The organism is Streptomyces sp. NPDC090032 (assembly GCF_044748025.1).
GTDB lineage: Bacteria > Actinomycetota > Actinomycetes > Streptomycetales > Streptomycetaceae > Streptomyces.
On record NZ_JBIVFF010000005.1, the window covers coordinates 408619 to 521193 of the forward strand.

General features: G+C 70.2%; 105 protein-coding genes and 4 tRNA genes (2 of these 109 cut by a window edge). 48 read left to right on the plus strand and 61 right to left on the minus strand.

Features of this window, described 5'->3' with window-relative positions; translation table 11 throughout:
* Window positions 1-624: the 5' portion of a LacI family DNA-binding transcriptional regulator gene (locus tag ACIPWY_RS14580; protein WP_362907804.1), read on the minus strand. It extends 489 nt beyond the left edge of the window; only the first 624 of its 1113 coding nucleotides appear in the window; it begins with the start codon at window positions 622-624; its stop codon lies off the left edge, out of view.
* Window positions 625-1036: 412 nt separating this feature from the next.
* On the opposite strand from ACIPWY_RS14580, the gene hisC reads away from it, so the two are divergent.
* The 5 genes from hisC (at window position 1037) to ACIPWY_RS14605 (ending at window position 10279) form a co-directional block, all read left to right on the plus strand.
* Entirely contained in the window at window positions 1037-2116 is a 1080-nt protein-coding gene (hisC, locus tag ACIPWY_RS14585) for a histidinol-phosphate transaminase (protein WP_362907805.1), read from the plus strand.
* 216 nt (window positions 2117-2332) lie between these two features.
* Entirely contained in the window at window positions 2333-3865 is a 1533-nt protein-coding gene (locus ACIPWY_RS14590) for a cytochrome ubiquinol oxidase subunit I (protein ID WP_393699757.1), read from the plus strand.
* A gap of 20 nt (window positions 3866-3885) precedes the next feature.
* Window positions 3886-4890, plus strand: a complete 1005-nt coding sequence (gene cydB / locus ACIPWY_RS14595; RefSeq protein WP_393699236.1) for a cytochrome d ubiquinol oxidase subunit II — start codon at window positions 3886-3888, stop codon at window positions 4888-4890.
* Between the two features lie 26 nt (window positions 4891-4916).
* Window positions 4917-8456 carry a thiol reductant ABC exporter subunit CydD gene (cydD, locus tag ACIPWY_RS14600; RefSeq protein ID WP_393699234.1) on the plus strand — a complete coding sequence of 1180 codons (3540 nt, stop codon included), beginning with the start codon at window positions 4917-4919 and terminating at the stop codon, window positions 8454-8456.
* A gap of 77 nt (window positions 8457-8533) precedes the next feature.
* Window positions 8534-10279, plus strand: a complete 1746-nt coding sequence (locus tag ACIPWY_RS14605) for a GAF domain-containing protein (protein ID WP_393699232.1) — start codon at window positions 8534-8536, stop codon at window positions 10277-10279.
* Between the two features lie 254 nt (window positions 10280-10533).
* On the opposite strand, the gene ACIPWY_RS14610 is transcribed toward ACIPWY_RS14605, so the two are convergent.
* The 7 genes from ACIPWY_RS14610 to ACIPWY_RS14640 all read right to left on the minus strand — a co-directional run bounded on the left by ACIPWY_RS14610 (window position 10534) and on the right by ACIPWY_RS14640 (window position 17830).
* A complete protein-coding gene (locus ACIPWY_RS14610; protein ID WP_362907809.1) occupies window positions 10534-11454 on the minus strand; it encodes an HAD hydrolase family protein in 921 nt (306 codons plus the stop codon).
* Window positions 11455-11541: 87 nt separating this feature from the next.
* Window positions 11542-12480: an LLM class flavin-dependent oxidoreductase gene (locus ACIPWY_RS14615; RefSeq protein WP_362907810.1), complete on the minus strand. Its 939-nt coding sequence runs from the start codon at window positions 12478-12480 to the stop codon at window positions 11542-11544.
* Window positions 12481-12574: 94 nt separating this feature from the next.
* The gene (locus ACIPWY_RS14620) at window positions 12575-13117 is read right to left on the minus strand and encodes an RNA 2'-phosphotransferase (RefSeq protein ID WP_362907811.1); all 543 of its coding nucleotides are present in this window, start codon (window positions 13115-13117) and stop codon (window positions 12575-12577) included.
* 115 nt (window positions 13118-13232) lie between these two features.
* Window positions 13233-14183, minus strand: a complete 951-nt coding sequence (locus ACIPWY_RS14625) for a MerR family transcriptional regulator (RefSeq protein WP_362907812.1) — start codon at window positions 14181-14183, stop codon at window positions 13233-13235.
* A 91-nt stretch (window positions 14184-14274) separates the two neighbouring features.
* Complete coding sequence (locus ACIPWY_RS14630) at window positions 14275-15210, minus strand: metal-dependent hydrolase (RefSeq protein WP_393699229.1); 936 nt, start codon at window positions 15208-15210, stop codon at window positions 14275-14277.
* The gene (locus ACIPWY_RS14635; protein WP_393699227.1) at window positions 15207-16988 is read right to left on the minus strand and encodes an SDR family oxidoreductase; all 1782 of its coding nucleotides are present in this window, start codon (window positions 16986-16988) and stop codon (window positions 15207-15209) included. The genes ACIPWY_RS14630 and ACIPWY_RS14635 overlap by 4 nt, the downstream gene beginning before the upstream one ends.
* The gene (locus ACIPWY_RS14640; RefSeq protein WP_393699224.1) at window positions 16988-17830 is read right to left on the minus strand and encodes a M24 family metallopeptidase; all 843 of its coding nucleotides are present in this window, start codon (window positions 17828-17830) and stop codon (window positions 16988-16990) included. Before ACIPWY_RS14640 ends, ACIPWY_RS14635 begins: the two co-directional genes overlap by 1 nt.
* Window positions 17831-18073: 243 nt before the next feature.
* Between ACIPWY_RS14640 and ACIPWY_RS14645 the strand changes: the two genes are divergently transcribed.
* The 5 genes from ACIPWY_RS14645 (at window position 18074) to ACIPWY_RS14665 (ending at window position 21902) form a co-directional block, all read left to right on the plus strand.
* A complete protein-coding gene (locus ACIPWY_RS14645; protein ID WP_362907849.1) occupies window positions 18074-19039 on the plus strand; it encodes an ABC transporter ATP-binding protein in 966 nt (321 codons plus the stop codon).
* Window positions 19029-19934: an ABC transporter permease subunit gene (locus ACIPWY_RS14650; RefSeq protein WP_362907816.1), complete on the plus strand. Its 906-nt coding sequence runs from the start codon at window positions 19029-19031 to the stop codon at window positions 19932-19934. The genes ACIPWY_RS14645 and ACIPWY_RS14650 overlap by 11 nt, the downstream gene beginning before the upstream one ends.
* Window positions 19931-20842, plus strand: a complete 912-nt coding sequence (locus ACIPWY_RS14655; RefSeq protein ID WP_362907817.1) for an ABC transporter ATP-binding protein — start codon at window positions 19931-19933, stop codon at window positions 20840-20842. The genes ACIPWY_RS14650 and ACIPWY_RS14655 overlap by 4 nt, the downstream gene beginning before the upstream one ends.
* A 9-nt stretch (window positions 20843-20851) precedes the next feature.
* Complete coding sequence (locus ACIPWY_RS14660; RefSeq protein WP_100597167.1) at window positions 20852-21571, plus strand: ABC transporter permease; 720 nt, start codon at window positions 20852-20854, stop codon at window positions 21569-21571.
* A gap of 112 nt (window positions 21572-21683) precedes the next feature.
* Window positions 21684-21902: a hypothetical protein gene (locus ACIPWY_RS14665; protein WP_401533336.1), complete on the plus strand. Its 219-nt coding sequence runs from the start codon at window positions 21684-21686 to the stop codon at window positions 21900-21902.
* A gap of 340 nt (window positions 21903-22242) precedes the next feature.
* Here ACIPWY_RS14665 and ACIPWY_RS14670 read toward each other — a convergent pair whose 3' ends face one another.
* From ACIPWY_RS14670 to ACIPWY_RS14710, 9 genes are all read right to left on the minus strand, one after another.
* Entirely contained in the window at window positions 22243-23067 is an 825-nt protein-coding gene (locus ACIPWY_RS14670; RefSeq protein ID WP_362907818.1) for an HAD family hydrolase, read from the minus strand.
* Window positions 23064-24341 (minus strand): serine--tRNA ligase, encoded by a 1278-nt coding sequence (serS, locus tag ACIPWY_RS14675; RefSeq protein ID WP_362907819.1) that lies wholly within the window; start codon window positions 24339-24341, stop codon window positions 23064-23066. The genes ACIPWY_RS14670 and serS overlap by 4 nt, the downstream gene beginning before the upstream one ends.
* A 662-nt stretch (window positions 24342-25003) precedes the next feature.
* Complete coding sequence (gene pheA / locus ACIPWY_RS14680) at window positions 25004-25939, minus strand: prephenate dehydratase (RefSeq protein WP_362907820.1); 936 nt, start codon at window positions 25937-25939, stop codon at window positions 25004-25006.
* A 10-nt stretch (window positions 25940-25949) separates the two neighbouring features.
* Window positions 25950-27203 (minus strand): iron uptake transporter deferrochelatase/peroxidase subunit, encoded by a 1254-nt coding sequence (gene efeB, locus ACIPWY_RS14685; RefSeq protein ID WP_401533339.1) that lies wholly within the window; start codon window positions 27201-27203, stop codon window positions 25950-25952.
* Between the two features lie 8 nt (window positions 27204-27211).
* Window positions 27212-29224 (minus strand): copper resistance CopC/CopD family protein, encoded by a 2013-nt coding sequence (locus ACIPWY_RS14690; RefSeq protein WP_401533342.1) that lies wholly within the window; start codon window positions 29222-29224, stop codon window positions 27212-27214.
* 14 nt (window positions 29225-29238) lie between these two features.
* Complete coding sequence (locus tag ACIPWY_RS14695; protein WP_401533344.1) at window positions 29239-29772, minus strand: copper chaperone PCu(A)C; 534 nt, start codon at window positions 29770-29772, stop codon at window positions 29239-29241.
* Complete coding sequence (locus ACIPWY_RS14700; RefSeq protein WP_401533346.1) at window positions 29769-30467, minus strand: SCO family protein; 699 nt, start codon at window positions 30465-30467, stop codon at window positions 29769-29771. Before ACIPWY_RS14700 ends, ACIPWY_RS14695 begins: the two co-directional genes overlap by 4 nt.
* 104 nt (window positions 30468-30571) lie before the next feature.
* On the minus strand, window positions 30572-31321 hold the full coding sequence (locus ACIPWY_RS14705; RefSeq protein ID WP_362907825.1) for a YcnI family protein: 750 nt from the start codon (window positions 31319-31321) through the stop codon (window positions 30572-30574).
* 148 nt (window positions 31322-31469) lie between these two features.
* Complete coding sequence (locus tag ACIPWY_RS14710; protein WP_362907826.1) at window positions 31470-32276, minus strand: hypothetical protein; 807 nt, start codon at window positions 32274-32276, stop codon at window positions 31470-31472.
* 238 nt (window positions 32277-32514) lie between these two features.
* On the opposite strand from ACIPWY_RS14710, the gene ACIPWY_RS14715 reads away from it, so the two are divergent.
* Window positions 32515-32976, plus strand: a complete 462-nt coding sequence (locus tag ACIPWY_RS14715) for an ATP-binding protein (RefSeq protein ID WP_362907827.1) — start codon at window positions 32515-32517, stop codon at window positions 32974-32976.
* A 126-nt stretch (window positions 32977-33102) separates the two neighbouring features.
* Here ACIPWY_RS14715 and ACIPWY_RS14720 read toward each other — a convergent pair whose 3' ends face one another.
* Window positions 33103-34572: an aminopeptidase P family protein gene (locus ACIPWY_RS14720; protein WP_362907828.1), complete on the minus strand. Its 1470-nt coding sequence runs from the start codon at window positions 34570-34572 to the stop codon at window positions 33103-33105.
* A 189-nt stretch (window positions 34573-34761) separates the two neighbouring features.
* Window positions 34762-36294, minus strand: a complete 1533-nt coding sequence (locus ACIPWY_RS14725; RefSeq protein WP_393699207.1) for a PP2C family protein-serine/threonine phosphatase — start codon at window positions 36292-36294, stop codon at window positions 34762-34764.
* A 458-nt stretch (window positions 36295-36752) separates the two neighbouring features.
* Between ACIPWY_RS14725 and ACIPWY_RS14730 the strand changes: the two genes are divergently transcribed.
* Together ACIPWY_RS14730 and ACIPWY_RS14735 are read left to right on the plus strand one after the other, a co-directional pair.
* Window positions 36753-37448 carry a bifunctional DNA primase/polymerase gene (locus ACIPWY_RS14730; RefSeq protein ID WP_401533352.1) on the plus strand — a complete coding sequence of 232 codons (696 nt, stop codon included), beginning with the start codon at window positions 36753-36755 and terminating at the stop codon, window positions 37446-37448.
* 55 nt (window positions 37449-37503) lie between these two features.
* Complete coding sequence (locus ACIPWY_RS14735) at window positions 37504-38184, plus strand: hypothetical protein (RefSeq protein WP_393699203.1); 681 nt, start codon at window positions 37504-37506, stop codon at window positions 38182-38184.
* Between the two features lie 230 nt (window positions 38185-38414).
* On the opposite strand, the gene ACIPWY_RS14740 is transcribed toward ACIPWY_RS14735, so the two are convergent.
* The 3 genes from ACIPWY_RS14740 to ACIPWY_RS14750 form a co-directional block, all read right to left on the minus strand.
* Entirely contained in the window at window positions 38415-39377 is a 963-nt protein-coding gene (locus ACIPWY_RS14740) for a DUF5926 family protein (protein WP_362907832.1), read from the minus strand.
* 104 nt (window positions 39378-39481) lie between these two features.
* A complete protein-coding gene (locus ACIPWY_RS14745; protein WP_401533356.1) occupies window positions 39482-40033 on the minus strand; it encodes an ATP-binding protein in 552 nt (183 codons plus the stop codon).
* Between the two features lie 148 nt (window positions 40034-40181).
* Window positions 40182-40997, minus strand: coding sequence for a glycerophosphodiester phosphodiesterase (locus ACIPWY_RS14750; protein WP_362907833.1), 816 nt, complete (start codon window positions 40995-40997; stop codon window positions 40182-40184).
* Window positions 40998-41187: 190 nt separating this feature from the next.
* Here ACIPWY_RS14750 and ACIPWY_RS14755 point away from each other — a divergent pair, with 190 nt between their 5' ends.
* On the plus strand, window positions 41188-42660 hold the full coding sequence (locus ACIPWY_RS14755; protein ID WP_362907834.1) for a trypsin-like peptidase domain-containing protein: 1473 nt from the start codon (window positions 41188-41190) through the stop codon (window positions 42658-42660).
* 61 nt (window positions 42661-42721) lie between these two features.
* Window positions 42722-42806 (plus strand) — tRNA-Ser (locus tag ACIPWY_RS14760).
* 137 nt (window positions 42807-42943) lie between these two features.
* Here the strand turns inward: ACIPWY_RS14760 and ACIPWY_RS14765 are convergent.
* From ACIPWY_RS14765 to ACIPWY_RS14840, 16 genes are all read right to left on the minus strand, one after another.
* Window positions 42944-44359, minus strand: coding sequence for a tyrosine-type recombinase/integrase (locus ACIPWY_RS14765; protein WP_401533359.1), 1416 nt, complete (start codon window positions 44357-44359; stop codon window positions 42944-42946).
* A gap of 59 nt (window positions 44360-44418) precedes the next feature.
* A complete protein-coding gene (locus tag ACIPWY_RS14770; protein ID WP_401533362.1) occupies window positions 44419-44607 on the minus strand; it encodes a helix-turn-helix transcriptional regulator in 189 nt (62 codons plus the stop codon).
* 474 nt (window positions 44608-45081) lie between these two features.
* Complete coding sequence (locus ACIPWY_RS14775; protein ID WP_401533365.1) at window positions 45082-46542, minus strand: ATP-binding protein; 1461 nt, start codon at window positions 46540-46542, stop codon at window positions 45082-45084.
* Between the two features lie 2 nt (window positions 46543-46544).
* Entirely contained in the window at window positions 46545-47405 is an 861-nt protein-coding gene (locus tag ACIPWY_RS14780) for a bifunctional DNA primase/polymerase (RefSeq protein ID WP_401533367.1), read from the minus strand.
* An 88-nt stretch (window positions 47406-47493) separates the two neighbouring features.
* A complete protein-coding gene (locus ACIPWY_RS14785; protein WP_401533369.1) occupies window positions 47494-48000 on the minus strand; it encodes a hypothetical protein in 507 nt (168 codons plus the stop codon).
* Window positions 48001-48012: 12 nt separating this feature from the next.
* Entirely contained in the window at window positions 48013-48519 is a 507-nt protein-coding gene (locus tag ACIPWY_RS14790) for a hypothetical protein (protein WP_401533371.1), read from the minus strand.
* A gap of 25 nt (window positions 48520-48544) precedes the next feature.
* Window positions 48545-48736: a hypothetical protein gene (locus tag ACIPWY_RS14795; protein ID WP_266560087.1), complete on the minus strand. Its 192-nt coding sequence runs from the start codon at window positions 48734-48736 to the stop codon at window positions 48545-48547.
* A gap of 218 nt (window positions 48737-48954) precedes the next feature.
* The gene (locus ACIPWY_RS14800; RefSeq protein ID WP_401533373.1) at window positions 48955-51072 is read right to left on the minus strand and encodes a hypothetical protein; all 2118 of its coding nucleotides are present in this window, start codon (window positions 51070-51072) and stop codon (window positions 48955-48957) included.
* A 1-nt stretch (window position 51073) separates the two neighbouring features.
* A complete protein-coding gene (locus tag ACIPWY_RS14805) occupies window positions 51074-52663 on the minus strand; it encodes a hypothetical protein (RefSeq protein ID WP_401533375.1) in 1590 nt (529 codons plus the stop codon).
* Between the two features lie 89 nt (window positions 52664-52752).
* Window positions 52753-52995, minus strand: a complete 243-nt coding sequence (locus ACIPWY_RS14810; RefSeq protein ID WP_401533377.1) for a hypothetical protein — start codon at window positions 52993-52995, stop codon at window positions 52753-52755.
* Window positions 52996-53005: 10 nt separating this feature from the next.
* On the minus strand, window positions 53006-53317 hold the full coding sequence (locus tag ACIPWY_RS14815) for a hypothetical protein (RefSeq protein WP_401533379.1): 312 nt from the start codon (window positions 53315-53317) through the stop codon (window positions 53006-53008).
* 113 nt (window positions 53318-53430) lie between these two features.
* Window positions 53431-53601, minus strand: a complete 171-nt coding sequence (locus ACIPWY_RS14820) for a pRL2-8 (protein ID WP_401533381.1) — start codon at window positions 53599-53601, stop codon at window positions 53431-53433.
* Window positions 53602-53604: 3 nt separating this feature from the next.
* Window positions 53605-53952 carry an RRQRL motif-containing zinc-binding protein gene (locus ACIPWY_RS14825; RefSeq protein WP_401533383.1) on the minus strand — a complete coding sequence of 116 codons (348 nt, stop codon included), beginning with the start codon at window positions 53950-53952 and terminating at the stop codon, window positions 53605-53607.
* Window positions 53952-54959 carry a DUF2637 domain-containing protein gene (locus tag ACIPWY_RS14830; protein WP_401533386.1) on the minus strand — a complete coding sequence of 336 codons (1008 nt, stop codon included), beginning with the start codon at window positions 54957-54959 and terminating at the stop codon, window positions 53952-53954. The genes ACIPWY_RS14825 and ACIPWY_RS14830 overlap by 1 nt, the downstream gene beginning before the upstream one ends.
* On the minus strand, window positions 54956-55489 hold the full coding sequence (locus ACIPWY_RS14835) for a hypothetical protein (RefSeq protein ID WP_401533388.1): 534 nt from the start codon (window positions 55487-55489) through the stop codon (window positions 54956-54958). The genes ACIPWY_RS14830 and ACIPWY_RS14835 overlap by 4 nt, the downstream gene beginning before the upstream one ends.
* Window positions 55486-55752, minus strand: coding sequence for a DUF6284 family protein (locus tag ACIPWY_RS14840; protein ID WP_401533390.1), 267 nt, complete (start codon window positions 55750-55752; stop codon window positions 55486-55488). Before ACIPWY_RS14840 ends, ACIPWY_RS14835 begins: the two co-directional genes overlap by 4 nt.
* An 899-nt stretch (window positions 55753-56651) precedes the next feature.
* Here ACIPWY_RS14840 and ACIPWY_RS14845 point away from each other — a divergent pair.
* The 5 genes from ACIPWY_RS14845 to ACIPWY_RS14865 all read left to right on the plus strand — a co-directional run bounded on the left by ACIPWY_RS14845 (window position 56652) and on the right by ACIPWY_RS14865 (window position 61508).
* Window positions 56652-57035 carry a GntR family transcriptional regulator gene (locus tag ACIPWY_RS14845; RefSeq protein ID WP_401533392.1) on the plus strand — a complete coding sequence of 128 codons (384 nt, stop codon included), beginning with the start codon at window positions 56652-56654 and terminating at the stop codon, window positions 57033-57035.
* A 153-nt stretch (window positions 57036-57188) separates the two neighbouring features.
* Entirely contained in the window at window positions 57189-57974 is a 786-nt protein-coding gene (locus ACIPWY_RS14850) for an aminotransferase class IV family protein (protein ID WP_401533394.1), read from the plus strand.
* Between the two features lie 53 nt (window positions 57975-58027).
* The gene (locus ACIPWY_RS14855; protein WP_401533397.1) at window positions 58028-58975 is read left to right on the plus strand and encodes an SUMF1/EgtB/PvdO family nonheme iron enzyme; all 948 of its coding nucleotides are present in this window, start codon (window positions 58028-58030) and stop codon (window positions 58973-58975) included.
* A gap of 25 nt (window positions 58976-59000) precedes the next feature.
* Window positions 59001-60590, plus strand: coding sequence for a hypothetical protein (locus ACIPWY_RS14860; RefSeq protein WP_401533399.1), 1590 nt, complete (start codon window positions 59001-59003; stop codon window positions 60588-60590).
* Between the two features lie 360 nt (window positions 60591-60950).
* A complete protein-coding gene (locus ACIPWY_RS14865; RefSeq protein WP_393699198.1) occupies window positions 60951-61508 on the plus strand; it encodes a GNAT family N-acetyltransferase in 558 nt (185 codons plus the stop codon).
* A gap of 122 nt (window positions 61509-61630) precedes the next feature.
* Here ACIPWY_RS14865 and ACIPWY_RS14870 read toward each other — a convergent pair whose 3' ends face one another.
* Entirely contained in the window at window positions 61631-62515 is an 885-nt protein-coding gene (locus ACIPWY_RS14870; protein ID WP_362908501.1) for a bifunctional DNA primase/polymerase, read from the minus strand.
* 332 nt (window positions 62516-62847) lie between these two features.
* Here ACIPWY_RS14870 and ACIPWY_RS14875 point away from each other — a divergent pair, with 332 nt between their 5' ends.
* From ACIPWY_RS14875 to ACIPWY_RS14915, 9 genes are all read left to right on the plus strand, one after another.
* Window positions 62848-63159 (plus strand): hypothetical protein, encoded by a 312-nt coding sequence (locus tag ACIPWY_RS14875; protein WP_362908500.1) that lies wholly within the window; start codon window positions 62848-62850, stop codon window positions 63157-63159.
* A 257-nt stretch (window positions 63160-63416) separates the two neighbouring features.
* The gene (locus tag ACIPWY_RS14880; RefSeq protein ID WP_401533404.1) at window positions 63417-64640 is read left to right on the plus strand and encodes an acyl-CoA dehydrogenase family protein; all 1224 of its coding nucleotides are present in this window, start codon (window positions 63417-63419) and stop codon (window positions 64638-64640) included.
* Between the two features lie 8 nt (window positions 64641-64648).
* Window positions 64649-65614 carry a bifunctional MaoC family dehydratase N-terminal/OB-fold nucleic acid binding domain-containing protein gene (locus tag ACIPWY_RS14885; protein WP_393699754.1) on the plus strand — a complete coding sequence of 322 codons (966 nt, stop codon included), beginning with the start codon at window positions 64649-64651 and terminating at the stop codon, window positions 65612-65614.
* 1 nt (window position 65615) lies between these two features.
* Window positions 65616-66713 (plus strand): acyl-CoA dehydrogenase family protein, encoded by a 1098-nt coding sequence (locus ACIPWY_RS14890; RefSeq protein WP_351986486.1) that lies wholly within the window; start codon window positions 65616-65618, stop codon window positions 66711-66713.
* Between the two features lie 20 nt (window positions 66714-66733).
* Window positions 66734-67258, plus strand: coding sequence for a MaoC family dehydratase (locus ACIPWY_RS14895; protein WP_393699193.1), 525 nt, complete (start codon window positions 66734-66736; stop codon window positions 67256-67258).
* On the plus strand, window positions 67255-68421 hold the full coding sequence (locus ACIPWY_RS14900; protein WP_362908496.1) for a lipid-transfer protein: 1167 nt from the start codon (window positions 67255-67257) through the stop codon (window positions 68419-68421). Before ACIPWY_RS14895 ends, ACIPWY_RS14900 begins: the two co-directional genes overlap by 4 nt.
* A gap of 108 nt (window positions 68422-68529) precedes the next feature.
* Window positions 68530-69552, plus strand: a complete 1023-nt coding sequence (locus ACIPWY_RS14905; protein ID WP_393699190.1) for a glycoside hydrolase domain-containing protein — start codon at window positions 68530-68532, stop codon at window positions 69550-69552.
* Between the two features lie 196 nt (window positions 69553-69748).
* A complete protein-coding gene (locus ACIPWY_RS14910; RefSeq protein WP_383889901.1) occupies window positions 69749-70390 on the plus strand; it encodes a SigE family RNA polymerase sigma factor in 642 nt (213 codons plus the stop codon).
* A 109-nt stretch (window positions 70391-70499) separates the two neighbouring features.
* Window positions 70500-72149 (plus strand): long-chain fatty acid--CoA ligase, encoded by a 1650-nt coding sequence (locus ACIPWY_RS14915; protein WP_393699187.1) that lies wholly within the window; start codon window positions 70500-70502, stop codon window positions 72147-72149.
* A 121-nt stretch (window positions 72150-72270) separates the two neighbouring features.
* Here the strand turns inward: ACIPWY_RS14915 and ACIPWY_RS14920 are convergent, their stop codons facing one another.
* Both ACIPWY_RS14920 and ACIPWY_RS14925 read right to left on the minus strand, forming a co-directional pair.
* Window positions 72271-76659, minus strand: a complete 4389-nt coding sequence (locus ACIPWY_RS14920; protein WP_393699185.1) for a PAS domain-containing protein — start codon at window positions 76657-76659, stop codon at window positions 72271-72273.
* Window positions 76660-76947: 288 nt separating this feature from the next.
* Window positions 76948-77394 carry an SSI family serine proteinase inhibitor gene (locus ACIPWY_RS14925; RefSeq protein ID WP_393699752.1) on the minus strand — a complete coding sequence of 149 codons (447 nt, stop codon included), beginning with the start codon at window positions 77392-77394 and terminating at the stop codon, window positions 76948-76950.
* Between the two features lie 239 nt (window positions 77395-77633).
* Here ACIPWY_RS14925 and ACIPWY_RS14930 point away from each other — a divergent pair.
* From ACIPWY_RS14930 to ACIPWY_RS14975, 10 genes are all read left to right on the plus strand, one after another.
* Window positions 77634-77724: transfer RNA gene (locus ACIPWY_RS14930), tRNA-Ser, on the plus strand.
* Window positions 77725-77910: 186 nt separating this feature from the next.
* A tRNA-Arg gene (locus ACIPWY_RS14935) sits at window positions 77911-77983 on the plus strand.
* 386 nt (window positions 77984-78369) lie between these two features.
* Entirely contained in the window at window positions 78370-79617 is a 1248-nt protein-coding gene (locus ACIPWY_RS14940; RefSeq protein WP_401533408.1) for a calcium-binding protein, read from the plus strand.
* A gap of 161 nt (window positions 79618-79778) precedes the next feature.
* The gene (locus tag ACIPWY_RS14945) at window positions 79779-80801 is read left to right on the plus strand and encodes a DUF2797 domain-containing protein (protein ID WP_401533410.1); all 1023 of its coding nucleotides are present in this window, start codon (window positions 79779-79781) and stop codon (window positions 80799-80801) included.
* A 164-nt stretch (window positions 80802-80965) separates the two neighbouring features.
* On the plus strand, window positions 80966-81358 hold the full coding sequence (locus tag ACIPWY_RS14950) for an antibiotic biosynthesis monooxygenase (protein ID WP_362908489.1): 393 nt from the start codon (window positions 80966-80968) through the stop codon (window positions 81356-81358).
* Window positions 81342-82280, plus strand: coding sequence for an amidohydrolase family protein (locus ACIPWY_RS14955; protein WP_393699179.1), 939 nt, complete (start codon window positions 81342-81344; stop codon window positions 82278-82280). The genes ACIPWY_RS14950 and ACIPWY_RS14955 overlap by 17 nt, the downstream gene beginning before the upstream one ends.
* Before the next feature lie 133 nt (window positions 82281-82413).
* The gene (locus ACIPWY_RS14960) at window positions 82414-83163 is read left to right on the plus strand and encodes a response regulator transcription factor (RefSeq protein WP_362908488.1); all 750 of its coding nucleotides are present in this window, start codon (window positions 82414-82416) and stop codon (window positions 83161-83163) included.
* The gene (locus tag ACIPWY_RS14965) at window positions 83160-84641 is read left to right on the plus strand and encodes an ATP-binding protein (protein ID WP_362908487.1); all 1482 of its coding nucleotides are present in this window, start codon (window positions 83160-83162) and stop codon (window positions 84639-84641) included. Before ACIPWY_RS14960 ends, ACIPWY_RS14965 begins: the two co-directional genes overlap by 4 nt.
* A gap of 26 nt (window positions 84642-84667) precedes the next feature.
* On the plus strand, window positions 84668-86005 hold the full coding sequence (locus ACIPWY_RS14970) for a glycosyltransferase (protein ID WP_393699175.1): 1338 nt from the start codon (window positions 84668-84670) through the stop codon (window positions 86003-86005).
* A complete protein-coding gene (locus tag ACIPWY_RS14975; RefSeq protein ID WP_393699173.1) occupies window positions 86002-88218 on the plus strand; it encodes an ArnT family glycosyltransferase in 2217 nt (738 codons plus the stop codon). The genes ACIPWY_RS14970 and ACIPWY_RS14975 overlap by 4 nt, the downstream gene beginning before the upstream one ends.
* A gap of 8 nt (window positions 88219-88226) precedes the next feature.
* On the opposite strand, the gene ACIPWY_RS14980 is transcribed toward ACIPWY_RS14975, so the two are convergent.
* A complete protein-coding gene (locus ACIPWY_RS14980) occupies window positions 88227-89087 on the minus strand; it encodes an endonuclease/exonuclease/phosphatase family protein (RefSeq protein WP_401533414.1) in 861 nt (286 codons plus the stop codon).
* Between the two features lie 138 nt (window positions 89088-89225).
* Between ACIPWY_RS14980 and ACIPWY_RS14985 the strand changes: the two genes are divergently transcribed.
* Both ACIPWY_RS14985 and ACIPWY_RS14990 read left to right on the plus strand, forming a co-directional pair.
* Window positions 89226-90734 (plus strand): MFS transporter, encoded by a 1509-nt coding sequence (locus ACIPWY_RS14985; RefSeq protein ID WP_362908483.1) that lies wholly within the window; start codon window positions 89226-89228, stop codon window positions 90732-90734.
* 87 nt (window positions 90735-90821) lie between these two features.
* Window positions 90822-91607 carry a TetR/AcrR family transcriptional regulator gene (locus ACIPWY_RS14990; RefSeq protein ID WP_362908482.1) on the plus strand — a complete coding sequence of 262 codons (786 nt, stop codon included), beginning with the start codon at window positions 90822-90824 and terminating at the stop codon, window positions 91605-91607.
* A gap of 176 nt (window positions 91608-91783) precedes the next feature.
* On the opposite strand, the gene ACIPWY_RS14995 is transcribed toward ACIPWY_RS14990, so the two are convergent.
* From ACIPWY_RS14995 to ACIPWY_RS15010, 4 genes are all read right to left on the minus strand, one after another.
* On the minus strand, window positions 91784-92254 hold the full coding sequence (locus ACIPWY_RS14995) for a PPOX class F420-dependent oxidoreductase (protein ID WP_362908481.1): 471 nt from the start codon (window positions 92252-92254) through the stop codon (window positions 91784-91786).
* A gap of 43 nt (window positions 92255-92297) precedes the next feature.
* A complete protein-coding gene (locus ACIPWY_RS15000; RefSeq protein ID WP_362908480.1) occupies window positions 92298-93116 on the minus strand; it encodes a YceI family protein in 819 nt (272 codons plus the stop codon).
* 233 nt (window positions 93117-93349) lie between these two features.
* Window positions 93350-95884 carry an MFS transporter gene (locus tag ACIPWY_RS15005; RefSeq protein ID WP_401533418.1) on the minus strand — a complete coding sequence of 845 codons (2535 nt, stop codon included), beginning with the start codon at window positions 95882-95884 and terminating at the stop codon, window positions 93350-93352.
* Between the two features lie 13 nt (window positions 95885-95897).
* Window positions 95898-96392 (minus strand): MarR family transcriptional regulator, encoded by a 495-nt coding sequence (locus tag ACIPWY_RS15010; protein WP_362908478.1) that lies wholly within the window; start codon window positions 96390-96392, stop codon window positions 95898-95900.
* 174 nt (window positions 96393-96566) lie between these two features.
* On the opposite strand from ACIPWY_RS15010, the gene ACIPWY_RS15015 reads away from it, so the two are divergent.
* Window positions 96567-96776, plus strand: coding sequence for a hypothetical protein (locus ACIPWY_RS15015; protein ID WP_362908477.1), 210 nt, complete (start codon window positions 96567-96569; stop codon window positions 96774-96776).
* 36 nt (window positions 96777-96812) lie between these two features.
* On the opposite strand, the gene ACIPWY_RS15020 is transcribed toward ACIPWY_RS15015, so the two are convergent.
* From ACIPWY_RS15020 to ACIPWY_RS15060, 9 genes are all read right to left on the minus strand, one after another.
* The gene (locus ACIPWY_RS15020; protein WP_401533421.1) at window positions 96813-97613 is read right to left on the minus strand and encodes a hypothetical protein; all 801 of its coding nucleotides are present in this window, start codon (window positions 97611-97613) and stop codon (window positions 96813-96815) included.
* Between the two features lie 69 nt (window positions 97614-97682).
* The gene (locus ACIPWY_RS15025; RefSeq protein WP_362908475.1) at window positions 97683-98543 is read right to left on the minus strand and encodes an RNA polymerase sigma factor SigF; all 861 of its coding nucleotides are present in this window, start codon (window positions 98541-98543) and stop codon (window positions 97683-97685) included.
* 246 nt (window positions 98544-98789) lie between these two features.
* Window positions 98790-99605: an RNA polymerase sigma factor SigF gene (locus ACIPWY_RS15030; RefSeq protein WP_116513552.1), complete on the minus strand. Its 816-nt coding sequence runs from the start codon at window positions 99603-99605 to the stop codon at window positions 98790-98792.
* A 176-nt stretch (window positions 99606-99781) separates the two neighbouring features.
* The gene (locus ACIPWY_RS15035) at window positions 99782-100075 is read right to left on the minus strand and encodes a Dabb family protein (protein ID WP_100599123.1); all 294 of its coding nucleotides are present in this window, start codon (window positions 100073-100075) and stop codon (window positions 99782-99784) included.
* Window positions 100076-100105: 30 nt separating this feature from the next.
* On the minus strand, window positions 100106-100282 hold the full coding sequence (locus tag ACIPWY_RS15040; protein WP_100599122.1) for a hypothetical protein: 177 nt from the start codon (window positions 100280-100282) through the stop codon (window positions 100106-100108).
* 210 nt (window positions 100283-100492) lie between these two features.
* Window positions 100493-100577, minus strand: a tRNA-Ser gene (locus ACIPWY_RS15045).
* A 93-nt stretch (window positions 100578-100670) separates the two neighbouring features.
* A complete protein-coding gene (gene tadA, locus ACIPWY_RS15050; RefSeq protein WP_362908517.1) occupies window positions 100671-101102 on the minus strand; it encodes a tRNA adenosine(34) deaminase TadA in 432 nt (143 codons plus the stop codon).
* A gap of 129 nt (window positions 101103-101231) precedes the next feature.
* Complete coding sequence (locus ACIPWY_RS15055; RefSeq protein ID WP_362908474.1) at window positions 101232-101786, minus strand: hypothetical protein; 555 nt, start codon at window positions 101784-101786, stop codon at window positions 101232-101234.
* A gap of 153 nt (window positions 101787-101939) precedes the next feature.
* Window positions 101940-102134, minus strand: a complete 195-nt coding sequence (locus tag ACIPWY_RS15060; RefSeq protein ID WP_362908473.1) for a hypothetical protein — start codon at window positions 102132-102134, stop codon at window positions 101940-101942.
* Between the two features lie 95 nt (window positions 102135-102229).
* Here ACIPWY_RS15060 and upp point away from each other — a divergent pair, with 95 nt between their 5' ends.
* Complete coding sequence (upp, locus tag ACIPWY_RS15065; RefSeq protein WP_100599118.1) at window positions 102230-102865, plus strand: uracil phosphoribosyltransferase; 636 nt, start codon at window positions 102230-102232, stop codon at window positions 102863-102865.
* A 51-nt stretch (window positions 102866-102916) separates the two neighbouring features.
* On the opposite strand, the gene ACIPWY_RS15070 is transcribed toward upp, so the two are convergent.
* Both ACIPWY_RS15070 and ACIPWY_RS15075 read right to left on the minus strand, forming a co-directional pair.
* Entirely contained in the window at window positions 102917-103567 is a 651-nt protein-coding gene (locus ACIPWY_RS15070; RefSeq protein ID WP_362908472.1) for a LytR C-terminal domain-containing protein, read from the minus strand.
* A gap of 102 nt (window positions 103568-103669) precedes the next feature.
* Window positions 103670-103966 (minus strand): type II toxin-antitoxin system VapB family antitoxin, encoded by a 297-nt coding sequence (locus tag ACIPWY_RS15075; RefSeq protein WP_003955420.1) that lies wholly within the window; start codon window positions 103964-103966, stop codon window positions 103670-103672.
* A 121-nt stretch (window positions 103967-104087) separates the two neighbouring features.
* On the opposite strand from ACIPWY_RS15075, the gene ACIPWY_RS15080 reads away from it, so the two are divergent.
* Window positions 104088-105845 carry a helicase HerA-like domain-containing protein gene (locus ACIPWY_RS15080; RefSeq protein ID WP_401533426.1) on the plus strand — a complete coding sequence of 586 codons (1758 nt, stop codon included), beginning with the start codon at window positions 104088-104090 and terminating at the stop codon, window positions 105843-105845.
* 71 nt (window positions 105846-105916) lie between these two features.
* Here ACIPWY_RS15080 and ACIPWY_RS15085 read toward each other — a convergent pair whose 3' ends face one another.
* The 3 genes from ACIPWY_RS15085 to ACIPWY_RS15095 all read right to left on the minus strand — a co-directional run bounded on the left by ACIPWY_RS15085 (window position 105917) and on the right by ACIPWY_RS15095 (window position 107285).
* Complete coding sequence (locus tag ACIPWY_RS15085) at window positions 105917-106087, minus strand: hypothetical protein (protein ID WP_401533428.1); 171 nt, start codon at window positions 106085-106087, stop codon at window positions 105917-105919.
* Between the two features lie 74 nt (window positions 106088-106161).
* Window positions 106162-106518 carry a hypothetical protein gene (locus ACIPWY_RS15090; protein WP_362908469.1) on the minus strand — a complete coding sequence of 119 codons (357 nt, stop codon included), beginning with the start codon at window positions 106516-106518 and terminating at the stop codon, window positions 106162-106164.
* A gap of 173 nt (window positions 106519-106691) precedes the next feature.
* Window positions 106692-107285, minus strand: coding sequence for an HhH-GPD-type base excision DNA repair protein (locus ACIPWY_RS15095; RefSeq protein WP_393699158.1), 594 nt, complete (start codon window positions 107283-107285; stop codon window positions 106692-106694).
* 99 nt (window positions 107286-107384) lie between these two features.
* Between ACIPWY_RS15095 and ACIPWY_RS15100 the strand changes: the two genes are divergently transcribed.
* Complete coding sequence (locus ACIPWY_RS15100; protein ID WP_401533432.1) at window positions 107385-110027, plus strand: GNAT family N-acetyltransferase; 2643 nt, start codon at window positions 107385-107387, stop codon at window positions 110025-110027.
* A gap of 38 nt (window positions 110028-110065) precedes the next feature.
* Here ACIPWY_RS15100 and ACIPWY_RS15105 read toward each other — a convergent pair whose 3' ends face one another.
* Window positions 110066-110827, minus strand: coding sequence for a sulfite exporter TauE/SafE family protein (locus tag ACIPWY_RS15105; RefSeq protein WP_401533434.1), 762 nt, complete (start codon window positions 110825-110827; stop codon window positions 110066-110068).
* A 102-nt stretch (window positions 110828-110929) separates the two neighbouring features.
* Here ACIPWY_RS15105 and ACIPWY_RS15110 point away from each other — a divergent pair, with 102 nt between their 5' ends.
* The 3 genes from ACIPWY_RS15110 to ACIPWY_RS15120 form a co-directional block, all read left to right on the plus strand.
* A complete protein-coding gene (locus ACIPWY_RS15110) occupies window positions 110930-111826 on the plus strand; it encodes a LysR family transcriptional regulator (protein ID WP_393699154.1) in 897 nt (298 codons plus the stop codon).
* Window positions 111827-111967: 141 nt separating this feature from the next.
* A complete protein-coding gene (locus ACIPWY_RS15115) occupies window positions 111968-112294 on the plus strand; it encodes a cupin (protein ID WP_351986527.1) in 327 nt (108 codons plus the stop codon).
* A gap of 65 nt (window positions 112295-112359) precedes the next feature.
* On the plus strand, window positions 112360-112575 hold the 5' portion of the coding sequence (locus tag ACIPWY_RS15120; RefSeq protein WP_393699152.1) for a hypothetical protein. The gene runs 24 nt beyond the window's last position; the window shows 216 of its 240 coding nt (coding positions 1-216); the start codon lies at window positions 112360-112362; the stop codon falls past the right edge of the window.

Consider the following 112575-nt stretch of genomic DNA (forward strand, 5'->3'; position numbering starts at 1 on the left):
GCCGGTGAGCAGTCCGATACGGCGGGCCCCCGCGGCGGCGAGGTGGTCGAGGATGCCGAGGACGGCGGCCTCGTGGTCGTTGTCGACCCAGGCGGTGACGGGGAGCGTGCCGGCGGGGCGCCCGTCGGAGACGACGGGCAGGCCCTGGCGGACCAGCTCGGTGACCACCGGGTCGTGGTCGGACGGGTCGATGACGACGGTGCCGTCGAGGGCGACGTTCGACCAGACGTCATGGCGTGAGGTGGCGGGCAGGATGACAAGGGCGTAGCCGCGGGCGAGCGCCGCCGAGGTGGCGGCTCTCGCCATTTCCGCGAAGTACGCGAATTCGGTGAAGGTAAAAGGTTCATCCCCGTAGGTGGTGACGGTCAGGCCGATCAGGCCCGACTTTCCGGTACGGAGCGTTCGGGCCGCCGCGGAGGGGCGATAGCCCAACCGGTCGGCGACCTCGCGGACACGGCGTCGGGTGGCGTCCGGAAGCCGACCCTTACCGTTGAGCGCATCGGAGACAGTCGTGATGGAGACCCCGGCGGCGGCGGCGACATCTCTGATGCCCGCCCGCACCTGCCGGGTGCCTCGGCGGGTGGTCTCTGCCCGGCTCACCTGGTGCTTCCCTGCTGCTGTCATGGCGAGCCGATAGTAGGGCTCATGCGGCGTGGTGGCGTGAGTGCATATGCACGCGTTGACAGGCACGTTTCTGCATGGCGAAACAAAGTCAATGACCTTGGAAATCAAGGGAGTTGAAGGCATCGACGCTAGGAGGTCACTTGTCGGCGCGCATGGGCCTGCCAAGTCGGCGATGTTGCGAGTAGGTCTCAACTCACCTTCACGGGGGATGCGCGCCACGGCGTGAGCCACCGGCGCGCGCCTGGGAAGGGAGCGCTCCCCCTCCTCCGTACGCCTACGAGAGGTCCGCGGCCGTCGTCATGGGTGGTGTCGGACGACCGCCCGGGATGTCGGAGGCCCCGGCCCATTGGGGTCCGCCGTGAATCCTCTTAAGGTGAGCAGTATTGAAATGGTGGTCGCGAGGAGGACTGCGGTGAGCGAGACGAGCCCCAAGCTGCGTGCCGAGCTGGAGGGTATTCCCACCTACAAGCCGGGCAAGGCTGCCGCGGCCGGTGGACCGGTGGCGTACAAGCTGTCCTCGAACGAGAACCCCTATCCGCCGCTTCCCGGCGTGATGGAGAGCGTGGTCGCGGCGGCCGGTTCCTTCAACCGTTACCCGGACATGGCCTGCACCGGGCTGATGAACGAGCTGGCGGAACGATTCGCTGTGCCGGTCACGCACCTGGCCATGGGCACCGGCTCCGTCGGGGTCGCGCAACAGCTGCTCCAGGCGACCAGCGGCCCCGGTGACGAGGTCATCTACGCCTGGCGGTCCTTCGAGGCGTACCCGATCATCACGCAGATCAGCGGCGCCACGGCGGTGGAGGTGCCGCTGACGTCCGGCGAGGTCCACGACCTCGACGCGATGGCCGACGCGATCACCGACCGCACGCGCCTGATCTTCGTCTGCAACCCGAACAACCCGACCGGCACGGTGGTGCGCCGGGCCGAGCTCGAGCGGTTCCTGGACCGGGTCCCGAGTGACGTCCTGGTCGTGCTCGACGAGGCGTACCGCGAGTTCATCCGCGACGCCGACGTGCCGGACGGCGTCCAGCTCTACCGGGACCGTCCGAACGTCGCGGTCCTGCGCACGTTCTCCAAGGCGTACGGTCTCGCGGGCCTGCGGGTCGGCTTCGCCGTCGCCCATGAGCCGGTGGCGGCCGCGCTGCGCAAGACGGCCGTGCCGTTCGGCGTGAGCCAGCTCGCGCAGGACGCGGCGGTCGCCTCGCTGCGGGCCGAGGACGAGCTGCTCGGCCGGGTCGGTTCGCTGGTCTGCGAGCGCAACCGTGTGGTCGAGACGCTGCGGGCGCAGGGCTGGACGGTGCCGGAGACGCACGCGAACTTCGTGTGGCTGCGGCTGGGGGAGCGCACGGCGGACTTCGCCGCGGCGTGCGAGCAGGCCGGGGTGGTCGTACGGCCGTTCGCCGGCGAGGGGATGCGGGCCACGATCGCGGAGACCGAGGCCAATGACGTCTTCCTGAACACGGCGGCGGCGTTCCGCAAGGAGCTGTAGCCGAGGGCGGCTGTGGCCGCCCTGGAGCGCGGTGGGGGTTCCCCTGAGTAAGGGGGGACCCCCCTTCTGCTGTCCAGAGCCGGTAGTACATAATGCTTGTGAATGTGAACGCTTTCACAAGCGTGTCCGGTTGATCCGGAGAGCAGTGGGATTTAAGGGGCAAATTGCCGCTGGACCACGGCGACTTAAGGAGATGACGCAGTGGACCCGACGTTGATGGCTCTGGCGCCGGAGACTTTGGCGCGATGGCAGTTCGGCATCACGACCGTCTATCACTTCCTTTTTGTCCCCCTGACCATCTCGCTCGCCGCGCTGACGGCGATCCTGGAGACGGCCTGGGTGCGGACGGGCAAGGAGCACTACCTCCGGGCGACCAAGTTCTGGGGCAAGCTGTTCCTGATCAACATCGCCATGGGTGTCGTGACCGGCATCGTGCAGGAGTTCCAGTTCGGCATGAACTGGTCCGACTACTCGCGCTTCGTCGGCGACATCTTCGGCGCTCCGCTCGCCTTCGAGGCGCTGATCGCCTTCTTCTTCGAGTCGACCTTCATCGGCCTGTGGATCTTCGGCTGGGACAAGCTCCCGAAGAAGCTGCACTGCGCCACGATCTGGCTGGTGTCCATCGGCACGATCCTGTCGGCGTACTTCATCATGGCCGCCAACTCGTTCATGCAGCATCCGGTCGGCTACCGGATCGTGGAGCGGGACGGCACCAAGCGCGCCGAGCTGACCGACTTCGCCGCCGTGCTCTTCCAGGAGACGGTGCTCGTCAACTTCTGGCATGTGATCAGCGCGTCCATCCTGGTCGGCGGCGCGTTCATGACCGGCATAGCGATCTTCCACCTGCGCAAGGAGCAGCACATCCGCACCATGCGGATGTCGCTGCGCCTCGGCCTGGTCACGGCCATGGTCGGCACGCTCCTCACCGTCGTCAGCGCGGACACGCTCGGCAAGGTGATGTACGAGCAGCAGCCGATGAAGATGTCGGCCGCGGAGGCGCTGTGGGACACACAGAAGCCGGCGCCGTTCTCGATCTTCGCGTACGGCGATGTCTCCAAGGGCCACAACACCGTCGCCATCGAGGTCCCCGGAGTGCTGTCCTTCCTCGCCAAGAACGACTTCAACGCCGAGATCCCCGGCATCAACGACATCAACAAGGCGGAGCAGGAGAAGTTCGGGCCCGGTGACTACCGGCCCAACATCCCCACCGCCTACTGGTCGTACCGCTGGATGATCGGCTTCGGCGGGGTCTCGATGGCCCTGTGCGCGGCGGGCCTGTGGCTCACCCGGCGCAAGTTCTGGCTGGCGCCGGAGTACCGCACCGGTGAGGACGAGGTGCCCAGGCTGATGCTCACCAAGAACAAGGAGCTGATGCCGAAGCTGGGCATCTGGTGGTGGCGCCTGTCCCAGTGGACGCTGATCTTCCCGATCATCGGCATCTCATGGGGCTGGATCTTCACCGAGACCGGGCGCCAGCCGTGGGTGGTCTACGGCGTGCTCAGGACCAAGGATGCGGTCTCCCCCGGCGTCTCGCAGGGCGAGGTCCTCACCTCCCTGATCGTGTTCGCGCTGGTCTACGCAGTCCTCGCCGTCATCGAAGTGAAGCTGATGGTCAAGTACGTCAAGCAGGGGCCGCCCGAACTCACCGAGGCCGACCTCAACCCGCCCACCAAGATCGGCGGCCCTGGATCCGGAGCGGATTCCGGCGACGCTTCCGATGCCGACCGGCCCATGGCCTTCTCGTACTGAGACTGAGGAGCTGCTGAGGCATGGAACTTCACGACGTCTGGTTCGTACTCATCGCGGTCCTGTGGATCGGCTATTTCTTCCTGGAGGGATTCGACTTCGGGATCGGGGTCCTGACCAAGGTCCTCGCGCGTGGCCGCACCGAGCGGCGCGTCCTGATCAACACCATCGGACCCGTCTGGGACGGTAACGAGGTGTGGCTGCTGACAGCCGGCGGTGCGACCTTCGCCGCCTTCCCCGAGTGGTACGCCACGCTCTTCTCGGGCTTCTACCTGCCGCTCCTGATGATCCTGGTCTGCCTGATCGTGCGCGGTGTCGCCTTCGAGTACCGGGCGAAGCGGCCCGAGGAGAAGTGGCAGACCAACTGGGAGCACGCGATCTTCTGGACCTCGCTGATCCCGGCGGTCCTGTGGGGCGTGGCGTTCGGGAACATCGTGCGCGGCGTGAAGATCGACGCGCACAAGGAGTTCGTGGGCAGCTTCTGGGACCTGCTCAACCCGTACGCCCTCCTGGGCGGACTGGTGACGCTGACACTGTTCACCTTCCACGGTGCGGTGTTCGCCTCGCTCAAGACGGTGGGCGACATCCGGGTGCGGGCGCGGAAGATGGCGCTGGGTCTCGGTCTCGTGGCCGCGGTCCTCGCGCTCGCCTTCCTGATCTGGACGCAGGCCGACAAGGGCGACGGCTCCTCGCTGATCGCGATGATCGTCACGGTGGTCGCCCTCGTCGGCGCCATCGGTGCCATCAAGGCGGGGCGTGAGGGCTGGTCGTTCGCGCTGTCCGGGATCACGATCGCGGCAGCCGTCGCGATGCTCTTCCTGACGCTGTTCCCGAACGTCATGCCGTCGTCGCTCGACCCGGACTGGAGCCTCACGGTCACCAACGCCTCGTCGAGCCCCTACACCCTGAAGATCATGACCTGGTGCGCGGCGGTGGCGACGCCCATCGTGCTGCTCTACCAGTCGTGGACGTACTGGGTGTTCCGCAAGCGGATCGGCACCCAGCACATCGCCGACGCCGCGCACTGAGCCCCTGACCCGAGGGTGTGTTTCACGTGAAACCGATCGACCAGCGTCTGCTCCGGTACGCCAGGGCCACTCGCCTCTTCCTGATCGCGGTGGTGGTCCTCGGCGTTGCCGGGGCGGGCCTGGTCATCGCTCAGGCGATGCTCATCGCCGAAGTGGTGGTGGGGGCCTTCGAGCACGGTCTTGATGTCTCGGCCCTGCGCACACCGTTCGTCCTGCTGGCGCTGGTGGCGGCCGGGCGCGGTCTGGTCTCGTGGCTGACCGAGCTGGCCGCTCACCGGGCCAGCGCGGCGGTCAAGTCGGAGCTGCGCGGACGTCTCCTGGAGCGCGCTTCCCAGCTGGGCCCGGGATGGCTCAGCGGGCAGCGGACCGGATCCCTGGTGGCGCTCGCGACGCGGGGTGTGGACGCGCTCGACGACTACTTCTCGCGCTATCTGCCGCAGTTGGGCCTCGCTGTGGTGGTGCCCGTGGCGGTGCTCGCGCGCATCGTCACCGAGGACTGGGTGTCCGCGGCGATCATCGTCTGCACGCTGCCCCTGATCCCCGTCTTCATGATCCTCATCGGCTGGGCCACCCAGTCCCACATGGACCGTCAATGGCGGCTCCTGTCCCGTCTTTCGGGACATTTCCTGGACGTGGTCGCCGGCCTTCCGACGCTGAAGGTGTTCGGGCGGGCCAAGGCGCAGGCCGAGTCGATCCGCCGGATCACCGGCGAGTACCGGCAGGCGACGATGCGGACCCTGCGCATCGCCTTCCTGTCGTCGTTCGCCCTGGAACTGCTCGCGACAGTGTCGGTCGCCCTGGTGGCCGTGACCATCGGCATGCGGCTCGTCCACGGCGACATGGACCTCTACGTGGGGCTCGTCATCCTCGTCCTCGCGCCCGAGGCCTATCTGCCGCTGCGCCAGGTCGGCGCGCAGTACCACGCGGCGGCCGAGGGGCTCGCAGCCGCGGAGGAGATCTTCGCCGTACTGGAGACCCCGGTGCCGCCGTCCGGCGCCGGCGCGGTGCCCGCGGCCACCGGTATCGCCTTCGACGGCGTGACCGTCCGCTATCCCGGCCGGTCCACGGACGCCGTCTCGGAGGCCGGCTTCGAGGTCGCGCCCGGGGAGACGGTGGCACTCGTCGGCCCGAGCGGCGTGGGCAAGTCGACGCTGTTGAGCGCGGCGCTCGGATTCGTCCGTCCCGAGTCGGGGCGGGTCCTCGTCGGGGGCGCCGATCTGGCCGGTCTCGACCGGGAGGCGTGGCACGCGCGCGTGGCCTGGGTGCCGCAGCGGCCGCAGCTGTACGCCGGGTCGATCGCGGACAACGTGCGGCTCGCGCGGCCCGACGCGTCGCCCGCCCAGGTCGAGGAGGCGCTGCGCGAGGCGGGGGCCCAGGACTTCGTCCGTGCGCTGCCGGACGGCATGGACACCCTGCTCGGCGAGGACGGGGCCGGGCTCTCCGCCGGGCAGCGGCAACGGCTCGCCCTGGCGCGGGCGTTCCTCGCCGACCGGCCCGTGGTCCTGCTCGACGAGCCGACGGCCGCGCTCGACGGTGAGACCGAGGCGGGGATCGTCGAGGCGGTCCGCAGGCTCGCCGCCGGCCGGACCGTCCTTCTGGTGGTGCACCGTCCCGCCCTGCTGGCCGTCGCCGACCGGGTGGTGCGTCTGGACCTACCGCTTTCCGACGCGGCGGCGGGGGAGCCCGCCGTACGTCCCGTGCCGCGAGACGAGGGGGCGGAAGCGCCCGCCCACGAAGAGCCCTTCTCCGCAGAGGACGGTCACGTACCGGCCCTCTACGCAGACGAAGGTCACGTACCGGCCCTCTCCGGGGAGGGCCGGGGCAGTGTGCTCGCGCGGGTGCGGGGTGCCGCCCGGGCGCGGCGCGGGCGCCTCGCCCTCGCGCTGCTGCTCGGAGCGCTCGCCCTGGGCAGCGCCGTCGGGCTCATGGCGACCTCCGGGTGGCTCATCTCGCGGGCCTCGCAACAGCCACCCGTGATGTACCTGATGGTCGCCGTCACGGCGACCCGCGCCTTCGGGATCGGCCGCGCCTGCTTCCGGTACGCCGAGCGGGTCGTGTCGCACGACGCCGTGCTGCGGATGCTGGCGGACACCCGGGTCGCCGTCTACCGGCGCCTTGAGCGGCTCGCCCCCGCGGGCCTGCGTGCGACGCGCCGCGGCGATCTGCTGTCCCGGCTCGTCGCCGATGTGGACGCCCTCCAGGACTACTGGCTGCGCTGGCTCCTGCCCGCGTCGGCCGCCGCGGTGGTCGGTGCCGCCTCGGTCGCGTTCACCGCCTGGATGCTCCCCGCCGCCGGTGCCGTGCTAGCCGTGGGCCTGGTGCTCGCGGGGGTCGGCGTACCGCTGCTCTCCGGAGCCGTCGCCCGCCGAGCCGAGCGCCGGCTGGCCCCCGCGCGCGGGACGCTCGCCACCCGCGTGGCCGAACTCCTCACCGGCACCGCCGAACTGACCGTCTCCGGAGCCCTGCCCGCGCGCACCGCGCAGGCGAAGACCGCCGACTCCGTGCTGACGCGCATCGCGTCCCGCGCCGCCACCGCCACCGCCCTGGGTGACGGTCTCACCGCGCTGATCACCGGCCTCACGGTCGCCGGTGCCGCGCTCGCCGGGGTGCAGGGTGTGCGCGAGGGCCGCCTCGACGGGGTCCAGCTCGCGGTCGTCGTCCTGACGCCGCTGGCCGCGTTCGAGGCCGTCATGGGTCTGCCGCTCGCCGTGCAGTACCGCCAGCGGGTCAGGAAGAGCGCCGAACGTGTCCACGAGGTCCTGGACGCGCCGGACCCCGTACGGGAGCCGCGGGCGCCCGCGCAGGCGCCGCAGGACCCGTTCCCTCTCCTCGTACGCGGTCTCGCCGCGCGCCATGACGGGCAGGGCCAGGACGCGCTCCACGGCGTCGATCTCACGCTGGAGCGGGGCCGCAGGGTCGCCGTCGTCGGCGCGTCCGGGTCCGGCAAGACGACGCTCGCGCAGGTCCTGCTGCGGTTCCTGGACGCGGGCGAGGGGACGTACACCCTGGCCGGGCAGGACGCGTACGGGCTCGAAGGGGATGCGGTGCGGCGGCTCGTGGGGCTGTGCGCGCAGGACGCGCACCTCTTCGACAGCTCGGTGCGCGAGAACCTGCTCCTCGCGAAGAAGGACGCCACCAACGACGAACTGCGCGAAGCCCTGGCCTCGGCCCGCCTCCTGGAGTGGGCCGATTCACTGCCCGAAGGGCTCGGCACCCTCGTCGGCGAACACGGTGCGCGCCTTTCCGGAGGCCAGCGGCAGCGGCTCGCACTGGCCCGCGCGCTCCTCGCCGACTTCCCCGTCCTCGTGCTCGACGAGCCCGCCGAGCACCTCGACCTGCCGACGGCGGACGCGCTCACGGCGGATCTCCTGACCGCGACCGAGGGCCGGACGACACTGCTGATCACGCACCGGATGGCCGGCCTCGACGCCGTGGACGAGGTGATCGTCCTCGACGAGGGGCGGGTCGTGCAGCGCGGCCGGTACGAGGATCTGGTGGCGGTCGACGGGCCGTTGCGCGCGCTGCGGGAACGCGAGCGGGAGGCGGAACTGCTGGTGGGCGCCTAGCCATGCGTACCGGGTGTCCTGGCAGCGACTCGTAACCCTGACTTTCCTCTCCAAACAGGGCTAACTAGTCTCAAGGCATGTCAGCTGCACCGGCACCCGGCGCCACCCCACCGTCCGACGGCGAGCGGGACTCCTCCGACGCCCTGGAGGCGGCGACGCAGGCTACGCGCGGCCTCCAGGGGCTGTCCGCCGAGCTGACCGCGCGCGTGCCGCAGCTGCTCGAAGCGATGCGCTCCGTAGGCACCGGTCTGGAACTGCACTCCACCCTCGACCGCATCTGCGAGACGGCCGCCGAACTCGCCGAGGCCCGCTACGCGGCGATCGGCGTCGTCTCCGAGGACGGCGAGGCGCTCTCGGACTTCGTCTTCCACGGAGTCGACGCGGAGACGGCGGAGCGCATCGGACGGCTGCCCAACGGCCACCGCGGGCTGCTCGGAGCGCTCATCCACGACCCGGACCCGGTACGCCTCGCGAACCTGGCCGACGACCCCCGCTCCTGCGGCTTTCCGGCCCACCACCCCCCGATGCGGACCTTTCTGGGCGTCCCCATCCGCGTACAGGGGGAGATCTTCGGCAATCTCTACCTGACGGAGAAGCAGGGCGGGGGCGAGTTCAACGACTACGACCTGAGCATGGTCCGCGTCGTCGCCACGGAGGCCGGCATCGCCATCGGCAACGCGCGCCTGTACGAAGCCGCCAGGCAGCGCGAGCGGTGGATCGACGGGTCCGTGGCCGTCACGACCGCCCTCTTGTCGGGCAGCGACGCCGAGGACGCGCTCCAGGTCGTCGCCGAACAGGCCAGGCACCTGTCCGGCTCGGCGGCCGGCATCGTCCTCCTGCCGGCCGAGGAGGGCGGCATGGAGATCGTCGCCGTCTCGTCGGACGAGCCGTCCCAGATCCTCGGCGTGATCATCCCGGCCGCGAGTGAGATCGTGACCGAACTCCTGGGCGGCGCCGCCGTGTTCGTCGAGGACGCGTCCACCGACCCGCGCATACTGACCGACCTCGCGCACGACTACGGACCGGCGATGATGCTGCCCCTCCAGAGCGACGGCCGCGTCCTCGGCACGCTCGTGACGCCACGCGCGCGTGGCGCCCGGCCCTTCAGCGACGCGGAGCGCACCCTAGCCACCCAGTTCGCCTCGCAGGCGGCACTCGCGCTGATGATGGCGGAGGCGCAGCGCGACCGGGAGCGGCTCGCGGTGTACGAGGACCGCGACCGGATCGCCCGCGATCTCCACGACCTCGTCATCCAGCGCCTGTTCGCCACCGGGATGATGCTGGAGAGCGCCCAGCGCAGGTCCGTCGTGCCCGAGGTGCAGGTCGGTGTCGGCAAGGCCGTGGACGAGCTGGACGTCACCATCCAGGAGATCCGCACAGCGATCTTCGCGCTCCAGCAGGGGCCCGCCGAGGCGCCGTCGGGCCTGCGCACACGGGTCCTGCGCGAGATCAACATGGCTGCCGTGCCGCTCGGCTTCAAGCCCACGCACCACTTCGCCGGAGCCGTCGACACCGTGGTCGGCGAGCTCACCGGCAAGAACCTCATCGCGGCCCTCAGAGAGGCACTGTCCAACGCGTTCCGGCACGCGGAGGCCGCCCGCATCGATGTCGTCGTCGACGCGAACGTCACGCTCCCCGACGGGCAGCCCGGCGTCCGGCTGACGGTCGCCGACGACGGAGTCGGCATCCCCGAGAGCGGCCGGCGCAGCGGCCTCAAGAACCTCAAGCGGCGGGCCGAGTCGCTGGGCGGCGACAGTTGGTACGGGCCGGGCATCGGTGAGGACGGGGGCGGCACGACGGTGGTCTGGCAGGCGCCTCACTGAGGGAGCAAGCGCCTCACTGAGGGGAGAACCGACGAGGTACGTCGCCGGGCCCTGTTCGGAGGTCCGGATCTGAGCCGGAGGGAGCACCCGCTCCCCCAGGCGTACGACTTCAACAGGTCGTGCGCGCATGCCCTGTACTGGGCCGGATCCATGTTCGGGGTCCGGTGCGCGGGCCGGGCCGGATCCGCGTTCCGGGTCGGATGGCTGTCCCGGGCCGGTCCCGTGCCGGATCCACGCGCGGAGGACCGTTTCTTCTAGGAGGCGCCCGGTGAGTCGTCCCCGGAGGGCAGTCGCGCCGCCAGGATCTGCTCGATGATCGCGGCCACGCCGTCCTCGTTGTTGGGCACCGTGTGGCCCGACGCGGCGGCGAGCACGTCCGGGTGCGCGTTGCCCATCGCGAACGAGGTGCCGGCCCAGCGGAGCATCTCCATGTCGTTGGGCATGTCCCCGAAGGCGACGACCTCGGCCGCCGTGATGCCGCGCTCGGCGCAGCACAGTGCGAGGGTGCTGGCCTTGGAGACGCCGGGGCCGCTGATCTCCAGGAGCGCGCTCGGGCTGGAACGGGTGATCGCCGCACGGTCGCCGACGGCCGCACGGGCCAGCGCGAGGAACTCATCGGGGGCGAGGTCCGCGTGGTACGCGAGCAGCTTGAGGACGGGCTGGTCGGCGCAGGGCGAGCTGTCTGCGAGCAGCTTTTCGGCGGCCGCGACGCTCTCCCCTGCCTCCAGGTGCAGCGGCGGGTACGTCGGCTCGTGGTGGAGGCCGCCGGTCCGCTCGACCGCGAAGGCCGTGCCGGGCGCGGCGGCGCGCAGGATGTGTACGACGTCGAGGGCGATCCCCGGGGCGAGGTCCCTGACCTTCACGAACCGGTGGCGGCCGGGGCCGCCGTGCAGATCCACCACGGCCGCGCCGTTCCCGCAGATCGCCAGGCCGTGGCCGTGCACGTGGTCACTGACGACGTCCATCCAGCGGGCCGGCCTGCCGGTGACGAAGAAGACCTCGATGCCCGCCTGCTCGGCGGCGGCGAGCGCGGCGACCGTGCGCGGCGAGACGGACTTGTCGTCGCGCAGCAGCGTGCCGTCCAGGTCCGTGGCGACGAGCCGGGGCGCGGGGGCGTTGGCGGCCGGGGTCCAGGGCCGAGGAGTCGGTGAGGTCACCGCACCAGTGTCCCGCATATGCGCGCACGGGCGTGCGGTGGGGCGCGCAGATGAGTACGGTCCTCGCGCAGGCGCCCCACCGTTTCCGCCGCGTCGTGCGGGGCCTCAGCCGAGCTGGGACAGGGCCTCCGTGGCGATGCTTTCGAAGACCTTCTGGTCGGCGGCGAACTCAGAGTCGGCGATGGGCCAGTGGATCACGATCTCGGTGATGCCCAGGGCGGCGTGCTTGCCCGCGAAGTCGACGAAGGCGTCCACGGACTCCAGCGGACGGTTGCGGTCCGGGGTGAATCCCGTGAGGAGGACCTTGTCGAGCTCGGCGGCGTCCCGGCCGATCCCGGCGCAGGCGTCGGCGAGCTTGGCGGCCTGTCCGCGAATGGCTTGAATCGACTCCTCGGGAGTGCCCGTCTCGAACAGCTTCGGGTCGCCCGTCGTCACCCACGCCTGCCCGTGCCGGGCGGCCAGCTTCAGCCCGCGCGGTCCGGTGGCGGCCACCGCGAAGGGCAGCCGGGGCCGCTGCACGCAGCCCGGGATGTTCCGCGCCTCCTGGGCCGAGTAGAACTCACCGTCGTACGTCACCGAGTCCTCGCTCAGCAGCCGGTCGAGCAGCGGTACGAACTCGGCGAAGTGGTCGGCCCGTTCGCGCGGGGACCACGGTTCCTCGCCGGCTTCCAGGAGCGTCGTCGCGTCGAAGCCGCTGCCGCCCGCTCCGATACCGAGGGTGATCCGGCCGCCGGAGATGTCGTCGAGGGAGATCAGTTCCTTGGCCAGCGTGACCGGGTGCCGGAAGTTCGGTGAGGTGACGAGCGTGCCGAGGCGCATCCGTTCCGTGACGGACGCGGCGGCGGTCAGGGTCGGCACGGCGCCGAACCACGGGCCGTCGCGGAAGGTCCGCCAGGCCAGGTGGTCGTAGGTGTACGCGGTGTGGAAACCCAACTCCTCGGCGCGCTGCCACGTGGCTCGGCTGCCCTCGTGCCAGCGGCGGTAGGGCAGGATCACGGTGCTCAGACGCAGGGCGGGCGTGGGCTGACGGGGCTGATCGCTCATGCCCCAGAGCCTAAGCGGCGCGTGCCGGGTGTGAGTCGGGGGTGATGGAGGAGCGAGGCTCTGTGTCTCGTGGGTCCGGCCGGTCCGGCCGGTCTCAGCCGCGAAACCGCAGGTAGCGGGGTGGGACGGCTTCCGTGAGCCAGACGCCGTTGGCGCTGACGCGGAACGTGTGGCCGTCCCGGTGCATCGCTCCCGCGTCGACGGACAGCACGACGGGGCGGCCGCGGCGGGCGCCGACGCGCGTCGCGGTCTCGCGGTCGGGCGAGAGATGGACGTCGTGCCGGCTCATGGGCCGCAGCCCCTCGGCGCGGATGGCGTCCAGGGCCGCGGCGACGGTGCCGTGGTAGAGGTACGCGGGCGGGGTCGCCGGGTGCAGCCCGAGGTCGACGTCCACGGTGTGGCCCTGGCTGGCGCGGATCCGGGAGCCCTCGATCGCGAAGCGCCGTTTGTCGTTGACGGCGACGACATGGTCGAGCTCGTCCCGCGTGATACGGAAGCCATGGGCGGCGGCCGCGGCGAGCAGCGTCCCGATCTCGACCCAGCCGCCCTCGTCGAGGGTCAGTCCGATCCGCTCCGGCTGGTGCCGCAGGTGCTTCGAGAGGTACTTCGACACCTTGACGGTGCGTCTTTCATCCATCCCGACAGAGTGGCGGGAGTCTCACTTCTCGTGCACGTGATTTTCCTGTTCGCAGGTTTGATCCACAGCCAAGTACGGTTATCCACAGGGGATTTGGCGATTCTGTGGACAACTGTCAGGCGGTTGGCGGCATTTGGTCAACAGAATTCGAATTGCGGTGCTTTGAGGTGAGAGTGTCCAATGCCCTTGCTTGTACTTCTCGTTCGGCAGCCGCAGCGATGAACTCGGCAACGCTCTCCGCGCCAACCAGGGTCTGTACGGCGCGAATCGTGTCGGCGGGAAGCTGCACCGAATGAGCCTCCTCCACCTGCGACGTGACCGGGCCCTCCGACAGGTGCCGGTGCAGGTGCCGGGTGGCGAACAGCTTCATGGCACGCGCCAGTTCGGCGTCGACGGACTGCTGCGCGAGGGGCCGTAGCCTGCGTACGAGTGAGGCCGCCTCGGCCGCTTCCGCGTCCGTAGGGGGCAACGGGCCGAGATAGCGGGCGAAGACATGCTCGGTCGTGAACTCAAGGAAACGCGTGGCGATGTGCTCGATCTGACCCCTCAACTCCCTTAGATGAGCGGAGATCGCGGGCAAGGGGACACCGGAGGCGTGCAACTCGGCGGCTACGGCCAGCTCTTGGGGACTTGGCACGAGGAACTCGTCTTCTTGTCCCGGGATCTGTTCCAGGATCCCGAGTGCCACCGCGTCGGCGATGGCCGCCTCGTCCTCGCTGCCCCCGAACCGCGCCGCCAGATCGGCGCGCGAGATCCGGTCGGCCTCCTCGTCAGTCCACGGGCCGTCGACCTCCGCGACCAGGCCGAGCACACCCCCGAGCCCGCGCCCGGCATCCCATGCCTCGAGCAGCTCCTTGATCGAGGCCAGGGTGTACCCGCGGTCGAGGAGGTCGGCGATCTGCCGCAGCCGGGCCAGATGCGTGTCCCCGTACACATTCGCCCTGCCGCGCCGTTCGGGGCGGGGGAGCAGCCCGCGGTCCTGGTAGGCACGGATGGTGCGCACCGTGGCGCCGCTGCGGTGCGCCAGGTCCTCGATCCGGTACTCGGCCACAGCCTGCTCCGTCACGCTTCACATCCCTCTGCCGTGCCGTGTGTAAAGACGGCGCCGCCCCGTGTTCCGGACGCCGGCCGCGTACAGCCGGACGAAACGAAAGACGCTAGGACAACGCGGTCCGGCCGATCGCGCCCGCCGCCGTCCTGGCCGCGGGCGACTGGGCCAGGTACTCGACGGCCTTGCGCAGCGACCCCTCCTGCGAGGGATGGTACGACCGCCGCAGATAGCGGGGTATCGCCGCACCCAGCTCCCGCCAGCTGGGCAGCAGTCCCTTGCGCACCGCTCTGTTGTGTTCGGCGAGCGAGTAGCGCAGGCGGCCGGCGAGCTGCGGGTCGTGACGTAGGAGATAGGCGGCGCCCCAGGCCCACAGGTACAGCATCACGGGAGCGGTGACGGCCATGCCCGCGAGCCGCCGGACGTAGCGGGGCAGGCCCTCGCCGCCGCAGTGCTGGTACATGTCGAAGGCGACCGCGCGGTGTTCGACCTCCTCCGCGCCGTGCCAGCGCAGCAGGTCGAGCATGACCTCGTCCGCGTTCGCCGCGTCGAGCCCTTCGGCATGCAGCACCCAGTTCCCCAGGACCGCGGTGAACTGCTCGATCGCCGCGACGACGGAGAGCCGGAAGCGCAGCCACTCCTGGGTGGAGACCGGGGCGCCCAGTGGCGGCCGTTCGCCGAGGAGCTTCTCGAAGAGGAAGTCGACGTGCTTCGTGAAGTCCCCGGTGTCGAGTCGCTGCGCCGCCAGATGGTCGAGCACGTACGCGTGCTGCACGCTGTGCGTGGCCTCCTGGCCCATGAATCCCTTGACGTCCCCCAGGAGTTCGGGTTCGTCGACGAGCGGCAGGCCCTCCTTGAAGACCTTGACGAACCACCGCTCCCCCGCAGGAAGCAGCAGGTGCAGCACATTGATGACGTGCGTCGCCGTGGGCTCGTGCGGTATCCAGTGCAGCGGCGTCGTCTCCCAGTCGAAGGAGACGCGGCGCGGGGTGATCGCGTAGTGCCCGGTGTCCTCGGTGGGCCCGGTGTGCTCCTCGGTGCTCACAACGGCGGCTCCAGTCGTGCGACGGCGCGCAGGGTCTTGGGCATGAAGCGGGACATGAGGTGGGCGCCGCGGGCCTCCGGAGTGACGGGGACGACTGCCTGATTGCGTACGACGGCGGACAGGATCGCGTCGGCGACCTTCTCCGGCGGATAGTTACGCAGGCCGTACAGGCGCGAGGACTTTTTCTGGCGCCGCTTCTCCTCCTCGGCGTCGACCCCGGCGAAGCGGGCCGTCGCCGTGATGTTCGTGTTCACCAGGCCGGGGCAGATCGCGGAGACGCCGATCCCCTGGCCCGCCAGCTCGGCGCGCAGGCACTCGCTGAGCATGAGGACGGCCGCCTTGGACGTGCTGTAGGCGGGCAGCGCCTTGGAGGGCTGGAACGCCGCTGCGGACGCCGTGTTCACGATGTGGCCGCCCTGTCCGCGCTCGGCCATCTGCTTGCCGAAGAGGCGGCAGCCGTGGATGACGCCCCACAGATTGACGTCGAGGACCTTCTTCCAGTCCTCCGGCGTGGTGTCGAAGAACGACCCGGACAGGCCTATGCCCGCGTTGTTCACCAGGACGTCGACGATGCCGTACTCGGCGGCGACCTTCTCGGCGAGTTTCTCCATGGCCTGCTCGTCCGCGACGTCGACGGTCTCGGCCCACGCCTGGGGGGCGCCTATGAGCTGGGCCATCTCGGCGGTGCGGGCCGCGCTCTCCGTGTCCCGGTCGACGGCCACCACGCGCGCGCCGGCCTCGGCGAACGCGAAGGCGGTGGCCCGTCCGATCCCGCTGCCCGCACCCGTGACCAGCACGAGCTGGCCGCCGAAGCGCTCGGCGTGCTTGCCCGTCGCCTTCGTGCGCTGTGCGGGCAGGCCCGCCTCCCGCTCCTCGTTCGCCAGGACGAACTCGCTGATCCACGCGGACAGTTGATCCGGCCGGGTCCGCGGCACCCAGTGCTTGGCCTGCAGGGTGCGGCGGACCAGCCCCGGTGCCCACAGCTCCAGTTCGTCATAGAGCCGCTCGGACAGGAAGATGTCGCCGAGGGGCAGGACGAGCTGCACCGGCACGTGCGCGTACGCGTCAGCGCGTGGCCTGCTCAGCCGCGCCCTTACGTTGTCCCGGTAGAGCCAGGCTCCGTGGGCCGCGTCCGAGGGCAGGGACGGCGTCGGATAGTCACCCGCCGGCACCTTCTCCATGCGCTCCAGGATCTTCGGCCAGCGCTTGCCGAGCGGCCCGCGCCACGCGAGCTCGGGCAGTACGGGGGTGTGCAGCATGTAGACGTACCAGGACTTGGCGCCCTGGCCGAGCAGCTGGCCCACCCTGCGGGGTGTCGGCCGCGCCATGCGCTTCTTGATCCAGTGCCCGAAGTGGTCGAGCGACGGGCCCGACATCGACGTGAAGGACGCGATCCTGCCCTCGGTGCGCTTGACCGTGGCGAACTCCCAGGACTGCACCGAACCCCAGTCGTGGCCGACCAGATGGACCGGCCTGTCCGGGCTGACCGCGTCGGCGACCGCGAGGAAGTCGTCCGTCAGCTTCTCCAGCGTGAACCCGCCGCGCAGTGGCGTCGGCGCCGTCGACCTGCCGTGGCCCCGCACGTCGTACAGGACCACATGGAAGCGGTCCGCGAGCCGCTCGGCGACCTCCGACCACACCTCCTTGGAGTCCGGGTACCCGTGCACGAGCAGCACCGTGGGCCGGTCCGGGTCGCCCAGCTCGGCCACACACAGCTCGATACCGCCCGTGCTGACCCAGCGCTCCCGCGCGCCGGCCAGTCCCTTGAGTTCCGCCATCAGATGCCCTCCGCCCAGCGCCGCACATGCGGCAGATCGTCGTCCAGCCAGAACGCGCTCTGTTCGGGGTCCTTGGAGTCGGTGACGACCAGGATCTCCTCGAACTTCGCGCCCGTACCCCTGAAGCCGAGGTGCGGTTCCACCGCCCACAGGCCCGGCTGCGGCGGATGGTCGGAGAACTTGTACGGCGACCACAGCGGGGACCAGCCGTCCCGGTGCCCATGGATCGCGTCGCTCGCGAGCCCCTTCAGGGACTGCGTGCCGAAGCCGAACAGCGTCGGGGACAGCCGGCGCTCCTTGACCCGGTCCACCTTGTGCGCGATCACCCCGAACGGGTACGCGCGATGCCGGTTCGCATAGCCCTGGCGGATCATGAGCCGGTCCACGTCCTCGTAGATCTCCCGCAGGGAACGGCGCTCGCGCACCTCGCGGACGATCAGCTCGCGGTGCGCCTCGAGGTCCGCGAGCAGCTTGTCCTGCACGGGGTTGAGGCCGAGCGAACCCGAGTAGCCGATGTCAGCCGTGAAGCCCTTGTGGACCGGGGCCATGTCGAGGATGAACGGCATTCCCGCCTCGAGCTTCCGGTTCGTCGGGAAGAACTGGAGCGGTATGCGGAAGTCGGCGAACGCCGTGCGGTCGCCGAACCAGGCGAAGGGCAGATGGAACCAGTCGCGCACCCCGCGCTCCCGCAGCCACTCCCGCTGCATCCGGGCGGCCTCGCGCTCCGTCACGCCCGGCTTGAGCTGCGCCGCGACCGCCTCCGCGCACTCGTACGCGAGGGACTGGACTTCTCTGAACCCCCGCAGCTCCGCGGAGAGTTCACGTACCACTGCTGGGGTCATGCCACCGTCCGTCCGTGTCCGGTTCGTTGCCGTACGCGCTCGTAACTTGACACTGATGAATGTGACAATGGTTGGAGGCTGCGTCAAGGGGTGTGCACGGGAGCCTGTGGAAAACTCCGGGAGCTCACGGAGAGCGACTCAGGGAGGAACCCCTAGGGACCCGTAGTACTCGAGTCTGAGACAGGGACAACCCCCTGGTCTGACGACCCGTGTGGTCTGCGCCACTACCTTCGAGGTGTGACTGTGATCGCGACCGAAAGCCTGAGCAAGCGGTTCCCCCGGGTGACCGCGCTTGACCGGCTCTCCATGGACATCGGGCCCGGTGTGACGGGACTCGTCGGAGCCAATGGAGCCGGCAAGTCCACACTGATCAAGATCCTTCTGGGTCTGTCCCCCGCCACGGAGGGCCGCGCCGCCGTGCTCGGCCTCGACGTGGCCACCGAAGGCGCCGCCATCCGCGAACGCGTCGGCTACATGCCGGAACACGACTGCCTGCCGCCCGACGTCTCGGCCACCGAGTTCGTCGTCCACATGGCGCGCATGTCGGGTCTGCCGCCCACCGCGGCCCGCGAGCGCACCGCCGACACCCTGCGCCACGTCGGCCTCTACGAAGAGCGCTACCGCCCCATCGGCGGCTACTCCACGGGCATGAAGCAGCGCGTGAAGCTCGCGCAGGCCCTTGTCCACGACCCGCAGCTCGTCTTCCTCGACGAACCGACGAACGGTCTCGACCCCGTCGGCCGAGACGACATGCTCGACCTGATCCGCCGCGTCCACGCCGACTTCGGCATCTCGGTCCTCGTCACCTCGCACCTCCTGGGCGAGCTGGAGCGCACCTGTGACCACGTCGTCGTGGTCGACGGCGGAAAGCTGCTGCGCTCCAGCTCCACCACGGACTTCACCCAGACCACGACGACCCTGGCGATCGAGGTGACCGACTCCGACGAACACCCGGACGGCACGAGCGCGTTGCGCGAGGCCTTCTCCCGGCGCGGCATCGAGACCGCGACCGGCGGCGAGCTGCCCGGCGCCGGACACACGGTGCTGATCACCACCCAGAGCGACGACACCTACGACCTCGTGCGCGACACCGTCGCCGAGCTCGGCCTCGGGCTGATCCGGATGGAACAGCGCAGGCACCACATCGCGGAGGTCTTCCGCTCAGAGACGGACAACGAGCGGAAGGAGGCGGTCACCCATGGCGGTTGAGCAGTCCCTCACCCCCGCCGGTGAGCAGACCCGTATCCACAACATCGGCTATCGCCACTACGACGGCCCGCGCCTCGGACGCGCCTACGCCCGCCGCTCGCTCTTCTCCCAGAGCCTGCGCGGCGCCTATGGCCTCGGCCGCTCGGCCAAGTCCAAAGTGCTGCCAATGCTGCTCTTCGTGGTGATGTGCGTCCCCGCGCTGATCATGGTCGCGGTGGCCGTCACCACCAAGCTGAAGGACCTGCCGGTCGACTACACGCGCTACGCGATCCTCCTGCAGGCCGTCATCGCGCTCTATCTCGCCTCCCAGGCACCCCAGTCCGTCTCGCGCGACCTGCGCTTCAAGACGGTCCCCCTGTACTTCTCCCGCCCCATCGAGCGCGGTGACTACGTCCTGGCGAAGTACGCGGCCATGACATCCGCCCTCTTCGCCCTCACGGCGGCCCCGCTGATCGTGCTCTACGTAGGCGCGCTGCTCGCCAAGCTCGACTTCGCCGAACAGACCAAGGGATTCGCCCAGGGACTGGTCTCCGTGGCCCTGCTCTCGCTGCTCTTCGCCGGCATCGGCCTCGTCGTCTCTGCGGTCACGCCCCGCCGTGGCTTCGGCATCGCCGCCGTCATTGCCGTCATGACCATCTCCTACGGAGCGGTCTCCACCGTCCAGGCCATCGCCGAGTCGCAGGACAACAGCGGCGCGATCACCTGGCTCGGCCTCTTCTCGCCGGTCACCCTCATCGACGGCGTACAGACCGCCTTCCTCGGCGCCACCTCCGCCTTCCCCGGCGGACACGGCCCCTCGACCGGCCAGGGCATCGTCTATCTGCTCGTCGTGCTCGGACTCATCGCGGGCTGCTACGGCCTCCTGATGCGCCGCTACCGGAAGGTCGGACTGTGACCACGATCAACATCGACCACGTATCGCGCTGGTTCGGCAACGTGGTGGCGGTCAACGACATCACGATGACGATCGCCCCCGGCGTCACCGGTCTCCTCGGCCCGAACGGCGCGGGAAAGTCCACCCTCATCAACATGATGGGCGGCTTCCTCGCCCCGTCGAACGGAACGGTCACCCTCGACGGGGAGCCGATCTGGCGCAACGAACAGATCTACCGCCACATCGGCATCGTCCCCGAGCGCGAGGCGATGTACGACTTCCTCACCGGGCGCGAATTCGTCGTCGCCAACGCCGAGTTGCAGGGTCTCGGCTCGCACGAGGCGCAGAAGGCGCTCGCCACGGTCGAGATGGAGTACGCGCAGGACCGCAAGATCTCGACGTACTCCAAGGGCATGCGCCAGCGCGTCAAGATGGCGTCCGCCCTTGTCCACGAGCCGTCCGTGCTGCTGCTCGACGAGCCGTTCAACGGCATGGACCCGCGCCAGCGCATGCAGCTCATGGACCTCCTGCGCCGCATGGGCGCCGAGGGCCGCACGGTCCTCTTCTCGTCCCACATCCTCGAAGAGGTCGAGCAGCTCGCCTCCCACATCGAGGTGATCGTCGCCGGGCGCCATGCGGCCGGCGGTGACTTCCGCAAGATCCGCCGCCTGATGACCGACCGCCCGCACCGCTATCTCATCCGCTCCAGCGACGACCGCGCCCTCGCCGCCGCGCTGATCGCGGACCCGTCCACCGCGGGCATCGAAGTCGACCTCAAGGAGGGCGCGTTGCGCGTCCAGGCCGTCGACTTCGGCCGGTTCACCACCCTGCTGCCCCAGGTCGCCAAGGCCCACGGCATCAGACTGCTCACGGTCTCGCCGTCCGACGAGTCCCTCGAGTCCGTGTTCTCGTACCTGGTCGCGGCGTAGGAGGCCCTGATGTACGACCCCACTGTCGCCCGGCTCACCTACCGAGCCCTGCTCGGCCGCCGCCGGGCCCTCATCCTGTGTGCCCTGCCCGTCCTGCTCATCGCCATCTCCGCGCTCGTGCGCGGCCTCACAGGAGCGGACGACCAGATCGCCGCCGACGTGCTCGGCGGGTTCGCGCTCGCCACGATGGTGCCGATCATCGGCGTCATCGCGGGCACGGGCGCGATCGGCCCCGAGATCGACGACGGCTCCGTCGTCTACCTCCTCGCGAAGCCGATCAAGCGCCCGACGATCATCTTCACCAAGCTGATCGTCGCCATCGCCGTGACCATGGTGTTCTCCGCGGTCCCCACGCTCATCGCCGGCCTGATCCTGAACGGGAACGGGCAGCAGATCGCCGTCGCCTACACGATCGCGGCCCTCGTCGCCTCCATCGCGTACGCCGCGCTCTTCCTGCTACTCGGCACGATCACGCGCCACGCGGTGGTGTTCGGCCTCGTCTACGCCCTGGTCTGGGAAGCGCTCTTCGGGTCCCTCGTGGCCGGTGCGCGCACCCTCAGCGTGCAGCAGTGGTCCCTCGCCGTGGCCCACAAGGTGGCGGGCGGCGACCTCATCACCTCGGACGTCGGCCTTCCTCTCGCCACCGTCCTGCTCGCCGGGGTCACCGTTCTCGCCACCTGGTACGCGGGCCAGAAGCTGCGCACGCTGAAGCTCGCCGGCGAGGAGTGACGGATCTTGACAGCGGCTTCACCCTCCCATCAGGACACTGGTCGGAGGGTGACGTGCTTTCCAGGAGAGGACCTGTTCTCCGGGAAGGCGACCTGTTCCAGGAGGAGTGGAGATGGCGGCGGAGCACGAGCGCGACGAGACGTGGCAGGACGTGCCCCTCGACGAGGACTTCATACGGTCGGCTGAGACCACGGAGCCGTCCGCGCGGGCCCGCATGCTCGCCGCACGCTGGCGCAACGAGTCCCCGGAACCTCAGCCGTGGCGCTCCGACGAGCCGCCCGCGGGCTGGTTCTTCAGCCGCGCCCGACGCCGCAAGTGGCGCAGGCGCTAGCCGCGCGCCGGGCCACGGTTTTATTCGGTGGCGCCCAAATCCCAGTAGCGGCACAGTAGTTCTGTAACCGCGCCGCGCACGGCGCCCGCCTACTGGGAGAGGAGCGAGACGATGTCGATCAAGATTCCGTCGAGCTCCCGGCAGGGCAGCCCACAGCAGGTTCCGGAGTAGTTACTCACTCCGTTTGAGCCGGCTCACGGGGAGGCTGCCCGGGGCGGCCGCTTCGAGCGCGCACCTTTCGGGTGCGCGGGCCGCCCACCCAGACTTTCAGTGCCGCATCCCTTCGGGGAACGGCACGCACTGACGGCCGCGCCGACCGCGCGGCCGTCAGTGCGTGCCGTCAGCCCAGCAGGCGTTCCAGGACCACCGCGATGCCGTCGTCCGTGTTCGACGTCGTGATCTCGTCCGCGACCGCCTTGAGATCCGCATGGGCGTTGGCCATGGCCACTCCATGTGCTGCCCAGCCGAACATCGGGATGTCGTTGGGCATGTCGCCGAAAGCGATCGTGTCGGCCGCCTTCGCGCCCAGCCGGCGCGCGGCGAGCGAGAGACCGGTCGCCTTCGACAGACCGAGCGGCAGCAGCTCGACGAGGCCCTCGCCCGCCATCGTGACGCCCACCAGATCACCGGCCACGGCCAGCGCCACGGCGGCCAGCTCGTCGTCGGCCATGCCAGGGTGCTGCAGATACATCTTGTTCAGCGGCGCGGCCCACAGCTCGGCGACATCCGTGTACGGGACGACCGGCAGCGGGCCCTCCTGCAGCTGGTAGCCCGGCCCCACTATGACCTCGCCCTCGAGGCCGTCACGGCTCGCGGCCAGGGCCAGCGGCCCGGTCTCCGCCTCGATCTTGGAGAGCGCGAGACCGGCCAGCTGCCGGTCGAGCGTCACCGACGTCAGCAGCCGGTGCTCGCCGGCGTGATAGACCTGCGCGCCCTGCCCGCACACCGCGAGGCCCTCGTAGCCGAGGTCGTCGAGGATGTGCCGGGTCCAGGGCACGGCCCGTCCGGTCACTATGATGTGGGCGGCTCCGGCCGCGGTGACCGCGGTGAGCGCCTCACGCGTCCGCTCGGAGACCGTGTCGTCGGGCCGCAGAAGCGTCCCGTCGAGATCGGTCGCGACGAGTTTGTACGGGAACGGGTGATCGATCGGAGCAGGGTGGCTCACTTGTTGATCGGCTCCAGGATCTTTCGGCCCCCCAAGTACGGACGCAGCACCTCGGGCACCCTCACGGAGCCGTCGGCCTGCTGGTGATTCTCCAGGATGGCCACAATGGTGCGCGGCACCGCGCACAGCGTGCCGTTCAGCGTCGACAGCGGCTGGACCTTCTTGCCGTCGCGCATCCGGATGGACAGGCGGCGGGCCTGGAAGCCGTCACAGTTCGACGCCGAGGTCAGCTCGCGGTACTTGCCCTGCGTGGGGATCCACGCCTCGCAGTCGAACTTGCGCGAGGCCGAGGACCCGAGGTCGCCGGTGGCCACGTCGATGACCTGGAAGGGCAGTTCGAGGCCGGTCAGCCACTGCTTCTCCCACTCCAGCAGCCGCTTGTGCTCCGCCTCTGCGTCCTCGGGAGCGACGTACGAGAACATCTCGACCTTGTCGAACTGGTGCACGCGGAAGATGCCCCGGGTGTCCTTGCCGTACGTGCCGGCCTCGCGGCGGAAGCACGGCGAGAAGCCGGCGTAGCGCAGCGGCAGCTTGTCCGCGTCGAGGATCTCGTCCATGTGGTAACCGGCGAGCGCGACCTCGGAGGTGCCGACCAGGTAGTAGTCGTCCTTCTCCAGGTGGTACACGTTCTCCGCGGCCTGACCGAGGAAGCCCGTGCCCTCCATGGCGCGCGGGCGCACCAGCGCCGGCGTCAGCATCGGGATGAAGCCGGCCTCGGTGGCCTGCGCGATCGCCGCGTTCACGAGGGCGAGTTCGAGGAGCGCGCCGACGCCCGTCAGGTAGTAGAAGCGCGAGCCCGACACCTTGGCGCCGCGCTCGACGTCGATGGCGCCGAGCGCCTCGCCGAGCTCCAGGTGGTCCTTGGGCTCGAAGCCCTCGGCGCCGAAGTCGCGGATCGTGCCGTGCGTCTCGAGGACGACGAAGTCCTCCTCGCCGCCGACCGGGACGTCCGTGTGCACGATGTTGCCCAGCAGGAGGGCGAGGCGCTGGGTCTCCTCGTCGGCCTCGCGCTGCTCGGCCTCGGCGCTCTTGACGGCGGCGGAGAGTTCACCGGCCTTCTTCAGGAGCTCCTGCTTCTCGTCGGCGGGGGCCTTGGGGATCAGCTTGCCGAGCGACTTCTGCTCGGAACGGAGCTCGTCGAATCGGAGCCCGGACGACCTGCGCCGCTCGTCGGCGGAGAGTAGGGCGTCGACGAGCGCGACGTCCTCTCCACGGGCGCGCTGGGAGGCGCGAACACGGTCGGGGTCCTCACGGAGCAGGCGAAGGTCAATCACCCCTCAAGGCTACCGGTGCGCGGTTCCACCGCACGAACCGATATCCCGCCCTTTACCTTATGCCCGATTTGCCGGAATATGAATTCGGCAATGGCTCGACAGTGAGCGACGAAGCGCCTGGCCGAAATGGATCTTCTCGGGACCGGCCGGGCGCTGTGGATGCCGGTCAATGAAAAGGGCTTCATTCCCCGAAAAGGGGCAGACGCGACATGGCCGCTTGACCGAATCCCCTTGTGCGGGGCGGGATTTGAGGGCTGGGTTGTCCACAGGAATGCGGCTCTCCGAAAAGTTATCCACAGGCTGTGCGAAAGATCTGTGGATGCCGGAAGAGATCGTTCCGAAAGCCGCATGCGCGGCGAAGGATTCCCGATCCAAACCCATCTCACACGCACTTTCGAGTGGAAATGGTTCGCTCTATAGAGTTGATCAAAGGAAAAGAGTGGACGAGGGGTGACGTGCGCACCTGTGGACGGAGTTATGGGCTGTAGGGCGATTTGTCGACCATGTAGCGAGATGGTGTCGACTTGTCCCCAGGTCGAGAAGCGCACCTGTGGATAACTTCTGTGGATGGCGAAAATCTGCAGGTAGGACTGGTTCTCGGAACGTCGAAATCCGGCGCCCGAAGACGCCGGAAACCCATCAGAACGAGTGGCCCGAAGGCGTCAGAAACGGCCGTCCTGGCAGCGTGTGAGCCAGTCCGACGCCGCCATGAAGGCGCTGTCGGACGTCCCCGTGCGCGGGGTGCGGACGTCCGCGACGGTGACCCCGGCCCGCGGATACGAGCCCAGGAAGCGCACCTGCGGGCAGACCCGCTTGAGCCCCATCAGCGCCTCGCCCATGCGGCGGTCCGAGATATGGCCCTCCGCGTCGATGGCGAAGAGGTAGTTCCCGATGCCCTCACCGGTCGGGCGGGACTGCAGCAGCATCAGGTTGACCCCGCGCACCGCGAACTCCTGGAGCAGTTCGAGCAGTGCACCCGGGTGGTCCTCGCGCTGCCAGATGACCACCGAGGTCTTGTCCGCTCCGGTCGGTGCCGCGGGGCGGGCCGGCTTGCCGACGAGGACGAACCGCGTCTGCGCGTTCTCCGCGTCATGGATCTCGGTGACCAGCGGCACCAGGCCGTAGCGCTCCGCGGCGAACTCGCCCGCGAACGCCGCGTCGTAGCGGCCCTCCTGGACCAGGCGCGCACCGTCCGCGTTCGACGCCGCGGACTCCCACGTCACGTCCTCGGCGAGATTAGCCGCCATCCAGTTGCGGACCTGGGGCTGAGCCGCCGGGTGGGCCGTCACCGTCTTGATGTCCGATACCTGCGTACCGGGCCTGACCAGCAGCGCGAAGGTGATGGAGAGCAGCACCTCGCGGTAGATCATCAGCGGCTCGCCGGCCACCAGCTCGTCGAGCGTGGTCGTGATGCCGCCCTCGACGGAGTTCTCGATCGGTACGAACGCAGCCTCGGCCTCGCCGTTGCGTACGGCGTCGAGTGCGGCGGGCACGGACACCATCGGAACGAGTTCCCGGGTGGCGGACTCCGGGAGCGTGCGCAGAGCAACCTCGGTGAAGGTGCCCTGAGGGCCGAGATACGCGTAGCTGGCTGACATATTGGTCACCCTAATGGGCCTCCAGCAACGCCTGCCCCACGTACTCGCCCTGCTCCGCCCCGCCTGGCACCGCGAACAGCCCGCTCGACTCGTGACGGATGAAGTCGGACAGAGCGTCTCCCCGGTCGAGCTTGCGCTGCACCGGGACGAAGCCGCGCAAGGGATCCGCCTGCCAGCAGATGAAGAGCAGTCCGGCGTCCGGGGCCCCGTCGTGGCCTATGCCGTCGTGGTACGAGAACGGGCGGCGGACCATCGCGGCGCCGCCGTTCTGGTCGGGCCGGGTGATGCGCGCGTGGGCGTTGATCGGGATGACGAGCTTGCCGTCGGCGCCGGTCTTCTCCAGGTCCGGCTCCGTGGTCTCCGTGCCGCCGGTCAGAGGCGCGCCGCCGGACTTCTTGCGTCCGATGACATCCTCCTGCGCCTTCCCCGACAGCTTCTCCCAGTCGTCGAGCAGCATGCGGATGCGTCGTACGACCGCGTACGAGCCGCCGGCCATCCAGGCGGGATCGCCCGACGCGGGCACGAAGATCCGCTTGTCGAAGTCGTCGTCGGCCGGCTTCGGGTTGTTCGTTCCGTCGATCTGGCCCATGAGATTGCGAGCGGTCATGGGGTGGGACGTGGCGCCGGGCGAGCGGTTGAAGCCGTTCATCTGCCAGCGCACCCGGGCCGCTGCCCCCGCGTCCCGCTGGACCGCGCGCAGGGCGTGGAAAGCGACCAGCGCGTCGTTCGCGCCGATCTGCACCCACAGGTCGCCGTTGCTGCGCGCCTTGTCGAGGTGGTCGGAGAAGAAGTCGGGCAGCGGGTCGAGAGCCGCCGGGCGCTCTTTCTCCAGCCCTGTACGGGAGAAGAAGCTGTGGCCGAAGCCGAAGGTGAGTGTCAGCGAGGAGGGGCCGGCGTCGCGGGCGACGTCGGTGTCGAAGTCGCCCGTCGTCTCGCCGGCCATCAGCTGCTGGGCGGTGGCCGACCAGCGGCGCATCAGTGCCGCCGCTTCCTTGCGCCCGGCGCCCGGCGCGAGATCGAAGGCGATCAGGTGCCCGCGGGACTGCATCGGGGTCGTGATGCCGGGCTGATGTTTCCCGTGAAACATCACCCGGTCGGCGCCGAGGGAGGTCAACGACGCTGCCGCGGCAGGGGGGTTCGACGACGCGGTCGCGTACCCCGCGGCGCCTCCCACGGCGCCCAGGGCCAGGCCCGTCGCGCCCGCTGTGCCGAGCAGCCGCCGTCGGGAGATGCCGGAATCGGTCCGGTTCTCGGAGTCAGCCATGGTGGAGGTCAGCCGATCTTCGCGTTCTTGTTGACGGTCACTTGGTCGATGTCGGACGTGCGCACGGTGACCGCGATCTTCCAGTCGCCCGCCACGGGGATCTGTACGCCGCTCGCGCTCCAGTGTCCGGTGGCGATGTGGTCGGGAACGACCGGCAGGGGGCCGATCTTCTTCGCGGTGAGGGTGAAGGAGACCTTCACCTCGGGGATGTCGAACGCCTTGCCGTTGGGGCGCTCCACATAGACGTGCATGTCGTTGCCGCCGGTGCGTCCGGGATCCAGGTCCAGGAGGAGCGTGCCCTTGCCGTCCTGGCCGCCGGTGTCGAACGGCAGCTTCAGGGAGAGCGGCCCGGACCGCTGGGAGGCCGCCGCGGTGACGGCCTTGGCCTCCTCCTCGGTGCGGCCCGGCTCGGTGGCGGTGAGCATGGTCGTGACGACGAGCAGGACGACGGCGACACCGGCCTCGGTGAGTACGGAGCGGCGCAGTCCGGAGCGGCCCGGGTCGGCGTCCCGTATCCGCTTCTCACGGGCGGTCGCGAGCGCGGCACGCTGACGGGCGAGCTGGGCGGACCGCTTGCCGTCGGCACCGGAGTCGACACCGGAAGCGGAACCCGTATCGCCACCGGAACCGGCATCCCCGCCGGCACCGGAACCCGCATCCCCGCCGGATCCTGTGTCGCCGCTGCTTCCGTCCACCACCGACGACGACCCCGTCGAAGCGCCGCCAGTAGGTACTGTCACTGCCGCCTCCGCCCGGGTGCGCTCCTCGACCGCTGTGGACGCGGCGGCCTCCGGGGCGAGACCCTCCGAAAGGCGTCCCGTCCACTTCCGCGAGATCCACGCGACGCCGACCAGGACGGCGACGAGCCCGATCTTCAGCAGCAGCAGTTGCCCGTAACGCGTGCCGGTGAGTGCAGACCAGGAGCCGACCTGGCGCCACGACTGGTAGAGCCCGGTCGCGGCCAGCGTGCAGACCGAGCAGAACGCCACCCGGGAGAACCGCCGGACGGCGCTGGCTTCGATCGACGGCGCGCGGTACAGGGCGACGAGCAACGTGGTGAGTCCGCCGAGCCAGGCCGACACCGCGAGCAGGTGCAGGACGTCGACGGGCATGGCGAGTCCGGCCTGGATGCCGGTGGAGGCGTGTTCGGCCATCGCCCAGGTGGCGGCGAGACCGGCCGCGACGACCGCACCGCCGATCGCGAGCCCGAAGGTGAGGTCCTTCTTCTCCTTGGGGTCGGTCCGCTTCTCGTACGCGCCGAAGAGCACGGCGATGAAGAGCGCGGCGGCGGCCAGCAGCAGGAGGCGTGACACCAGGGCCGCGCCCGACTTGGTCTGCAGGACCTGCCCGAGGAGGCTCAGATCGAAGATGTCGCCGACCGTGCCGGAGCCCGTGTAGGAGCCGCGCATCAGGAGCATGGCGAGGGTCGCGCCGGTGAGGGTGATCCAGCCGCCCACCACGACGCGCTGCACGGGGCGTACGCCCGCTCCGCGCGGCCAGCAGGCGAGGACGAAGGCCGCGCCGCCGACGGTGAGGATGAACCCCCCGTAGGAGAGGTACCGCGCTACGCCGTAGAGCCCGCCGACGACGCCGCCGCCCGCGGTCTGGTCGGGCAGGACCGCGGTGGTCTTGGAGGGGGCGCCGATGGAGAAGGTGAATGCTCCGGAGACGGGATGGCTGTCGGCCGAGACGACCTGGTAGGCGACGGTGAACGTGCCGTCGGGCAGCCCGGAGTGGAGGGGGACGCCGTAGGTCGTGCCACCGAGGTCCGTCGTCCTGCCCGTGTCGACACGCTTGCCGGCCGGGTCGAGGACCCGCACGGACCCGGCGGACATGGCGACCTCCTCGGAGAAGGTCAGGGACACCCGGGTGGGGGCCTGCTCGACCACCGCGCCCTGCTTCGGGTCGCTCCCGGTCAGCGCGGCGTGCGCGGAGACGGGCGCGGCGCCGGCGAGGAGGGCGCCGGTGACGGCGAGGAGCAGCAGCAACAGGTGCCGGAAGCGGGGAGCGATGGTCTTCACGAACGGTCAGCCCCTCAGTGCGAAGTGTGCGGCGAGTGCGACGGCATCGACGACATCGACGGCAGCGACGAGTGCGCCGACTTCGCCGTCGGGTTGTAGGTGGCGGCCTTCACCGGAAAGGTCACCCTGACGGTGCCGGACTTGGCGAAGTGCAGCTCCACGGACACCTTGTCGCCCTCCTTCGGCGTCTGCTTGAGGTTTTCGAACATGAGGTGGTTGCCACCGCGTTCGAAGTCGAGCTCCCCGTCGGCCGGGACGGGGAACGACTTCTGCTCCGTCATCGCCCCGCCCTTCGTGGAGTGGAGGGTGACCTGCTGGGCGATGGTGCTGGTCACCGAGGTGAGCGTGTCGGCGCCGCCGCTGTTGTGCACGATGAAGAAACCGGCCGCCATGTCGCCGCCCGCGGGCGCCGGTATGAACGCCCCGCCGACCTTGACCGAGGGTTTGCCGGAGGAAGCCGAGGCCGACGAGTCGCCGGAGCCGCAGGCCGTGAGGGCGAGGCCGGCCGCCAGCGCCGTGGCACCGAGGGCGAACGGGGTACGCCTCACGGCTGCTCCCCCTTGATGATCTTGGGGAGGTCCTTGGTGTAGTCGTCGACGGTGGCGTCCTCGCCGTACAGGACGTACCCGGCGTCGGTCTTCGGCGAGAAGGCGATGACCTGGGTGCCGTGCATCGAGACGAGCTTGCCGTTCTTGTCCTTCTGCGTCGGCTCGATGGAGATGCCGAGGGTGCGGGCGCTGCCCTGGATGGTGGCGAAGTCGCCGGTCAGACCGATGAAGTCGGGGTCCTGCGCCTTGAGCCACTTGCCGAGGACGGGCGCGGTGTCGCGGTCCGGGTCGGTGGTGACGAAGACGACCTGGAGCTTGTCCTGCTCGGCCTTGGGCAGCGCCTTCTTGGCGACGGCGATGTTGCTCATCGTCAGGGGGCACACGTCGGGGCAGTGGGTGTAGCCGAAGTAGATCAAGGTGGGCTTGCCCTTGGTCCGCTCTCGCAGGTCGAACTTCTTGCCGTGGGTGTCCGTGAGGACGAGGTCCGGCTTCTTGAAGGGCGAGTCGAGGACGGTCGCGGCCTTGTGCGAGCCGGTCTCGGCGGAGACCTCGGCCACGGGCTTGTTGCTGTCGTCGCCACTGCCGCAGGCGGAGAGTGTGAGCGACGCCGCGGCGATGAGCCCGGCGGCGAGCAGCGTCTTCTTGCGAAGGGCCTGGCGAGGACCTGTGTGCGGGGTCTTACGGGGAGAGCGCATAGAAAAATGTCCCAGATGTGAGGCGGGCCGGTGTGTACCGGGGTCGGCCGGCGGCCACGGAGGGCCGACGTCTGCGCCGGCCCCGGTACACACCCGCGGCTGGTTCAGCTGTTGGTACGACGGCGTCCCGCGAGCACCCCGAAGGCCACGCCGGCGGCGCCGACGACGATGCCGGCGATGCCGAGGGCGCGTGCGGTGGTGTCGCTGTCGGAGGAGCTGTCCGACGAGGAGGCGGCCGCCGCAGCCTTGTCGTCACCCGACTTGGCGTTGTCGTCGGCCGCGGCGCCGCCGTGGTGGTCCTCGGTCGCGGCCGAGAGTTGCAGGGTGGGCGCCGGGTTCTCCGGCTCCTCCTGGCCCTTGGCCTGCGGCTCGATCCAGCGCACGACTTCCTTGTTGTCGTAGGTCTGGATCGCCTTGAAGACGAGCTCGTCCGTGTCCTCGGGCAGCTGCCCGATGGAGAGCGGGAACTTCTGGAAGAAGCCGGGCTGGATGCCCTTGTCCTTGCCCGCGCCGTCGGCGGTCCAGGTGACCTGGGAGACGGCCTGGTCGATCTTCTCGCCGTGCATCTCCAGCGGCTTGTCGAGCTTGGACTTGGTGACCTTGGCGGTCCAGCCGGGGATGGGCTCGGGCATGACCGAGGCCAGCGGGTGATCGGTCGGGAAGTTGACCTCGACCTTGGTGGTCGCGGCGTCGTCGCGCTCGTTCGGCACCTTGAAGTTCACGACGGCGTATCCACCCTTGGCGGCCACGCCCTCCGGCTGCACGCTCACGTGCGCGAAGGCGGGAACGGAGAGCACCAGGACGGCGGACGCGGCGGCGGCACCGACTACGGAGACGCGGGAAATCTTGTTCATGGCAGAAACCACTCCACTCGGGTTCAGCGGGATCAGGCGAACGGTGACTGCGCGCACCGGAAACGGGGCACGCGCGCGTGCCGCACGACACCCCTCCGCGCTGTGCGGGAACCCGTACGGGGGCCCCGCGTGGAGTACGTGTGTCGTGTCAGGCAGCGAGACGGAACGCGTCGCCCGCGGGCGGGCCGCGCCTGATCACCGAGTGCTGAAGTGCCGTCGTGCGCAGGGGCAGTGGCGCGAGGAGCTCGGTGGGCACCACGTGGGGCGCCGCTACCTCAGCCCCCGGCAGGCCCGCCCTGAGGGCGCGTACGAGAGCGAGAGCGGCGCGCAGGGAACGGACGAGCGCCCCCTGGGCGACTCCATGCGCCGAGTTCGCCGAGAGGCGGACGAGCCGGCCGAGCGCGAGGTCTCCATGGCGCAGCAGCCAGCCCGCGACGACCGCGGCGAGCAGGTGCCCGAGCAGCATCGGCAGGGACGGCAACAGCGGCATGGAGGTCGCCGCTTCGGTGGCGACGTGGTGGTGCATGGCCATTCCGGAACCGGGTTCGACGCCGGCGTCCGACAGGATCTTCTGCGCCTGCGCGGGGCTGATCGCCGCCATGCCGGTGCCGCACATGAGCCGGGCCGCGCGCTCCACGACCGAGGGCTCCTGGGCGGTCTGCGCCATCGTCATGGTGCCGTGCTGGCCCACTCCGAAGAGGGTGTGCAGACCGGTCTGTCCGACCGCGAGAGCGGCGGCGATGCCCGGCAGCGAGCGCTCGCGCCCGGCGAGCGGAGCCGCGACGGCGAACACCGCGAGGAACCCGACGCCCAGCGTCCACAGGGGGACCGTGACACACGAGGCGAGCACATGTCCGGCCGCGGACAACGCAACGCAGACCGCGGTGAACACCGCGGCCCTCAGCAGCCGGACATCAGTTCCGGTACGCGCCTCGCGCTGGTGGGGGGCAGACATGGCGGGCTCATCATCGCACTGGGCTTACCCGCCTCATACGGCAGGTCCACAAGGTCCGGAATCTTCCGCCCCGCCCGCTTGCACCCGACTGCGCACACCGCTGAAGCCGACTCTGTACACCGCCGCCGCCGGTCCGCGCGTCCGCCGTATGGGCGGTATCACGCGAAGCACGCGATTGCACAGGGGTCGTTGCGGCAATACGTATCGGTATGTCGAGCCGCGGCCTGGAGGCTGGAGCATGAGCATCTGGTGGTCTCTGCACTTGCGCCGCGAGGCCGCGAGCGTCCCGCTCGCCCGGCGCCTGCTGATCGACACGATGGAGACCGCGGGCGTGGACCCCGACATCTCGTTCGACCTGTCCGTCGCCCTCACCGAGGCATGCGCCAACGCCGTCGAGCACGGCGGCGATCCGGACCCCGACGATCCGGCGGGCGCGTACCGGGTCACGGCCTATCTCGAAGGCGAGACCTGCCGCATCGAGGTCGCCGACTCCGGTCCCGGCTTCCCGGCCCTGCGCGGACGCGGCACGCCCCTGCTCAAGCCCGCCCCCGACCACGCCGAGCACGGCCGTGGACTCTGTCTCATCCAGGAGCTGGCGGACCACGTCCACTTCGTCAACAGACCGGGCAGGGGCGGCGCGATGGTCAGCTTCGACAAGGTGCTCAAGTGGCGCGAGAACGCACCTTTGGTCTCGGCCTGACCCCATCCGGAACCTCAGGACCCTCCGGACAGACAGCGGCCGGACACGACAGCGGCCGGACACCGTCCTGCGGTGCCCGGCCACTTCGCAAACGCGTCTCTACGCGCGCGTGGTCGCTCGCGTGGTTCAGCCCTTGAGCTGAGCCATCCACGCCTCGACCTCGTCCGAGCGGCGCGGCAGGCCGGCGGAGAGGTTCCGGTTGCCGTCCTCCGTCACGAGGATGTCGTCCTCGATCCGGACGCCGATGCCGCGGTACTCCTCCGGCACGGTCAGGTCGTCGGCCTGGAAGTACAGACCGGGCTCGACCGTCAGGCACATGCCGGGCTCCAGCGTGCCGTCCACGTACGTCTCCGTGCGCGCGACGGCGCAGTCGTGGACGTCGAGGCCGAGCATGTGGCCGGTGCCGTGCAGCGTCCAGCGGCGCTGGAGGCCGAGCTCCAGAACGCGCTCGACCGGGCCCTCGACGAGGCCCCACTCGACGAGCTTCTCGGCGAGCACGCGCTGCGCGGCGTCGTGGAAGTCGCGGTACTTGGCACCGGGCTTGACGGCCGCGATACCGGCCTCCTGGGCCTCGTACACGGCGTCGTAGATCTTCTTCTGGAGCTCGGTGTAGCGGCCGTTGACCGGCAGCGTGCGCGTCACGTCGGCGGTGTAGAGGCTGTGCGTCTCCACGCCCGCGTCCAGGAGGAGCAGGTCGCCGGAGCGGACCGGGCCGTCGTTGCGGACCCAGTGGAGGGTGCAGGCGTGCGGGCCGGAGGCGCAGATCGAGCCGTAGCCGATGTCGTTGCCCTCGACGCGGGCGCGCAGGAAGAACGTGCCCTCGATGTAGCGCTCGCTGGTGGCCTCGGCCTTGTCGAGGATCTTCACGACGTCCTCGAAGCCGCGGACCGTGGAGTCGACGGCCTTCTGGAGCTCGCCGATCTCGAACGAGTCCTTCACGAGGCGGGCCTCGGAGAGGAAGACGCGCAGCTCGTCGTCGTGCTCGCGGGTGACCTTGTCGGTCAGGGCGGCCTCGATGCCGGCGTCGTGGCCGCGCACGATGCGGACCGGACCGGTCGCCTCGGCCAGGCGGCCGGCGAGCTCGCGCACGTCGGAGGCGGGGATGCCGTGGACCTGCTCGGCCTCGGCGAGGGAGTGGCGGCGGCCGACCCACAGCTCGCCCTGGCCGTCCAGCCAGAACTCGCCGTTCTCGCGGTCGGAGCGCGGCAGCAGGTAGATCGTCGCGTCGTGCCCGGAGACCGTCGGCTCGAGGACGAGGACGCCGTCCTCCGTCTGGTTGCCGGTCAGGTACGCGTACTCGACGGAGGCGCGGAAGGCGTACTCGGTGTCGTTCGAACGGGTCTTCAGGTTGCCCGCGGGGACGACGATGCGCTCACCGGGGAAGCGCGCGGAGAGGGCGGCGCGGCGGGCGGCCGTCTCGGACGCCTGCGCGATCGGCTCGAGACCGTGCAGCTCCGTGTCGGCCCAGCCGGACTTCATGCTCTCGGCGAGCTCGTCGGACACGCCCGGGTACAGGCCGTTCTTGCGCTGCTTGATCGGCTCGTCGCTCTCGGTCTGAGCGATCTCCGGGTTCTCCGGGGTGAGCTCCTCCGACACGTCTTCCTCCTCGATACGGCCCTGGATTCGGCCTGGGTGCGGCCTGGGTACAACGATGGACCCCCTCCATCGTACGGTCGTACGGAAGGGGGCCCAGGGCCGGAAGACCTGTTACATCAAGGGCTACGGGGTGTACCGCCTCGGTCACCCGGATCGGCCGCGGTCACCGGATCAGCAGCGGTCACCGCATCACTCGAAGCGAGCGGCGAGCAGCACGACGTCCTCTTCGCTGTCGGCGGCGTCGAGTCCGTCCGGCAGGACGGTGTGCAGGACGTGGTCGGCGATCGCGCCGGGGTCGTCGCGGATCGTGCGCGGGACACCGGCCGCAGCCGCGTGCAGGCGGGCGAAGGCGCGGTCCATCGGGTCACCGGTGCGGTGCAGCAGTCCGTCCGTGTACAGCAGCACGGTCTCGCCGGGTTCCGGGCTGAACTCGACGCTCGGCGCCTCCCAGCAGGCCAGCATCCCGAGCGGCGCGGACAGCGACGTCTCCACGAACTCGGTGCGTCTCTCCCCGATCACCAGCGGCGGGCTGTGCCCGGCCCCGGCCAGGACGATCTTGCGCAGGGCGGGCTCGCAGTACGCGAAGAGGGCGGTGGCGCTGCGCGCGGGCTCGGTCAGCCGGAGCAGCAGCTCCAGATCGGACAGGACGGCGACGGGGTCCTCGCCCTCCATCACCGCGTACGCCCGCAGGCTGGCCCTGAGCCGGCCCATCGCGGCGACGGCGCTCGCGCCGGAGCCTGTGACGGAGCCGACGGCCAGGCCGAGCGCGCCCTCGGGCAGCGGCAGCGCGTCGTACCAGTCGCCGCCGCCGCGCGGGCCCGTGCGGTGCCGGGCGGCGAGCTGGACGCCCCCGACCCGCGGGAGCCGCGGCGGCAGCAACTCCTCCGCGAGGGTGCGGGACTTGGTGCGCGCCCGTTCCAGTTCGAGCAGGCGAGCGAGGTGTTCGGTGGCGTAGCTCGTGTACAGACCGACGAGATGGCGCTGGCGTTCGACGGGCTCGGCGGGTTCGTCGTAGAGCCACACCGCGGCGCCCAGCCGGCCCGCCGCCTCGGTCGCCAGGGGCAGCGCGAAGCTCGCCGCGTAGCCGAGCCGGGTGGCGACCTCGCGGTGGCGCGGGTCGAGCCCGTTCTCGGACAGCAGATCCGCGTGCACCTCGGGCTCGTCGGTCCCGTCCGCGCGGTCGAGGATCCTCCCGTACGAGGTCGCGCCGCGCGGCACCGTCTCGATGTGGCCGAGGTCGGCGCGGGCCAGGCCGAGTCCCACGGTGGTGTCGGGGCCCAGGCCGTCGGCGGGCTCCAGGACGACGAGTCCGCGGCGCGCGCCGACGAGGGCGGCGCCGGCGCGGAGCACCTCGTGCAGGGCCTCGTCCAGGACGGCCGTCCTGGCCAGGCGCTCGGTGAGTTCGTGCAGCGTGGTGAGGTCGGAGACCCAGCCGGCGAGCCGGTCCTGGATCAGCGCGCCGGGGGCTCCGGGGGCCCCGGGGGTGCCTGGCGTTGCGGGGGAGGAAGGGGGCGCGGGCGCGGGTGACGCGGGCGCGACAGTGTGTGCTGGTGGGGGAACCGTTGAATCGATTCCAGCCACTTTCGGAAGGTGCGGGGCTGTCATGGCGTCCGGCTTTCCGACCGGTGCGTATTGCTCAAGAGCATCGCAAACCCCCATGTGATTCTGCGCCGCAAGCAGTGCCTCCACATCTACACGCACTGATGAGGGGATGTCCAGCATTGTCCTGCTGGGATTCCTGGTGTCCAGGAGGCCCGTGCGGCATTAGTGATCTCTGATCGAACTTGGCCAAAAACCGCCTCGGGTAAGGGCATATTGCGGTCGACTGGCATCGTTCGACAGAGCGTCACAGCGGTCGTGATGGGTACGTACTCGGAGAAGGCCAGGGGCAGTTGGGATCGACCCGGAACCTGGCGACGGACCCGGGCGTCCTAACCACCGACGACCGTGCCCCATCCTCCCGTGGCGGAGACGGCGAGTAACACGCGCGACAGCAAACGCCAGGCGCCGCCACCCCACGCCAGGCTGTTCAACTACGCGGCCGGCGCTCGGACTATAGGGGTTCCCCCTGCTCAAGGCTGGGGTGCGGCGCTCCCAGTACGTACGCTCAGTGAAGTGATCGACACATGGTGTGATGGCCCACAGCGTTCTCTTCGGTCTACGGAAAGGAACGAGCGCTCATGCGCGAGATCCTCGGAAGGCGACGCAGGCTCCTGTCCAGGCGAAACAACGGGAAGTCTGATCAGTTCAGCGCGGCCCTGACCTTCGCGACCGCATGGCAGTGGCCCGTGCTCCCGGGCGTGGGGCTCGAGGGGGCAGGGCGCCGTGACGGCGTCAGCTGCGCCTGCCCCGATCCGGAGTGCACGGTGCCGGGTGCGCACCCCTTCGACCCGGGGCTGCTCGCCGCGACCACGGACGAGCGCATGATCCGCTGGTGGTGGACCAACCGTCCGACCGCGCCGATCGTGCTGGCCACGGGGGCCGGTGCGGGCGCGAGCGGCGGCCGCGCCCCTTGCGCCGTGAGCCTCCCCTCGGTCGCCGGAGCCCGCGCCCTCAAGGCACTCGACCGTACGGACATCAGGCTCGGCCCGGTCGTCGCCAACAGGGACCGGCTGTACATCCTCGTGGCGCCCTACTCCATGGAGCAGCTGGGCGAGCTCCTCTACGCCCAGGACTGGGTGCCGGGTTCCCTGCGCTTCCACGGTGAGGGCGGCTATCTGGCACTGCCTCCGTCCGACACCGGTCTCGGCCAGGTCCGCTGGGAGCGCGCACCGCTGCCCGGCTCCGCGGCGCCCTGGGTGCCCGATGTGGAGGCCGTGGTGGACGCCGTCGTGGATGCCCTCACTCGTACGGGTGTGAGCGCGCCCGAGTTGTAGGGGAATTGGGCGCGCGGCGAGGGGTGCGAAGGGGCCGCGCCGATATCTTCGGCGCATGCCCTCCTTCCCCCAGGCCTCGAACACCCTCGAGCAGGGGAGACCCCCTTCGCGCCTTCGTTTGCTCGGTCTTCTCGCGGTCGTGGGCCTGACCGTTCTCCTCCCGCTGGCGGGCGCCTCCGCGGGCCCCGTCGGCGGCACCGCCGTGAAGGACGGCCTCAACTCCGGCGAACTGCCCACCGGTGAGGCCGGCAGCGCCGACATGGTCGACGACAAACCGGGCGGGAGCACGAGCGACTCGGCGGGCACCGCGGCGACGGATACGGCCGGCGAGGCGCGACGGTCCCATGGGCGGCCGGAGGGCACCTCCCTCCTTGCCGGTCTCGGGGGCACCACGAGGGCACGGTGCGGACCCGAACTCGCCTCCCCCGACGGCATCGAGGCGCAGACCTGCGTACTGACCCAGCGGGGGGACGCGTGGGCGAGGACCTATTACCGGAACGCGACAGGGGGGCCGCTGAGTTCCGTCCTGACCCTGATGGCGCCGGGCGGCCGCACCGTACAGATGCACTGCGCGGTGGGTGCTCAGGACGAACCGGGGACGTGTGACACGCCTCGGGAGCGTACTTCGGGTGAGGCGGGCGCCTACTCGGCGGTGGCGGAATTCGCGGAAGCAGGGGGCGCGGGGCCGCTGCTGCTCAGGTCGGGAAGCAACGCGTCGACGCCGGTCGGCCTCTGAGTGAACGGGACGATTTCCCGGGCGCAGGCCCACGGGGAAGTCCTGGAAAGACAAGGGCCCGGTTGCTGGCGACGGGGGATGCACCAGCAACCGGGCTACTCGAACGGTAACAAGAGATCGGCCGTTAGCAAATTCGATCTCGGCTATTCGTATGCGGATTTACCTGCCGCTACGGGGAGTTGTGACCGGAGTCACCCGTTCCGAGTGTCTCCCTGTGGCTGACCGGTCGGTCAGCTGAGTGTCACCTGGCGGTTGGTGAGGCCCCCGCGCGCCCGCCGCTCGTCGACGGTCAGCGGTGCCTCGGAGGCGAGGGCCGCGGTGAGCCGCTCGGCGAACTCGGCCGCCGGCTTCTCGACATCCTCGGCGCTCACCCCGGTGGGCAGGTCCCAGACCGGAACGGTCAGGCCGTGCGCGCGGAACGAGCCGACCAGGCGCGTGCCCTCGCCGAGCGAGGACGTGCCGGCCGCGTGCAGCCGGGCGAGTGCGTCGAGCAGCTCCTCCTCGGGGTACGGCATGACCCAGCGCAGGTGGTTCTTCTCGGGGGTCTCGCACCAGTACGCCGCGTCGACACCGGACAGCTTCACGGTCGCGATGGCGGCCGCGTTGGCCCGCTCCAGGGAAGCGGCTACCTCCGGGCTCGCGTTCTCCGAGTCCGGCACCCAGAACTCGAACCCCGTATGCACGACCGGCTCGAAGACGGCCTCGGGGTCGAGCAGGTCCTGCAGGCGCGGGCCGTCGGCGGGTGCGCGGCGCGCCTGCACCGGCGTACCGGGCTCGGCGGTGAGCGCGCGCTGAAGAGTGTCGGCCAGGTCGCGGCTCAGGTCGCCGGACGACGTGTCGTTCTGCAGACCGAGCAGGACCGAGCCGTCGTCGCGGCGCAGCGCGGGCCACGCCATCGGAAGCACCGTCGCGAGGGTCACGGAGGGGACGCCGTCCGGCAGGCTCTCCTTGAGGGTGAGCTTCACCGTCGCGGCGGGCACCAGCTCGCGCAGCGCGATCCAGTCGCCCTCTCCTGCGAGACCGTCGAACGGGCGCTGCACCAGCTCGGTCACCGCGTGGGCGGCGGCACGGCCGTGGCAGGCCTTGTAGCGGCGGCCACTCCCGCAGGGGCAGGGTTCACGGGCGCCGACGACCGGGATCTCCCCACTGCTGACGTGCGACTTGCCCTTGGTCTGCGGGCGCTTCTTGGCCATCTTGGGTGTCTCCCGGTTACGGCTCTCGTACGTACGGGCGCGAGCCTAGCCCCTCGTACGGCCGGAGGCGGGGAGCAGGCCGGGCCGCCGGGCCGGAGCGGGATTCAGCCCAAGTCGTCGAAGGCGTCAGCGAAATCGAGGTCGGACATTCCCGCGGGCGCGCGGCTCGCCACGCGCGTAGCGAAAGCGCTCTGCCCCTGTGTTTCGCCTTCGGAACGCACGTCCTTGTGCACGACCACCCAGACGGTGACTTCACCGGAGGCGTCGTCACGTACGCCCCAGTCGTCGGCGAGCGCCGAGATGATGTTGAGCCCGCGGCCGCCGCGCGCGGTGACCGAGGGCGTGGCCGGAACCGGGCGGGTCGGACCACCACCGTCCGTCACCTCGACGGTGAGACAGCCCCGCGCGTCGACCCTCCAAGCGGCCCGGACGTCGCCGTCCCCGGCCATGTCGTCGCCCAGCGGCCTGCCGTGCCGGCAGGCGTTGCTCAGCAGTTCGGAAAGGATCAGTACGGCGTCGTCTATGACCGCTTCCGAAACCCCGCCGACGCGCAGCTGATCACGCATCCGGTGTCTTGCTTCGCCCACGCCCGCAGGGCCATGGGGTACGGCCATGCTCGACGACGTGGGCACCTCCTGTGCCACCACCAACGCCACCCCCGAGACCTCCTTCGCCCCACGCCACGGTGTGAATGCCCCAATGGACTGGACCGGAAACCGGCCAATCCACGCTCAGTGACGCACTCGTAACGTACGAATACGGAGCGAACGCGCCGGAGCACTCCCCGTGAGGCCGTGGCCGGATTTAGTCCCTTCCCAGCTGGCGCAGAACCGCGCGGGGCCGGTTGGTGATGATCGCGTCGACGCCGAGACCGACGCACAGGTCGACGTCCTCCGGCTCGTTGACCGTCCACACGTGCACCTGGTGGCCCGCCCGCTTGAGCTTCTCCACGTACCCGGGGTGGCTGCGCACGATCCGGATGCCCGGGCCCGCGATCGACACCTCCTTGGGGAGGCGGCCGTCGCGGTGGCGGGGGGAGACGAACTGCATCAGGTAGACCGTCGGCAGGTAGGGGGACGCGGCCTGGATGCGGTGCAGGGAGCGGGCCGAGAAGCTCATGACACGCACCGGGGACGGTGCGTCCGGCACTCCGGCAGGCGCGTCGAGGCCGAACCGCTTGAGGAGCATCAGCAGGCGTTCCTCGACCTGGCCGGCCCAGCGGGTGGGGTGCTTGGTCTCGATGGCGAGTTCCACACGGCGGCCCGCGTCGGCGACCAGTTCGAGCAGCCGCTCCAGGGTCAGGACGGAGGTGTCCTCCCAGTCGGGGCCCTCCGTGCTGGTCCGGCCGGCCTCGCTGTTCTTCCAGGAGCCGAAGTCGAGGGCGGCGAGATCCGCCAGTTCCAGGGCGGATACCGCTCCTCGCCCGTTCGACGTACGGTTGACCCGACGGTCGTGCACGCAGACGAGATGGCCGTCCGCGGTGAGCCGTACATCGCATTCGAGGGCGTCGGCACCATCCTCGATGGCCCTTCTGTACGCGGCCAGCGTGTGCTCGGGGGCCTCGTCGGAGGCTCCGCGGTGGGCGACGACCTGGATCTGCTGCTGTCGTGCGAGAGTCACCGCGTCATGGTGCCATCGCGAGGCGCTGGGCCGCTCAGCGGATGCGTCCGTTTCGCCCGGCGTAAAGGATGGCACCGGACACACAGGAACGCCTTATGGTGCCCTGACGTCCCGTGGGAAAAGCTGACCACATACAAACAGCAATGCCGACGGAATCAGCCGGTACAGCCGTGGATCGAGGAGAAGAGCTGTGAGCACCGAGAACGAGGGCACTTCGGTACCCCCGGCCCCGTCCGCACCTCCCGTGCCGGTGGAATCTCCCGCTACTCCCGAACCTGCCCCGGCTCCCGCCGGTTCCGCTCCGCCTCCGGAGCCCGCCGACGCGCCCACTGCGGTGATGCCGACGGAGGGCGCGGGGCCGGGGGCGCATGAGGGTTCCGGCGCGGCCTCGGGGGCTGCGCCGGGACCCGGCGGGCCGCACGGGCCCGCGGCCGCGGGTGGCTGGCCGCCTCCGCCGCCCGCCGTTCCCTCGTACGCGGACGGCGGCGGAGGACACTCCTGGGGCGATTCCTACCAGCCTCCGGCGCCCAAGCCGGGCCCCCGGCGCGGCGGGCTGCTGGCCGCGGTGGTCGCGGCGGCCCTGATCGCGGGCGGTGTCGGCGGCGGCATCGGCTACTGGGCGGCCGAGCGCAACGACGACGGTGGTTCGGGCTCGACGACGGTCTCCGCCTCGGACAACCCGGCCGACTTCAAGCGTGACGCGTCCTCGGTCGCCGGCATCGCGGCGAACGCCCTGCCGAGCACCGTCACCATCGAGGCCGAGGGCAGCGACGGCGAGGGCGGCACCGGAAGCGGCTTCATCTACGACACGCAGGGCCACATCCTCACCAACAACCACGTGGTGGCCTCCGCAGCCGACGGAGGAAAGCTTTCCGCCACGTTCTCGAACGGCAAGAAGTACGACGCCGAGGTGATCGGCCGCGCCCAGGGCTACGACGTCGCGGTCATCAAGCTGAAGAACGCTCCGTCGAACCTGAAGCCGCTACAGCTCGCCAATTCGGACAAGGTCGCCGTCGGTGACTCGACCATCGCGATCGGCGCGCCCTTCGGCCTGTCGAACACGGTGACCACGGGCATCGTCTCGGCGAAGAACCGCCCGGTGGCGTCCAGCGACAGCTCGGGCAGCAGCAAGGCGTCGTACATGAACGCGCTGCAGACCGATGCCTCGATCAACCCTGGCAACTCGGGCGGTCCGCTGCTCGACGCGCGGGGCGCGGTCATCGGCATCAACTCGGCGATCCAGCCGGCGACCAGCGGCGGTATCGGAGGCTCCGGCCAGTCGGGCTCCGTCGGCCTCGGCTTCGCCATCCCGATCAACCAGGCGAAGAATGTCGCCAAGCAGCTCATCAAGACGGGCCAGCCGGTCTATCCGGTGATCGGCGCCTCGGTCGCGCTGGACGAGCAGAGTGACGGCGCGAAGATCACCGAGCAGGGCGCGGGCGGCTCGTCCGCGATCACGCCGAACGGTCCGGCGGACAAGGCCGGTCTGAAGCCCGGCGATGTCATCACCAAGTTCGACGACACTGTGATCGACAGTGGGCCGACCCTGATCGGCCAGATCTGGACGCACAAGCCGGGCGACACGGTCAAGATCACGTACAAGCGCGGCGGCGCGGAGCACACGGTCGACGTGGTCCTCGGCGAGCGCAAGGGCGACAGCTGACCGAACTCCCGGCCGAACCCGCTACCCTGGTCCTCGCTCCGCCGGTCAACGACGGGGCGAGGGTGGGTTGCCCGAGCGGCCTAAGGGAACGGTCTTGAAAACCGTCGTGGCGCGAGTCACCGTGGGTTCAAATCCCACACCCACCGCGTCGCAGGTCAGAGATTGCAGGTCAGAAGGGGTACCACTCTCCGGAGCGGTACCCCTTCTGCGTGCAGCGTTCCTCACCTTTCCTCGCCTGTACACCACCTCTGACCAGTGTTCGTGGGCCACTGGTGGGCCAGAGTCAGGTGGCGGTTCCCTCGTCCAGAGCGCGGGAGATCAGGTCGTTGGAGTGCTGTTGGCCCCCCTTGAGGATCTTCGCGTAGAAGCGATACAGCACTGCGATGCTGTGGCCCGCGCGGGCGGCGACTTCCGCCGGGTCCACGCCGGATTTGATCCACAGGGATACGCCGGCATGACGCAGGGAGTACGGCACCGCAGCAAGGGCGGACTTGATCTCACCCGGAGTCAGAACCTTCTTCCGGGCTCTTTCCCAGATGTCGCAGTATTCGGTCGACGGGACCCTTCCGCCCCGAGCAGCCCTGAACAGACGCCCGTCGTCAGCGGTGCCGTAGCGCGTGACGTGCTCACGAAGTAGGTGCACCAAAACGGGAGGGATCGGTACGGTCCGCGTCGCGCCGACCTTTCGTCGCTTGAGCCCGCGTGTCTCGTACGACGTGCCCTCGTCTGTCCATCCGCCGCCAACCTCAGGGCGGCTTTCCCCGAGCAGAAGCTCCCCCCACTCCTTCACGGCCTCCGGCGTGTTGGGCGGCAAGGTGCAATCCGACTCTTTGAGCGCGACGATCTCACCCGGACGCATCGAGGCGTAGTACAGGCAACCGAAGAACGCGTGAAGGTGTTGGCCCCGGGGCCCGGAGTCGCGCACTGCTCCGAGCAGTGATCGTGCCAGAACCGGATCCGGCACGTATCGGAAGTCAATCTCGTCGTCACTCTCGGGCGGCGTCCAGTCCACCCGAAGCAGGGGGTTGGCGGTCAACAGGCCCTTCTCCTCCACGGTGTATCGGAGGAAGTTGCTCAGCACCATGCGCTTGCGCCTGGCCGTGTTCTCGGCGGCCTTTTTCCCGTCCAGGCGGAGCGACAGAGCTTCCAATGCGGGGCGGAGTAGCGCGGGGTCCTCTAGGGCCTTGACCTTGATGGAGTGCCCAGCGATCCATTCCAGAGCTGAGCGGACGTCCGAAGGCGGTTCCTCCACCATGTGCCGCGACACCCAGGCTCCTTCTGGGGAGCGGACCGCTCGAAACGCCCACTGGTACAGGGCAGTGCGCAGTACCGCCGCACTGGGCGCTCCCCTTCTCGTGGTGACGAGCGCGGGGGTGACGACCGCGAGTGATTCCGCGATGCTCGCGCGGTGCTTCGCAGCGGCCTGCGGCCACTTCATGAGGACGTACGTCGTCGCATGCTCGTACCAGGAGGGGGAGTTCCGGGCAGCCAACTCGCTCGCGGGCAGACCCGTTTCCTCGTCGAACTGCTGCTGGTCGCGCAGAGCGGCCATCAGCTCCGCGCGTCGGCCATCCGCCTGCGGCTTGAGCTTGAAACTGCGAGAGTGCGGACGCTCACCGACACGCCAGCGCAGCTCCCACGGTTTCGGTCGGCCGGCGCGCTTGCGAATTGACCAGACATCGACGTCGTACGTGAGCATCTCTCTCCAAACAGAACGAGGGGCCCGCGCTCAGCGCGGGCCCCAGTGAGGTGTGGGAATTAGGCGGCGCGCTGCTCGCACTGCGCCCACCAGGCGTCCAAGTCAGCACGGCTGACACGGATCTGGCCGTTGGGGAGCTTTCGGATGCGGGGCGCTTTGCCACGGGCGCGCATACGGTCGAAGGCGGCGCGGCTCATGCCGACCTCGTCGAGGACTTCGGGGAGCTTGAGCATCTGAGGGCGTGCCACGGTGGACTCCTTTTGAGGCTTCAGTCATGGCGGGCTGTTGATCCGGTGAGGCTTAGCTGTCCGAGGTTCCGGTTTCTGCGTCATTGCGTCATCAGCGACATGTGAGCTTCTGACCTGCGGTTTTGTTTGACGCAGTGGTTCGGGGGTGCGTCATGCGTGCGGCATGGGCTGCGGCATCGGGTGACGCAGATGACGCAGGATGACGCAGGCGCCGGAGTCTGCGTCATGGCTTTCGCCGCAGGTCAGGGGCCATTTGGCGTCCTGTGTGACGCAGATGACGCAGCGTCTTCCCTCTTAGGACGAAAGAGGGGGTGGTGTCTGTTGTAGTGCGCGCCTTAGAGCGTGAAGAAGGAGCCGCTGCGCGGCGCGACCTTGAAGCGGCGCGGTGCGCCGAACAACAAGAGGAGCACGCCCGGCCGCTGGTGCTCTTCTTGCTTGTCCGGGCGTCGCGGTCGCAGGTCAGAGCAGTCGGATCTACTCGTGGGGGGATGGGGCGGCCAGGCGGGTCATTTCGAGGTAGCGGCCCGCGCTGGTGCGGCCCGAGTCGATGAGGACGCCCCGGGCGGCCAGGGTCGGTTGAAGGCGCTTGAGCCGGTCCGAGAGGACTTTGCCCGTGGTAGGCCACCCCTTCGGCAGGGGACGCAGCCCGTCGTCGTTGTAGAGGGTGCTGAGGAGGTGCAGCCACTCCGTGGACGTCATCCGCTGGTCCGCGCCCGGGGCGATCGTGTCGGCGTGCCTGAGGACGGTCTGCGCGAGGAGATCGCCCTCGATCACGTCGTCGTTCAGGTCGTCCAGACTGGCCCGGTAGGCGGGGAGCGCCCCGAGTCCGGTTGCGATGTCGAGTTGCGCGCACAGGTGGGCGAAGTCCGCCATCCGCAGGTCAGTCGGTGTCTCGGCCTCCGCTCCGCGGACCTTCACCGTCAGGTCCAGGAGCGAGCCGAGAACGACCGGCAGGGCCTCCGCGTAGTCCGTCCACAGCTCCGCTTCGGTGCGCCGGACCTTGGGCCGCTCCAACCGCAGAGGCAGGAGCCGTTCGGCCAGGTCGGGCCTGATGACGCCGACGTCGATACCGGTCAGCAGCAGGGGCCGGCGAAAGCCGACGCGGAACACGTCTCCGTCGGTGAACAGAGCACGCTTGACGTTCTCGCCTCCGGTGACGATGCAGCACATGGCGTCGGATAGGTCCGGGGTCATGTGGGACAGGTTGTCCAGCGCCGTGACCCACCCGGCCGCGACCGCCGCGAGCAGGTTCTCCTCGTCCTTCGGCGCGCGGCGCAGGTCCCCGCTCATGCCCTCCACGATCCGCACGAGCATCCGCCCGCCGGTGGACTTGCCCGCTCCCTGAGGACCGGTGAGAAACGGTGCGGGGACAGGCACGGAAGGGCCGAGGCAGCCGATGAGCCAGGCGATGGCCAGGCATTCGGTCTCAGCGTTGGCGAAGTTGCACAGCCTCATCAGCGCGTCGATGCCCTTGCCGTTGGTGTCCTTGGCGGGCATGGGCAGTTCTCCGGTGAGCTGGGTGCGGCGCCAGCACACCTCCCGCGGGTCGGGAACGGCGATCTCCCATCCGGTGGGGTGGATGCGGACGGACTGTCCGTCATCGCGGCCCAGGTCCAGCCACGTCGCTCCGTCAAAGCCGGGGGCGACGCGGATGTGAACGGACTGCACGTCCTCAGTCAGTGCCAGTGCCTCGATCAGGTCCAACGCCTCTTTCAGCGCAGTGCCGTTGAAGACGCCGTGCCCGTCACGGAACATGCCGACCATGAGTTCCTGCCGGTGGCTTCCCGTGGTGCCCTGTGAGCGCATCGGCCGTGCCACGGGGTGGCCGTTGCGCTGCGCGTACACGGTGCCATCGGGGGTGCGGAAGTACCGGAAGTGCGCTTGCGCGTAGTTGGTGATGACTTCGCGGGCGGTGTTCTTCTCGTCGTCAGCCATGCTCACAGTCCCAACTTGGTGCGGGCGTTGGTCCACGCGTCCGTGCAGTGCCGGGCGGTCTCGCCTTTCGTCTGCGCGGCGGTGAACAGGCGCGCGATGTGGCCCTCGGTGAGGCAACCGCACCGGCCGTGTGTGGAGAGCACGGCCAGGAACGTGCGGTAGACGGTCGCGTGAACCGCCTCGCTCGCGTCGGTGATGCGCTGCTCCGCCATCGCGATACCGCGCTCCAGGAACGCGGGCGTGCGATGGCGGCACTCACCGCCCCCGGCCGGCGCGGGCACCGTGGTGATCGGGAGCCCGGGCCCGACCGGGGCGGGCTTGCTCGCAGCGAGCGCGCGCACGGCGTCCGGCAGCGCGGTCACGGTGCCGGTGCCGAACCCGAGCCAGCGGGCATAGGCCATCGTCGACTTGATGTCCACACCGGGCCGGACCGCGTTCGCGGACTGCATCGCCCCTCGGTAAAGCCAGTGCTCACCGCGGGTGGTGGGCACGGTCTGCGTGACGGGCAGGTGCTCGCGGGCCCACGCGATGGCGTCGACGTTGTCGAGATCCACGACCGTCAGCCCGGCGCCGCCCGGGTGATAGGCGACCGCGCTCGCGGTGCGCCAGGCCCGGCGCCACGGGCCGGAACTGATGACCTCTGGGTCGGCGGTCGCAGCGGCCCACGCGTGGCAGGGACCGGTGCAAACGCACGGCCCCGGCGTCTTCATATTTGGCCGCCCACCACAGTCGTTGTCCGCGCAGGCCGGGCAGTTGCCGAACGGGACCTTCCCCGCTCGTAACGGCAGCACGGGTACGCCGGAGGCTGCCAGGGCCAGTGCGGTACGCAGGTGCTCTCCCCGAGAGGGGTGCTGTTGGGTCATGCTGGAGTCCTCCACAGCTCTGTTGTGGACAGGTGGACAAGGGCGGCCCCGCGGCTTTGGCGAGACGAGGGGGCCGCCCTTGGCGTAGCTAGTAGTGGTCGTGGGCGTCGCAGGCGTCGCAGTCGCAGTCGTCGTCGTGGGGGCAGTCGCAGCCGCAGGGGTGCCCGGTGCCGACGCAGTAGCACTGGCACATGCCCTCCCCGCACGGCTCTTCCTCGGGGCCGTCTTCCGGGCCGGTGTAGAGCAGCGGGCTGGCCTCGCTGTGTGCGAGTTCCAGGCACTGGGCGAGCCCGCCGGCGCAGTCCATCGCCGTGCTCAAAAACTCCTGAACGAGGGCGACGTGCCGGGCCGGGACTTCACCGATGGCGGAGCCCAGGTGGTCGTTGGTGCCCAGGGCGTCGAGCGCGGTGCCGATCTGCTCCATGGCTTGCGGCAGCCGCTGGGCCAGTGTCTTCAGTGCGCCGATCGCGTCGTAGGCCTCGCCCGGATATGCCAGGCCAGGCGTGGTCGGGGAGTTGGGGAAGGTGAGGTGGTTGAACTCACGGATGGCTTCGGCTGCCTGCCGGGCGATCGTTGCAGGGTCGGCGGCGGTCATGCGTCCTCCAGGTCAGTTGTGCAGATGGGTGTGGGAGCGGGCGAACGCGCCGCGGGTGTGGCTGGTCACGTGGGTGTGCTTGGTGACCGGCCCGTTGTAGACGGGCCTGGAGACGCTGCGCTTGGCACGTGAGAAGGCGACGCCGATGGAGAGGGCGGCGAACGCAAGGCCGGTGAACAGGGCGCCCATGGCGATGACTCCGGTGACGCTCATGGAGGCGAATCCCTTCAGCACGAGCCAGGCACCGCAGCCGATGCCGGTGGTGCCGGCGCCGATGCCGATGGACGCGACCGCGACGCCCGCGGCCCAGGCGGGCACGATGCGGCGGTCGTCCTGGTGGACGGGTTCGGCGTCCCCGAAGGGCGGGGCCGGGGTGTCGTCTTTGAAGTAGGTCGGTATCTGCCGCACCGGCGATGCAGGGCGGTAGACGTCGTCGATGATCCGGCGAGCTTCGGCGTTGGCTGCGGCGTCGCTCATCCGCGGCGACCACGCGGCCGTCGACTGCTCGTACTCGGTCATGGGTGAGACCTCCGGGCGGATGCGGTCAGGAGATGTTCTGGGCGGCGCCGATGAGTGCGCGCAGGACGGCGTGTATGGCGTCGGCGGCTCCGGTGTCGGCGGTGAAGAACCCGAAGAGGAACACCGCGAGCGCGGCGAGCGGGCCGACGATCCGGCCGCGCAGCAGAGCGAAGGTGAGGATGCCGAAGAGGGCGACGGCGGACAGGGTCACGAGCACGAGGGGCCTCCCGAGAGACGGCCGGCGGGCAGCACTCGAACCCGGGTGCTGCCCGCCGTTGGCTTGTCGTGTTGCTTGTCGTCTGGCTTGTCGTGCGGCTTGTCTTGTCGCTTGTCTTGTCGCTTGTCGCCTCCCAGGTCAAAGACCGTTTCCGGGCCCCTGGGAGCCCGTAGGGCGGCCTGTCTCTGGGTGGGGTGACAAGTGACAAGTGACAAGTGCTAGCCCTCGGGCGGCTGCTCGGGGGCGTGCTGGTGGTGGACGTAGCGGGCTTTGGTGCCCTCTCCGATTCGGACCGCGGTGCCCTCGTCGGTCCATGTCTTGAGCCAGCCGACGACCGTTTGCCGGGTGGTGCCGTGTTTGTCGGCGAGGGCGCGGGCGATCGCTGATGCGCCGGTCCCCTCGTGGCCGGCGGCCAGGAGGAGGGCGAGCGCGGCCTGTTGTGCGGGACTGTCCTGCTCCGTTTCGCCTCGTAGCGCGGACAGGTTCAGCCCACCCGGTTCCGGGGGCTGCGTGTCGGCTCCGGGTTCGCGTGCCGTGCCGAACTGAGCGTCGATCTCCTCGCGGAACGCCCGCATTAGTTCGTCCTCCGACGCCCCGGTCGGCTGTTCCTCGTGCAGCGCGGACAGGGTCAGTCCCGCCCCGGCCGCGGGCGATGCCTGCTCGGTGCTGGCCTGGGTGGGCTGGTCCTGCATCCACTCGATGCGGGAGCTGTCCCAGCGGCGGGCGTACTCAGGCCCGGCCGCCTTCGCGGACACCGCATCGAGGGTCGGGTGGCGGTCGCTGGTGGCGACGATGATGTCGCGGATCTGATTGGGCAGGATCCGCCACGCCTTGAACAGCGCGGCCGGGGATTCGGGGGTGCCCATGAACCCGGCGCCCTTGTACGGGGCCTGGTCCACGCGCAGGCCGCGCGAGCCGGGGAACATCTTGGACAAGTCCATGCCCTCCGTCTCACCACCAGTCAGCGCGACGCGGACCTTGGCCTCACGGCGGATCATCAGGTTCCCGACCACGCTGCCGGTCGCTCCGAGCGCGGTCAGGACCGTGCGCACGCCCATGGCGCGGGCGATGCGGATGACTTCCAGGATCTTCTCCGCGAGCTTGCGCATGGCCCGGTCGGGGCTGGCCAGGATCTCCGCGCCCTCGTCGATCACGAGCATGATCTGAGGGATCTTCGAACTGATCGGCAGGAGATCGGTGTTGGCCTGCGACAACAGGTCCTGATAGCCGCGCTTGCGGCCCTTGGCGATCCGCACCGCCGCATCCAGCATGAGCACGGCTTCGTCGTACGAGGCGGCGAGCCAGTCGATGCCCGGCCGCACTGGCTTGCCGTCCTCCCCGGTGATGCTTCCGTTGAGGGCGGGCAGGACCCACGGCAGGCCCGCGGATCCCGCGTTCAGGTCGATGACCCAAGTCAGCATGTCCGTGGCGCGAGCGAACCCGGCCAGGATCGCGTGGACCATGTTCGTCTTGCCCGACCCGGTCGGCCCGACCACGAGCGCGCACTGCTCGCGCAGGAACGCCAGGATCTGCTCCGCGTTGGTTCGGTAGCCCCACGGGATGCCGGTCAGTACGGACAGGGGCCCGTAGTCGGTGGGGTAGGTGCGCTCCTCGGTGAGGACGTTGACGGTGGTCACATCGATGATGACGCGGCCCTGGTCGATGCCCGCGGACGCGGCGGCGGTGCAGCCGTGCGGCAACCGGGCGTCGGCGGACAGGCGGCCGGCTTCGGATGCGATCTTGCTGTAGGTGGCGCCGCCGGGCGGGAGTTCGGCGTCGATGGAGAACCCGGTACCGGTCTCCCACATCTCCACTCCCAGGACGCGGACGGTGATGCCGCACACGCGCTGGATGCGGTCGACCCATTCAGCGGCGATCGCCCGGCGCTCCGCGGACAGTTCGCGGGCAATCTGCCGCTCGGCCGCCGCGATCGCTTCGTCCTCGCGGGCCTCTTCGAACAGGGCGGTGGAGTGAGCGGCGGCGCCGATGCCGACGCCGATGGTGGCCAGCGATCCGAGGGCGGCCCAGGTCAGGGGGCCGTGGGTCATGGCCCAGGTGGTCCAGCCTGCCCCGACGATCCAGGACGCGGCCCGGGTAGCGAGAGTGCGGCCGGCGTTGCGGACGCGCAGGCCGACGACGGTGTGACCGGCCGCTCCGGCGGCGCCGACCGCGAGGGCCCAGACGGGCGGCATGCCGGTGGCGGCACCGGTCGTGGCGATGGCAAGGGCTCCGGTGGTGGCGGACAGAGCGCCGGTCACGGGTCCGTGACCGGCGCTCCAGTCCAGCACCGGGCCACTGCTGTCCTGCTTCTTCTTAGCGGTGGCAGTGGTGCTCATCTCAGACGTTCCAACCCTTCTCTGCCTGCGGGCCGTTGCGGGGGTCCTCGTGGCGGGCGATGTCCTGCGCGTGGACGTTGCGGAACAGCGGCCCCATGTCCTCCGCGACCGCCACGGCGCTCATCAGGGCACCGAAGATGTCGTTGAAGCCGTCCGCGATCTCCTTCTCCAGCGGGAACTCAGAGTCGGAACGCTCGGCGAGGATCTTCATCACGTTCGCCACGCTGGTCAGCGCGGCCGGGAGCCCCTCAACCATGGCGAGGATCTCCATGGCGTTCTCGGGGTCGTAGCCGTTGGCGGCCTGCTCCATCTCGGCAGCCGCCTCTTCGAACCGGAAACCGGACACGTTCTCTCCTTCGCTCACTGTCGTGTTCGTGCTGGTGGGAACCGGGGTGGCGGGCCGCTGGACGTTGTCGGCGATGCCTTCGCTGCCGTCCTCGTCGGCCTCGGCGTCCGCGGCGTCTTCCTGCTCCGCCAGCTGGTCGCGGATCTCCTCGTCCCGCTCCGCGCGCTGCTCGCGGGCGGCTCCGACGATGCGCCGGTACAGGCGCCGACCGGGGTGGATCAGCCACGGGATGTTGAACTTCCGACCGATCGGGCTCGTGATCAGCCCCAGCAGGCCGACCGGGAGAGCCAGCAGCGCGGCGAGCAGGCGCCGCCCCTGAAAGCGGGCCGCGGACCTGCGCAGGGCCCGCCGCGCGGCCTGGCGGGCGGGAGCCTTGCGTACCGCGGAGCGCTGACCGGCCACCTTCCGGGCTGCCTTGGCGTCACGCCGGGCCCGATGCTTGGCGATCGCCGCATCCCGCACCGCACGCGCCTTACGGCCCGCACCACCCAGGAACCGGCCCGCCAGACCACCCGGCCCGCGCCCCTTGCCCTTGCCCGGACGGGACTGTGCGCCGCCACCGGCCTTCTTGCCGTTGTGCTTGGGGGGCTTGGTGTTGCGGCGGGCGTCGGCGACCGCGCGGCGGGCCGCCGTGGTCTGCGCCCGCTTGTCACCGCGCGAACCGCCAGCGTCCTTCTGGGCTTTGCGCAGGGCCTTGACCTGCGATGTCTTGCCCAGCAGTCCGCCAGCCGTGCCACGGCCGTTCTTCAGGCCGGCCGCCTTGTTCAGTGACGCCGGACCCTGACCCTTGCCCGCGCTGTGACGCCCCTTCGACCCGCCCGGGGCACCGCGCTTCTGGCCCGGAATCCGGCCCGCGCTACCGGCCCGGCCGGAGCCGCGGGAGCCGCCAGTAGTGCCGCGCCCCGATCCCATACGGGAAGCGGCGCGGCTGGCGTTACGAGCCGCGGCCCTGCGTGCGGCCTGCTGGGGGCGGGGGTTACGGCTGCGGTAGGTCGCGACAGTGCCCAGCACCGCGGCGCCTGTTGCGGCGACTATCGCCGCGAGGGGGCCACCGGCCAGGCCGGCGGCAGCGACCATGCTCACGGTCGTGTTCGCCCCGGACAGTGCGAGCGGAACGACCGGCCAACCGCCCTCGTTGTGGTCGACCTCGGCCGGGGCGGGCCCGCTGGCCTGCGTGTCGGGCGGCGGGACAGGCGGGGTCGGGGCAGTCTCGTGGACTACCGGTTCTGTGCTGAGTTCCGTCATGCTGAGTGCCACTCCTTACGGGAGTAGAAGGGCCCGGCCGCGTGCTTGGGAAGGTGGGCGGCCGGGCCCGACTCGGATGTGAGAGCAGGTCAGAGCCGGTTCGGCTCCAGGGAGAAGAACCCGACCGCGGCGCCGGACAGGTCCGGATTCTGGGACGTCACGGCGTCGTAGAGCAGCCGGTACATGTCCTGCCGAGTAGCTTCGGGCGGCGGGGTGCAGGTCCCTTCCTGCGTGACCGTGACCTCACCGGGCCTGTTCAGGGTCAGGACGAAGAAGTGCGTGCCCGCCGGCCGTGCGGCGGTCGTCTCGGGCTGCGTCTGCGGTGCGGTCACGATGCCCTCCTCAGGCGGTGGTGTGGTTCGGGTGGTTGGCGGCTGTCTCCTGCCACCGGCGGTTCTCTCCGGCGTCCGAGTGCTGGATCCGCACCCGGAAGTCACAGCCCGGGACCGTGCAGCGGTGCGTGGTGGCCGCCCATGCCTGCTCTATGTTCAGCAGCGCGGACAGCACAGACCCGGCCGTGCCCAGCGCGCACGCTGCGAGCAGGAAGGACGGCACGCCGTAGGAGGCGAGACGGACGCTGATGGCCGCGCCGACGGCGAGAGAGACGCCGATTTCGAGCAGCGAGACGATCCGGCGGCGTTGTTGCTTGGTCATGGCGGAAACTCTCAGGTGAGAAAGGGGATTTCAGGCGGCGCACTGTTCCTCGGGGGCGGCGCACAGGCCCAGATGCCGAGCGAGGCGTCACATGGCCTGCCGGGGTCGGACGCTCACCACCAGCTGGACTTCTTCTTGGGCACGCGGTTCGGGCAGCCGTTGTTCATGTGGTCAACGCACTGCGGGCAGTCCTGTCGGGGGCGGAGCTTGCGGTGAATGGCGCGGTTGTACGCGTGCTCCCAGCACTGCGGGCACTCGCCGGGAGGCGTGTCCTTGCCGTTCATGTGTCAGGCACTCCTCAGGCCGTCGGAGGGGTTGGAGTAGTCGCAGGTCACACAGGTACCGAGCGATGTGGGGATGACGTATCCGGCGTCGCGCCGGCACTCGGGGCAGATGCGGCGGGCGGCGTTGGCCTTGGCCAGGGCTGCCCATCGGGCCGGCGTCATCGGACGCACCGGCTTCGCTCGGTCGATGCGGTAGAGGTAGGCGACCAGCGGGCCCCGCTTACGGCGGGGCCGCTCGATCTGCACTGCGACGTCCTGACCGCCCGGGCGAAGCCCCATGGCGCGGAGTTGCCGGTAGGTGGCGTAGCCGTCCGGGGCCAGGCGCCAGCGGTAGACGGGAAGGGCGGCCATCACTGGCTCGCGATGGCCAGCTCAGCCCCGCTGCTGCTGGGGTCGCGGTGTTCGGCGTAGCGGGTGGAGACCCAGCCGACCGACCAGCCGCACAGCTCCGCGGCCTGCCGCACCGACAGAGCCGACTCGTACGCCGCCGTCACGATCCGGCGGGCCTCACCCTCCGGGAGCTTGCCCTCAGCCGGCCCGCGCTCAAGCAGCGCGTCGCGTTCACGGGCGATCCGCTTCTGTCGTTCACGCTGTTCACGAGCCGCCCGCTCAGCACGCTCGCGCTGCTCGGTTTCGGCCCGCTCGCGTGCCTGCCGTTCAAGGCGCTCACGTTCCTGTTCACGCTGTTCACGCTCGCGTTCACGGCGTTCACGGATCTCCCGCTCAGCCGCCTCCGCCCGCTCCCGCTCCTCGCGCTCCTCACGCCGCCGGCGCTCCTCCCGCTCGGTCTGTTCGCGGGCCAGCGAGGCTTCGTGTTCACGCTGTTCACGCACCAACTGCGCGGCGTGCTCGCGCTCCTCCCGCGCGTCCGCACGGGCCTGCTCGGAACGCTCCCGGGCCTCCTGCTCGCGCTGTGCGCGCTCGGCCTTCCGCTCGGCTTCCAGGGCCGCTACGGCGGCGGCGATGGCCCGCCGGTAGGCGAGACTCGTCTCCGCTGTGACGATCAAAAGGAGCGGCGCCACCGAGTGGACAGCCACGCCGACCAGGTCCTTCTTCAGCGCGGAGTCGGCGATGTTGAGCGCCCAGGTCATCAGGCCGGTCATCCACCGGAGCACGATCGGCCACCGTCCGCCGTGCCCGCCCAGGCGGGCCAGCACGTCATCGAGCTTGACCACGATGACCACCGCGGCATCCACCACCAGCGGGAGGATCGGCGCCGTCCACGCCCACTCCGGGGCCGTGTGCTTGGCCATCAACGGCGTGACCGTGAGGATCGAGTAGAGCATCGCCCCGCACACGATCAACCACGTGCCGCCCGACAGCGCGCGCTCGGCTGAACGCGTCTGAACACTGTTCACGCCGCACCCCCAACCGGCTCCGGAGCAGGCATGAACACCCGGCGGAACCCGTTCGAGGCGGCGTCGTAGATGAACGCCTCGCACGACCACTCGCACTCGCGTGCCGAGCGTTCACCGCGCGGGCCCCAGACGTGATCCACGGGCTTGCCGTGCACGGCCGCATCGGCGTGCGCTTCCTCGCGGGAGGCGTAGATGGTGTGCGGCTCGCCGTAGTGGAACAGCACCGTGAGCGCCTGCCCCTCCACCGGCCCGCTCTCCAGCTCCTCGCACAGCCGGCGGATCTCGATGTCCTTCAGGAGGAGTTCCTGCTGAGCCACGGCCAGCTCCTCCATGGCGCGCTTCAAGATGGCGCCCACCTCGTCAGTGGTCGCCTCCGCCCGCTCCGCACGGTCAGTCGTGGCGTACAGCTCGCGGATGTGCCGGCCGAAGGCCTCGTTCGCGTCTGTGGCGGTCTGCCGGACGCACTCGCGGGCGATTCGGGCGGTGGACTCAAGGCGTTCGAGGCACTGCGTGCTGACGATGCGGATCACGCGGCGTCACCCTCTCGAACGGAAACGGCGTGGTTGGCGAGCTCGGCCCGCTCGGCCAGTACCTTGTTCGCGGCCCGCCGCAGCCGGCGCCCGTCCAGCGCGGTGATCCGCCGGTCCAGCAGGGCGATCTGCACGTCCAGCAGCTCCAGCTCCGCATCGATCAGCGGCGCCTCACGCTCGATCGCGTCCAGCTCCGCGGCCGTGGGCTCCAGATCCGGGGCGAACGCCGTAACAACGTCCTGAACAGTGACGATGTGCTTCATGGGTCGTGTTCTCCCTAGCAGGTGGCAACGGCCCAAACAGCGGCCCCGGTGCTCGAACACCGGGGCCGCACGCCGTTGAAGTCGGTAGATCCGGCGCCCCTCGACCCCGCCCGTACGGGACTGCCCCGCAGGGCTCCCGGACGGGCGGAGGAGGCAACCGGCGCGGCGCTAGCAGCCGCGAAGCGGTTGAAGCTGACCGGTTGGCCGCGGCTCTTGCTCGCGCTCACAGACCAGGGATGGAGCGGCGCCGCCGTGCCGGTCGGTCACAGCGGCGCCTTGAGATGTCGTCGGTTCACACCGGCCCCCTCAATGAAGTCGGGACACGGCTTCACCGGCGGTCCGTCGCTCGAACCGCCGGCCCCGAGCCGGGAAGTCGGGGCGTCATCGTGACTGCTGTGACGCTTAGCAGGGCGGCCCACACCAGGCGGCGCCCCACTTTTATGGGGCGTTCTCCGGATCTGATGGGCTTGGCTTTGCCGCCGACGACATCACCCGGTCGTCGCGGGGGCGGTCTCACTCTTGCCGCCACGTGCGTTGGGGCCCCGCTGTACCTCCCCACACCCGAACCCGGGTGGCGCCTGCCAGGCGCGTAGGGGGAGAGCCACGTTCATCACGGCGGTTTGCCCCCGGACCCTCGCCCTAGGCACCTACCGCGACCGCCGCTCTCGCGTCAGCCCCGCACGATCACTCTTCAGTTCTCAAGTACAGCCAGTCGCTTCCGTCGAGGTGATCCGCCTGATACGGGCCCCTCAGGGCGTTGGTGCAGGTCAAGCAATGGAGTCGATGGTGAGCGACCTAGGTCGCTCGCTGTTGATGTGAAAGCTACCTAGGTCGCTTGTGGGTCGTCAAGTGGTCGTGCGGCCTGATTTCAAACGACCTAGGTCAAGTACGCTTTCGAGGTGGACTCACAGCCGAAGCGGAAACCCAACGCCCGCGAAATCGCTGCCAGGATCAGAGACGAGATCGCCTCTGAGACGTTCGGTCCTGGGGACCGCCTCCCTGGGGGCCGGGCCTACGCCAAGAAGCTCGGCGTATCCCTGATGACGGTGCAGAACGCCTACGCGCAGCTCCGGGAGGAAGGGCTCGTGGAAGGCGTCTCGGGTAGCGGCACTTATGTCCGCGACACCGCCCCTGGCGAGCAGACGCCCCGCGAGGCGGCCCAACGCCTGGCCGACCTTCAAGCTGAGATCGCCCGCGTCTCGGCCGAACTGGCCGGCCTCGTCGAGCGTGTCAAGCAGATTGAAGCGGTCGTGGGCCCCCTGGAGGGGAAGCCCAGCTCCTAGTGCCTCTCGTGGTGCGTCCGTTGTCATGCCTTAAGCGTGTCCCGACGGACGCATCGTGAGTACGTACTCCCGCCGCGCTTGTACCGAACTAATCCGAACTTTCGGCCTGGGACGGGGTGTTGGTGCTGCCTGACGGGCTGTAAGACTGGCTGCATGGCCGAACTCAACGGAAAACCCGTCACCCTAGACGACCTCCAGGGCCTCGCCCTCACGAACTACGGGCACTTCACGTCCATGCGGATGGAAGACGGCACCATCCGGGGACTGTCGCTCCACCTAGACCGCTTGGTGCGGGACTGCCGCATCGTCTTCGGTGTCGAGTTGGATCGAGAGCAGACGCTCAACTACATCCGGAAGGCTGCCGAGGGCATCACGGGTGTTGCTGGTCTCCGCGTCACAGTCTTTGACCCTGCACTCGACATGGGGCGCCCGAGTGATGCCAACGACCCGCACATCCTGGTGAACCTGCGGCCGGCCGGTGCGCTGTCGCCACCGCCACTGACCGCCAAGACCTACACCTTCACCCGCGACAACGCGCAGGTGAAGCACATCGGCCTTCACCCGCAGCTTCGGCTCCGCCGTGATGCCCAGCTCGCTGGATTCGACGACGCTGTCTTCGTCGAGCCGGACGGGCGCATCTCCGAAGGCGGCACGTGGAATCTCGGCTTCGTCGACCAGGACGGGACTGTCATCTGGCCTGACGCCCCGGTACTCCCGGGCACGACGATGCTCCTGCTCCAGGGCCTCGATGCTCCAAAGCAGATCACCGCCCCGGTGCGTTTGACCGACGTTCCGAACATGGCCGCAGCGTTCGCCACGAACACGACGATCGGCGTGCGCTCCGTCAGCATGCTCGACGACGTGCAGTTCCCGCAGGACCACCCCGTGCTCGACGCACTGCGTGACGGCTACGCCGGCATTCCCGGCGACCGCCTGTAGAACGCGTGCCGCCGCCCCACACGAGGGGCGGCGATTCACGACAGAGGTAGCCCATGCCACTCGTAACGAAATGGACCGGACGTGAAGTTAAGGCATTGCGTGAAGCCGTACGCATGAGCCTCATGGAGTTCGCCGAGAAGCTCGGGGTCTCCGATCGCATCGTCTCCCGGTGGGAGGCTGACGGCGAGCAAGCCACCCTGCGCATGGTGAACCAGGCAGCCTTGGACACTCTGCTCGCCAAGGCCGACCAAGACGGTCAGGGACGCTTTGTCGGCATCCTTGCGGCGGATGACATCCCTACCCAGGCGGTCATCGAACCCGACGAAGACCAGACGAGTAGCGGCGAGTATGTAAAGCATCCGGGTGATGGCAAGCTCATGGCCCATGTGCCGGAAGGGATCTTCCTGTCAGGGGAGGATGACGAGCCGGTGTGGGTGGATGACTTCCACATTGACACCTTCCCGACCACCAACGCTGACTACGCGCGTTTCTGTGCTGCCACTCGGCATCCGATGCCTGAGCACTGGCACAACGGTCGGTGTCCGCGTGAGCTGTATGACCACCCCGTTGTGCACGTGACATGGCGAGACGCGAACGCGTACGCGGCGTGGGCGGGGAAGTCGCTTCCGACAGCTGAACAGTGGGAGAAGGCGGCGCGGGGTACCGCCGGCCGGATCTTCCCGTGGGGAGACCAAAGGACCGCCGCCAAATGCAACGTCAGAGAGACCGGCGTGGAGGTCACAACGTCCGTCTCCCGGTACCACAGTGGCGTCTCGCCCTATGGGGTCTACGACATGGTGGGGAACGTCTGGGAGTGGCTCGCAACGGCGACCACGTCCGGTCGCTATGAACTGCGAGGTAGCGCGTTCACGAGCCCGCTCTTCCGGGGAGTTCCAGCCGTCCCTAACGATGCCAACGACACGATGCAGGACGATGACACCGGGTTCCGTTGCGTGGCGGCGCCGGAGCAGATGACGCCCCCTAAGCGAACCATGGCCTGATCGAAATAACAGATGGGCGGCAGACGTGATCGATGTTAAAGGCTTGCTCATTGTGGCCTACGGTGAGGAGTTCATTCGCTACGTACTGAACATTTCTGACTCAGAGGACCTTGACGAGTTTCCAGTCAACAAGCCCGAGGAGGTGATAAACCTTCTGGTTCAGTTCGCCTTGCAGTCGGCGCAGACAGGATATGTTGATGTCAACCTCATGGCGTCGGCCCAGCTCGCTACTTATCTTCCGGAACATGAGATGTCTCTGGTTGTCTATTATCGGAAGCTCTGTGGTGGAGTCATAGACGAGAAGCCGAGCGCTGATGATGACCCTGTGTTTTCCGCGCTCAATCTTATTGCGCGAGATATTTGGCCTCTTTATCTAATCTCCCCGCCGAGGGGTCGGAGGGGTATTGGGTTCTTTGCGGCAAATTCTTCGGTAATTTTTAGACATCCAGAGTTGAATGGACTATCTCAGGCTTTCATGGATGACTCGTCGCTATCGAAGCTATTCCCCGATGGGGCTAGCGACCGAGTGGCCCCCGAACCCATGATGGAGTCCGCTGAGTGGGTCATGACCAGTGGCCATAGTGGGACTCGTCAACTTCTGGGCGTACTCACCCAGTTGCTATACGATGCGCGCCTCCGTGTGATGCTCGAAGGTAAGCGCCTAACCCTTGACGACCTGTCGCGTGCTCTAAAGGTTTCGCTCGATGTACTCCGGCGCCTCGCGGACGGGCAAACGGTGGAGGTTCCGGCGGTTATCGGCTTCAGTGGAATTAAACTGCTTGAAGGTCAATCAATCGAATTTACTGATGGGACTCTGCGTTCTGTTCGCCCGGACGAGATGGATCATCTGCTGAGTGGTAGTGGTAACGCTGGCGCCGTGTACGAGACGACCTACCCGTTGCGCTTGTTGCATGCGTCAAGAGGAGATCTGTCCGCCAGTGATTGGCACAAGCCGTTTCAGAAGTATCGTGCCCGGATAGATGAGGCCATTAGATCGTTTGAATACTCACTTGAGAAAGTGAGGCTCTCTCTATTGTTGTGCTCTGATGGATCGAATCTGATCGCCCCAAAGGAAGAGTCGCGGTTGCTCTTTGATCCGACGACTCTAGGGGGTATCGCACAGTGGAGCGTTAGCGAACATATTCCTTCGAATACTGAAATCGCCGACGGTAAGAGCGATGAAGTAGTCGAAATGTACGACCTGATTCGAAAGAAACATTCAGAGTCGCTAAATATTGCGATGAAGCGATTGCTGTCGGCCGCATCCTCCCGTCGAGACTCCAACGACGCCCTGATCGATGCGCTAATCGCATGGGAGAACATGTTCGGAACTAGGAGCGAGACAACGTTCCGGGTTACGGCTTCCTTGGCGAAAATCCTCGAAGGCGAGGCGGATGCTCGGCGAGATCTCCAACGGGAGCTGAACAAGCTCTATGCAGTCAGAAGTTCGATGGTTCATGGCGCTAAGGAGCCTGGACCTGAGGCCGCTGCTGCGAACCGCGATAGGGTCATTCGCGTTGCCATCGACGGACTGCGTTGCCTCTACCGTGAGCGGCCTGACTTGTTGGCCATGCCATCAGAGGAGAGAAGTAAGGCGGTGCTCCTGGAGGGGTGACTGCCGGGACTCCGGACTTGCGCGCCCCCTAGGGGGCTGAGTCCGTGGACGTTTCGCTCGACCGAGCGTGTCCGCAGCACTGCGCATGGCCCGTCGGCGTCCTGGGTGTTAGGAGGAAGTCACGGTGCCAACCATTAGGCTCGTGGGCCATGCGTGGGCCAACGGGCCTGAGGCGCAGGCCCTTGAGAGGCTTCACGCAGGTCAGCGAGAGGCTGGCGACGTCGAGAGTAGCGGTCTTGAAAACCGTCGTGGCGCGAGTCACCGTGGGTTCAAATCCCACACCCACCGCAGTGGTTGAAGGCTCCTGACCAGAGAAATCGGGCAGGAGCCTTCGCTGTTTCCGGTTTCGGGGGGCACCGCATGACGTCACAGGGAGCCATCACGGTGGAGCGCATGGACGGCTCGGCCGCGGCTCAGGCAGTGGACGCGTTCAGGCTCGTCTATGCCGACGTCTTCGCGGAACCGCCGCACAACGAGGCCGCCGACGACGTCACGGCCGCCTTCCGGCGCTTTCGCTCCCAGACCCGCAAAGGCACTTTTCGCGGCGCCGTGGCCCATACCGAGGACGACGAGCCGGTCGGCATGGCGTACGGACACCCGGTCGAACCTGACACAGGGTGGTGGGACGAGCTGACCGAGCCCGTCCCCGACGACATGCGGCGCGAGGCCGGGCACCGCACCTTCGGCCTCATGGAACTTGCCGTGCGCGGACCGTGGCGCGGGCAGGGTGTCGCACGGCGTCTGCACGAGACCCTGCTCGACGGCATCGAGGCCGAGCGGGTGCTGCTGAACGTCCACCCGGACAGCAAGGCAGCCTCGGCCGCCTACCAAGCGTGGGGCTACCGCAAGATCGGTGAGGCGCGACCGTGGGAGGGCCCGGACACCTATGACGTCATGCTGCTCGACCTGCGCACATGACGACTGCCCACACAGGTGGGTGCAGGCAGGTGTTTGTACGTGTTGGTAAGGGGCGTCCGCTGTGGCAGGCGCCCCTTACGCGTGTCCCGGGGAGAGCGGTTTCGTGAACGGGGCGTCCTGGCCTACGCCTCCGTGTCGTTCCGCTGGGTCATCCGGGCCGCTGAGGCGATCGTGGAGCGGGCCTCGCGCTCCGTCAGGCCCGTGCGGGTCGCGGCCTCCACGAGGGCGTTCGTGAGGCTGTCGCCGAGGTCCCTCTCGTAGGCGCGGCAAGCGGCCCAGAACAGACGGGTGTTGCGCTGGCCCTCGTGTGCCGCGAGCACGAACTGGACCAGGCCCTGGCCGTGTTGACCTACATGTGCCGGTGACGGGTGGTGCACGCGTGGCGGGGGTGTGAGCAGGCGGAGGAGCGCCGACGGGCAGGGCGCGACAGGCAGGTGGGCGGTCCCGGGGACCGCGCTGTAGACGCCCTGCGCCGTGCGCGATCCGGGGCCCACGAGATAGCCGCCCGCACCTCGGATGTCGATGCCGGGTGCAAGCCGGCCCGCCGAGTTGGGGACCACGACGTCCGGCGGTCCGGAGAGCCACACGTGACGGCCGCCGCTGGGCGTGGCCACGACGACGGTGTCCGGGATCGTGAAGAGGTGGCGCAGCGCCAGTTCGCGCAGGGCGGCCGAGGAGTCCGTACCGGACTTGGTGTCGAGGTCGACGCCGATGAGGTGGTGCGGGGGCAGTCCGCAGGCGATGCCGTAGCCGGTGGCGCGGGGCGCCGCGGCGAAGAGGTCACGGATGCGGCCCGGGTCGGTGGTGGCGTCGTACACGCCGTGGCCGGGGCGGCCGCACTCGCCGTGGCACGGGGCGGGGGAGGGTTCGTCGCGGTGCGGGGAGCGCAGAGCGGGGAGCTTCGTGCGGGAGAGCGGGATCACGGCCAGTCCACGCTCGGCGGCGGAGAGGGCGTGGGCGAGGGCCAGGGTCGCAAGGGGCACTGCATGCCGGTCGGTGGTGGCCATGCCTCCATGTTCGTACGAATGTTCGAGTAAGGGAAGAGGGGCTCGCCCGAGTGGAGCGTATTTACCAAAAATGTGCCGAAACGCTTCAGCCCCTGCGGCGGCTGGCCTGCCCTGTATCGACCGTAGGCAATCCGGGCTGAGCTGGGCCTTTAAGGCTTTGAAGCATGTTTATCGATATGTCCTCACGCTTGCGGGGGAATATCGCCTTCCGGCCTGGTTCGACGGGGATTCGGTGGGCAATTCTGATCTCGCGACGTCGTGAGCAACGACCGAGGCGGTCGGCCAACTGCCTTGGAGCCAACAGCAGTTACCGCTTCTTGGAGGAAATTGACATGGCACACATCCGTACCGCCCGCGCCTTCGCCGCCGTCGCCGCCCTGCCCCTCGCGGCAGCCCTCTTCTCGGGGGTGGCGGTGGCCGACAACGGGTCCTTCGCGGGCAACGGATCGAACGCGGGTGTGGCGACCGTGAGCGGCAGTGGTGTCGGCGGCAACAACCACGGCAACTCGTCCACCACGCAGCAGCAGGCGGTGGGCTCCGGCGCCTCGAACCAGAACAACACGGCCCAGGTGAACGGCTCCGCGTTCACGGCCATCCACCAGTCGAACGAGAACATCACGGTGAACTTCACCAAGCTCTGGTGACCCGTCGGCTCCAGTCGGCGGGGGTCGTTCCCAGGGGTGCGTGACATCTGTGCGGCGGTGCTTCGGCATCGCCGCACAGGCGTTTTCGCGCACCAAGCGGCAACCCGGCGGCCCCTCACGCGCGCGTGCTGATCCCTTGACACCCGTACCGAACCTGACGGACAGTCGTACCGAATCTGACGGTCAGTCAGAAAGCTTCCATCGGAAGCGGACGGTCAGAGACCCTTGTTCGTACGAGGTCCGGGAGGGCCGCCGCCGTGCACCTCGCCCCCACCGCGCGCCAGCGTGAACTCCGCGCCGAACTGCGCGCCTACTTCCGGGAACTGATGCCGGACGGGCCCCCCGGCCACGACGACCGAACGGCCCAGCGGCGCCTGCTGTGCCGCATCGGCGCCGACGGCCTCCTCGGGCTCGGCTGGCCCGTCGAGTTCGGAGGCCAAGGCCGGGGCCCCGACGAGCAGTTCGTCTTCTTCGACGAGGCGTACCGCGCGGGCGCGCCCGTCTCCATGGTGACTCTGAACACCGTCGGACCGACCCTGATCAAGTACGGGACCGAGGCGCAGAAGGCGTACTTCCTGCCGCGGATCCTCAAGGGCGAGCTGGTCTTCGCGATCGGGTACAGCGAGCCGTCGGCGGGGACCGATCTGGCCTCGCTGCGGACCCGGGCGGTCCGCGACGGCGACGACTGGATCATCGACGGGCAGAAGGTCTTCACGTCGAACGCGCAGAACGCCGACTGGATCTGGCTGGCCTGCCGCACGGACCCCGAAGCCGCCAAGCACCAGGGCATCTCGATCATCCTCGTGCCGACGGACGCCGCCGGTTTCAGCTGGACGCCCATCGAAACCGTCGGCGGGCTGACCACCACCGCCACGTACTACGACGGGATCCGCGTCCCCGCCTCGAATCTTGTCGGGGAGGAGAACTCCGGCTGGGGCCTCATCACCAATCAGCTCAACCACGAGCGGGTCGCGCTCGCCGCGATCGGGATGCAGGCGGAGGACTTCTACGCGGCGGTGCTCGAAGCGGTTCGTTCACCCGATCCGGTGACAGGGGAACGCCGGATCGACCTGCCGTGGGTGCGGTCGCGGCTGGCCGAGGTGCATGCCCGTCTCGCGGCAACGCGCCTGGTCAACTGGCGTTTGGTGGGGGACGTCGGGGCGGGGCGGCTCGCGCCGGGCGATGCGAGCGGCGTGAAGTTCATGGGAACCGAATCGGCGGTCGAGGTGTACCGAATGTGTCAGGAGATCGCGGGAGACGCGGCGCTGGTCCGAGCCGGGTCGCCAGGGGCGTTCGCGAGCGGGGCCGGGGTGGGACCGGGCGGTGATTCCGGTGGTGGTGCCGGGGGTGGCACGGCGGAGGGGGAGTTGGAGCGGATGAACAGGGCGGCGCAGATCAATACGTTCGGCGGCGGCGTGAGTGAGGTGCAGCGGGAGATCGTCGCGACGATGCGGCTCGGGATGCGGAGGGGGCGGCGGTGACCGGCGACATGGCGTATGAGGCGCTGAAGGCCTTCGAAGGGCTGCCCGCGGCCACCGCGGGGGTCGGCAAGGACCTGGTCAACGAGCCGATGATCAGGCACTGGTGCGAGGCGATGGGCGACACCGACCCCCGGTACGAGGGGCCCGACGCCATAGCGCCGCCGACCATGCTCCAGGCCTGGACGATGGGCGGGCTCTCGGGGCATCAAGGGCGCAGTGGCGCCTACGACGAGCTGTTCGCGCTGCTGGACGGCGCCGGGTACACCTCGGTCGTCGCCACCGACTGCGAGCAGGAGTATCTGCGACCGCTGCGGCCCGGTGACGCGATCACCTTCGACGCAGTGATCGAGTCGGTGTCCGAGCGCAAGACGACGAAGCTGGGCACGGGACACTTCGTCACGACGCGCATGGACGTCAGGGCGGACGGCGAGCTCGCCGGGACGCATCGTTTCAGGATCCTCAAGTACGCCCCGGCGGCGCGGGCAGAACAGGCAGTGGGGGCAGGGCAGCAGCAGTCCCGGCGGCCTCGCCCGGTGGTGAACCGGGACAACGCGGGGTTCTGGGAAGGGGTCCGCGAGCACCGCCTCCTCATCCAGTGCTGCGAGGCGTGCGGGACGCTGCGTTTTCCCTGGCTGCCGGGGTGCGGCGCGTGCGCCTCGCAGGACTGGAGCACGGTCGAGGCGAGCGGCGAAGGAACCGTCTTCTCGTACGTGGTGATGCACCACCCGCCCTTCCCCGCCTTCGACCCGCCGTACGCGGTGGGCCTGATCGAGCTGGCCGAAGGCGTCCGGATCATCAGCAACGTGATCGGGGTGCCGTACGACAAGGTCCGCATAGGTATGCCCGTGAGGCTCGAATTCCTACGAGTGGACGAGGAGTTGGAGCTGCCGGTCTTCCGGGCCGGTGACGGTGACAGTGACGGTGACAACGGCGCCGGCAGGGTCAGGAGTGGCGTTGTGGGAGGTGAGCGCTGACATGGACTTCACACCTACGCAGGACCAGGCGGACGCCGCCGGTCTGGCCGCGCGGATCTTCGGTGACCTGTCGACCCCCGAGCGCCTCGCGGCTGCCGGCACCGTCACGGACACCGAGTTGTGGAAGGCGCTCGACTCGGCCGGTCTGCCGGGGGCGGTGGAGGAGACCGGGCTGCTCGGGCTCGTGCTGATGCTGGAGGAGCAGGGCAGGACGACGGCGCAGGTGCCGTTCGCCGCCAGTTGCGTGTACGGGCTGCTCGCGGTGGCCGGACATGGCACCTCCGACCAGCGGGACCGGCTGCTTCCGGGGCTGCGGGACGGGACGGAGGTGGCCACGGGAGCCTTCCCCGCGCAGGCCGGGGTGCGGATCGACGTGGTGGAGACGGAGGCGGCAGAAAGGGGCGGGAATACGGGGCGGCTCACAGGCGTGGTGCCTTGGGTGCCGTGGCTCCGGGACGCGTCGTGGGTCCTGGTGGCGACGGCCGACCGGAGCCTGTGGGCAGTGCGTACGGGCGATGCCGGCTGCGACGAGGTCGAGCTCACCGCGCCCTGGTCGGCGGGGCGGCTCGTTCTCGACGGGGTGCCGGCGGAGAGGCTCGGCGGCCCCGGTGCGTACGACGACGTGCTGGCGATGGCGCGGACCGCGTTCGCGGGGCTGCAGGCCGGGGTCTGTGCGGGATCGCTGGCGCGGGCCGTGGAGTACACGAACGAGCGGGAGCAGTTCGGGAGGCCGCTCGCCGCGAAACAGGGGGTCCAACTCCGGGCGGCCGACGCCTATATGGATACGGAGGCCATCCGCGTCACCGCGTACGAGGCGGCATGGCGACGGGACGAGGGGCTGCCGTACGCCGGCCATGCGCTGACCGCGGCCTGGTGGGCATCGGAGGCGGGCAGACGGGTCGTGCACGCCGGACAGCATCTGCACGGCGGCATGGGCGCCGACCTGGAGCATCCCGTGCACCGGCATTTCCTGTGGGGCAGACAGCTCGCCGCGTACCTGGGGTGCGGGGGCGAACTGCTCGCGGAGCTGGGCGACGTGATCGCCGGTAGTGAGGGGGCCGATACGGAGGAGGCGGGGATGACGTGGGCGCGGAAGTGAAGGCGGAGGGGGAAGCGGCGATGGCGGAAGTTTCTGTGGGGGTCAGGGCCGGCGCGGAGCTGGCGCCGCTGGAGATCCCGGTGACGCGAACGCTCATCGTCTCCGGTGCGATCGCGTCCCGTGACTACCAGGACGTTCACCACGACGCGGAGCTCGCCAAGGAGAAGGGCTCCCCCGACATCTTCATGAACATCCTGACGACGAACGGACTGGTCGGCCGTTACGTCACTGATCACTTCGGCCCCGACGCGGTCCTGCGCAAGGTCGCCATACGGCTGGGCGCACCCAACTACCCGGGAGACACGATGGTGTTGACCGGGACGGTGACCGAGGTCGAGGAGGGGAGCGGTAGGGGCAGCGGCGACGGGAGCGGGTCTGAGGGCGGGGGTGCCACGGCTGTGGTGCGGATCGTCGGGGCCAACGGGCTGGGCAAGCATGTCACCGGGACGGTGACGGTCACCCTCCCGAGACTCCCCAGCCTCGCGAGCCCTCCGAACCCCCCGAGTGGGCATTCCCGTACCTCGGTGTCGGGGGGGCCGGCATGAGTGTGCGGGGAAAGGACAGTCTCGGCGGGCGGGCGGCGATCGTCGGGGTCGGGGCGACCGAGTTCTCCAAGGACTCCGGGCGCAGTGAGCTGAAGCTCGCGGTGGAGGCGGTGGGGGCGGCGCTCGACGACGCCGGGCTCTCCCCCGCGGACGTCGACGGCATGGTCACCTTCACCATGGACACCAGTCCGGAGATCACCGTCGCGCAGGCGGCGGGGATAGGGGACCTCTCCTTCTTCTCCCGGGTCCACTACGGCGGCGGCGCGGCTTGCGCCACCGTTCAGCAGGCCGCACTCGCCGTGGCGACCGGGGTGGCCGAAGTGGTCGTCTGCTACCGGGCGTTCAACGAGCGCTCGGGCAGGAGATTCGGCTCCGGGGTGCAGCATCGGGAGCCGTCGGCGGAGGGGGCGGCGCTCGGCTGGGCACTGCCGTTCGGGCTGCTCACGCCCGCGTCGTGGGTGGCGATGGCGGCGCAGCGCTACCTCCACGGGTACGGCCTGGGCCCGGAGGCGTTCGGCCATGTCGCCGTCCTGGACCGCGCGTACGCGGCCACCAATCCGGCGGCGTACTTCTACGGGAAGCCGATCACGCTGGAGGACCACGCGGCGTCACGGTGGATCGTGGAGCCGTTGCGGCTGCTCGACTGCTGTCAGGAGACCGACGGCGGGCAGGCGATCGTCGTGACCAGCGTCGAGCGGGCCCGCGACCTCCCGCACCGTCCCGCCGTTATCGCGGCGGCCGCCCAGGGTGCGGGGCGCGGCCAGGAGCAGATGACGAGTTTCTACCGGGACGACATGACGGGTCTGCCCGAAATGGGGGTCGTGGCACGGCAGTTGTGGCGGTCGGCGGGGCTGGCTCCGGGCGAGATCGACGTGGGGATCCTGTACGACCACTTCACGCCCTTCGTGCTGATGCAGCTGGAGGAGTTCGGGTTCTGCGGGCCGGGTGAGGCGGCGGACTTCGTGGCGGAGCGGCGGCTCCCGCTCAACACGCACGGCGGGCAGCTGGGCGAGGCGTACCTGCACGGGATGAACGGCATAGCGGAGGCCGTCAGACAGGTGCGGGGCACGGCGGTGAACCAGATAGCGGGCGCCGCCACGGCGCTGGTGACCGCGGGGACCGGTGTCCCCACATCGGGTCTGATTCTGGGAGCGGACGGCTGAACGCGGGTGTGTCCGGGGTCCGGTCCGCACACCGGCCCCTTCACTCGCCCTATGCACCGCACTCGCCGTAAGCACTGCACTCGCCATAGGCACCGACGGAAGCTGGTCGTGGGTTTAGTGCTGTTCCTGATGGCGCTGACCGCCCTCCCCGCGTCGGCGCGGACCGAATCCGGCGTTCCCCGGCCGTCTCCGACGCCCGACTCCCGCCGGGACGCCCTGCCCGGCCTCGCGCTGCCCGACCTGGCCACCCTCCGTGACCTCGCCACCTTCCCCGACTCCGCACTCGGCGACGCTTCTGCACTCGGCGGCGCCTCCGCTCTCGGCGACCGAGCACCGGGCCTGGCTCCCGCAGCGGACCCGGCCCCCGCCGGAGGTCCGTCCTCCTCCGAACTCCTACTCGCCTCCCTCCCCAAGCCCCGGATCTTTCGCGGGCTGGCGTTCGACACCTGTATGGCGCCGTCGCTCGACACCATGCGGAGGTGGCGGGCGTCGAAGTACGGGGCAGTGGGTGTCTACTACGGAGGCCGTGGGCGGGCCTGTGCTCACCAGCCCCGGCTCGGGCACCGTTGGATGCGCGGGGTGCAGCGGCTGGGGTGGCGGGTGCTGCCGGTGTACGTCGGTTCGCAGTCGCCGTGCATCGTCGGGGGGCGCAAGAAGAGCCACCGCATCGGCCGTCACGCCTGGAGCCAGGGCGTGAAGGAGGGGCGGGACGCCGTACGCAGGGCGCGGGCCGTCGGCATCCGGTCGGGCAGCCCGCTCTATCTCGACATGGAGGCATACAGGTACCGGCACAAGAAGTGCGCTCGCACGACGCTCGCCTTTGTACGGGGCTGGGACCGCCAGGTGCGCACGAAGGGGTACATGCCAGGGTTCTACAGCAGCGCCGACTCCGGGGTGCGGCACATGCAGGTGGCGGCGCGGGCGGGGGTGCGGGATCTGCCGTCGGTGATCTGGTTCGCGCGCTGGCACACGCGGCCCCGGCTTTCCAGGGAGCCAGTGCTGCTGAGGTCCGCCTGGAGTCCGCAGCGCAGGATCCACCAGTACGCGGGGAACGTGAAAGAGCGGCACGGCGGGCGGACCCTCGTCATCGACCGGAATCTGGTGCACGCGCCGGTGGCCCGCATCCGCTGACCTGCGCGGGCCCGCGGGAGTGGCGGAGCGGAGGCAAGCCGATGGAATGGCTCTCAGGGATGAACCCTCAGGGGTGCGTACCGCGTCCTCCACCTTCAGGAGGTGGGGATACCACCCCTCCTACACCCTGAGGCGGACACCGCTTCGGGACCTGCGGCCGATCCGCGAGGGTAGGGGGCGCTCCTAGCGTGGAGTCATGACCGCAACCATGGCGCCTGTCTGCTCCAGTGCATCGGATGCCGCAACGCGCAGCGCGCCGCGAGCCGCGATGACGCCTCACTCCTCCCACCCGACGCCGTACGCGCCGGCTGCCCATTCGGCGCCGCACGGGCCGCACAAGTCGTACCCGTCGTTCGCGTCGTACGTGCGGGCGCGGCAGCCCGTACTGCTGCGGACCGCCCGGTCGCTGACCGCGAATCCGTGCGATGCGGAGGACCTGCTCCAGACCGCGCTCACCAAGACGTATGTGGCCTGGGACCGTATCGAGGACCACCGGGCGCTGGACGGTTACGTGCGCCGGGCCCTGCTGAACACGCGTACGTCGCAGTGGCGTAAGCGGAAGGTTGACGAGTTCGCCTGCGACGAGCTGCCCGAGCCGGAGACCGTGGCCGCGGCCGACCCGGCCGAGAACCAGGCCCTGCACGACGCGATGTGGCGCGCGATCATGAAGCTGCCTGCCCGGCAGCGCGCGATGGTCGTCCTGCGGTACTACGAGGACCTGAGCGAGGTTCAGACGGCCGAGGTGCTCGGGGTGTCCGTCGGCACGGTCAAGAGTGCGGTGTCGCGGGCCCTCGGCAAGCTCCGCGAGGACCCGGAACTGCGCCCGGCCAAGGGCTGACCGGGACGGCTCACTGATCGATCATTCCCGGGGCTAGTGACATACCGCCTGGTATGCGGTGAGAATCGGCGGAACATTACTGCGCCGTAGCGCCCACCGGGAGGACGCCGTGCTGAGCACGATGCAGGACGTACCACTGCTGATCTCGAGGATCCTGACCCATGGGTCGACGATCCACGGCACGTCCCAAGTGACCACCTGGACCGGCGAGAGCGGGCCGCAGCGCCGGAGCTTCGCGGAGATCGGCGACCGTAGCGCCCAACTCGCGCACGCTCTGCGCACCGACCTCGGCATCGTCGACGACGACCGCGTCGCGACGCTGATGTGGAACAACGCAGATCACGTCGAGGCCTACTTCGCGATCCCCTCCATGGGCGCCGTACTGCACACCCTGAACCTGCGGCTCCCCGCCGAGCAGCTGGTGTGGATCGTCAACCACGCGGCCGACCGCGTGATCATCGTCAACGGCTCCCTGCTGCCGCTGCTCGCGCCCCTCCTGCCGTCTCTGACGGGTGTGGAGCACATCGTCGTCTCCGGGCCCGGCGACCGTTCGCTGCTCGACGGAGCGCGCCCCCAGGTCCACGAGTACGAGGACCTCATCTCCGGAAAGCCGGTGACGTACGACTGGCCGCAGTTCGACGAGCGTCAGGCCGCCGCGCTCTGCTACACCTCCGGCACCACCGGCGACCCCAAGGGCGTCGTCTACTCGCACCGCTCGATTTACCTGCACTCCATGCAGGTCAACATGACGCAGTCCATGGGCCTGACCGACGAGGACACCTCGCTCGTCGTGGTGCCGCAGTTCCATGTGAACGCGTGGGGCCTGCCGCATGCGACGTTCATGACCGGCGTGAACATGCTGATGCCGGACCGTTTTCTCCAGCCCGCGCCGCTCGCCGAGATGATCGAGAGCGAGCGCCCCACGCATGCGGCGGCCGTTCCCGCCATCTGGCAGGGCCTGCTCGCAGAGCTCACCGCGAAGCCCCGTGAGGTGAGTTCGCTCGGGCAGGTCACCATCGGTGGCTCCGCCTGTCCGCCCTCGCTCATGAAGGCCTTCGACGAGCTCGGCATGCGGGTCTGCCACGCCTGGGGCATGACGGAGACGTCTCCCCTCGGCACGGTCGCCCGGCCGCCGGCCGCGGCGGTCGGCACCGACGAGGAGTTCGCGTACCGCCTCACCCAGGGCCGGTTCCCGGCCGGCGTCGAGGCCAGGCTCTCGGGTCCCGGCGGCGAACTGCTTGCCTGGGACGGCGAGTCGGCCGGTGAGCTGGAGGTCCGCGGGCCGTGGATAGCGGGCGCGTACTACTCGGGCCCCGACAGTGAACCGCTGCGCCCCGCCGACAAGTTCAGCGACGACGGCTGGCTCAAGACGGGCGACGTCGGCACGATCAGCCCCGACGGCTTCCTCACTCTCACCGACCGCGCCAAGGACGTCATCAAGTCCGGCGGCGAGTGGATCAGCAGCGTCGACCTGGAGAACGCTCTGATGTCCCACCCGGACATCACCGAGGCGGCCGTCGTCGCCGTCCCCGACGAGAAGTGGGGCGAGCGCCCGCTCGCCACCGTGGTCCTGAAGGCCGGTGCGAGCGCCGACTTCGAGACCCTGCGCGCGTTCCTCGGCGAGAAGGTCGCCAGGTGGCAGCTCCCGGAGCGCTGGACGGTGATCACGGCGGTGCCGAAGACGAGCGTCGGCAAGTTCGACAAGAAGGTGCTGCGCAAGCAGTACGCCGAAGGGGAGCTGGACATCACGCGGCTCTGATCGCATAGCTCAGCGACAGTTTCACGTGAAACAGGGGCGGCCCGAACGAGCCGCCCCTGTTTGCCAGTTGTAGGTGTCTCTGTTGCAGGCCTGAGGTCGCAGACTTGTCAGTCGCGGGTGCTCAGTTGGTGCCGATCTTCGCGAGCAGGTCCACGATCCTGTCCTGCACCTCGTCGCTCGTCGACCGCTCCGCCAGGAACAGGACGGTCTCGCCCGCAGCCAGGCGCGGCAGCTCGGCCTCCTCGACGGCGGCGGTGTAGACGACGAGAGGCGTGCGGTTCAACTGCCCGTTCGCGCGCAGCCAGTCGACAATCCCGGCGCGCCGGCGACGTACCTGGAGCAGGTCCATCACCACCAGGTTCGGCCGCATCTGCGCGGCCAGTGTCACCGCGTCCGCGTCGGAACCCGCCCGCGCGACCTGCATACCGCGCCGTTCCAGCGTCGCGGTGAGCGCGAGCGCGATCTCCTCGCGCTCCTCGATGAGCAGGACGCGCGACGGGTGCTGCTCGCTGTCCCGCGGCGCGAGGGCCTTCAGCAGGACGGCGGGATCGGCCCCGTACGCGGCCTCACGCGTCGCCTGCCCGAGCCCGGCCGTCACCAGGACGGGAACCTCGGCGGCCACGGCGGCCTGGCGCAGCGACTGGAGCGCGGTGCGCGTGATCGGTCCGGTCAGCGGGTCGACGAAGAGCGCGGCGGGGAAGGCCGCGATCTGTGCGTCGACCTCCTCGCGGGAGTGCACGGTCACCGGACGGTAGCCGCGGTCGCTCAGAGCCTGCTGCGTGGTCGCGTCGGGCGCGGGCCAGACCAGGAGACGCCGCGGGTTGTCGAGCGGCTCCGGGGGCAGTTCGTCGTCCATCGGCTGCGGCTGGGGCCGGATCGCCAACTCGACGGCGCCACCGGGCCCGTCCAGCGGCTCGGGCCCCTCGTCGGCGTCCTGGTCGGGGGCACCGATCGCGTACGAACGTCCGCGGCCCTCCGAGGACGACGACAGCAGCGACTGCGGCTGACCGGGCTGCGACGGGCCGGACGGCGCCTTCGGCTGGCCCTTCGGCTGCGCCGGCGACGGCTGGGCCTGGGCCTGCGGGTGCGGGCGGGCCGCGGTCTCCGGCTGGGTGCCGGCGGGGTCCGGCCGGGTGGACAGCCTGCGGCGGCGACCGGAGCCGCCGAGCGTGTGCTGCGTCTGGTCCTGAGGGGCCGCCGCGGGCTGCGGGACCTGAGGGGGCAGCGGGACCTGGAGCGACGGGTTGCCACTGGCCGCCTGAACGGGCTGCTGCCCGGTCTTCGGACCGCCCTGAGCGCCGCCTTGAGCTCCGCTCTGAGCGCCGCCCTGCGGGCCGGACGGCTGCTTCGCCTGCGGACCGGGCTGTTTGCCCGTCGCCGGGTTGGCCTGGCTGGCCTGGCTCACGCGGTTCGGCGCCGCGGGCGCCTGCGCGTCGGGCTGCGCATTCGGCGGCGGGCTCGCCTGCTGGTTCGGGAGGGCCGGCCTCGGCAGCGGCTGGGCCGTGCCGGGGGCGGGCGGCTGTGGCCGCGGCGAGCGCTGCTGCTCGGCGATCTGACGGCCGAAGGGAACGCCTTGCCCCAGCGTTCGTACGCTTATGGCACGGCCCTGAGTCGAGTTGGGGTCGGCCGACGGGGCCTCTGCGGGGAGGGGCTGCGCGGCGCGGGACCTGGCGCCGTTCTCGGGCGGCAGCGCGGCGCGCGCGCCCGGAACCGTCTGGACAGGGTGGGGCTGCGGCGGAGTGTGGTCGTCGGCGGGGTGATGCTGCGCGGCGTCATGGCGCCCGCCATCAGCACCCGTACTCGTACCCGCACCGGTACCGGCACCCGTATCTGCGTCGGTGCCCGGCTCGGGCGTCTTCCGGTCGGCCTCCGCGGGCGGCAGCGCGAATACGGTGCGTGCGGCGCCGCCCTGTTCGGCTTCCCGCTCGGGGGAGCTGCCGAGAGCGCGGCGCGCGCGACGACCGGCGGGCACGTTCTGCCCGGCCTGGCCCGCATCGGAAGCCCCCGACGTACCCGAGGTGCTCGACGTACCCGAAGCGCCCGTACCACCGGCAGGCAGCGCGGCCTGTTCCGGGTTGCGCCGTGCCCGCCGACCCGAGGACGCTCCGACCGGCACACCCTGCGGCGGCACGGTCTGGCCCAGGGCAAAGGATCCGGCCGCGTGTTCGGCAGCGGTCACCACGGAACCCTCGGAGGCCCCGGGACCAGCACCAGCATCAGCAGCGGTACCAGAACCAGCACCGGCTCCCGTCGGGACGGCGACCTCGGCCGGATTGGGCCGCCCCCGCCGACGTCCCGTACCGGTCCCGGCCCCCGCGTCACCCGCAGGCGTCCCGCCGGCCGGAGTCTGCGTGGCCTGCGCCGGCACCTGCCCCTGAGCGATCGCGGGCGTACCCGCCGCCGCGTTCGCCGCGTTCGCTGCGTTCTCCTCGGATCGCCGCCTGCGCCGCCCGGTCGGAGCGGCAGCCTCCGAGCCACCGCCACCGCCACCTTGCCCGGCCTCATCGGCACCCGGTACCGCTCCCGCGACACCGCTCTCCAGGAACGAGTCCACCGACGCGCCCGAAGCCCGCCGGGCCCGCCGCCGTCCGCCGCGCGTGCCCGACGCCTGCTCGGGCAGCCCCGCACCGGCCCCCGCGACCGTCTCCGCACCGGCGGGAGGGGCCTGCGACGCGACCTCGACAGCTGTACCGGGACCGGCCACCCCGACGGCCCCCACCGGGTCAGTCACCGGAACCGCCCCGGCCCCGCCCCCGATCGGCACCTCGAGCACGTACGCGCTGCCGCTCATCCCGGGCACCTCGTGCGTCTGGAGCACACCGCCGTGCGCCCGCACGATGCCGCGCACGATGGGCTCGTGCACCGGGTCGCCGCCCGTGTAGGGCCCGCGCACCTCGATGCGGACGCTCTCGCCGCGCAGCGCCGCGGCCACGACGATCGTCGAGTCCACGTATCCGCCGACGCCGCTCGCGGGAACGACGCCCACGCGCGCGTTGCCGGTGGCGTCGATGCCTGCGACGTCCGCCACGAGGTGGGCCAGCGCGGTGGCCAGGCGCGCCGCGTCGACCTCGGCCTCGATGGGCGGGGCGTGCACCGCGAACTGCGCGCGCCCGGGCCCGATCAGCTCGACCGCCCCGTCGACGCCCGCGGCGACGACCGCGTCGAGCATCACCTTCGTACGGGTCAGCTGCGCGTTGCCGGAGTCGAGGAGCTGGTAGCCGAGCACGTTGTCGACGAGCGTGGTCATGCGGGTGTAGCCGGCCGCGAGGTGGTGCAGGATCTGGTTGGCCTCGGGCCACAACTGGCCCGCGTCGTCCGCGGCCAGGGTGGTGAGCTGGCCGCGCAGTTCGTCGAGAGGGCCACGCAGCGACTGGCCGAGGACGGCGAGGAGCTGCTCGTGCCGGGCCGCGAGTGCCTCGTACCGGTCCTTCTCACGCTCGGCGAGCGCGGCGATCCGGTCCTTCTCCGCGGAGAGGTCCTCGGCGTGCTGCTCGGTGATCGTGGCGAGCTCGGTGGCGTGTTCCTCGGTGATCGTGGCGAGCTCGGTCGCGTGTTCCTCTTCGGCCCGCGCGGTCTGCGCCGCGTGCTCCTCGACGGCGCGCGCGAGCGTCTCCGCGTACTCCGCGGTGGCGCGCTCCGTCTCCTTGTCGCGCCGCTCGATCTCGTCCGCGTGCGCCGCGACGAGCTCGTCGTAGGGCCGACGGTCGGTGAACGTCATCACGGCGCCGACCAGTTGGTCACCGTCGCGCACGGGCGCCGTCGTCATGTCGACGGGCACCTGCGCACCGCTCTTGGAGAAGAGGACCTGCCCGCGCACCCGGTGCTTCCGCCCGGAGCGCAGGGTGTCGGCGAGCGGGGACTCCTCGTACGGGAACGGCTCGCCGTCGGCGCGCGAGTGCAGGACGAGGGGGTGCAGCTCCTGCCCGCCCAGATCGCTGGCGCGGAATCCGAGGATCTGCGCGGCGGCCGGGTTGACGAGCACGATCCGGCCGTCGGTGTCGGTGCCGACGACGCCCTCAGCGGCGGCGCGCAGGATCATCTCGGTCTGGCGCTGCGAACGCGCGAGTTCGGCCTCGGTGTCGACGGTCCCCGACAGGTCGCGCACGACGAGCATCAGCAGTTCGGCGGCGCCGCCGTAGGACCCGTACGAGCTGTTGCCGTAGCCGTCGACGGCGTCGCGGCCGTCGGCGAGATTGGCGCTGGTGACCTCGACGGGGAACTCGCTGCCGTCGGTGCGGCGGGCCATCATCCGGGTCGGCTTGGTGCGCCCGCGCTCGTCCGTGGTGTCGGGCCTGCGCATCGAGCCGGGGATGAGCCGCGAGTCGAACTCGGGCAGCAGATCGAGCAGTCCGCGCCCCACGAGCGCGGTGCCCGGGGTCTCGAAGGCCTCCAGGGCGATGGTGTTCGCGTTGACGACGGTCCCGTTGGCGTTGACCAGCACCAGCGCGTCCGGGAGCGCGTCGAGTATGGCTGCGAGGCGAGCAGCGCCTCGGGATGGCCTGCTGCTCACGACGACGCTTCCTCCCTGATTACCGCACTTTGCCGACCGCGCGAGCCATCTTCCTACGTGGCTCGCGGCATGTCACGGGAGGGAGTCTACGGGCAGAGGTTGCGGTCGCGGCGCCGGATGAGAGGGAGGTCGCACGCGGAAGATGTGCCCTTGGAATGAAGATGCGCGGGGGCACGGCCCCGACCTGTCGCGTGACGGCGGGGCATGCGTGGGCATATGCCTGGTCACAGGGTGTCCGGCCGCCGCGCCACACCTCGGCACATTCACCACACAATGGCCCGCCCTCGTTCACCGACCGGTCGCGGGCAGTACGGGAATGAGCCCCTGCCACCGCGAGATCTCACAGCCGTTGGTCCTCTTGTACGTCGCATCGACGGGCCGGCCGTGCCACGTTCCGGTGATGCGGGCGGTCGCGGCGCCTCCGTACTGCATCGTGCACTGGGCGTCCGACGAACGCGGCGCGAACGGGTCGCGGCCGTTCGCGGACAGCTCGTCGAGCCGCGCACACGCGTTCGCGGGTTCCGGATGGGTGCCGCCCGAGGGCCCGCACTTCAATTCGTACGTCCCGTCCCTGCCGTCGCCCGCGTCGGTGACGGTGACGCGTAGCTGGTCCTGGACGGCTGGCTTGGCGAACAGCTCGGGAAGGCCGAGCGGACCCGTGTCGGCGTGGGCGGTGGCGGGGACCGCGCACAGCGCGGTGGCGGAGGCGGCGGTGAGGGCGATGCGGCGCAGCAACATGAGGGCTCCACGAATGAGTGAGAAGAGAGGACTGAGGAGTCGCGCCGTCCCGCGCGGCTCCACCGCGTCTAACGCCGGGCGGCCCGCGATGTTGCGGCAGGCCGGGACACGAGGACGAACAGAAGGGCTTTGCTCTCCGGCCCGGACGCCTAGTACCGTGGGGGCCGATTGGTGACACCGCGCGATGCTGTGTCATCATCTGGACGCACCACCCGCGCTCGCGCGGGAGGTTGTGTGGAGGCGTCGCCTAGTCCGGTCTATGGCGCCGCACTGCTAATGCGGTTTGGGCCTTCAAGCCCATCGAGGGTTCAAATCCCTCCGCCTCCGCTCCAAGATCCGAAGCCCCGGTCCTGATGGACCGGGGCTTCGGCGTTTCGGACCCGCAAGACGGTGTTTGCCCAGCTCACAAGGGGTGTGGCAAACGGATTTCACATGACGGCGGCAGTCATGTAATGTTCTTCCTGTCGCCGGGAACGGGCCGAAAGGGCCGGGACCGAGACAAAAACAGAACAAGCACTCGTAGCTTAACGGATAGAGCATCTGACTACGGATCAGAAGGTTGCAGGTTCGAATCCTGCCGAGTGCACACAGATCAAAGGCCCCGCCGGGCGAACCGGCGGGGCCTTTGGCGTCAGCGGGTGACATCAGCTGTGACATCGGTGCGGCCGGACTCCGAAGATCGGTGACGCGCCCCGACTCCGAAGACGGGTGACGCGCCCCGACTCTCCTTGCTGGATCACAGGATCACAGGATCACAGGATCACAGGATCGCGTTCGGGATCGGGCAGCGTCTGGTCGGTGGATTGCGGGCGGTATGACGGTGTGTCTGTATGGCCGCCCGGGGTGCGTGTGGCTTGATCGTCGGGCGGTCCCGGGTGGGGCCTGCACCCCCAACCGACGTGCGTGGCACGTGCTGAGTGCCGCGCTCTTTGTCGAGGAGCCCTCATCGTGAGACCGACCCTGCAACATGCCATGTTCCTTCGACGTGGCGTCGGCGCCGCGGGTGAGCGGCGGCGCCCGGTGCGGCGTGCTGCCGTTTTGCTCGCCACGGTGGCGCTGCCGGCGGCACTGGTGGTGCCCACGGCCACGCCCGCTGCTGCGGCGGTGCCCGTGACGGTCACTTTCAACGCCGGTGCCGACCAGCCCTTCACCGTCCCGGCCGGCGTCAGCCAACTGACCGTCACCGCCACCGGCGCCGCAGGCCAGAACGGCCCCAGCGGCGGCACTGGCGGCAGCGGCGCCACCGTCACCGGCAACGTCACCGTGCCGCCGAGCACCACCACCCTCTATGTCAACGTCGGCACGGGCGGGGGCGCCGGCGGCGGAGGGGGGAGTCAGGGCGGTGCCGGCGGCGGTTCCAGCGACGTCCGCACCTGCAGCTCGGCCAACGTCAGCTGTGTCCTGACCGGTGTCCCCGGCACCGACCCCCGCCTCATCGTCGCGGGCGGCGGAGGCGGCGGCGGAAGCGGCCTCTCCACCCTCCTCAACCCGGAGGCCACCGGCGGAAACGCCGGAAACACTGGGGGTGCCGGCGGCGACAGATTGGCCAGCGGCCAGGGCGGCGGCGGCGGAACCCAGACCGCCGGCGGAGCAGGCGGAGCCGCATGCCCCTACGCCGGTACATCCGGCACTCCGGGCACCGGCGGTGCGGGCGGCAACGGCGGAGGCAACTTCGGGGCCGGCGGAGGCGGGGGCGGCTGGTTCGGCGGAGGCGGCGGCGGAGGCTGCAGCCGTATTGATTTTCCTCCCGCTTTCGGCCCCGGTGGCGGCGGTGGTGCGTCGAACCGTGTCCCCACGGGTGGTACCTCCGCTCCCGCCGTGGGGCCGGCCCAGGTGACCATCACCTACGAGCCGGCGCCCCCCACCTGTGCGAACGCCACGGCCACCATCACCGGTACCAACGGCAACAACGTCCTGATCGGCACTCCCGGCAATGACGTGATCTTCGCTCTCGGCGGTAACGACGTGGTCGACGGCCGTGGTGGCAACGACATCATCTGCGGCGGCGACGGCAACGACGTGCTGTCCGGCGGTGACGGCAACGACCGCATCGAAGGCGGCAACGGCGCCGACAACCTGAACGGCAACAACGGCAACGACGCCCTCTTCGGCGGCCCCGGCAACGACGCTCTCTTCGGCGGTTCCGGCACCAACACCAACGACGGCGGCACCGGCACCAACGCCTGCTTCAGCCCCTCCACCGGACCCGGCTGCTTCTGACACCGCACACGCCCCCGGCCTGATCGACGTACATCAGAAACCGGCCCCGGCCCGTCCCTCGTCTGAGCGGGACGTATCCGATACCCCCGACCGCGTCCCCGAACAGCGGGAAAACACCGCGGACCCCGGCGCTGTCAGTGCCCCGGAGTAGCGTCCTGAGCATGACGTGGTGGTGCACCGGGGTGCGGTGGCGGGTCGGGGGCGGGCCCGCGCTGGGGTGGTACGGGGAGGGCAAGGGGGAGCGCGAGAGCCCCCTCGCCTTCGGGGACGTGCTGGCCTTCCGTGCCGTGGGCGGGCGCAGATGTCTCGGGGTGTGGCGGGGCGGGCGTCGTACGCCGTGTCCGGTGGGTGCGGCGCTGTCCGGGCGGGGGACGCGCGCGCAGTGTGCCGAGTGCGCCGGCATCGACCGTGCGCACTCCGTCGCCGCGGACACCATGGCGGACGACCCGAGGCCGTACCACGTGTATCTCGCCTGGTTCGGGAGCGGGATGGTGAAGGTGGGGATCACCGGGGTCGGGCGCGGGTCCGCCCGGCTGCTCGAACAAGGGGCCGTCGCGTTCACCTGGTTGGGGTGCGGGCCGCTGATGGCGGCGCGGCGGGCGGAGGAGCTGCTGCGCAGCGCGCTCGGCGTTCCGGACCGGATTCCGTATGCGCAGAAGCGGGCCGTCCGGGCGGCGCTGCCCCCGGCCGGTGAGCGGGCGGGTGAGCTGGCCGCGGCGCATGCCACGGCCGTCGCGCTGGTCGGGTGGCCCGAGTCGCTGGAGCGGCTGCCGTGCGACGTGGTCGATCACGCGGAGGTCTTCGGGATCGAAGGCGGAGTAGGTGGAGCAGGCGGAGCAGGCGGAGTAGCCGGAGTAGGCGGAGCCGGTGGCGAGGCAGGGGGTGGGTGGCTCGGGGGCGTGGGGGTCGTCGTGAGCGAGCTGGTCGAGGGCGGCGTGGTCGTGGGGACACTGGTGGCCGCCGCGGGGCCGGATCTGCATCTTGTGGAGCGAATGGGGTCTCCCCTGCCCGAGCGAAGCCGAGAGCTTGGGGAAGGGCGCCGGCTCGTGGTCGACACCCGGCTGCTCGGCGGGTGGCAGCTCGAAGCGCTGGCGAAAGGGGAGGGGGCGGCGGCGGACGTGGTGTCTTCCGTGCCGGTGAAACCGGTGAAGGAGGTTTCCGCGCTGCAAGGTGGGCTGTTCTAGGAGGGTGGCCGCCTCCGCCTCTTTCCCCAGCGCTTCGGCCTCCGTCTCCGTCTCCGCCTCCGTCTCAGCTTTCGTCTTCGCCTTCGTCGACCGAAGGGTCAAGTCTCGCTTCCCGTAGGCAATGGGGGTGGACACCGTCCGTCGCCGGGCCGCATCGTGAGGACATGAGTGATCACGGAGTAGCGCCTGTCGGGCCGGAGGGCAGTCCCGGTGTCGCCGGTGCCGTCAGGCCCGTTCCCGTCTTCGAACCGCCTTACTACGCCGCCGTGTTCACCTCGGTGCGCACGCCCGGGGACAACGGATACGGGGCGACCGCCGAGCGGATGTCGGAGCTGGTCAGGGAGATACCGGGGTTTCTGGGGGAGGATTTCGCCGCCTCGGAAGGCGGACTGCGGATCACCGTGGCCTATTTCCGGCACGAGGAAGGGCTCAAGAAGTGGGCCGGGAACGGGGAGCACCGGGAGGCGCAGCGACGCGGGCGCGCCGAGTGGTACGAGAGGTACTCGCTCCATGTCGCCAAGGTCGAGCGGAGTCAGGGATTTGAGCGCGGAGAGTAACGCGGTGAGCGGGGCGGCGAACGGCGCGGACATCAGCACGGCGGTCGTCGGTGAGGCGGATCAGGTTGCCCGGTTCCGGGAGCGGCACGGGCTGGACGGGCTCGTCGACGTGCATACGCACTTCATGCCCGAGCGGGTCCTGAAGAAGGTGTGGGAGTACTTCGACGCGGCGGGGCCGCTGACCGGGATGGCCTGGCCCATCGCGTACCGGGAGGAAGAGGCGCAACGGCTCGCGCGGCTGCGGGAGTTCGGGGTGCGGGCCTTCACGTCCATGCTCTACCCGCACAAGGCGGCCATGGCCGAGTGGCTCAACGGGTGGGCCGTCGACTTCGCGCGCAGGACCCCCGGCTGTCTGCACACGTCGACGTTCTTCCCGGAGCCGGGCGTCGACCGGTATGTGCGCGAGGCCGTCGAAGCGGGCACGCGCGTCTTCAAGGCGCATGTGCAGGTCGGGGCGTACGACCCGAACGACGAACTGCTCGACCCCGTGTGGGGGATGCTCGCCGAGGCCCGTATCCCCGTGGTCATGCACTGCGGCTCCGGGCCCGCCCCCGGCAAGCACACCGGGCCCGAGCCGGTCGCCCGGCTGCTCGCCCGGCATCCGCGCCTGCCGGTGATCGTGGCCCACATGGGGATGCCCGAGTACACGGACTTCCTCGACCTGGCCGAGCGGTACGGGCAGGTGCGCCTCGACACGACGATGGCGTTCACCGATTTCAGTGAGCGCTTTGCCGCGTTCCCGCGCGGTGAGCTGGCCAGGCTCGCCGATCTCGGGGACCGGATCCTGCTCGGCACCGACTTCCCCAACATCCCGTACCCCTACATCCACCAGCTGGAAGCACTGGAGCGGCTCGGTCTCGGGGAGGAGTGGCTGCGGGCCGTGTGCCACGGGAACGGGGCACGGCTGTTCGGCCTTGACTGAGTGCGTCAGGCTTCACCGAGCGGCCCGAGTCGCTCGTGCGTCAGGGGCTCCCTGAGAACCCCCTGTGCGTTTCTCAGGGAATTCACAGGTTGCGGAAAGCCGGTTCTCAGAGCGGGCGCGCAGGGTGTGGAGCATGACCACGACCTCGCCCCAGGGGCGTACCGAACTGCTGAGGCCGGACGGGAGCCCCGTCCGGGTCCTCGTCGTGGACGACGAACAGTCGATCACCGAGCTGCTCTCCATGGCCCTGCGTTACGAGGGCTGGCAGATCCGCAGCGCCGGGGACGGGATGGGCGCGGTACAGACCGCGCGCGAGTTCCGGCCCGACGCCATCGTGCTCGACATGATGCTGCCCGACATGGACGGTCTGTCCGTGCTCGGCCGGCTGCGGCGCGAGCACCAGGACGTGCCGGTGCTGTTCCTGACCGCGAAGGACGCCGTCGAGGACCGGATCGCCGGGCTCACGGCCGGCGGCGACGACTATGTGACCAAGCCGTTCAGCCTGGAGGAGGTCGTCGCCCGGCTGCGCGGCCTCATCCGCCGCTCGGGCGCCGCCGACCGGCGCAGCGAGTCCGTGCTCATCGTGGGTGACCTGACGCTCGACGAGGACAGCCACGAGGTGTCCCGCGGCGGGGACGGCATCCATCTGACGGCCACCGAGTTCGAGCTGCTTCGCTACCTGATGCGCAATCCGCGCCGGGTACTGAGCAAGGCGCAGATACTGGACCGGGTCTGGAGCTACGACTTCGGCGGCCAGGCCAACGTCGTGGAGCTGTACATCTCGTACCTGCGGCGGAAGATCGACGCCGGGCGCGAGCCGATGATCCACACGCGGCGCGGCGCCGGATATCTCATCAAGCCCGCCGTTCCCGTCGCGTCATGAGAGGGCGGCGGCAGCCGCGCAGCCTGCGCAAGCGGCTCGTCATCACGGCTGTCGCGCTGATCGCCCTGGTGTGCGCGGTCATCGGAACGGTGACCACCATCGCGCTGCACACCTATCTGTACCAGCAGCTCGACAAGCAGGTGCGCGGCGCGGTCGTCCAGTCCACGGGCGGCCCCGGACCGGAGCGGCAGGCGCAGAACCTGAACTTTCTCGGCGGCCCGAGCAGGCCGGGCACCATCGGCGCCCTCGTCCGGTCCGACGGAAGCGTCACCGAGGCCGCGCAGAGCGTCGCCGACCGGGACAACCCGGTCGTCTCGCTGACGGGCGCGCAGATCACCGCTCTGGAGACCGTCCCGCAGGACGGCGGGACGCACAGCGTCAGCGTGCCGGGGCTCGGCGACTACCGGGTCTCCTCGAAGCCGGGCGGCAACACCATGGTCGGCCTGCCGGAGGCCGAGGTGCAGGACACCCTCAACACCCTCGTCGTCGTGGAGGTCAGCGTCACCGCCGCCGGTCTCGTCGCCGCGTCCCTCGCCGGCGCGGCCATGGTCGGCGTGGCCCTGCGGCCCCTGCGCCGCGTCGCGTCCACCGCGACCCGCGTCTCCGAACTCCCCCTGCACAGCGGCGAAGTGACCCTCCACGAACGCGTCCCCGACACCGAGGCCGACCCGCGCACGGAGGTCGGTCAGGTCGGCGCCGCCCTCAACCGCATGCTCGACCATGTGAACGGAGCGCTGGAGGCGCGCCAGCAGAGCGAGACGCGCGTACGCCAGTTCGTCGCGGACGCCAGCCATGAGCTGCGTACACCCCTCGCCTCGATCCGCGGATACGCCGAACTCACCCGCAGGGGCCGTGAGGAGACCGGGCCCGACACCCGGCACGCGCTGGGCCGTATCGAGTCCGAGGCCCACCGCATGACCGGCCTCGTCGAGGACCTGCTGCTGCTCGCGCGGCTCGACTCCGGCCGCCCCCTGTCGTACGAGGCGACCGACCTGTCGCCGCTCGTCGTGGACGCGCTGAGCGATGCCCGCGCGGCCGGACAGGACCACGCGTGGCGGCTCGAACTGCCCGACGACCCGGCTCTCGTGCTCGCCGACGGGCCGCGCGTCCATCAGGTGCTCGTGAACCTCCTGGCCAACGCCCGTACGCACACGCCGCCGGGCACCACCGTGACCGCGCGCGTGCACCGGCACGGGCCGTGGGTCTGCCTGGACGTCCAGGACAACGGTCCGGGCATACCGCCCGAGCTGCTCCCGCACGTCTTCGAGCGGTTCGCGCGCGGCGACACCTCCCGCTCGCGGGCCCACGGCTCGACCGGTCTCGGCCTCGCCATCGTGCAGGCCGTAGCGGCCGCGCACGGCGGCGCCGTGACCGTCGACAGCGTGCCCGGCCGGACCGTGTTCACCGTCCATCTGCCGGCCTGTGCCGAACCCGTCATGCACTCACAGGCGGTCCACAGTCTCACCACACTGACCTGACAGGGCAGTTGGCGAATGTCGGTGTCATGCGAACCGACTCTTCTCCGGGCACCGACCCCTCCCTGGGGGTGCTGCCGGCACGGGAGCACCTCCCGGCCGGCGTGGGCGATGCACCGGTTCTGGACGTAGTGATCCCGGTCTACAACGAGGAGCGGGACCTCGGTCCCTGTGTGCGCCGGCTGCACCAGCACCTCGTCGGGACCTTCCCCTACCGCTTCCGCATCACGATCGCGGACAACGCGTCCACCGACGCGACCCCGGACGTCGCCGCCGCCCTGGCGGCCTCGCTCCCCGAGGTACGGCACGCCCGCCTGGAGCAGAAGGGCCGCGGGCGCGCCCTGCGCACCGTCTGGTCCGCGTCCGACGCACCCGTCCTCGCCTATATGGACGTCGACCTGTCCACCGACCTCAACGCGCTGCTCCCGCTGGTCGCGCCGCTGATCTCGGGCCATTCGGACCTGGCGATCGGCTCGCGTCTCGCGCGCAGTTCACGCGTCGTGCGCGGGCCGAAGCGCGAGTTCGTCTCGCGCGCCTACAACCTGATCCTGCGCGGCTCCCTCCAGGCCCGCTTCTCCGACGCCCAGTGCGGCTTCAAGGCGATCCGGCGCGATGTGGCGCGCGTCCTTCTGCCGCTCGTCGAGGACACCGGCTGGTTCTTCGACACCGAGATGCTCGTCCTCGCCGAGCGGGCCGGGCTGCGCATCCACGAGGTGCCGGTCGACTGGGTCGACGACCCGGACTCGACGGTGCACATCGTGAAGACGGCGACCGACGACCTCAAGGGCGTGTGGCGCGTCGGCAAGGCGCTCGCGGTCGGCGCGCTCCCCCTGGACCGGCTCGCCCGCCCCTTCGGCGACGACCCGCGCGACCGCCAGGTCCCGGGCGTGCCCAGGGGACTGGCCCGCCAGCTGGTCGGCTTCTGCGTCGTCGGCGCCCTGTCGACCCTCGTGTATCTGCTGCTCTACTCCGGATTCCGTACGTTCACGGGGTCGCAGGTCGCCAACGCGCTGGCCCTCCTCGTCTCGGCCGTCGCCAACACGGCCGCCAACCGGCGCCTCACCTTCGGCGTCCGCGGCCGCGACCGGGCCGTCCGCCACCAGGCACAGGGGCTCGTCGTGTTCGCGATCGGGCTCGCCCTGACCAGCGGCTCGCTCGCCGCTCTCGGCGCCGCCTCCGCGGACCCGGCGCACTCCACGGAACTCGCGGTGCTCGTCGCCGCCAACCTCGCGGCGACGGTGCTGCGTTTCCTGCTCTTCCGGGCCTGGGTGTTCCCCGAGCCGACCGCCCCCGCGCCGCCGCCCGTACCCGGTGCGCCGGACGCCTCCCGACCTACGTACGACCATGAACTGAGGACCGGACGATGACCCTGCCCCATCTCCCCGCCGGCGCACCCGCGCTGCCACCGCCCCCGGCCGCCCCGGCCGTTCAGGGCCAGGGGCACGGCCGTGCCAAGCAGCCCCCGCTCGCACGGGTCTGGCGCGGCCGGGACGACGACCCGCGCTGGGCGCGACCCGCGTTCCTCGGCCTGCTCCTCGTCGTGGCGCTCGCCTACCTGTGGAACCTGAGCGCCTCCGGCTACGCCAACTCGTTCTACTCCGCGGCCGTGCAGGCCGGGAGCCAGAGCTGGAAGGCGATGTTCTTCGGCTCGCTCGACTCGGCCAACGCCATCACCGTCGACAAGCCCCCGGCGTCGCTGTGGCCGATGGCGCTCTCGGTGCGGATCTTCGGCCTCAGCTCCTGGGCGATCCTCGTCCCGCAGGTCCTGATGGGTGTGGCGACGGCGGGCGTCCTGTACGCGGCCGTGCGGCGCCGGTTCAGCGCGGCGGCCGGGCTGCTCGCGGTGGCGGCGTTCGCGCTCACACCCGTCGCGGCCCTGATGTTCCGCTTCAACAATCCGGACGCCCTGCTCGCGCTCCTGATGACCGTCACGGTCTACTGCGTGCTGCGCGGCATGGAGAACGGCCGGACGAAGTGGCTGGTGTGGGCGGGCGTCGCCGTCGGCCTCGCGTTCCTCGCGAAGACCCTCCAGGCCTTCCTGATCCTGCCGCCGCTGGCCGTCCTGTACGCGGTGTTCGCGCCGGGCAGGCCGCTCAAGCGGATCGGGCAGCTGCTGCTCTCCGGACTCGCGATGGTTGTGGCGGGCGGCTGGTGGGTCGCGGTCGTGGAGCTGTGGCCCGCGTCCTCGCGCCCGTACATCGGCGGCTCCCAGAACAACTCGTTCCTTGAACTGACCTTCGGCTACAACGGACTCGGCCGGATCAACGGCGAGGAGACGGGCAGCGTCGGCGGCGGCGGTGGCCGCATGGGTGGCGGCGGCAGTCAGTGGGGCGAGACCGGCATCGACCGGATGTTCAACGCCGAGATCGGCAGCCAGATCTCCTGGCTCCTGCCGGCCGCGCTGCTGCTGCTCGTCGCCGGGGTCGTCGTCACGTGGAAGGCGCGGCGGACCGACACGGCCCGCGCCGCGTTCCTCGCGTGGGGCGGCTCGCTGGTGATGACCATGGCCGTCTTCAGCTTCATGGCCGGGATCTTCCACCAGTACTACACGGTGGCCCTCGCCCCCTACGCGGCCGCGCTCGTCGGCATGGGCGCGAGCGTGCTGTGGGAGGAGCGGGCCAGGTTCACGGCGTCCGCCGCGCTCGGCGGCACGGTGGCGGTGACGGCCGTGTGGTCGTACGTCCTGCTGAACCGGACGCCCGACTATGTGCCGTGGCTGCGCTGGGTGATTCTCGTCGGCGGCGTCGCGGCGGGTCTGGGCATCGCCGTCGCGGGCCGGCTGAACCGTCAACTGGCGCTCGGCGCAGCCGGGTTGGGCCTCGTGACGGCGCTGGCCGGGCCGACGGCGTACACCATCAGCACGCTCGACACCGGGCACAGTGGGTCGATCGTGACGGCCGGTCCTGCAGGGGCGAGCGTGATGGGCGGCCGGGGCGGCGGCCCAGGTGGCGGTGACGGCGGCGGCATGCCCGGCGGCGGGATGCAGCCGCCCGGCCAGGGGCAGCAGAACGGTCAGGGGCAGCAGAACGGTCAGGCCGGTCAGGCCGGTCAGGGCCAGCAGGGTGGCGGCATGGGCCAGCCCCCGGCAGGCGGCATGCCCGGTCAGGGCCAGGGCCAGGGCACCGGAAACGGCAAGCAGCAGGGAACCGGCACCGGCACCCTCCCCGGCGGCGCCCGCATGGGCGAGCGCGGCGGCATGGGTGGCGGCGGCATGGGCGGTCTCCTCGACGGCGCCCAGGTCAGCGCCAAGGCCAAGGCCCTCGTCGAGAAGAACGCGGACGACTACACCTGGGCCGCCGCGGCCATCGGCTCGCAGAACGCGGCGAGCTACCAGCTGTCCACCGGCAAGCCCGTCATGGCGATCGGCGGCTTCAACGGCAGTGACCCGTCCCCGACGCTCGCCCAGTTCAAGGGCTACGTCGAGGACGGGAAGATCCACTACTTCATCGGTGGCGGCATGGGCGGGATGGGCGGCGGCAGCGGTTCCGCCTCCAAGATCCAGTCCTGGGTCGAGAAGAACTACACGAAGGTCACCGTGGGCAGCGCGACCTTCTACGACCTGACGAAGCCCAAGAGCTGACCGGAGAGCTAACGGCTCTTGCGCGTCAGCGCCAGATCGGCGACAACCGGGCGGTGGTCCGAGGCGAGAGTCTCGGCCACCGCCGCGTCGCGTACCCGGACTCCCTCGCCCACGGCGACGTAGTCGATCCGCTTGACCGGATCCGCCGCAGGGAAGGTGTACGCGCCCGGGTCGGCCGGTGTCAGTTCCTTCCACAGCGGGGCGAGTTCGGGCGCGTCCGGCTCCGCGTTGAAGTCGCCGAGCAGGATCTGGCGGTCCTTGGGCGACGTACGTTCCGCGGCCATGATCCTGCGCGTGTCGGCGACCTGTGCGGTGCGCACCGACGGGTCGGGCCGGTAGTCGAGGTGCGTCACGAACACCTGGACCGGCACCCCGTGCACCTTCAGCTCGACCTCCCCGAAGCCGGGGGCGGGCGCCGGCACGGGGTTCGGGTCCTGCGTCGACAGGCGGGTGATCTCGTGGTTGCCGGCGCCCCGGACCGGATAGCGGGACAGGATCGCGACCCCGTACTCACGGCGCGGCCCACCCGCTTCGACCGGGTCGAGGCTGTAGATCGGCGCGAACGACACGTGCATGCCGAGCCGGCTCGCCAACTCCTCGGCCAGATCCCGCCCTTCGCTGCGCGCGTCCCAGTGGACGTCGACCTCCTGGAGGCCGATCACATCGGCGTGCAGGGCGCGCAGCGCCTCCTCCTGCCGGTCGAGATCGAAGACGTTGTCCATGCCGGAACCGGCGTGGATGTTGTACGTGGCGATGCGCAGCGGGACCGGGGGCGGTCCCCCGGCGGCCTGCGCGGGCGGCGCGGCGGCGAGTCCCCCCAGCAGTCCGGCGGCGAGCAGAACGTGCGGTGTGCGGCGGTGCTTGGACATCCGACCCCTCACTCATCAGGTTTCAGGCGGGAGAACGCTAGCGGGTGTCCGGCGCCGAAAAGTGACTTGGCCGCTGCGCGGGGACGGCTATACGGTGTACGACGTCACTCGACATACACCGTATAGGGGAATCCGAACATGACGGCGACGACCGCCGAGAACTCAACGGCCGCCACCGGCGGCGGCCACCCCCATCGCTGGCTGATCCTCGGCGTCATCTGCCTCGCCCAGCTCACCGTGCTGCTCGACAACACCGTCCTGAACGTGGCGATCCCCTCCCTCACCCGGGAACTGGACGCCTCGACCTCCGACATCCAGTGGATGATCAACGCGTACTCGCTGGTCCAGTCGGGTCTCCTGCTCACCGCGGGCAGCTCCGCCGACCGCTACGGGCGCAAGAAGATGCTCGCGGCCGGGCTCGTCCTGTTCGGCGCCGGATCGCTGGTGGCCGGACTCGCCCAGTCCACCGGGCAGTTGATCGCCGCGCGGGCCGGCATGGGCATCGGCGGCGCGCTCCTGATGACCACCACGCTCGCCGTCGTCGTGCAGATCTTCGACGACAAGGAGCGGGTCAGGGCGATCGGCCTGTGGGCCACCGTGAACTCCCTCGGCTTCGCCGCGGGGCCGCTCATCGGCGGCGTCATGCTCGACCACTTCTGGTGGGGCGCGATCTTCCTGATCAACATCCCGGTCGCGGTGATCGGCCTGATCGCGGTCGTCGCGCTCGTCCCCGAGTCCAAGAACAGGCTCGGCGACCGCCCCGACCTCGTCGGCGCGCTCCTGTCCACGGTCGGTATGACGGGCGTGGTCTACGCGATCATCTCGGGCCCGCAGCACGGCTGGACGTCCGCGCTGGTCGGCTTCTCCGCGCTGGTCGGCCTCGTGGTCCTGGCCGCGTTCGTGGTGTGGGAGCTGCGCATCCCGTACCCGATGCTGGACATGCACTTCTTCCGCAACCAGCAGTTCACCGGGGCCGTCGCCGGCGCGATCCTGGTCGCCTTCGGCATGGGCGGCTCGCTCTTCCTGCTCACCCAGCACCTCCAGTTCGTGCTCGGTTACGGGGCGCTGGAGGCCGGTCTGCGCACGGCGCCGATGGCCCTGACGGTCGTCGTCCTCAACCTCACCGGCGTCGGTGCGCGCATCCTGCCGAAGCTCGGCACCCCCGCGACCATCGCCACCGGCATGTCCTGCCTCGCGGCCGGTCTCGCCGCGATCGCCCTGCTCGGCGGGGACTCGTACGGGGGCATGCTGCTCGGCCTCGTCGTGATGGGCGCGGGCATCTCCGTCGCCATGCCCGCCATGGCGAACGCCATCATGAGCGCGATCCCGCCGGAGAAGGCGGGCGTCGGCGCCGGAGTCAACGGCACGCTCGCCGAGTTCGGCAACGGTCTCGGGGTGGCCGTCCTCGGCGCCGTGCTGAACTCCCGGTTCGCCGCGCTCGTATCCGTCTCCGCGGCCTCGCTCCCGGCGGCGCTCGCCGCGGCGAAGTCGGGGGCGGAGCGGGAGCGGATCGCCGACGCGTTCTCCGCGGGACTGGAGACCAGCCAGCTCGTCGGCGCGGTCGCCGTGCTCCTGGGTGGCGTCCTGGCCGCGGCGTTGCTCAGGCGGGCGGAGCGGGCAGGCTCAGCGGTGAAGGCCGTTGCGTAGCTGCACTTAGCATCGGTGGTGGCGGACCCGGCCACTCCGGTCCGCTGCCACAACCGGACCGGTACGAGGACTTTGGGAAGGTGCGCCATGGCGAAGGCAGCCGACCGCGCGGAGCGTCCGGCGCGGACGAGCGTCTGGTTGGAGGGCAAGACGCCGCGTACCCGCAGGAGCGAGGCGCCCAGCACGCTCGACCGGGAGCGGATCACCGAGGCCACCGTGAAACTCCTCGACGCGGAGGGCCTCGCCAAGTTCTCGATGCGGCGCCTCGCGGCCGAGCTAGGCGTGACCGCGATGTCCGTCTACTGGTACGTCGACACCAAGGACGACCTGCTGGAGCTGGCCCTCGACCACGTCTTCGGCGAGATCGAACTGCCCGAGCCCGCCACGCCGGACGGCGACTGGCGCACCCCGCTGAGGCAGCTCGCCGGGGTCTACCGCGCGAGCCTGGTGCGCCACCCCTGGACCTCCCCGCTCACGGGCCACTTCCTCAACATCGGCCCGCATTCGCTGGCGTTCTCGCGCCAGGTGCAGCGCATCATCGAGGACACCGGCCTCACCCTGCCGGGCCAGCGGGGCGCGATCGCGGCCGTCTTCCAGTTCGTCTACGGGTACGGGACCATCGAGGGCCACTTCGTGCAGCGCTGCGCGGACGCCGGGATGACCCAGGACGAGTACTACCACCACGCGATGGGCGCCTTCGGCGAACTGGCCCCGGAGATGGCCGACGACTACGAGAACGCGCGGGCGCTGATGGCGGGCACCGAAGGGCACAAGGTCGAGGAGATCCGCGAGGCCGACTTCCAGGTCGCGCTCGACCTGCTGGTGGCAGGCATCGAGACGATGGTCGCGGCCCAGCGGAACGCCTCCGGCTAGACCTTCACGCGAGACGCGCCGGGAACCCGCCGGTCGCCACGGGTCCCCATCGCTCCGGCGTGATCCGGATGACGGACTTGCCCTGCTTGAGCATCGCGGCGCGGGCCTCTTTTTTTGCGTCCCTCGCGTTGCTTCGCAGGCTTCGGGGCGCTGCGTCGGACTCCGGCCGTCGGCCTTTACTCGCTCGGGGCGAGACGCGCCGGGAACCCGCCGGTCGCCACGGGCCCCCATCGTTCCGGGGTGATTCGGATGACGGACTTGCCCTGCTTGACCATCGCCGCGCGATACTCGTCCCAGTCCGGGTGCTCGCCCGAGATGTTGCGGAAGTACTCGACCAGCGGTTCGACCGAATCGGGTGAGTCGATGACCTCCGCGGTGCCGTCGATCTGCACCCACGGGTCGTTCCAGTCGTCGCTCAGGACGACCACGCTCACCCGCGGATTCCGCTTGGCGTTACGGGTCTTGGCGCGTTCGGGATAGGTGGAGACGACGATCCGCCCGGAGTCGTCGACCCCGCAGGTCAGGGGGGATGCCTGCGGGGTTCCGTCGGCGCGGGCGGTCAGCAGGAGCGCGCGGTGGCGCGGGCGGACGAAGTCGAGCAACTCGTCCAGGGAGACACGGGTGTTGGTCGCGATGCTGGGTGCCATGTCCAGCACCCTACGACGTGAACCGTGCTCGAACCCCGCTCCCTCAGGCTTGCGGCAGCGCGTCGCCCTGCACGGCCTGGATGTCCAGCTCCACCTTCAGCGTCGTGCCGATCGCGGAGATGCCCGCCTGGACGACCTGGTTGTAGTTCATCGCGAAGTCCTCGCGCTTCAGATCGGTCGTCGCCCGGAACGCCGCCCGCGTGCCGCCCCACGGGTCCGCGCCCGTGCCGAGGTAGCTGAGGTCCAGGTCCACCGGCCGTACGACACCGTGCAGCGTCAGCTCGCCGTGCACCGTCCAGCGGTCGGACCCGGCCGGCTCCAGGCCGGTCGAGCGGAACGTGATCTCCGGGAACGTCTCGACGTCCAGGAAGTCGGGCGACTTCAGATGCCCGTCCCGCATGCCGTTGCCCGTGTCGATGGAGGATGCCTTGATGACCGCCTCCACCCGCGACTTCTCCACGTCCTGGGCGATGTCGATCCGGCCGCCGAACTCCGTGAACCGGCCGTGCACGCTCGAAATGCCGAGGTGCTGCGCGACCGCGCCCACCGAGGAGTGCGCCGGGTCGATCGTCCACGGTCCGGGCGGCGGCAGTTCGGCGCCGCCCTGCCGGGCGAGGACCACCGTGCCGACGTCGGCACGGCCGCTCGCCGTCACCATCGCGGTGGACGCCGTCGGCGCGTAACCGACCGCCGTCACGATCACCACGTACGGGCCCGGGGTCAGGGTCACCGCGTCGTGCACGGCCCCCTCGTCGTCGGCCTCGGCCCGCAGCACCTGCGCACCCGTCATGTCGGTCACCGTCACGACGGCGTGCGGCAGAGCCCATCCGTCCCTGGTACGGATCCGCGCGCTCAGTCCCATGCTTCTCCCTTGCGCCGGAAAACCGGCGCCGCTCTCGCGGGCGTGTTCGCCCGCCGCTGGGGTCCTCGATCGATGGCCGAGGCCCCTTGGTCGATGGTCCGTAAACGGACCGGACCCCGGTCCGGTGGCGGCCGGCCGTCCCCTGCCGTAGTGCCGCCACCGGTTCCGGGGTCCTTTTCCCACTACCGGGCGGGGGCGCTTCTCCGCTCGAAGCGCGCCCCCGCCCGGGGTCGTCACTCGCCGGGGTGGGCGAGCTCGATGTCGTGGCCCTCGGCACCGCCGCCGTTGACCGTCAGGCCGGTGGCCACCGGCGGGTAGCCGGTCGCGATGACCGTGTACTCGCCGCTGTCCAGGTCGGTGAAGGCGTACGCGCCGTCGTGACCGGTCGTCGCCGTGGCGACCACGTTGCCCGCCGCGTCGACGAGCGTGACCCGCGCGTCGTTCAGCGGACCGCCCGCGGCCCGGATCACGCCGGCGACCTGCGCTCCGGAGTGCAGCTCGATCTCGACCCGGGTGACCCCGGTGCCGCCGACCTCGACGGGCAGCGCGAGCGGGCGGTGGCCCGCCGCGGTGACCGCCACGGTCACGGCGCCCGGGACCAGCTCGGCGAAGGTGAACTCGCCCTGCTCACCGGAGAGTCCGGTGGCGAGGACGTCACCGCGGACGTCGGTCACGATGACCATGGCGCCGGGGACCGGCAGCTTGCTGTCCACGGCCTTCACGACACCGCTCAGGCCGCTGGTGCCGCTGAGCAGGATGTCGTACGCGACCGGCTCCTCACCGACGACGACCGTGGAGGCCTGCGGCTGGTAGCCGTCGGCCGAGGCGATCAGGACGTACGAACCCGCGCCGGGGGCGTCGAGGCCGTAGGCGCCGTCACCCTGGGAGACCGCGCGGCCCAGCTGACGTCCGCCGAGCGAGATCAGCGTGACCGCGGCCCGCGGGACCGGGGCGCTCTCGGAGCCGCGGACGAAGCCGCGGACCGGGGTGCCGCCACCGGTGGACGCCGTCGCCGGGACACTGCCCGCCGTCGTGGCGACCGCCTGGAGACGCTGGGTCGCGCCGTCCGAAGAGGGCTCGGAGACCGCGGCCGCCATGGCCGGAACCAGCTCCTGGGCCTCGGGGGCGCCGGCCTCCGCGACCGCGGCGGCGGGCGCCTCGGCCTCGGCGGCCGGAGCAGCCTGGGAGTTCGTCGTACGCAGCGGAATCTCCTTGATGAACAGCGTGGCGATGAGCGCGAGCAGCGCGATCGGAGCGGCGATCAGGAACACGTCCGCGATGCCGTGCCCGTACGAGCTCTCCATGATCGTGCGCAGTGGCGCGGGGAGCTTGTCCAGGTCCGGGATGGCGCCGCCGCCGGTGCCGCCGTGGCCGAGGGCAGCGCCCTTGGGGCCGAGGTCGGCGAGGCCGTCCTTGACGTAGTGCGTGATGCGCGTGGCCATGATCGAACCGAGGGCCGAGACACCCATCGCACCACCGAGGGAGCGGAAGAAGGTGACCGTGGAGCTGGCCGAACCGATGTCCTGCGGGGCGACCTGGTTCTGGGTGCAGAGCACGAGGTTCTGCATCATCATGCCGATGCCGAGACCCATGAGGGCCATGTAGATCGCGACGTGCCAGTAGGCGGTGTCGTAGCGGATCGTGCCGAGCAGGCCGAGACCCGCAGTGATGAGCACGCCGCCGGAGACCAGCCACGCCTTCCACTTGCCGGTCTTGGTGATGATCTGGCCCGCGACGGTCGACGAGATGAACAGGCCGCCGATCATGGGGATCGTCATGACGCCGGACATCGTCGGCGACTTGCCGCGCGCCAGCTGGAAGTACTGCGAGAAGAACACGGTGCCCGTGAACATCGCGACACCCACGAAGAGCGAGGCGATCGAGGCGAGCGTGATGGTGCGGTTGCGGAAGAGCCGCAGCGGGATGATCGGCTCGGCGGCCTTGGTCTCCACGAAGATGAAGATCAGCGCGAGGACGACGGCGCCGCCCACCATCGCGCCGGTCTGCCAGGAGAGCCAGTCGTACTTGTCGTCGGCGAAGGTGACCCACAGGAGCAGGGTGCAGACCGCGGCGGTGATGAAGAAGGCACCGGCCCAGTCGACCTTCACGTTGTCCCGCTTGACCACGGGGAGCTTCAGCGTCTTCTGCAGGACGATGAGCGCGATGATCGCGAACGGCACACCGACGTAGAAGCACCAGCGCCAGCCGAGCCACGAGGTGTCCGTGATGACACCGCCGAGCAGCGGGCCGCCGACGGTGGCGACGGCGAAGGTCGCACCGAGGTAGCCGGAGTAACGGCCCCGCTCACGCGGGGAGATCATCGCGGCCATCACGATCTGCGCGAGGGCGGACAGACCACCGACGCCGATGCCCTGCACCACGCGGCAGGCGATCAGCATGCTGGGGCTCTGCGAGAGCCCGGCCACGACCGAGCCGCCCACGTAGATGATCAGGGCTATCTGGACGAGCGCCTTCTTGCTGAAGATGTCGGCGAGCTTGCCCCACAGGGGCGTCGTCGCGGTCATCGCGAGCAGCGAGGCGGTGACGACCCAGGTGTAGGCGGACTGGCCGCCGCCAAGGTCGCCGACGATCTCGGGAAGGGCGTTGGTGACGATCGTCGACGACAGGATCGCGACGAACATGCCGAGCAGCAGCCCGGACAACGCCTCCATGATCTGCCGGTGTGTCATCGGAGTGCCGCTGCCGGGGGCTGAGCCTCCATGCTTGGCGTGGCTGCCCCGCACACCTGCCGGTGTGGTTGTTGCCATGGGGTTCCTTTACTTACGCGGGTGTACGGGTGGTCTTTTCGGTGGCATCCGGAAGCGCCTGCGCGAGACGCGGCGAGTAACGGCAGTCGCCGAAGCTGTCGCGGAGCCGGCTCATCATCGCGATCAGCTGTCCGACCTCGTCGTCGGACCAGTCGCTCAACCGGTAGGCGAGCAGTTCGGTCGAACGCTCGGAGAGCAGCTCGATCTGCTTCACGCCCTGGTCGGTGAGGCTGAGGATGCGGGAGCGCTTGTCAGCGGGGTCGGGCGACCGGTCGATCCAGCCGCGTTCGGCGACGTGCGCCACGTGGCGGCTGGTCACGGACATGTCTACGGCGAGCAGTTCCGCCAGGCGGCTCATCCGCATCTCGCCGTACTGGGCGAGAAGCATGAGGACCGCGGCCGAACCGGCCGGACAGTCGTGCGGCAGCGACCGCGCGAGGTCTCGTTTGACGGCACCGAATGCACTGAACTGTCGGGCGAGCTGTTCGTACTGACTCTGCTCGGCCACGGCACCTCCTACGTTCGTTGCTTAGGGCAACCATAGAGACAGTTGGTTGCCGCAGGCAAACGAAAAGGGGTGCATAAGAATAAAAACCCGGTAAAGGGGAGGGGTTGCACATGTAAAGTCGCAGCTCAGGATGGGTGTGGCGTCGCCCGCACGTATTCGCTAGGGTCCTTCCCCATGGCACACAACCCCCAGGGCCCGGCCCCCGAAGGCAACTACGACCCCGCGGGGAGCACCCAGATGTTCCGCGCCTTCGTCGACGAACCGGCCTCGCAGTCGCGCCAGCAGGCGGCCCCGGCGAAGTCGGGACCCGGCGCCGGTCTGATCCTCGGCATCGTGCTCGCCGTCGTCATCGTGGCGGGCGTGGCCTGGCTGGCTCTCAAGTAGGTCTTTCAGGTCCTCCGGCTCTCGCCGGAGAGCCGTTCACTTCCATTCGACGGAGACGTCCCGCGTCTCCACGTGCATGCCGATCGGCACCCGCCAGGCGTCGACACACACGGTCCAGGTCTTCTTCTTCCGCTTCCCCGCGTCGATCGGCACGGGGAGGTCCTGGTTGGACTCGACGGTGGCCCAGTCGATGCCGAGGGCGCCGATGATGTGCGTCCCGAACGTCACCGTGCCCGAACGCACCGCGGTACCACCGGTGTTGACCATGTCCAGGGTCACGTCCTCGCACCACCGCTTGTCCGTGGCCTTGCGCTCCGGGTCCCCGGTCTTCAAGGCGGCGGGCCCGCTCGGAGTGCTCGGGGTGCCGGTACCCGGGGCGGACGGCGTCGTCGCCCCGCCGCCGGACCCGCCCGCGCCGGTGGACGGCTGCCCGGACCCGTCGGGCCCCGAGGCTTCTGGTGCTCCCGTGTCAGAGCCCCCCGCGTCCGCCTCTGGGCCGGACCCGGCGTCCGTATCGCCCGAACTCCCGCCGCTACCAGGGGACTTGTCGCCGCCCCCGCCGCTCCCGTCTGCTCCGCCGCTGCCCGGGGTGCCCGAACCCGCGGCGTCCGGCGGATCCGAGGCGGCCCCGTCCAGCGGTACCAGCTCCACGTCACCGGTCGGCGCCACCGTGCGGCCCGGCGTCCCATCGGGCGTGGCCCCGGCCGCGCCGACCGCCACATAGCCGTCCCCGCCACCGGAACTCCCGCACGCCGCAAGGAGACCGCCCAGGCAGACCACGGCCGCCGTCGCACCCGTCAGGGCGCCTCGGCGGCCGCGTATCGATGCTCGTCGCATCGCGCCAGTGTGTCTGACGGTCCGTCAATTCGGAACCCCGTCAACGGCACCGGCGCCGCGCGACGCACGTCAGTCGGCGATCAGGCCTTCCCGGAGCTGCGACAGGGTCCGCGTGAGCAGGCGCGACACATGCATCTGCGAGATGCCGACCTCCTCGCCGATCTGCGACTGCGTCATGTTCGCGAAGAAGCGCAGCATGATGATGCGGCGCTCACGCGGCGGGAGCTTGGCCAGCAGCGGCTTGAGCGACTCGCGGTACTCCACGCCCTCCAGGGCCGTGTCCTCGTAGCCGAGGCGGTCCGCGAGCGAGCCCTCGCCGCCGTCGTCCTCGGGCGCCGGGGAGTCGAGGGAGGAGGCGGTGTAGGCGTTCCCCACCGCGAGTCCGTCGACCACGTCGTCCTCGGAGACGCCGAGCACCGCGGCCAGCTCGGGCACGGTCGGCGAGCGGTCCAGCTTCTGTGCCAGCTCGTCGCTCGCCTTGGTCAGCGCGAGCCGCAGCTCCTGGAGCCGGCGCGGCACGCGCACCGACCAGGACGTGTCACGGAAGAAGCGCTTGATCTCGCCGACGACGGTCGGCATCGCGAACGTCGGGAACTCCACGCCGCGTTCGCAGTCGAAGCGGTCGATCGCCTTGATCAGGCCGATCGTGCCGACCTGGACGATGTCCTCCATCGGTTCGTTACGGCTGCGGAAGCGGGCCGCCGCGTACCGGACCAGCGGGAGGTTCAGCTCGATGAGGGTGTCCCGTACGTAGCCACGCTCGGGGCTGTTCTCGTCGAGTGCGGCGAGCCGCAGGAAGAGGGAGCGGGACAGGGTGCGGGTGTCGATGGCTTCGGAAGCCCCGGATACGGGCGGGCTGTGAAGCACGTCGGGCGCTGACGCGCTCTTGCTGAGCGTGAGCACCTTCGAGCTGCCCTGGACTGCGGACATGCCACCCCCTTGAGGTCGCGGACGGTCGCGGCGGGCGCTCCCGTCTGGAAGGAACGCAGCCTCCACCTGAATACCGGAGGCGGGACTGCGGCAAACGCGGTTCCCGCAGAATGTCACATGTCGGCAACACGCTGTAGTGACATGTCGACATGGATGGGGTGAATCCGTGCAGGAAAAGGGGGGTGTGGCGGGGAACTGACGTATTTCGGCGGGGAAGTGCCGAGAAAGGCACTCCACCCGTTCCGGTTACGCTTCGATCCTGTTTGCGGATCTGAGCCGCGCGAAGCTTCTGGCCAGCAGTCTTGACACATGCATCTGGGAAACGCCCAATTCCGCGCTGATCTGTGACTGCGTCAGATTGCTGTAGTAGCGCAGCAGCAGGATCCGCTGCTCACGTTCGGGCAGCTGAACGAGCAGATGCCGTACGAGATCGCGGTGTTCGACCCCGTCGAGCTCCGGGTCCTCGTAGCCGAGCCGGTCGAGCAGGCCGGGCATCCCGTCGCCCTCCTGGGCCGCCTCCAGCGATGTCGCGTGGTACGAGCGCCCGGCCTCGATGCACGCCAGGACCTCGTCCTCGGCGATGCGCAGGCGCTCGGCGATCTCGGCGGTGGTGGGGGTGCGTCCGAACGCCGTGGTGAGGTCCTCGGTCGCGCCGGTCACCTGGACCCACAACTCGTGGAGCCGGCGCGGCACGTGGACCGTGCGCACGTTGTCACGGAAGTAGCGCTTGATCTCGCCGACGACGGTCGGCATCGCGAACGTCGGGAACTGCACGCCCCGCTCGGGGTCGAAGCGGTCGATCGCGTTGATGAGCCCGATCGTGCCGACCTGGACGACGTCCTCCATCGGCTCGTTGCGGCTGCGGAAGCGGGCCGCCGCGTACCGCACGAGCGGGAGGTTGGCCTCGATGAGGGCGGCGCGCACCCTGGTGTGCTCGGGGGTCCCCGGCAGCAGATCTTTGAGCTGGGCGAAGAGGACCTGGGTCAGCGCACGGGTGTCGGCGCCCCGGCTCTTCGCGGGCGGTGCTTGAGGCGCTGTACTGGCCGGCACGGTCAACGCCACCTCTGTCTCCGTCAGCTCGTCCGTCAACTCATCCGTCAAAAGCGGTCATAGCATCACAAGACATGTGCACTGTGTGCAAGCACCGCATAACTACGTGTTGAAGGGCAAGTTGGGGCATAAGAGGCGGAAAGGCCCTTCACCGTTCCGGTGAAGGGCCGCATTGTCGTTCGATCGGCTCAGAACTCGTAGTCCGCGATCACCCACGTGGCGAACTCGCGCCACTGTGCGACGCCCGCCTGGTGGGCCGGGTGCTCGATGTACCGCTTGAGCGCATCGGTGTCCTCGACCGCCGAGTTGATGGCGAAGTCGTACGCGATGGGGCGGTCCGTGATGTTCCAGTCGCACTCCCAGAACGTCAGCTCCGGGATCTGCTCGCCGAGTGCGCGGAAGGCCTTGACGCCCTCGACGACGCGGGGCTCGTCGCGCTGGACGCCCTCGTTGAGCTTGAAGAGGACCAGATGGCGGATCACGGGCACTCCTTGCAGACGCTTACAGGTAGCTCAGTTTCCGCCGCCGTTGACGACCCAGGTCATGAAGTCGCCGATGCTCTGAGCAGCGGACGAGACGCCTTCGAAGCCTATCTGGACGTAGTCCGCGGCCTTGGCCGGGTCGGTGATGATCACGTAGAGGACGAACACGACGACGACGAAGAGACCTATTTTTTTCGTCTGCACCACGCTCTGGCCTCCCCTTGCCCGTGTCCCGTGTGATCCCTGTGCCGGGCGTGAGTGTATCCCGGACGTCTGTTCAGCTGGTTATCCGGTTTTCGGCGCCAACGGCCCGGTGGGCAGGGCGTTTTGCCCGATCGGTCTGCGTGCGGCTGGACATGGCGGGACATGCAGAACGCCCCTCTTCTCCGGTGAGCCGGGGAAGAGGGGCGTTGTCAGCGGTAGCGGAGGGATTTGAACCCTCGGTGAGTTTCCCCACACTCGCTTTCGAGGCGAGCTCCTTCGGCCGCTCGGACACGCTACCGAGAGAGATCCTAGCCCAAGTTGGGCCGTGGTCCGAAATCCGTATCCGGGAGGCCCGTCACAGGCCCGTCCGGAGGGCTTTCCGGGGCCCCGGCTAGCGGTCCCGGAAGAAGGACGTGAGCTGCTGCGCGCACTCGTCGGCGAGTACGCCCTCGACCACTTCGGGGCGGTGGTTGAGGCGCCGGTCGCGGATGACGTCCCACAGGGATCCGGCCGCCCCGGCCTTCTCGTCGCGCGCCCCGTAGACGACCCGGTCGACCCGGGACTGCACGAGGGCGCCCGCGCACATCGTGCACGGCTCCAGGGTCACGACGAGCGTGCACCCCGTGAGCCGCCACTGCCCGAGCCCGGCGGCCGCCCGCCGGATCGCGAGGACCTCCGCGTGCGCGGTCGGGTCCCCGGTCGCCTCGCGCTCGTTGTGCCCCGAGGCCAGCACGGTCGTGCCGTCCGGGGCGAGTACGACGGCCCCGACGGGCACGTCACCGCCCTCGGCGGCGAGCCGCGCCTCCCGGACGGCGAGGCGCATGGCCTGCCGCCAGGGGTCGCGTACGGGGTCCGGTGCCTGGTCTGTGGTGCTCACGGGCGGAATGTAGCCGACCACGACCGGCACCGGCATCGTCGTGGAGAGGTGGATGAATGGTGGACGGGGCGGGACCTATCGGACCGTTTCGAGGACCTCCGCCGCTCCCAGGACCTCGGCGATCTCGCTGAGGGCGTCGTTGGTGTCGAGGGCGAGCAGCTCCTTCTCGGAGACTCCGAGGTCGGCGAGGATCAGCCGGTCCCCGATCGGGCCCGGGGGCACGGCCTCCGCGTCGGGATCCGCCGCGTCGTCGTCCCCGGCCTCGTCCTCGTCGGGCGGGTCGGGCTCGCCGTCCTCGGTCCCGTCGAGATCCAGGGCGTCCAGCTCGTCCTGGTCGGGATCCTTGCCGAGCAGTTCGTCGGTGAGCAGGATCTCGCCGTACGAACTCCGGGCGGCCGCGGCCGCGTCGGATACGTAGATACGAGGGTCCTCCTCACCGTCCACACGGACGACGCCGAACCAGGCGTCCTCCTGTTCGATGAAGACGAGCACTGTGTCGTCCTCGGCACCGCCGGCCGAGGCCTCACGGGCCAGGTCGGTCAGATCCGACAGGGCCTCCACGTCGTCGAGCTCTGTATCGCTCGCTTCCCACCCGTCTTCGGTGCGCGCGAGCAGTGCGGCGAAGTACACCGTGACTCTCCCACTGGTCTCAGGTGTGCCGGTTGGGGATCCCCCCGGCGGACTGGGGAGGCGGGGAGTGCAGTTCCGAGCCCCGCCCAATCGGAATCGTGGCAGAAACCATCGCTTCAGGAGAGGTCTTCCGCCCGCTGTGTTCGCGCGGCGTCACCAGCGGAACGTGCGCATACGCATCTGCCGGCGCATTCGTGCCGCCCTTGCACGGCGTGGCCGGACCCGGTCGCGCAGCTCGCGCGCCTCGGCGAGTTCCCCCAGGAACTGGGCTCGGCGCCGCCTGCGCTCGTCCTCGACGTCCTCCTGCTCCGGGTCCTGTCCCCGGTCGCGCTGTCCCTGATCCGGCATAGGCACACCACCCCAGTAGGTCCTTTCCGCATTCCCTCCGATGGCGGGTTTGATGCCAGCACGAGGGCGGCCCGGGCCCGGTTACTGTTGAGGACATGCGGATTCACGTCGTCGACCACCCGCTGGTGGCGCACAAACTCACCACGCTGCGCGACAAGCGCACCGACTCCCCGACCTTCCGGCGCCTCGCCGACGAGCTGGTCACTCTGCTCGCGTACGAGGCCACCAGGGATGTGCGCACCGAGCTGGTCGACATCGAGACCCCGGTCTCGGGCACGACCGGCGTGAAGCTCTCCTACCCGCGGCCCCTGGTCGTGCCGATCCTGCGGGCCGGTCTCGGCATGCTCGACGGCATGGTGCGGCTGCTGCCGACCGCCGAGGTGGGCTTCCTCGGCATGGTGCGCGACGAGGAGACGCTCCAGGCGTCGACGTACGCGACGCGCATGCCGGACGACCTGTCCGGTCGCCAGGTCTACGTCCTCGACCCGATGCTGGCCACCGGCGGCACGCTCGTCGCGGCGATCCAGGAGCTGATCAAGCGCGGCGCGGACGACGTGACGGCCGTGGTGCTGCTCGCCGCCCCCGAGGGCGTGGAGATCATGGAGCGCGAGCTCGCCGGCACGCCGGTGACGGTCGTGACGGCCTCGGTCGACGAGCGGCTCAACGAGAACGGGTACATCGTCCCGGGCCTCGGCGACGCGGGCGACCGGATGTACGGGGCGGCCGAGTAGCCGCCCCGTAAGGGATCTCGTTACTTCGGTTCAGTGCAGCAGTGCTTCGGTTCAGCAGTGCTTCTTCGACGTGGCGGGCGTCGGTGAGGGATTGGCCAGCGCGGCCAGGGCCTTGTCGGCGTCCGCCTTCGTCGTGAGCTGCTTGAACGCGGTACCGATGATCAGGTCGACCTCGGCCGGCTTGGCCCGGGTGTCGGTCTTCAGTTCGGCGCCGGCGAGCTGCGTGCCGAGGACCGGCAGCGCCGCGTCGGTGGCGGCCTTGGCGCCGAGCAGCAGCCCGGGGCCCTTGACCTTCTTGTCGTACGCCTTGGTCGCGTTGCCCACGTCGCCGATGGCGAAGCCACGTTTCTTCAGCTCGTCCGCCGTCTGTTTGGCGAGACCGCTGCGGGGCGTGGCGTTGAGGACGTTGACCGTGACCTGGCCGGGCTTCGGCAGGATCTTCGGGCTCGCGGAGGCGCCGGGGGACGCGGAGGTCTTCGTCCGGCAGTCGCCGGTGGCTCCCGCGGCCGAGGCCTTGTCACCGCCGCCGGTGAAGACGTCGATCAGCTGCAGGGTGCCCCAGCCGATCAGGCCGACCGCCACGGCGGAGGCGACGACGGCGAGCACGATCCTGCTGCGCCCGCGGCTCCGGCGCATACGCGGATATTTGTCTCCCGTGATGCGGTACTTGCCGCCCATGCCGGGGGGAGTGAGCATGCTCATGGGCGCAGCGTAGTGTGCCCCGGCGGTGATTCCTACTAAATGATCATTGGCCCGCGCCGGGGACTACCCGAAAGGGTCAACGCGGGCGCCGTGGCCCGCGGCTCAGCCCAGCTCGAGGACGCGGGCGTGCAGCACCTGGCGCTGCTGGAGCGCGGCGCGCACGGCGCGGTGCAGGCCGTCCTCCAGGTACAGGTCGCCCTGCCACTTCACGACGTGCGCGAAGAGGTCGCCGTAGAACGTCGAGTCCTCGGCGAGGAGCGTTTCGAGGTCGAGCTGGCCCTTGGTCGTCACGAGCTGATCGAGGCGGACCGGGCGCGGCGCGACGTCCGCCCACTGCCGGGTGCTTTCCCGGCCGTGGTCGGGGTACGGCCGGCCGTTTCCGATGCGCTTGAAGATCACACGGAAAGCCTACCGGGCCCGGCTCTCCGGGCGCAGCCATGGAGACGGAGTGCGAGGCTGGGAAATGACGTCCTAAACACGGGCAAACCGGGAACACTCAATCCGGGGACAGGGGCCAGAAATGAGTGACAGTGAGCCGATCCCGGCCGGGCCGGCGAATGCGAAGCGTTCGTCAGGGGTAGACACGGGCGCCGGGTTGACGCCCGGAACCACCGCTTCCTCAACCCCGGGCGGGACAGGTGACGCTTCCCCCGGCGGGACCACCGCCCCCGAACCCGCAGCCGTCGCCCCCGAACCCGTCACCACCGCCCCCGCCCTCCCCGCACCCGCCCTGGAGATCGCCGCCGGGTACGCACTGGCCGGGCCCGCCCTCGACCTCGGCGCGCTCGTGTGGGACGGGCAGTGCCTGCCGGACGCGCAGATCCGGATTCCGCTGGGGATGCTCAACCGGCACGGCTTGGTCGCGGGCGCCACCGGCACCGGCAAGACCAAGACGCTCCAGCTCGTCGCCGAGCAGCTGGCCGCGCAGGGCGTCCCCGTCTTCCTCGCCGACATCAAGGGCGACGTCTCCGGCATCTCGGCCCCGGGCGAGCCGGGCCACAGGGTGTTGCAGCGGTCGGCCGAGGTCGGTCAGGAGTGGCGGGCGACCGGATTTCCCTGCGAGTTCTACGCGCTCGGCGGCATCGGCCCCGGCATCCCCCTGCGGGCCACCATCACCGGCTTCGGCCCGGTCCTGCTGTCCAAGTGCCTCCAGCTCAACCAGACGCAGGAGCAGTCGCTCGGCCTGATCTTCCACTACGCGGACCAGAAGGGCCTCGAACTCGTCGACCTCAAGGATCTGCGCGCGGTCGTCACGTTCCTCACCTCCGACGAGGGCAAGCAGGAGCTGAAGACCATCGGCGGGCTCTCCACCGCGACGGCGGGGGTGATCCTGCGCGCCCTGACCGCGTTCGAGCAGCAGGGCATGGGCGACTTCTTCGGTGAGCCCGAGTTCGACAGCAGCGAGCTGCTGCGTACGGCACCGGACGGCCGCGGTCTGGTCTCCGTACTCGAACTGCCCGCCGTGCAGGACAAGCCGCACCTTTTCTCGACGTTCCTGATGTGGCTGCTCGCGGATCTCTTCCAGGACCTGCCCGAGGTCGGCGATGTGGAGAAGCCGAAGCTGGTCTTCTTCTTCGACGAGGCGCATCTGCTGTTCAGCGGCGCGTCCAAGGCCTTCCTGGAGGCGATCACGCAGACCGTGCGGCTGATCCGGTCCAAGGGCGTGGGCGTGTTCTTCGTGACGCAGACGCCGAAGGACGTGCCGTCCGACGTCCTCGCCCAGCTCGGCAACCGCGTCCAGCACGCGCTGCGCGCCTTCACGCCCGACGACCAGAAGGCGCTGAAGTCGACCGTCAAGACGTTCCCCCACTCCGCGTACGACCTGGAGGAGCTGCTGACCTCGCTCGGTACGGGCGAGGCCGTGGTCACCGTGCTGAGCGAGAAGGGCGCGCCGACGCCGGTCGCCGCGACCCGGCTGCGGGCGCCCGAGTCGCTGATGGGGCCCATCGACGCGGCGGCGCTCGACAAGGCCGTGAAGGAGTCGGTCCTGTACGCGCGGTACGCGAACGCCGTCGACCGTGAGTCCGCGTACGAGAAGCTGACGGCCCAGGAGGCCGAGACGCAGGCGCGCAAGGAGGCCGAGGCGCAGGCCGCAGAGGCGGCGAAGGCCGAGAAGGCCGCGGCGCGGGGTTCCGGTGGGCGCGGGAAGGCCAAGCAGGACGAGTCCGTCGTGGAACAGGTGGTGGGCAGCGGGATCTTCAAGTCGCTTGCCCGGTCGGTCGGTACGCAGCTGGGGCGGGAGATCTCGCGGTCGCTGTTCGGGACGCGGCGGAGGTAGCGGAGGCAACGGTCTCAGTGATGGTCCCGGTCCCGCGGGTGCGGGGCCGGGACCGTTGTTGTGCGGGCGGCTCAGGCGCGGTCCCGGGGGTCCGTGTCCTGTGTCTTGTCGTCGGCCACTGCCGTGGGCTTCGGGGTCTCGCGTGCGGGGCGTACGGGGCGTGCCGGGCGTCCGGCGCGTCCGTCACGGACCGCTTCGGCGCGCAGGAGGGCGCGCAGGACCGCGTAAGGGTCGATGGGCATGAGGATGTCGTCCTTGTCGTGCGTGGGGGGTGGGGGTGTGCAGGCTCGGTCCGCCGGGAGGGCGGACCGGACTGTCAGCAGCGAAGGACGACGCAGCGCAGGATGTTCAGGGAGTTGAGGGTGGCGCGGGGCGCACGGGGGCGCGCGGGTGGCGCGGAAGGGTGCGCGGGGCGCACGTGGGTGGCGCGTTCGGCGGGGAGGCGAATGGCGTGCCCCGTCGGCAGGCGCAGGGCGGTGTCGGGGGCGTCCTGGTGGAGCTCGCCGGGTTCGGTGGAGGAGGACGCGGCGTGCGCGGGCGCCGCCTGGGCGCACGGGACCGTGGACGCGAACGCCGTGCCGAGGAGTGCGAGGAGGACGAGCAACGTCCGGGCCCACGCGGGCCGTCGCGCGGTGCGGCGGCCCGCGCCCGCGAGGGAGGCGCGCGTGCTCATGGACGTAAATGTCCCCCGATGGCGCCCCGAAGACGATCAACGCGGACGAGATCCGCCCTCATGGGCTACGGGAGGCGGCGTGTGCTGACGCGCGGCGGGACCTGCTTCGGGTCCTGCTCCGAGACCTGTTTCGGGTCCTGCTTCGGGACCTGGTTCGGGATCTGGTTCGGGTCCTACTTCCCCGTGGCCTTGGCCGCCTTCGCCGCCGCCTTCATCTCCTGCTTGTGCGCCCGCACCTTCGTGAGCGACTCGGGTCCCGTGATGTCGGCGACCGACCGGAAGGACTTCGCCTCGCCGTAGGCGCCCGCGGCCTCGCGCCAGCCCTTGGGGCGCACCCCGAGCTGCTTGCCGAGCAGGGCCAGGAAGATCTGGGCTTTCTGCGTGCCGAAGCCGGGCAGGTCGTTGAGGCGCTTGAGCAGCTCCTTGCCGTCCTTGACGCCTTCCCAGACGGCGCTCGCGTCCCCGTCGTAGTGCTCGACGAGGTACTGGCACAGCTGCTGGATCCGCTTGGCCATCGAGCCGGGGTAGCGGTGCACGGCCGGCTTGGTCGACAGCAGCTCGGCGAAGGCCTCGGGGTCGTACGCGGCGATCTCGTGCGCGTCGAGATCGTCGGCGCCCAGGCGCTGGGCGATCGTGTGCGGGCCCGCGAACGCCCACTCCATCGGTACCTGCTGGTCGAGCAGCATGCCGACGAGCGCGGCCAGCGGGCTGCGGCCGAGGAGCGCGTCGGCGTCCGGCTCCTGAGCGAGGTGCAGAGTGACGTCCATGAGTCGATGATCGCGCGGCCCGGGCCCGGACGCACCCCATTCCGACTTAGGTTAGGCTGGCCTAATCTGTAGGGTGCGTGAAGGTGGGGCGGGGAAAGCGTGGGCGTCGAGGTCTACCGGGACGAGTGGGGCATACCTCACCTCCGTGCCGACAGCGCGCGGGAACTGGCCCACGCCCAGGGGTACAACGCCGCCACCGACCGGGCCTGGCAGATCGAGGTCGAACGGCACCGCTCGCAGGGCACGTCCGCCGCCTTCCTCGGCGCGGAGTCGGCCGGCTGGGACCGGTTCGCCCGGCAGGCCCGTATCGACGACACGGCCCGGCGCTGCTACCGCGCGCTCGACGAGGAGGCGCGTGGCTGGCTCGACGCGTACGTGGCCGGGGTCGACGCCGGACTGCGTGAACTCGGCGGCGCCGCACCCGAGTTCGCCCGCACCGGTCTCGAACCGGGCCGCTGGCGGCCCTGGACCCCCCTCGGTATCTGGCTGTCCACGCACATCCTGTTCACCGGCATGCCCGCCAAGCTCTGGCGCGACGAGGTCGTACGGCGCATCGGTCCCGGAGCCGTCGGTCTCTTCGCCATGGACGGCCCCGGCACCTCCGGCAGCAACGGCTGGCTCGTCACCGGCGAACGCACCGCCACCGGCGGCCCCCTCATCGCCGGCGACCCGCACCGCTACATCGAGGACCCGGGCGTCTACCAGCAGATACGGCTCGCCTGCCCGGAGTACGACGTCGTGGGCCTCGCCGTCCCAGGCGTGCCCGGCATCGGCCACTTCGGCCACACCGGCACCGTCGCCTGGGCGATCACCAACGCGATGGCGGACTACCAGGACCTGTACCGCGAGCGGCTGCGGCGGCTCCCGGACGGCGGTGTCGAGGCGCTCGGGCCCGACGGGTGGCGGCCCGCGTTCCGCAGTGTGGAGACCTTCGAGGTGGCGGGCGCGGGGCCGCAGGAGGTCGAGGTCGTCGAGACCGAACGCGGGACGGTCGTCATCGGCGGACCCGATGAGGGCGAGGGCATCGCACTGCGCCAACCACCGCGCGTACGCGAGGACTTGGGGTTCGCGGCACTGCCCGCCCTGCTCCGCGCCCGCACCGTCGCCGACGTGGACCGGGCCTTCGACCGCTGGGCCGAGCCCGTCGACGTCGTCCAGGCCGCCGACACCGACGGCGGTCTCCTGCACCGCGTCGCGGGCGCCGTGCCCGAGCGCGACCCCGAGAACCTGCTCCGCGTCGTCCCCGCCGACGAGCCCCGGCACGCCTGGCGCGGCCTGCGCGAACTGCCCCGCGAGCCGGTCGGCACCGTCGCCGTCATGGCGAACCAGCGGGGCCTCGCCGCGCCCCTCGGCATCGAGTTCGCGCCGCCGCACCGCGCCGACCGCATACGGGAGTTGCTCGACGCGCGGGAGAAGTGGACGGCGCCCGGCATGGCCGCCGTCCACACCGACACCCGCCTCGCCTCCGCCCGCCCCCTGCTCGACCTCGTGGCCCGCCTCGACGCCCTCGGCCCCGAAGCCGGGGCGCTCAGGAAGCGGCTGCTCGCCTGGGACCGGCACATGGACGCGGACAGCGCGGACGCCGCCGCGTACGCGCGGGTGCGCGCGGCGGTCGTACGGAAGCTGGCCGCGCACCCGGCGTTCGCACCGCTCGCAGGGATGGGGGAGGCGTACCCGGAGATCTTCCGGCCGTGGCTGGCCCTCGCGCCGCGCATCGCGTACGCGCTGGAGGCTCTGTTGACGACCCGTCAATTCCCGGACGTGGACCGGGCGGAGGTTGTCCGTGAGGCGGTCGAGGAAGTGGCCGAAGTCGCGGCGGCCGGGGAGACCTGGGGCGAGCGGCACCGGCTCGCCGCCTGGCGGGCACTCCCTGGCGAGGACGAGGACGAGGACGAGGTCAGGCCGGGCCTGTCCGGCGACCACGACTGCGTCCTGTCCACGTCGAGCGTCCCCGGCGTCACCGACCTCAGCGCCCGCGGCCCGGCCGCCCGCTACGTGTGGGACGTCGACGACCGCGCGAACAGCCTGTGGGTGGTCCCGCTCGGCGCGTCCGGGGTCCCCGGCTCCCCGCACCGCCGCGACCAGCTCCCCATGTGGCTGCGCGGCGAACTGGTCCCCGTAGTCACGGACTGGACCCGCCTCACCAAGGAACACCGGCACCACCCTCATCAGAAGGAGCCCCGCGTGTACGAGCAGACCGTCGAAGGGTTCGGCACCGTCCGGGTCGGCCCGGTCGACCCCGCCGCCGACCTCGACGTGATCCACAGTTGGGTGCGTGAGGAGCGCGCCCGGTTCTGGGGCATGCAGGGCGCGAGCCGCGAGCAGGTGCGGGAGGCGTACGAGCACCTCGACTCGCTCACCACGCACCACGCCCACCTCGTCCGCCTCGACGGCGAGCCTGTCGCGCTCTTCCAGACGTACGAGCCCGAGGCCGACCGGGTCAGCGAGTGTTACGAGGTCGAGGACGGCGACATCGGCGCGCACTTCCTGATCGCCCCGGCCGCGGAGGGAGCTGTGCACGGCTTCACCGGAGCGCTCATGAGCGTCCTCATCACGTATGCGCTCGAAGGGCACGGCAAGCGGCGGATCGTGGTCGAGCCCGACGCGCGCAACGCGAAGGCGGTCGCGCTCCTGGAGCGCGCGGGCTTCGAACTCGGCCCCGAGATCGTGCTCCCGGAGATCGACCTGCCGGAGGTGTTCCTCCCGGAGAAGCGGGCCCGGATCGCCTTCCTCAAGCGCTGATCAAGCGCTGATCAATCCCTTGCTGACGGCCCGCGGGCTCAGCCTCGTACGAGCATGATCACCGAGGCGGAGACGCCGACCACGACGATCACCGCACGAAGGACCGCCGGGGGCAGCCTGCGGCCGAACTTCGCGCCGGTCAGGCCGCCCAGCGTGGAGCCGACGGCGATCACCGCGGCCGCCACCCAGTCGACGTCGGCGACGGCGATGAAGACGACCGCGGCGACCCCGTTCACGATCGAGGCCAGGACGTTCTTCGCCGCGTTGAGGCGCTGGAGGTCGTCGTGGATGAAGCTGCCGAACATACCCATGAGCAGCACGCCCTGCGCGGCGCCGAAGTAGCCGCCGTAGACGCCTGTCCCGAGCACCCCGAACCACATCGGGACGCCGCCGTCGGCGCGCGTCGCCGTGGTCTGGCGCTGCTTCGACCAGCGGCTGAGCCTGGGTTGGAGCACGACGAGGACGCAGGCGGCCAGGATGAGCACGGGCACCACCGCCGTGAACGCGTCGGCGGGCAGCTTCAGCAGGAGCAGCGCTCCCGTGAGCCCGCCGATCAGCGAGGCCGTACCGAACCGGATCAGCCGCTTCTTCTGCCCCTTCAGCTCGCGCCGGTAGCCGTAGGCGGCGCTGAGCACGCCGGGTACGAGGCCGATGTTGTTCGACACGTTGGCGAGCACCGGCGGATAGCCGAACGCGAGGAGCGTAGGGAAGGTGATGAGCGTTCCGGAGCCGACCACCGCGTTGATCGCGCCGGCGGCGACACCGGCCGCTCCGACGGCCACTGCTTCAAGTGCATCCACGTCCGAGATCGTTTCGGAGCCCGACATGCAAGTCAATCCTCGCCATTCCTTGGAGAGTTCCAAGGTCTGGCTTGGGTGTGACCGAATGGCTACGTTGGCGCCGTGACCCTCGACGATCTCCGTGTATACGTCGCCGTGTGCGAGGCGGGCAGCCTCAGCGCCGTCGCCCGCGACCTCTCCTGTACGCAGTCGGCGGTGAGCCAGCACATCAGGCGCCTCGAACGGGAGGTGGGTGTCAGCCTCCTCGAACGGCACGCGCGCGGTGTCCTGCCGACCCCCGCCGGGCGCATCCTGCGGACCGCGGCCGCCGAGGGCATCGGCGGTATCGACGTCGCCGTGCGCCGCCTGCGCGACCTGGCCCGCGGCGAGAGCGGCGCGGTGCGCGTCACCACGGGCGCGACGACCGTGCGCCACTTCATGTCCGAGGCCATCGTCGGCTTCCGGCGCCGCCACCCCCGGGCGAGCCTGGAATTCCAGACGGTCAGCTCCAGCCACAGCGCCTACGAGGCGCTCGCCGCGCACGACCTCGACCTCGCGTGGGTCACCATCGGCGCGCCGGAACGCGGCGTCGAGCAGCGCCCCGTCGTCGAACTTCCGTGGGTCCTCGCGGTGCGCCCCGACGATCCGCTGGCCGGCCGGGCCCGTATCGACCCCGGCGACCTGGCCGCCGCCCACCTCATCAGGCCGCCCGAACAGTCCACGTCGCGCGCCCACCTCGACCGGCACTTCACCGGGCTCGGGATCGTCAGGCCGGCCGGGCCGGACGCGGGCGTCGCCGACTGGGCCACCGCCGTGCACCTCGCCGAACTGGGCCTCGGCCACGCGCTCGTCCCCGAACTGCCCGGCTGGCGCGGCCGGGACCGCGCCGGCGGCCCGGTCCTCGTCCCCGTACCGGACCTGCCGCCGCTCGCGGTCGGCTGGGCGGTCCGGCGCTGGTCCACGCTGACCCCGCTGGCGAGGGCCTTCGCGGACCTGGTGGCGGAGCACTGCGGGAGGTAGGGGCGCGGGGAGGCGAGGGCGCGGGAGGCAGGAGGGAGGGTCTTCACGCGGTTGCGGTGGTGGGGGGTGTGGCGGGGGTCCGGGCCGGGGTGACGTCTCGTGCCTGTGGCGGGGGCCGGGTACCCGGGAGACGCTGGAAGCATGACCACGACGTACGACCTGAACGCTCTCGCCGACAAGCACCTCGCCGCGGCCCGGACCTCCCCCCACGGCCGCAGCGCGCATCTCCTGCTCCGCGAGGAGATGCTCCGGCAGAGCGTGATCGCCCTGGCGGCGGGAGAGGTCATGGAGGAGCACAACGCGCCGCCCGCCGCGACGCTCCAGGTGCTGCGCGGCGAGGTCGTGCTGACGGCGGTCTCGGGCGACATGACGCTCACGGAGGGCCGGCTCCACGCGCTTCCGCACGAGCGGCACGGGCTCCGAGCGGTCACGGACGCGGCCGTGCTGCTCACGGCGGTCAACGACTGAGCGGCGCCCGTCGCGCGCGGACCTTTCGGCCGGCGCCGAACCGTTGCACGCCTAGCGTGCGGTGCATGACACACGGACAGTACGGCTGCTGCCACCGACCGGACCGGTACGGCTGCCACCGGCTGTACCAGTACGGCTGCTGCCACCGACCGGACCGGCACGGTTGCAACCGGCTGGACCAGTACGGCTGCTGCCACCGGCTGGACCAGTACAAGGACGTGCGGCAGGCCCTGGCGGCCCCCGGCCTGGCGGCCCCAGGCCTTGCGGCCCTGGCGGCCGGC

Excerpts from the sequence above, each read along its gene's own strand:
- ACIPWY_RS14650 (WP_362907816.1), top strand. The coding sequence starts at position 19,029 with ATGGCGGTTGAGCAGTCCCTCACCCCCGCCGGTGAGCAGACCCGTATC.
- ACIPWY_RS14790 (WP_401533371.1), bottom strand. The coding sequence starts at position 48,519 with ATGACCGAGTACGAGCAGTCGACGGCCGCGTGGTCGCCGCGGATGAGC.
- ACIPWY_RS14870 (WP_362908501.1), bottom strand. The coding sequence starts at position 62,515 with ATGGCCACCACCGACCGGCATGCAGTGCCCCTTGCGACCCTGGCCCTC.
- ACIPWY_RS14865 (WP_393699198.1), top strand. The coding sequence starts at position 60,951 with ATGACGTCACAGGGAGCCATCACGGTGGAGCGCATGGACGGCTCGGCC.
- ACIPWY_RS14800 (WP_401533373.1), bottom strand. The coding sequence starts at position 51,072 with ATGAGCACCACTGCCACCGCTAAGAAGAAGCAGGACAGCAGTGGCCCG.
- ACIPWY_RS14985 (WP_362908483.1), top strand. The coding sequence starts at position 89,226 with ATGACGGCGACGACCGCCGAGAACTCAACGGCCGCCACCGGCGGCGGC.
- ACIPWY_RS14980 (WP_401533414.1), bottom strand. The coding sequence starts at position 89,087 with ATGTCCAAGCACCGCCGCACACCGCACGTTCTGCTCGCCGCCGGACTG.
- ACIPWY_RS14805 (WP_401533375.1), bottom strand. The coding sequence starts at position 52,663 with ATGACGGAACTCAGCACAGAACCGGTAGTCCACGAGACTGCCCCGACC.
- ACIPWY_RS14995 (WP_362908481.1), bottom strand. The coding sequence starts at position 92,254 with ATGGCACCCAGCATCGCGACCAACACCCGTGTCTCCCTGGACGAGTTG.
- ACIPWY_RS14635 (WP_393699227.1), bottom strand. The coding sequence starts at position 16,988 with ATGGCGGAACTCAAGGGACTGGCCGGCGCGCGGGAGCGCTGGGTCAGC.
- ACIPWY_RS14990 (WP_362908482.1), top strand. The coding sequence starts at position 90,822 with ATGGCGAAGGCAGCCGACCGCGCGGAGCGTCCGGCGCGGACGAGCGTC.
- ACIPWY_RS14900 (WP_362908496.1), top strand. The coding sequence starts at position 67,255 with ATGAGTGTGCGGGGAAAGGACAGTCTCGGCGGGCGGGCGGCGATCGTC.
- ACIPWY_RS14875 (WP_362908500.1), top strand. The coding sequence starts at position 62,848 with ATGGCACACATCCGTACCGCCCGCGCCTTCGCCGCCGTCGCCGCCCTG.
- ACIPWY_RS14885 (WP_393699754.1), top strand. The coding sequence starts at position 64,649 with ATGGCGTATGAGGCGCTGAAGGCCTTCGAAGGGCTGCCCGCGGCCACC.
- upp (WP_100599118.1), top strand. The coding sequence starts at position 102,230 with ATGCGGATTCACGTCGTCGACCACCCGCTGGTGGCGCACAAACTCACC.
- efeB (WP_401533339.1), bottom strand. The coding sequence starts at position 27,203 with ATGGCTGACTCCGAGAACCGGACCGATTCCGGCATCTCCCGACGGCGG.
- ACIPWY_RS14890 (WP_351986486.1), top strand. The coding sequence starts at position 65,616 with ATGGACTTCACACCTACGCAGGACCAGGCGGACGCCGCCGGTCTGGCC.
- ACIPWY_RS14895 (WP_393699193.1), top strand. The coding sequence starts at position 66,734 with ATGGCGGAAGTTTCTGTGGGGGTCAGGGCCGGCGCGGAGCTGGCGCCG.
- ACIPWY_RS14620 (WP_362907811.1), bottom strand. The coding sequence starts at position 13,117 with ATGGATGAAAGACGCACCGTCAAGGTGTCGAAGTACCTCTCGAAGCAC.
- ACIPWY_RS14610 (WP_362907809.1), bottom strand. The coding sequence starts at position 11,454 with ATGCGGGACACTGGTGCGGTGACCTCACCGACTCCTCGGCCCTGGACC.
- tadA (WP_362908517.1), bottom strand. The coding sequence starts at position 101,102 with ATGCGCCTCGCCGTCCGGGAGGCGCGGCTCGCCGCCGAGGGCGGTGAC.
- ACIPWY_RS14950 (WP_362908489.1), top strand. The coding sequence starts at position 80,966 with ATGAGTGATCACGGAGTAGCGCCTGTCGGGCCGGAGGGCAGTCCCGGT.
- ACIPWY_RS14970 (WP_393699175.1), top strand. The coding sequence starts at position 84,668 with ATGCGAACCGACTCTTCTCCGGGCACCGACCCCTCCCTGGGGGTGCTG.
- ACIPWY_RS15000 (WP_362908480.1), bottom strand. The coding sequence starts at position 93,116 with ATGGGACTGAGCGCGCGGATCCGTACCAGGGACGGATGGGCTCTGCCG.
- ACIPWY_RS14965 (WP_362908487.1), top strand. The coding sequence starts at position 83,160 with ATGAGAGGGCGGCGGCAGCCGCGCAGCCTGCGCAAGCGGCTCGTCATC.
- ACIPWY_RS14940 (WP_401533408.1), top strand. The coding sequence starts at position 78,370 with ATGTTCCTTCGACGTGGCGTCGGCGCCGCGGGTGAGCGGCGGCGCCCG.
- ACIPWY_RS14960 (WP_362908488.1), top strand. The coding sequence starts at position 82,414 with ATGACCACGACCTCGCCCCAGGGGCGTACCGAACTGCTGAGGCCGGAC.
- ACIPWY_RS15015 (WP_362908477.1), top strand. The coding sequence starts at position 96,567 with ATGGCACACAACCCCCAGGGCCCGGCCCCCGAAGGCAACTACGACCCC.
- ACIPWY_RS14910 (WP_383889901.1), top strand. The coding sequence starts at position 69,749 with ATGACCGCAACCATGGCGCCTGTCTGCTCCAGTGCATCGGATGCCGCA.
- ACIPWY_RS15005 (WP_401533418.1), bottom strand. The coding sequence starts at position 95,884 with ATGGCAACAACCACACCGGCAGGTGTGCGGGGCAGCCACGCCAAGCAT.
- ACIPWY_RS14640 (WP_393699224.1), bottom strand. The coding sequence starts at position 17,830 with ATGACCCCAGCAGTGGTACGTGAACTCTCCGCGGAGCTGCGGGGGTTC.
- ACIPWY_RS14660 (WP_100597167.1), top strand. The coding sequence starts at position 20,852 with ATGTACGACCCCACTGTCGCCCGGCTCACCTACCGAGCCCTGCTCGGC.
- ACIPWY_RS14975 (WP_393699173.1), top strand. The coding sequence starts at position 86,002 with ATGACCCTGCCCCATCTCCCCGCCGGCGCACCCGCGCTGCCACCGCCC.
- ACIPWY_RS14725 (WP_393699207.1), bottom strand. The coding sequence starts at position 36,294 with ATGCTGGACATCCCCTCATCAGTGCGTGTAGATGTGGAGGCACTGCTT.
- cydB (WP_393699236.1), top strand. The coding sequence starts at position 3,886 with ATGGAACTTCACGACGTCTGGTTCGTACTCATCGCGGTCCTGTGGATC.
- ACIPWY_RS14945 (WP_401533410.1), top strand. The coding sequence starts at position 79,779 with ATGACGTGGTGGTGCACCGGGGTGCGGTGGCGGGTCGGGGGCGGGCCC.
- ACIPWY_RS14710 (WP_362907826.1), bottom strand. The coding sequence starts at position 32,276 with ATGTCTGCCCCCCACCAGCGCGAGGCGCGTACCGGAACTGATGTCCGG.
- ACIPWY_RS14735 (WP_393699203.1), top strand. The coding sequence starts at position 37,504 with ATGCCCTCCTTCCCCCAGGCCTCGAACACCCTCGAGCAGGGGAGACCC.
- ACIPWY_RS14730 (WP_401533352.1), top strand. The coding sequence starts at position 36,753 with ATGCGCGAGATCCTCGGAAGGCGACGCAGGCTCCTGTCCAGGCGAAAC.
- ACIPWY_RS14785 (WP_401533369.1), bottom strand. The coding sequence starts at position 48,000 with ATGACCGCCGCCGACCCTGCAACGATCGCCCGGCAGGCAGCCGAAGCC.
- ACIPWY_RS14840 (WP_401533390.1), bottom strand. The coding sequence starts at position 55,752 with ATGAAGCACATCGTCACTGTTCAGGACGTTGTTACGGCGTTCGCCCCG.
- ACIPWY_RS15090 (WP_362908469.1), bottom strand. The coding sequence starts at position 106,518 with ATGAGCACGCGCGCCTCCCTCGCGGGCGCGGGCCGCCGCACCGCGCGA.
- ACIPWY_RS15070 (WP_362908472.1), bottom strand. The coding sequence starts at position 103,567 with ATGAGCATGCTCACTCCCCCCGGCATGGGCGGCAAGTACCGCATCACG.
- ACIPWY_RS14775 (WP_401533365.1), bottom strand. The coding sequence starts at position 46,542 with ATGGCTGACGACGAGAAGAACACCGCCCGCGAAGTCATCACCAACTAC.
- ACIPWY_RS15080 (WP_401533426.1), top strand. The coding sequence starts at position 104,088 with ATGAGTGACAGTGAGCCGATCCCGGCCGGGCCGGCGAATGCGAAGCGT.
- ACIPWY_RS14605 (WP_393699232.1), top strand. The coding sequence starts at position 8,534 with ATGTCAGCTGCACCGGCACCCGGCGCCACCCCACCGTCCGACGGCGAG.
- ACIPWY_RS14740 (WP_362907832.1), bottom strand. The coding sequence starts at position 39,377 with ATGGCCAAGAAGCGCCCGCAGACCAAGGGCAAGTCGCACGTCAGCAGT.
- ACIPWY_RS14780 (WP_401533367.1), bottom strand. The coding sequence starts at position 47,405 with ATGACCCAACAGCACCCCTCTCGGGGAGAGCACCTGCGTACCGCACTG.
- ACIPWY_RS15085 (WP_401533428.1), bottom strand. The coding sequence starts at position 106,087 with ATGCCCATCGACCCTTACGCGGTCCTGCGCGCCCTCCTGCGCGCCGAA.
- ACIPWY_RS14700 (WP_401533346.1), bottom strand. The coding sequence starts at position 30,467 with ATGCGCTCTCCCCGTAAGACCCCGCACACAGGTCCTCGCCAGGCCCTT.
- ACIPWY_RS14855 (WP_401533397.1), top strand. The coding sequence starts at position 58,028 with ATGCCACTCGTAACGAAATGGACCGGACGTGAAGTTAAGGCATTGCGT.
- ACIPWY_RS14615 (WP_362907810.1), bottom strand. The coding sequence starts at position 12,480 with ATGAGCGATCAGCCCCGTCAGCCCACGCCCGCCCTGCGTCTGAGCACC.
- ACIPWY_RS14765 (WP_401533359.1), bottom strand. The coding sequence starts at position 44,359 with ATGCTCACGTACGACGTCGATGTCTGGTCAATTCGCAAGCGCGCCGGC.
- ACIPWY_RS15020 (WP_401533421.1), bottom strand. The coding sequence starts at position 97,613 with ATGCGACGAGCATCGATACGCGGCCGCCGAGGCGCCCTGACGGGTGCG.
- ACIPWY_RS15095 (WP_393699158.1), bottom strand. The coding sequence starts at position 107,285 with ATGGACGTCACTCTGCACCTCGCTCAGGAGCCGGACGCCGACGCGCTC.
- ACIPWY_RS15060 (WP_362908473.1), bottom strand. The coding sequence starts at position 102,134 with ATGCCGGATCAGGGACAGCGCGACCGGGGACAGGACCCGGAGCAGGAG.
- pheA (WP_362907820.1), bottom strand. The coding sequence starts at position 25,939 with ATGTCAGCCAGCTACGCGTATCTCGGCCCTCAGGGCACCTTCACCGAG.
- ACIPWY_RS15115 (WP_351986527.1), top strand. The coding sequence starts at position 111,968 with ATGACCACGACGTACGACCTGAACGCTCTCGCCGACAAGCACCTCGCC.
- ACIPWY_RS14815 (WP_401533379.1), bottom strand. The coding sequence starts at position 53,317 with ATGACCAAGCAACAACGCCGCCGGATCGTCTCGCTGCTCGAAATCGGC.
- ACIPWY_RS14590 (WP_393699757.1), top strand. The coding sequence starts at position 2,333 with ATGGCTCTGGCGCCGGAGACTTTGGCGCGATGGCAGTTCGGCATCACG.
- ACIPWY_RS14665 (WP_401533336.1), top strand. The coding sequence starts at position 21,684 with ATGGCGGCGGAGCACGAGCGCGACGAGACGTGGCAGGACGTGCCCCTC.
- ACIPWY_RS14715 (WP_362907827.1), top strand. The coding sequence starts at position 32,515 with ATGAGCATCTGGTGGTCTCTGCACTTGCGCCGCGAGGCCGCGAGCGTC.
- ACIPWY_RS14850 (WP_401533394.1), top strand. The coding sequence starts at position 57,189 with ATGGCCGAACTCAACGGAAAACCCGTCACCCTAGACGACCTCCAGGGC.
- ACIPWY_RS15025 (WP_362908475.1), bottom strand. The coding sequence starts at position 98,543 with ATGTCCGCAGTCCAGGGCAGCTCGAAGGTGCTCACGCTCAGCAAGAGC.
- ACIPWY_RS14705 (WP_362907825.1), bottom strand. The coding sequence starts at position 31,321 with ATGAACAAGATTTCCCGCGTCTCCGTAGTCGGTGCCGCCGCCGCGTCC.
- ACIPWY_RS14825 (WP_401533383.1), bottom strand. The coding sequence starts at position 53,952 with ATGGCCGCCCTTCCCGTCTACCGCTGGCGCCTGGCCCCGGACGGCTAC.
- ACIPWY_RS14820 (WP_401533381.1), bottom strand. The coding sequence starts at position 53,601 with ATGAACGGCAAGGACACGCCTCCCGGCGAGTGCCCGCAGTGCTGGGAG.